This window comes from Shewanella sp. Scap07 (genome assembly GCF_013394145.1).
In the GTDB taxonomy this organism is placed as follows: domain Bacteria; phylum Pseudomonadota; class Gammaproteobacteria; order Enterobacterales; family Shewanellaceae; genus Shewanella; species Shewanella waksmanii.
The window spans coordinates 2,606,437-2,721,779 of the sequence record NZ_CP041329.1 but is presented as its reverse complement, the minus strand read 5'-3'; the positions used below and the strand labels follow the sequence as shown (position 1 = coordinate 2,721,779).

At 44.8% G+C, this 115,343-nt stretch carries 96 protein-coding genes, 10 tRNA genes, 1 pseudogene and 1 riboswitch (2 of these 108 only partly in view); of the genes and pseudogenes, 51 read left to right on the top strand and 56 right to left on the bottom strand.

Annotated elements, in window-relative coordinates:
* The 5 genes from FLM48_RS11960 to rmuC all read right to left on the bottom strand — a co-directional run.
* A protein-coding gene (locus FLM48_RS11960) for a DUF58 domain-containing protein (protein ID WP_179024790.1) crosses the window boundary here: on the bottom strand, window positions 1-366 show its beginning. It extends 627 nt beyond the left edge of the window; the window shows 366 of its 993 coding nt (coding positions 1-366); its start codon is at window positions 364-366; its stop codon lies beyond the left edge, outside the window.
* 8 nt (window positions 367-374) lie between these two features.
* Window positions 375-1,283 carry a MoxR family ATPase gene (locus FLM48_RS11955; RefSeq protein ID WP_028772675.1) on the bottom strand — a complete coding sequence of 303 codons (909 nt, stop codon included), beginning with the start codon at window positions 1,281-1,283 and terminating at the stop codon, window positions 375-377.
* 173 nt (window positions 1,284-1,456) lie between these two features.
* Window positions 1,457-2,212 (bottom strand): EAL domain-containing protein, encoded by a 756-nt coding sequence (locus FLM48_RS11950; RefSeq protein ID WP_179024789.1) that lies wholly within the window; start codon window positions 2,210-2,212, stop codon window positions 1,457-1,459.
* Window positions 2,213-2,369: 157 nt separating this feature from the next.
* Entirely contained in the window at window positions 2,370-4,277 is a 1,908-nt protein-coding gene (locus tag FLM48_RS11945) for a transglycosylase SLT domain-containing protein (protein ID WP_179024788.1), read from the bottom strand.
* Between the two features lie 79 nt (window positions 4,278-4,356).
* Entirely contained in the window at window positions 4,357-5,853 is a 1,497-nt protein-coding gene (gene rmuC, locus FLM48_RS11940) for a DNA recombination protein RmuC (protein ID WP_179024787.1), read from the bottom strand.
* A gap of 173 nt (window positions 5,854-6,026) precedes the next feature.
* Here rmuC and msrP point away from each other — a divergent pair, with 173 nt between their 5' ends.
* A complete protein-coding gene (gene msrP, locus FLM48_RS11935) occupies window positions 6,027-7,061 on the top strand; it encodes a protein-methionine-sulfoxide reductase catalytic subunit MsrP (RefSeq protein ID WP_179024786.1) in 1,035 nt (344 codons plus the stop codon).
* A gap of 13 nt (window positions 7,062-7,074) precedes the next feature.
* Window positions 7,075-7,722, top strand: coding sequence for a protein-methionine-sulfoxide reductase heme-binding subunit MsrQ (gene msrQ, locus FLM48_RS11930; RefSeq protein ID WP_179024785.1), 648 nt, complete (start codon window positions 7,075-7,077; stop codon window positions 7,720-7,722).
* Here msrQ and FLM48_RS11925 read toward each other — a convergent pair.
* Entirely contained in the window at window positions 7,703-9,118 is a 1,416-nt protein-coding gene (locus tag FLM48_RS11925; RefSeq protein ID WP_179024784.1) for a diguanylate cyclase, read from the bottom strand. The genes msrQ and FLM48_RS11925 overlap by 20 nt on opposite strands.
* An 8-nt stretch (window positions 9,119-9,126) precedes the next feature.
* Window positions 9,127-10,119, bottom strand: coding sequence for an ABC transporter substrate-binding protein (locus FLM48_RS11920; protein WP_179024783.1), 993 nt, complete (start codon window positions 10,117-10,119; stop codon window positions 9,127-9,129).
* Window positions 10,120-10,302: 183 nt separating this feature from the next.
* On the opposite strand from FLM48_RS11920, the gene FLM48_RS11915 reads away from it, so the two are divergent.
* Window positions 10,303-11,949: a methyl-accepting chemotaxis protein gene (locus FLM48_RS11915; protein WP_028772681.1), complete on the top strand. Its 1,647-nt coding sequence runs from the start codon at window positions 10,303-10,305 to the stop codon at window positions 11,947-11,949.
* Between the two features lie 26 nt (window positions 11,950-11,975).
* Here FLM48_RS11915 and FLM48_RS11910 read toward each other — a convergent pair whose 3' ends face one another.
* Complete coding sequence (locus FLM48_RS11910; protein WP_179024782.1) at window positions 11,976-12,296, bottom strand: hypothetical protein; 321 nt, start codon at window positions 12,294-12,296, stop codon at window positions 11,976-11,978.
* A 341-nt stretch (window positions 12,297-12,637) separates the two neighbouring features.
* On the opposite strand from FLM48_RS11910, the gene FLM48_RS11905 reads away from it, so the two are divergent.
* A complete protein-coding gene (locus FLM48_RS11905) occupies window positions 12,638-14,464 on the top strand; it encodes an AsmA family protein (RefSeq protein ID WP_179024781.1) in 1,827 nt (608 codons plus the stop codon).
* A gap of 95 nt (window positions 14,465-14,559) precedes the next feature.
* On the opposite strand, the gene FLM48_RS11900 is transcribed toward FLM48_RS11905, so the two are convergent.
* Together FLM48_RS11900 and gloB are read right to left on the bottom strand one after the other, a co-directional pair.
* Complete coding sequence (locus tag FLM48_RS11900) at window positions 14,560-16,098, bottom strand: LysM peptidoglycan-binding domain-containing protein (RefSeq protein WP_179024780.1); 1,539 nt, start codon at window positions 16,096-16,098, stop codon at window positions 14,560-14,562.
* Between the two features lie 86 nt (window positions 16,099-16,184).
* On the bottom strand, window positions 16,185-16,961 hold the full coding sequence (gloB, locus tag FLM48_RS11895) for a hydroxyacylglutathione hydrolase (protein ID WP_179024779.1): 777 nt from the start codon (window positions 16,959-16,961) through the stop codon (window positions 16,185-16,187).
* Between the two features lie 132 nt (window positions 16,962-17,093).
* Here gloB and FLM48_RS11890 point away from each other — a divergent pair, with 132 nt between their 5' ends.
* Together FLM48_RS11890 and FLM48_RS11885 are read left to right on the top strand one after the other, a co-directional pair.
* Entirely contained in the window at window positions 17,094-17,822 is a 729-nt protein-coding gene (locus FLM48_RS11890) for a class I SAM-dependent methyltransferase (RefSeq protein WP_051484507.1), read from the top strand.
* Window positions 17,823-17,830: 8 nt separating this feature from the next.
* Window positions 17,831-18,733: a LysR substrate-binding domain-containing protein gene (locus tag FLM48_RS11885; protein WP_179024778.1), complete on the top strand. Its 903-nt coding sequence runs from the start codon at window positions 17,831-17,833 to the stop codon at window positions 18,731-18,733.
* Here the strand turns inward: FLM48_RS11885 and rnhA are convergent.
* Complete coding sequence (gene rnhA, locus FLM48_RS11880) at window positions 18,726-19,211, bottom strand: ribonuclease HI (protein WP_179024777.1); 486 nt, start codon at window positions 19,209-19,211, stop codon at window positions 18,726-18,728. The genes FLM48_RS11885 and rnhA overlap by 8 nt on opposite strands.
* A gap of 65 nt (window positions 19,212-19,276) precedes the next feature.
* Here rnhA and dnaQ point away from each other — a divergent pair, with 65 nt between their 5' ends.
* The 5 genes from dnaQ to FLM48_RS11855 all read left to right on the top strand — a co-directional run bounded on the left by dnaQ (window position 19,277) and on the right by FLM48_RS11855 (window position 24,125).
* A complete protein-coding gene (gene dnaQ / locus FLM48_RS11875; protein ID WP_179024776.1) occupies window positions 19,277-20,005 on the top strand; it encodes a DNA polymerase III subunit epsilon in 729 nt (242 codons plus the stop codon).
* 10 nt (window positions 20,006-20,015) lie between these two features.
* Entirely contained in the window at window positions 20,016-21,332 is a 1,317-nt protein-coding gene (locus FLM48_RS11870; protein WP_179024775.1) for a TIGR03503 family protein, read from the top strand.
* 99 nt (window positions 21,333-21,431) lie between these two features.
* Window positions 21,432-21,508 (top strand) — tRNA-Asp (locus FLM48_RS11865).
* 57 nt (window positions 21,509-21,565) lie between these two features.
* Window positions 21,566-21,642: transfer RNA gene (locus FLM48_RS11860), tRNA-Asp, on the top strand.
* A gap of 641 nt (window positions 21,643-22,283) precedes the next feature.
* Entirely contained in the window at window positions 22,284-24,125 is a 1,842-nt protein-coding gene (locus FLM48_RS11855; protein ID WP_179024774.1) for a sodium:proton antiporter, read from the top strand.
* A 133-nt stretch (window positions 24,126-24,258) separates the two neighbouring features.
* On the opposite strand, the gene fadE is transcribed toward FLM48_RS11855, so the two are convergent.
* Entirely contained in the window at window positions 24,259-26,706 is a 2,448-nt protein-coding gene (fadE, locus tag FLM48_RS11850) for an acyl-CoA dehydrogenase FadE (protein WP_028772691.1), read from the bottom strand.
* Window positions 26,707-26,953: 247 nt separating this feature from the next.
* On the opposite strand from fadE, the gene FLM48_RS11845 reads away from it, so the two are divergent.
* Window positions 26,954-27,772: a class II glutamine amidotransferase gene (locus FLM48_RS11845; RefSeq protein ID WP_179024773.1), complete on the top strand. Its 819-nt coding sequence runs from the start codon at window positions 26,954-26,956 to the stop codon at window positions 27,770-27,772.
* Here FLM48_RS11845 and FLM48_RS11840 read toward each other — a convergent pair.
* Complete coding sequence (locus FLM48_RS11840; RefSeq protein ID WP_037470750.1) at window positions 27,738-28,634, bottom strand: LysR family transcriptional regulator; 897 nt, start codon at window positions 28,632-28,634, stop codon at window positions 27,738-27,740. The genes FLM48_RS11845 and FLM48_RS11840 overlap by 35 nt on opposite strands.
* 141 nt (window positions 28,635-28,775) lie before the next feature.
* Window positions 28,776-29,675, bottom strand: coding sequence for a LysR family transcriptional regulator (locus FLM48_RS11835; RefSeq protein ID WP_179024772.1), 900 nt, complete (start codon window positions 29,673-29,675; stop codon window positions 28,776-28,778).
* Window positions 29,676-30,021: 346 nt separating this feature from the next.
* Here FLM48_RS11835 and FLM48_RS11830 point away from each other — a divergent pair, with 346 nt between their 5' ends.
* A complete protein-coding gene (locus FLM48_RS11830; protein ID WP_179024771.1) occupies window positions 30,022-31,374 on the top strand; it encodes a serine hydrolase in 1,353 nt (450 codons plus the stop codon).
* 92 nt (window positions 31,375-31,466) lie between these two features.
* Here the strand turns inward: FLM48_RS11830 and FLM48_RS11825 are convergent, their stop codons facing one another.
* Both FLM48_RS11825 and FLM48_RS11820 read right to left on the bottom strand, forming a co-directional pair.
* Entirely contained in the window at window positions 31,467-31,985 is a 519-nt protein-coding gene (locus FLM48_RS11825) for a lactoylglutathione lyase family protein (protein ID WP_179024770.1), read from the bottom strand.
* A 198-nt stretch (window positions 31,986-32,183) separates the two neighbouring features.
* A pseudogene (locus tag FLM48_RS11820) lies at window positions 32,184-32,452 on the bottom strand (ISL3 family transposase); the annotation flags it as partial.
* Window positions 32,453-32,819: 367 nt separating this feature from the next.
* On the opposite strand from FLM48_RS11820, the gene FLM48_RS11815 reads away from it, so the two are divergent.
* The 5 genes from FLM48_RS11815 (at window position 32,820) to FLM48_RS11795 (ending at window position 37,438) form a co-directional block, all read left to right on the top strand.
* On the top strand, window positions 32,820-33,275 hold the full coding sequence (locus FLM48_RS11815) for a hypothetical protein (protein ID WP_179024769.1): 456 nt from the start codon (window positions 32,820-32,822) through the stop codon (window positions 33,273-33,275).
* A 151-nt stretch (window positions 33,276-33,426) separates the two neighbouring features.
* Window positions 33,427-34,947 carry a serine hydrolase gene (locus tag FLM48_RS11810; RefSeq protein ID WP_179024768.1) on the top strand — a complete coding sequence of 507 codons (1,521 nt, stop codon included), beginning with the start codon at window positions 33,427-33,429 and terminating at the stop codon, window positions 34,945-34,947.
* Between the two features lie 137 nt (window positions 34,948-35,084).
* Entirely contained in the window at window positions 35,085-35,441 is a 357-nt protein-coding gene (locus FLM48_RS11805) for a hypothetical protein (protein WP_179024767.1), read from the top strand.
* A gap of 166 nt (window positions 35,442-35,607) precedes the next feature.
* Window positions 35,608-36,717 (top strand): serine hydrolase, encoded by a 1,110-nt coding sequence (locus FLM48_RS11800; protein ID WP_179024766.1) that lies wholly within the window; start codon window positions 35,608-35,610, stop codon window positions 36,715-36,717.
* Between the two features lie 289 nt (window positions 36,718-37,006).
* On the top strand, window positions 37,007-37,438 hold the full coding sequence (locus tag FLM48_RS11795; RefSeq protein ID WP_179024765.1) for a GNAT family N-acetyltransferase: 432 nt from the start codon (window positions 37,007-37,009) through the stop codon (window positions 37,436-37,438).
* 171 nt (window positions 37,439-37,609) lie between these two features.
* Here FLM48_RS11795 and FLM48_RS11790 read toward each other — a convergent pair whose 3' ends face one another.
* The 3 genes from FLM48_RS11790 to FLM48_RS11780 all read right to left on the bottom strand — a co-directional run bounded on the left by FLM48_RS11790 (window position 37,610) and on the right by FLM48_RS11780 (window position 40,778).
* Window positions 37,610-38,458, bottom strand: a complete 849-nt coding sequence (locus FLM48_RS11790) for a DUF3108 domain-containing protein (protein ID WP_179024764.1) — start codon at window positions 38,456-38,458, stop codon at window positions 37,610-37,612.
* A 23-nt stretch (window positions 38,459-38,481) separates the two neighbouring features.
* Window positions 38,482-38,832, bottom strand: a complete 351-nt coding sequence (locus FLM48_RS11785; RefSeq protein ID WP_028772707.1) for an MGMT family protein — start codon at window positions 38,830-38,832, stop codon at window positions 38,482-38,484.
* A gap of 230 nt (window positions 38,833-39,062) precedes the next feature.
* On the bottom strand, window positions 39,063-40,778 hold the full coding sequence (locus FLM48_RS11780) for an MFS transporter (RefSeq protein ID WP_179024763.1): 1,716 nt from the start codon (window positions 40,776-40,778) through the stop codon (window positions 39,063-39,065).
* 150 nt (window positions 40,779-40,928) lie between these two features.
* Between FLM48_RS11780 and def the strand changes: the two genes are divergently transcribed.
* Window positions 40,929-41,420 carry a peptide deformylase gene (gene def, locus FLM48_RS11775; protein WP_179024762.1) on the top strand — a complete coding sequence of 164 codons (492 nt, stop codon included), beginning with the start codon at window positions 40,929-40,931 and terminating at the stop codon, window positions 41,418-41,420.
* On the opposite strand, the gene FLM48_RS11770 is transcribed toward def, so the two are convergent.
* The gene (locus tag FLM48_RS11770; protein WP_179024761.1) at window positions 41,417-42,847 is read right to left on the bottom strand and encodes a cell wall metabolism sensor histidine kinase WalK; all 1,431 of its coding nucleotides are present in this window, start codon (window positions 42,845-42,847) and stop codon (window positions 41,417-41,419) included. The genes def and FLM48_RS11770 overlap by 4 nt on opposite strands.
* A gap of 140 nt (window positions 42,848-42,987) precedes the next feature.
* Between FLM48_RS11770 and imuA the strand changes: the two genes are divergently transcribed.
* From imuA to FLM48_RS11750, 4 genes are read left to right on the top strand one after another with little or no spacing between them, the layout of a single operon-like run.
* On the top strand, window positions 42,988-43,776 hold the full coding sequence (gene imuA / locus FLM48_RS11765; protein WP_179024760.1) for a translesion DNA synthesis-associated protein ImuA: 789 nt from the start codon (window positions 42,988-42,990) through the stop codon (window positions 43,774-43,776).
* Window positions 43,773-45,350: a DNA polymerase Y family protein gene (locus tag FLM48_RS11760; RefSeq protein WP_179024759.1), complete on the top strand. Its 1,578-nt coding sequence runs from the start codon at window positions 43,773-43,775 to the stop codon at window positions 45,348-45,350. Before imuA ends, FLM48_RS11760 begins: the two co-directional genes overlap by 4 nt.
* Window positions 45,351-48,512, top strand: a complete 3,162-nt coding sequence (locus tag FLM48_RS11755; protein WP_179024758.1) for an error-prone DNA polymerase — start codon at window positions 45,351-45,353, stop codon at window positions 48,510-48,512.
* 41 nt (window positions 48,513-48,553) lie between these two features.
* Window positions 48,554-49,060: a tRNA-uridine aminocarboxypropyltransferase gene (locus FLM48_RS11750; protein ID WP_179024757.1), complete on the top strand. Its 507-nt coding sequence runs from the start codon at window positions 48,554-48,556 to the stop codon at window positions 49,058-49,060.
* A gap of 28 nt (window positions 49,061-49,088) precedes the next feature.
* Here the strand turns inward: FLM48_RS11750 and FLM48_RS11745 are convergent, their stop codons facing one another.
* Window positions 49,089-49,766, bottom strand: a complete 678-nt coding sequence (locus tag FLM48_RS11745) for a hemolysin III family protein (RefSeq protein ID WP_179024756.1) — start codon at window positions 49,764-49,766, stop codon at window positions 49,089-49,091.
* A gap of 392 nt (window positions 49,767-50,158) precedes the next feature.
* On the opposite strand from FLM48_RS11745, the gene FLM48_RS11740 reads away from it, so the two are divergent.
* The 9 genes from FLM48_RS11740 (at window position 50,159) to FLM48_RS11700 (ending at window position 59,808) form a co-directional block, all read left to right on the top strand.
* Entirely contained in the window at window positions 50,159-51,265 is a 1,107-nt protein-coding gene (locus FLM48_RS11740) for a hypothetical protein (protein ID WP_179024755.1), read from the top strand.
* 162 nt (window positions 51,266-51,427) lie between these two features.
* Window positions 51,428-51,526: riboswitch (TPP riboswitch) on the top strand.
* A gap of 156 nt (window positions 51,527-51,682) precedes the next feature.
* Window positions 51,683-53,629, top strand: coding sequence for a phosphomethylpyrimidine synthase ThiC (gene thiC, locus FLM48_RS11735; protein ID WP_179024754.1), 1,947 nt, complete (start codon window positions 51,683-51,685; stop codon window positions 53,627-53,629).
* Window position 53,630: 1 nt separating this feature from the next.
* Window positions 53,631-55,229, top strand: coding sequence for a thiamine phosphate synthase (gene thiE, locus FLM48_RS11730; protein ID WP_306294378.1), 1,599 nt, complete (start codon window positions 53,631-53,633; stop codon window positions 55,227-55,229).
* Window positions 55,229-55,993, top strand: coding sequence for a HesA/MoeB/ThiF family protein (locus tag FLM48_RS11725; protein WP_179024753.1), 765 nt, complete (start codon window positions 55,229-55,231; stop codon window positions 55,991-55,993). Before thiE ends, FLM48_RS11725 begins: the two co-directional genes overlap by 1 nt.
* A 2-nt stretch (window positions 55,994-55,995) precedes the next feature.
* Window positions 55,996-56,223, top strand: a complete 228-nt coding sequence (gene thiS, locus FLM48_RS11720; RefSeq protein ID WP_179024752.1) for a sulfur carrier protein ThiS — start codon at window positions 55,996-55,998, stop codon at window positions 56,221-56,223.
* Window positions 56,224-56,226: 3 nt separating this feature from the next.
* Window positions 56,227-57,063, top strand: a complete 837-nt coding sequence (locus FLM48_RS11715) for a thiazole synthase (protein WP_179026355.1) — start codon at window positions 56,227-56,229, stop codon at window positions 57,061-57,063.
* Window positions 57,063-58,175 carry a 2-iminoacetate synthase ThiH gene (thiH, locus tag FLM48_RS11710; RefSeq protein WP_179024751.1) on the top strand — a complete coding sequence of 371 codons (1,113 nt, stop codon included), beginning with the start codon at window positions 57,063-57,065 and terminating at the stop codon, window positions 58,173-58,175. The genes FLM48_RS11715 and thiH overlap by 1 nt, the downstream gene beginning before the upstream one ends.
* 83 nt (window positions 58,176-58,258) lie before the next feature.
* Window positions 58,259-58,525: a hypothetical protein gene (locus FLM48_RS11705; protein WP_028772719.1), complete on the top strand. Its 267-nt coding sequence runs from the start codon at window positions 58,259-58,261 to the stop codon at window positions 58,523-58,525.
* Window positions 58,525-59,808 carry a putative metalloprotease CJM1_0395 family protein gene (locus FLM48_RS11700; protein ID WP_179024750.1) on the top strand — a complete coding sequence of 428 codons (1,284 nt, stop codon included), beginning with the start codon at window positions 58,525-58,527 and terminating at the stop codon, window positions 59,806-59,808. The genes FLM48_RS11705 and FLM48_RS11700 overlap by 1 nt, the downstream gene beginning before the upstream one ends.
* 166 nt (window positions 59,809-59,974) lie before the next feature.
* On the opposite strand, the gene FLM48_RS11695 is transcribed toward FLM48_RS11700, so the two are convergent.
* From FLM48_RS11695 to cmoA, 9 genes are all read right to left on the bottom strand, one after another.
* Window positions 59,975-60,112 (bottom strand): hypothetical protein, encoded by a 138-nt coding sequence (locus FLM48_RS11695; RefSeq protein WP_179024749.1) that lies wholly within the window; start codon window positions 60,110-60,112, stop codon window positions 59,975-59,977.
* A gap of 161 nt (window positions 60,113-60,273) precedes the next feature.
* Window positions 60,274-61,179: a LysR family transcriptional regulator gene (locus tag FLM48_RS11690; protein WP_179024748.1), complete on the bottom strand. Its 906-nt coding sequence runs from the start codon at window positions 61,177-61,179 to the stop codon at window positions 60,274-60,276.
* 48 nt (window positions 61,180-61,227) lie between these two features.
* Entirely contained in the window at window positions 61,228-62,313 is a 1,086-nt protein-coding gene (locus tag FLM48_RS11685) for a DUF3541 domain-containing protein (protein ID WP_028772721.1), read from the bottom strand.
* On the bottom strand, window positions 62,267-63,961 hold the full coding sequence (locus FLM48_RS11680; protein WP_179024747.1) for a M3 family metallopeptidase: 1,695 nt from the start codon (window positions 63,959-63,961) through the stop codon (window positions 62,267-62,269). Before FLM48_RS11680 ends, FLM48_RS11685 begins: the two co-directional genes overlap by 47 nt.
* Entirely contained in the window at window positions 63,924-64,880 is a 957-nt protein-coding gene (locus FLM48_RS11675; protein ID WP_028772723.1) for an alpha-L-glutamate ligase-like protein, read from the bottom strand. The genes FLM48_RS11680 and FLM48_RS11675 overlap by 38 nt, the downstream gene beginning before the upstream one ends.
* 1 nt (window position 64,881) lies before the next feature.
* Entirely contained in the window at window positions 64,882-66,387 is a 1,506-nt protein-coding gene (locus FLM48_RS11670; RefSeq protein ID WP_028772724.1) for a UUP1 family membrane protein, read from the bottom strand.
* A gap of 14 nt (window positions 66,388-66,401) precedes the next feature.
* Window positions 66,402-67,154 (bottom strand): ATP-dependent zinc protease, encoded by a 753-nt coding sequence (locus FLM48_RS11665; protein ID WP_028772725.1) that lies wholly within the window; start codon window positions 67,152-67,154, stop codon window positions 66,402-66,404.
* Window positions 67,155-67,182: 28 nt separating this feature from the next.
* Window positions 67,183-68,175 carry a tRNA 5-methoxyuridine(34)/uridine 5-oxyacetic acid(34) synthase CmoB gene (gene cmoB, locus FLM48_RS11660; RefSeq protein WP_179024746.1) on the bottom strand — a complete coding sequence of 331 codons (993 nt, stop codon included), beginning with the start codon at window positions 68,173-68,175 and terminating at the stop codon, window positions 67,183-67,185.
* Complete coding sequence (gene cmoA / locus FLM48_RS11655) at window positions 68,172-68,903, bottom strand: carboxy-S-adenosyl-L-methionine synthase CmoA (protein ID WP_179024745.1); 732 nt, start codon at window positions 68,901-68,903, stop codon at window positions 68,172-68,174. The genes cmoB and cmoA overlap by 4 nt, the downstream gene beginning before the upstream one ends.
* A 149-nt stretch (window positions 68,904-69,052) precedes the next feature.
* On the opposite strand from cmoA, the gene FLM48_RS11650 reads away from it, so the two are divergent.
* The 6 genes from FLM48_RS11650 (at window position 69,053) to ruvB (ending at window position 76,852) form a co-directional block, all read left to right on the top strand.
* A complete protein-coding gene (locus FLM48_RS11650) occupies window positions 69,053-71,854 on the top strand; it encodes a transporter substrate-binding domain-containing protein (RefSeq protein WP_256870917.1) in 2,802 nt (933 codons plus the stop codon).
* A gap of 192 nt (window positions 71,855-72,046) precedes the next feature.
* Window positions 72,047-73,828 (top strand): aspartate--tRNA ligase, encoded by a 1,782-nt coding sequence (aspS, locus tag FLM48_RS11645; protein WP_028772729.1) that lies wholly within the window; start codon window positions 72,047-72,049, stop codon window positions 73,826-73,828.
* A 64-nt stretch (window positions 73,829-73,892) separates the two neighbouring features.
* Window positions 73,893-74,639, top strand: a complete 747-nt coding sequence (locus FLM48_RS11640) for a YebC/PmpR family DNA-binding transcriptional regulator (protein WP_028772730.1) — start codon at window positions 73,893-73,895, stop codon at window positions 74,637-74,639.
* Window positions 74,640-74,653: 14 nt separating this feature from the next.
* On the top strand, window positions 74,654-75,175 hold the full coding sequence (gene ruvC, locus FLM48_RS11635; protein WP_028772731.1) for a crossover junction endodeoxyribonuclease RuvC: 522 nt from the start codon (window positions 74,654-74,656) through the stop codon (window positions 75,173-75,175).
* A gap of 27 nt (window positions 75,176-75,202) precedes the next feature.
* On the top strand, window positions 75,203-75,820 hold the full coding sequence (gene ruvA, locus FLM48_RS11630) for a Holliday junction branch migration protein RuvA (RefSeq protein WP_028772732.1): 618 nt from the start codon (window positions 75,203-75,205) through the stop codon (window positions 75,818-75,820).
* Between the two features lie 18 nt (window positions 75,821-75,838).
* Window positions 75,839-76,852: a Holliday junction branch migration DNA helicase RuvB gene (ruvB, locus tag FLM48_RS11625; protein WP_179024744.1), complete on the top strand. Its 1,014-nt coding sequence runs from the start codon at window positions 75,839-75,841 to the stop codon at window positions 76,850-76,852.
* 4 nt (window positions 76,853-76,856) lie between these two features.
* Here ruvB and FLM48_RS11620 read toward each other — a convergent pair whose 3' ends face one another.
* On the bottom strand, window positions 76,857-77,348 hold the full coding sequence (locus tag FLM48_RS11620; RefSeq protein ID WP_179024743.1) for a DUF4402 domain-containing protein: 492 nt from the start codon (window positions 77,346-77,348) through the stop codon (window positions 76,857-76,859).
* A 480-nt stretch (window positions 77,349-77,828) separates the two neighbouring features.
* Here FLM48_RS11620 and FLM48_RS11615 point away from each other — a divergent pair, with 480 nt between their 5' ends.
* The 5 genes from FLM48_RS11615 to FLM48_RS11595 all read left to right on the top strand — a co-directional run bounded on the left by FLM48_RS11615 (window position 77,829) and on the right by FLM48_RS11595 (window position 85,974).
* Complete coding sequence (locus FLM48_RS11615; RefSeq protein WP_179024742.1) at window positions 77,829-78,293, top strand: DUF4402 domain-containing protein; 465 nt, start codon at window positions 77,829-77,831, stop codon at window positions 78,291-78,293.
* A gap of 117 nt (window positions 78,294-78,410) precedes the next feature.
* Window positions 78,411-79,190 (top strand): molecular chaperone, encoded by a 780-nt coding sequence (locus FLM48_RS11610; RefSeq protein WP_179024741.1) that lies wholly within the window; start codon window positions 78,411-78,413, stop codon window positions 79,188-79,190.
* Window positions 79,191-79,207: 17 nt separating this feature from the next.
* Window positions 79,208-82,372, top strand: a complete 3,165-nt coding sequence (locus FLM48_RS11605) for a carboxypeptidase regulatory-like domain-containing protein (RefSeq protein WP_179024740.1) — start codon at window positions 79,208-79,210, stop codon at window positions 82,370-82,372.
* Window positions 82,373-82,474: 102 nt separating this feature from the next.
* Window positions 82,475-82,891 carry a DUF4402 domain-containing protein gene (locus tag FLM48_RS11600; protein WP_179024739.1) on the top strand — a complete coding sequence of 139 codons (417 nt, stop codon included), beginning with the start codon at window positions 82,475-82,477 and terminating at the stop codon, window positions 82,889-82,891.
* Window positions 82,892-83,457: 566 nt separating this feature from the next.
* Window positions 83,458-85,974, top strand: coding sequence for a TonB-dependent siderophore receptor (locus tag FLM48_RS11595; RefSeq protein ID WP_179024738.1), 2,517 nt, complete (start codon window positions 83,458-83,460; stop codon window positions 85,972-85,974).
* A gap of 85 nt (window positions 85,975-86,059) precedes the next feature.
* Here FLM48_RS11595 and gloA read toward each other — a convergent pair whose 3' ends face one another.
* The 14 genes from gloA to FLM48_RS11525 all read right to left on the bottom strand — a co-directional run bounded on the left by gloA (window position 86,060) and on the right by FLM48_RS11525 (window position 96,073).
* The gene (gloA, locus tag FLM48_RS11590; protein ID WP_028775087.1) at window positions 86,060-86,470 is read right to left on the bottom strand and encodes a lactoylglutathione lyase; all 411 of its coding nucleotides are present in this window, start codon (window positions 86,468-86,470) and stop codon (window positions 86,060-86,062) included.
* 402 nt (window positions 86,471-86,872) lie between these two features.
* A complete protein-coding gene (gene nth, locus FLM48_RS11585) occupies window positions 86,873-87,514 on the bottom strand; it encodes an endonuclease III (RefSeq protein WP_028775088.1) in 642 nt (213 codons plus the stop codon).
* Window positions 87,515-87,516: 2 nt separating this feature from the next.
* Complete coding sequence (locus FLM48_RS11580; RefSeq protein WP_028775089.1) at window positions 87,517-88,215, bottom strand: electron transport complex subunit E; 699 nt, start codon at window positions 88,213-88,215, stop codon at window positions 87,517-87,519.
* Window positions 88,208-88,834: an electron transport complex subunit RsxG gene (gene rsxG, locus FLM48_RS11575; RefSeq protein WP_179026353.1), complete on the bottom strand. Its 627-nt coding sequence runs from the start codon at window positions 88,832-88,834 to the stop codon at window positions 88,208-88,210. The genes FLM48_RS11580 and rsxG overlap by 8 nt, the downstream gene beginning before the upstream one ends.
* 26 nt (window positions 88,835-88,860) lie before the next feature.
* Window positions 88,861-89,913 (bottom strand): electron transport complex subunit RsxD, encoded by a 1,053-nt coding sequence (gene rsxD / locus FLM48_RS11570; RefSeq protein ID WP_179024737.1) that lies wholly within the window; start codon window positions 89,911-89,913, stop codon window positions 88,861-88,863.
* Between the two features lie 4 nt (window positions 89,914-89,917).
* Window positions 89,918-92,287, bottom strand: a complete 2,370-nt coding sequence (gene rsxC, locus FLM48_RS11565; protein WP_179024736.1) for an electron transport complex subunit RsxC — start codon at window positions 92,285-92,287, stop codon at window positions 89,918-89,920.
* Window positions 92,281-92,850: an electron transport complex subunit RsxB gene (gene rsxB / locus FLM48_RS11560; protein ID WP_028775092.1), complete on the bottom strand. Its 570-nt coding sequence runs from the start codon at window positions 92,848-92,850 to the stop codon at window positions 92,281-92,283. Before rsxB ends, rsxC begins: the two co-directional genes overlap by 7 nt.
* A gap of 2 nt (window positions 92,851-92,852) precedes the next feature.
* Window positions 92,853-93,431: an electron transport complex subunit RsxA gene (gene rsxA, locus FLM48_RS11555; RefSeq protein ID WP_028775093.1), complete on the bottom strand. Its 579-nt coding sequence runs from the start codon at window positions 93,429-93,431 to the stop codon at window positions 92,853-92,855.
* 95 nt (window positions 93,432-93,526) lie between these two features.
* On the bottom strand, window positions 93,527-95,440 hold the full coding sequence (locus FLM48_RS11550) for an EAL domain-containing protein (RefSeq protein ID WP_179024735.1): 1,914 nt from the start codon (window positions 95,438-95,440) through the stop codon (window positions 93,527-93,529).
* 109 nt (window positions 95,441-95,549) lie between these two features.
* A tRNA-Asn gene (locus FLM48_RS11545) sits at window positions 95,550-95,625 on the bottom strand.
* Between the two features lie 34 nt (window positions 95,626-95,659).
* Window positions 95,660-95,735, bottom strand: a tRNA-Asn gene (locus FLM48_RS11540).
* A 32-nt stretch (window positions 95,736-95,767) separates the two neighbouring features.
* A tRNA-Asn gene (locus tag FLM48_RS11535) sits at window positions 95,768-95,843 on the bottom strand.
* Between the two features lie 27 nt (window positions 95,844-95,870).
* Window positions 95,871-95,946: transfer RNA gene (locus tag FLM48_RS11530), tRNA-Asn, on the bottom strand.
* 51 nt (window positions 95,947-95,997) lie between these two features.
* Window positions 95,998-96,073: transfer RNA gene (locus tag FLM48_RS11525), tRNA-Asn, on the bottom strand.
* 772 nt (window positions 96,074-96,845) lie between these two features.
* Here FLM48_RS11525 and uvrB point away from each other — a divergent pair.
* Window positions 96,846-98,867 (top strand): excinuclease ABC subunit UvrB, encoded by a 2,022-nt coding sequence (uvrB, locus tag FLM48_RS11520; protein WP_028775095.1) that lies wholly within the window; start codon window positions 96,846-96,848, stop codon window positions 98,865-98,867.
* An 84-nt stretch (window positions 98,868-98,951) separates the two neighbouring features.
* Here uvrB and rrtA read toward each other — a convergent pair whose 3' ends face one another.
* Both rrtA and queC read right to left on the bottom strand, forming a co-directional pair.
* A complete protein-coding gene (gene rrtA, locus FLM48_RS11515; protein WP_256870916.1) occupies window positions 98,952-99,539 on the bottom strand; it encodes a rhombosortase in 588 nt (195 codons plus the stop codon).
* A gap of 3 nt (window positions 99,540-99,542) precedes the next feature.
* Entirely contained in the window at window positions 99,543-100,226 is a 684-nt protein-coding gene (gene queC, locus FLM48_RS11510; protein WP_179024733.1) for a 7-cyano-7-deazaguanine synthase QueC, read from the bottom strand.
* 167 nt (window positions 100,227-100,393) lie between these two features.
* Between queC and queE the strand changes: the two genes are divergently transcribed.
* Entirely contained in the window at window positions 100,394-101,062 is a 669-nt protein-coding gene (gene queE / locus FLM48_RS11505; RefSeq protein WP_179024732.1) for a 7-carboxy-7-deazaguanine synthase QueE, read from the top strand.
* On the opposite strand, the gene FLM48_RS11500 is transcribed toward queE, so the two are convergent.
* The 4 genes from FLM48_RS11500 to FLM48_RS11485 all read right to left on the bottom strand — a co-directional run bounded on the left by FLM48_RS11500 (window position 101,059) and on the right by FLM48_RS11485 (window position 102,936).
* Complete coding sequence (locus tag FLM48_RS11500; protein ID WP_179024731.1) at window positions 101,059-102,111, bottom strand: PLP-dependent cysteine synthase family protein; 1,053 nt, start codon at window positions 102,109-102,111, stop codon at window positions 101,059-101,061. The genes queE and FLM48_RS11500 overlap by 4 nt on opposite strands.
* 512 nt (window positions 102,112-102,623) lie before the next feature.
* Window positions 102,624-102,708, bottom strand: a tRNA-Tyr gene (locus tag FLM48_RS11495).
* A 29-nt stretch (window positions 102,709-102,737) separates the two neighbouring features.
* Window positions 102,738-102,822: transfer RNA gene (locus FLM48_RS11490), tRNA-Tyr, on the bottom strand.
* A gap of 29 nt (window positions 102,823-102,851) precedes the next feature.
* A tRNA-Tyr gene (locus FLM48_RS11485) sits at window positions 102,852-102,936 on the bottom strand.
* Window positions 102,937-103,061: 125 nt separating this feature from the next.
* On the opposite strand from FLM48_RS11485, the gene FLM48_RS11480 reads away from it, so the two are divergent.
* The 3 genes from FLM48_RS11480 (at window position 103,062) to FLM48_RS11470 (ending at window position 106,242) form a co-directional block, all read left to right on the top strand.
* Complete coding sequence (locus tag FLM48_RS11480; protein ID WP_179024730.1) at window positions 103,062-103,553, top strand: VC2046/SO_2500 family protein; 492 nt, start codon at window positions 103,062-103,064, stop codon at window positions 103,551-103,553.
* 73 nt (window positions 103,554-103,626) lie between these two features.
* Window positions 103,627-103,911 (top strand): DUF406 family protein, encoded by a 285-nt coding sequence (locus FLM48_RS11475; protein ID WP_028775101.1) that lies wholly within the window; start codon window positions 103,627-103,629, stop codon window positions 103,909-103,911.
* A 159-nt stretch (window positions 103,912-104,070) separates the two neighbouring features.
* A complete protein-coding gene (locus FLM48_RS11470) occupies window positions 104,071-106,242 on the top strand; it encodes an EAL domain-containing protein (protein WP_179024729.1) in 2,172 nt (723 codons plus the stop codon).
* A gap of 26 nt (window positions 106,243-106,268) precedes the next feature.
* Here FLM48_RS11470 and FLM48_RS11465 read toward each other — a convergent pair whose 3' ends face one another.
* Window positions 106,269-106,757, bottom strand: coding sequence for a YchJ family protein (locus FLM48_RS11465; RefSeq protein WP_256870915.1), 489 nt, complete (start codon window positions 106,755-106,757; stop codon window positions 106,269-106,271).
* Window positions 106,754-107,329, bottom strand: a complete 576-nt coding sequence (locus FLM48_RS11460) for a nuclear transport factor 2 family protein (RefSeq protein ID WP_028775104.1) — start codon at window positions 107,327-107,329, stop codon at window positions 106,754-106,756. The genes FLM48_RS11465 and FLM48_RS11460 overlap by 4 nt, the downstream gene beginning before the upstream one ends.
* A 169-nt stretch (window positions 107,330-107,498) precedes the next feature.
* Here FLM48_RS11460 and smrA point away from each other — a divergent pair, with 169 nt between their 5' ends.
* Window positions 107,499-108,083: a DNA endonuclease SmrA gene (smrA, locus tag FLM48_RS11455; RefSeq protein ID WP_051484738.1), complete on the top strand. Its 585-nt coding sequence runs from the start codon at window positions 107,499-107,501 to the stop codon at window positions 108,081-108,083.
* Window positions 108,084-108,112: 29 nt separating this feature from the next.
* Here smrA and FLM48_RS11450 read toward each other — a convergent pair whose 3' ends face one another.
* Window positions 108,113-109,966 (bottom strand): M2 family metallopeptidase, encoded by a 1,854-nt coding sequence (locus FLM48_RS11450; RefSeq protein WP_179024728.1) that lies wholly within the window; start codon window positions 109,964-109,966, stop codon window positions 108,113-108,115.
* A gap of 197 nt (window positions 109,967-110,163) precedes the next feature.
* Between FLM48_RS11450 and FLM48_RS11445 the strand changes: the two genes are divergently transcribed.
* Both FLM48_RS11445 and FLM48_RS11440 read left to right on the top strand, forming a co-directional pair.
* On the top strand, window positions 110,164-110,808 hold the full coding sequence (locus FLM48_RS11445) for a TetR/AcrR family transcriptional regulator (RefSeq protein ID WP_028775107.1): 645 nt from the start codon (window positions 110,164-110,166) through the stop codon (window positions 110,806-110,808).
* A 10-nt stretch (window positions 110,809-110,818) separates the two neighbouring features.
* Window positions 110,819-113,095 carry an acyl-CoA dehydrogenase gene (locus tag FLM48_RS11440; RefSeq protein ID WP_179024727.1) on the top strand — a complete coding sequence of 759 codons (2,277 nt, stop codon included), beginning with the start codon at window positions 110,819-110,821 and terminating at the stop codon, window positions 113,093-113,095.
* An 87-nt stretch (window positions 113,096-113,182) separates the two neighbouring features.
* Here FLM48_RS11440 and pyk read toward each other — a convergent pair whose 3' ends face one another.
* Window positions 113,183-114,622 (bottom strand): pyruvate kinase, encoded by a 1,440-nt coding sequence (pyk, locus tag FLM48_RS11435; protein WP_179024726.1) that lies wholly within the window; start codon window positions 114,620-114,622, stop codon window positions 113,183-113,185.
* 183 nt (window positions 114,623-114,805) lie between these two features.
* Window positions 114,806-115,343 carry the 3' portion of a MurR/RpiR family transcriptional regulator gene (locus FLM48_RS11430; protein WP_028775110.1) on the bottom strand. The gene runs 317 nt beyond the window's last position, so only the last 538 of its 855 coding nucleotides appear in the window; its start codon lies beyond the right edge, outside the window — the gene reads right to left on this strand; its stop codon occupies window positions 114,806-114,808.

Below are 115,343 nucleotides of genomic sequence, written 5' to 3'. Positions count from 1 at the left end.
TAAATCAAATTGTGGGTATTTCGCCGAAACCTCTATGGCATAAAGTAGTTTTTCACCCGCATAATTTTGCGGGCTAGGTTTGGCGGTAAAGTGAATGCCAGCGAGATTGCGATAGCTATAAATAATGCAGGTATTAAATACGCTTAGGAGCAAAAAGGCTAAGCCAATAATTAGGTTGTTTTGATAATTAGTACCAAATATAAACAGCAGTACCACTAGCATTAACCAGATGACACCAAAACCCGTGGGTAAAATGAAAATACTCTTATGGGCGAGAGTGATGCTCTTTGATGCAGGTAAACGCCGCGCCAGCCAGTGACGAAACCATTGATTCAACTTAGATTGCTTGTTGGTGGTTATCGCCATCAGCGTCACTACAAAATAGGATTGATACTGTTAAGCAAGGTCATCGACAGGGCCTCGCCTTGTTGTTGACTCGTGTGGCGGATACGATGCTCTGCTACGGCTGAAAAGACCGCCTGGACATCTTCAGGTACCGCGTAGGTACGGCCTTCAATATAGGCCCAAGCTTTCGTGGCCTGCAGCAGTGCTTTACTAGCCCGCGGCGATAACCCATAGCCCTCATCTAAATTTCTTGAGCCTTCAACCAGAGCTAAAACATAGTGCAGTAGTGCATCAGAAACTGATATTTGTTCCACTTGTTGCTGCATCTCGCTTAAGGCCATGGGGGTGATACACTGCGGTAATGGCTTATTAGGCGGGTTGCTTTTACCACGTAACATGGCAAATTCAGCTTCTTTACTGGGGTAACCAATAGATAAGCGCATCATAAATCGGTCGAGCTGAGACTCAGGCAGTGGAAAAGTCCCCGATTGTTCGACCGGATTCTGGGTGGCGATAACAAAGAAAGGTGACGGCAGGTAATGGGTGACGCCATCTACGGTAATTTGTTGCTCAGCCATTGCCTCTAACAGTGCTGATTGGGTTTTGGGGCTAGCGCGATTTATCTCGTCACTTAGGATCATCTGTTTGAAAATAGGACCGGGGTGAAAAACAAATTCGGACTGATTTTTGTCAAAAATCGATACCCCTAAAATATCGGCAGGTAGCATATCACTGGTAAACTGAATTCGTTGATAACTCAGACCTAAGCTTTGCGCTAATCCGTGTGATAGGCTGGTTTTCCCCATTCCCGGTAGATCTTCAATTAGCAAGTGGCCCTTAGCCAAAATGCAGCTCACTGCAAGCTTTATTTGCTGCGGTTTACCGATTAAAACTGTGGTGAGTTGCTCGAATAAAGTTGTTAAAGCAGTATGAGTCATCCATGTTCCTAGCATTGATTACAACAATAAATCTTAGCTGGTTACTCGTGTTCAATGGCGAGTATTTGAGCGTGAATTCATTGTGTAGCTGAATTAATCAGCCTGTTAATTGGCAATGAATTTTAATTACTCATTTTACTATGCGATATAACAATCAAATGATCCACTAATATTCAGCTAACAGAGCACAAGTTTACCGCCTGGGGTACGGCAATATTTTCATTGAGGATTTTTTTTAATGCTAGTCTAGACTGTGGCTGAATAAACCAGGGTTTAAATAGAAAACCTTGTACTAAATCTACCCCTAATTCACAAGCCATTTGCAGTTGTTTGTGGGTTTCGACGCCTTCTAGCACTGTTTGTTTATGACTGGCTTTAGCGTAGTTGAGTAAAGCGATGAACAGTTGTCGCTGTTCTGGTTTATCGAGTAGTTGCAACCAACTGATATCAAATTTAAGGCAATCGACTAGGCTCAGCAGTTGCAGTGATAGCATAGAGTGTGGTGCACCTATGTCATCAAGTGCGACACCTATTTGTTGTTTCTTTAGTTGCGCCACCAGTTTTTCTGAGCGCCGAGCATCACTGATGCAAGTGTTCTCAATAATCTCAACGGTAGTGGCTTCTCTGCTGCTAAGCAATGCAAGCATTGCCGGCGTATTGTCTGTGTCTAACGCATGGGGGTCGATGTTAAGAAATAGCGGCAGTTTGGGTTTGCTCTGCTCGATTTGTAGTAATTTGGCGTGGTACTCCACTTTAGCGAGTTGCTCGTCTTGGCTATGAAGTTGCTCAAAGATTTGATTCGGCGGGGTAGGGACTCCCTGTTGGTCATAAAAACGAGATAGTGCTTCATATCCAGCGATTTGTTGCGTTGCAGTGAAAACCAAAGGCTGGTATTCACATCCCATACTCAGAGAAAGTAAATTAAGCATTGCTTGCCAATATCTAGATGTTATTGAGAATTATTAACATTTATATCAGGTTATCTATTAAGTTAATACTCTTCTTTTAATATCTGATTTAAGTGGCTAAATATTCTACTTATTTAGCCGTTTTTACCATATGATATATCTGCCTTTTGGTAACAAACTAGTACTTTCTGTTCCATTCTTCTTCGCTAAATAGTTGTGGCTGCTTTTGTTGTTTTAATTGGTATATCACTCGATAACTGAGTAAGGCTTGTACATATTCCCGTGTTTCCGTAAATGGGATTGACTCGATAAAAGTCATTACATCTAATTGGCCATCCGATTTTTTAAGCCAAGATTTTACCCGATGCGGCCCGGCATTGTAGGCTGCGGCGGCTAACACACGGTTACCATCAAATTGCTTGAGTAGATGGGCGTAGTAGGCGCTGCCGAGCGGGATATTGATCTGGGCTTGATACAAGCTACGCTGACCTTGGTAATTAAGTTTATAACGTTTGGCGGTATCTTTGGCAGTGCCAGGCATGAGTTGCATTAGCCCTCTGGCGCCTACGCCCGATGTGGCGTAAGGATAATAAGCACTCTCGCGGCGTGCGATAGCGCGTAAATCATCAACGTCTACTTGGCGTTGGTCGGCTGCTTGGGTGAATAGTGGCGATTCAACAAAAGGGAAGCGCATGGTCATATCGTTCCAGGCGCCGGCTTTTATGCTGGCTTGAACAGCAAGATCATGCCATTGGTTGGAGACCGCCAAAGCGCCATATTGTGCTTGAATGCTTTTATCATGGCGGCCTAATAGCATTAACCATTCTGCGCGGGCATCAATGGTTTTGTCGATGGCCATTAGCTCAGTGACTCGGCTCAGTCCTTTATCATTTTTCAATTTCGCTTGAATTTGTGGATCGGATTCCGTTGCTTGATGGCCCATATTGAAGGGCTGCTCAGTTAAGTAAGCGGCAGTAAATCCGTAGAAGTTTCGCTGTGTGCTTAAATTGCTAAGATCCTGAGGTTGCTCAGTAAGTCGGTGTGACCAATACTGCCAGCGTGCTTTATGGCGATTATCATCACTGAGCAAGGCTAAAAACTGCGGCACTTGCTGGAGTTCATTTTGCCGCAGTGCCCAGCGAATCCGTAAAATGACTAAATCATCGGAATCGAGCAGCGGCAACATTTCATCGACAAGGCTTTGCAAGCCCATTTCTTGTTTGATAATGGCACGGCGAATTAAGTGACGCCCAAGCTGGCGTCCTTGGTAGTCGGTAAATCGGTCTGCTTTTTGGTAATCGGCAAATAACGTGACCGCTTTGACCACATCCTTTTTGGCTAAACGTCTAAGGCCAGCATCGACTATGTCGCCATTGATTTTAGCCTGTTTAGTAAACCGGCTCTTATGTCTCAGGCTACGAGGGTCTTTATAGACTGCAAGCAAACGCTTAGCCTGATCTTGATGACGAGTGATCTTGCGGCTTAGATACTTAAGCAGGCTAGTTTGACCGGCATTAAAAGCTAGCAGCATTCTTGACCAAATCAGCTCTTGTGAGCGTAAGCCTGCTTTTTCCCACTGTTTAAATAGCGGGTCACACTCTTTAGGTTGTGAGCGCCCGTGGAGCCACAGTTTTTCCGCGCCAGCATAGGCAATTTGCGGTTCCCTGCTGACCTGAGCACGATAGTAATAACACTGCAGCACCTTATTATTCGGCGCCTGTGGGCTTATCGCTAGGAAGTCTTGCCAGCGCCGCTGGCTACCGGCGCGTTTTAAGTATCGGTAGCGTGCGCTGTTATACAGTGGTGTGTGTCTAAATTGTTCAATGGCCTGGGCGGCTTGTTCGCCGTCCATTTTCAAAATCTTATCGATATCAGCATGAAAGTCTAAATAGGGCACCAAAGGATAATCATTGAGTTGTTTTCGCAATGATTGATAAGTCGTAAGTTGGCGCTTATCTAATGCTTTTCTGGCATCAAGATAGCGCTGTTGTTGCTCTGTTAATGGCTGGGCGACCACTTGATTGCTCATTAGCAGGCAACTGATGATCAACAGTACATTGATGGGGGCAAACAACACCTTGCGCATTACTACCTCTGTTGCTATCAATGGATTTAATGGCCTAAGCTAAAATGTGCATCCTTGCTGACACTTTTGGCTTAGCGGACTATTTGTCATCTAGCGTTTCATCTAATGTTTCATCGAGTGCTGTATCGAGCATGATTGGCTCAATTTGTTTACTGGTGGCGACGCCCAATTGCTGCATTTGGTGTGCTTGCCTGACTAAGTTACCTTTACCGCTAGCGAGCTTCTTCATTGCGTTTTGGTAGCTTTTGTCTGCACTATCTATCGCGCGGCCCACCTTTTCCATATCGTCTATATAGCCGCACAGCTTATCGTATATCTTTGCGGCCTGTTTGGCGATATGTTGTGCGTTCTGATTTTGGTATTCATAACGCCAAATGTTATTGATGGTGCGCAGCGCGACCAGTAAATTAGTTGGGCTAACCAACATAATGTTCTTTTCAAGGGCAAAGTTGATAATGCTGGGGTCGTGTTCAAGGGCGAGTAAAAACGCGGGCTCCAGTGGAATGAACATCAATACATAATCTAGGCTGTTGAGCCCATGTAATTGTTGGTAATCTTTAAGCCCTAAACCTTTAATATGATTACGAATTGATTGGCAGTGCTCGCTTATTGCAGCTGACTTTTCTGCCTCATCATCACTGTTAAAATAGCGTTCATAAGCCAGCAGTGACATTTTTGCATCAATAACCACGTCTTTATTTTCGGGTAAATGTACAATCACATCGGGCTTAAAGCGTTTGCCGTTATCTGATTTTAAGTCGGTTTGAGTTCGGTATTCATGGCCTTCTCGCAGGCCACTTTCTTGTAGCACTCGCTCTAAAATGACTTCGCCCCAGTTTCCTTGCTGCTTGTTGTCACCTTTTAAGGCTTTCGTCAGATTTGTCGCATCTTGGCTCATTTGTAAATTGAGCGCTTTGAGTGACTCTAATTGATGGGTAAAAGCGCTGCGCTGAGATTGCTCTACGGTGTAGGACTCTTGAACTTGTTTTCTAAATCCTTCAATTTGCTGCTTAAATGGTGCCAACACCTTGTCTAATTGTGCTTGGCTCTGCACGCTGAGCTTTTCACTTTTATCATCAAATATACGGTTGGCCAAGTTTTCAAACTGAGTAGTCAATCGTTGCTCAGATTCTTTCAAGTGGGCCACTTTTTCTTCTAAAGCTTGTTGCTCAACATTAAACGTTGCTTGTTGGGTCTGCGCCATCGCGTGAGATTTTGACAGTGCTAGTTGAGTTTCAATCTGTTTGCGCTGGGCATCAGCTAACTGCTGTTCTAATGTTTCAGTGCGATTGGCTTGCTGTTGCGCCATGCCTAATAACGTGAGCTGCTGTTCAAGCTTATCGGATAGCTTTTGCTTGTCGTTGGTGAGAGTGTCAATGTGTGCGTCTTGGGTGTCCATCTGTTGCGCTAATTCTGCCACCGTATCAGAATGGAGTTGCTCAAGTTCGGTGCGCACTTGTTGCCAACGATGGCGGGTGAGTTTTTGGTTCAGTAATGCACCAATTAATAAGCCTAGAAATGCGATTCCCGCGAATGCGGCAATCTGTGGTGCTGTGAATGCGAGGTCAAATGCCATGAAGTCGGACTCTCTAAGAAAAAGTGCAGTAAGATTGGCATGCAACAAGGTGATCTTCAAGTGTTTAATCCCCGTATGAATAACCTTTAAGCATTTGTTTAAAAAACAATGAAATAATTTTGGCTAAAGTCCGATCCTATCAATAAGAATGACAATTTATGAGGGCGGCAGTAATGGCAGCATCAAATTTTAAACGCGGTATTTTACAAAAGCCACGCTGGTCAATCAGAGAAAATCAGGTGACCCCAGAGGCAGTATTTAATGACAGGCGTGCCATCATTAAAGCGTTAGGCCTAGGTGCTGTGGGTGCATCATTACCAGGTCAAGTGCAAGCAGGATTGTTTGATCTTTTTGGTGAATCTAAAGCTCAAGACCCTTTTGTGACCAAAAAGCTTGATTTCAGTAAGAACAGTCGTTTTGAAGTCAATGAACTATTGACCCCTGAGAGCAAGGTTATTAGTCATAATAATTTTTATGAGTTTGGCACCAGTAAAACCGATCCACTCGATAACGCCCAGGGCTTTAACGTTAACCCCTGGCAGCTAAAGATTGATGGCTTAGTGGATAAGCCCATTACGTTAAACTTTGATGATTTAACCGGTATTTTACCATTGGAAGAGCGAATCTACCGCTTACGCTGTGTTGAAGCGTGGTCTATGGTGATCCCTTGGGTCGGATTTAGCTTAGGTTCGTTGCTTAAACTCGCAGGGGTGAAAAGCTCAGCAAGCCATATCGCTTTTGAAACCCTTTATGATCCTGAACAAATGCCCGGCCAGAAAAGCCGCCTTATGGGCGGCGGAATACATTATCCCTATGTTGAGGGGCTAACACTGGCGGAAGCGATGAATGACTTAAGCTTTTTAGCGGTGGGCTTGTATGGCAAAACCTTGCCCGCGCAGAACGGTGCCCCTATTCGTTTGGTTGTGCCGTGGAAATATGGATTCAAGAGTATTAAATCCATTGTGCGAATTCGGGTATTGGATAAGCAGCCGCCCACTAGCTGGAATCAATTGGCGCCTCAAGAGTATGGCTTTTACGCCAATGTTAATCCTGAAGTTGATCATCCACGGTGGTCACAAGCGTCTGAACGCCGCATTGGCGAAGGAGGCTTGTTCTCGGCCAAACGTATTGCAACCTTGCCGTTCAATGGTTACCAAGAGGAAGTGGCATCTTTGTATTCTGGCTTAGATTTACGCCGTAATTATTAATGCGAGGGAGTGGATGTTGAGATTGAGCTCAAAACAGTTATTACTGATGAAGGCGGTGTTTCACCTGCTCGCTATTTTACCGATAGTCTATTTAACCTTGCTAGTTTTGGCAGATAAAGCGGGTGGCGATCCGGCGCAGTATATTATTCATTATACCGGCATGGGGGCGCTCAACAGCTTAGTGGCTGTCATGCTAGTTAGCCCGCTGGCCAAAGCGCTGCGCTTTAGCGCATTGATGCAAACGCGTCGCTTGTTAGGTTTATACGTATTCTTTTACGCTTGCTTACATGTGATGTCATTTTTTGCTTTTGATCTGCTATTTGCTTGGGATCTGCTTATTCAAGAAGTGATTAAGCGTCCTTATATCTTGCTCGGTGCGGTTTGTTTTTTATTGTTAGCTTTGTTAGCAATCACGTCTTTTGCCAAAGTTCGCCGTAAGATGGGTCGTCGTTGGCAACAATTGCACAATAGTATCTATTTATTGGCATTGGCAGTGCCGGTGCATTTTTACTGGTCGGTAAAGTCAGAAATCATTGAGCCGATTGTGTATATCTTAATACTAGCGGGCTTGCTGATCTGGCGTTGGGTTAAGTCGCCTAAAAGACAAAGAAAAAGCGCACACTTTTCTGGGCGGGCAGCGGCTAAGAAGATAGGCGCTTAGGTTTTTTGCTGAGGTGAGTTGTTTGGTCGGCGCTGACTAAGTTTGGACTGCTATCGGCTATATAAAAACTGTTACCTTGCGCCTTTTTGGCGCGATACATTGCGTGGTCTGCCGTTTTAACTAACAGTGGCAAGCTGTCGCCGTTATGGGGAAAACAACTGATGCCGACACTGATCTGCAGTTGATGTTGTTCAACCTTGTCAGGGTTTTGCTCTGCGCTATGCTGGCCGCGAAGCGCGTTTTTATGTTGATTTTGCTGATTATATAAATCAATTTGGCTAAATAGTTTTTCAACAATCACTAATGTTTCATTTGGATCTTTAATCGGCTCGATACAGATAATAAATTCATCACCGCCAAGCCGGCAGCAAATATCAGCCTGTCTTGTCATGGCGGTGATGCTACGAGCAAGAGCTTTTAGCATATCGTCACCAGCGCCGTGGCCATAGACATCATTTATCTGTTTGAATTTATCGATATCAATAAACAGTAGCGCCAACCCTTGATGGTGCCGTCTACATCGGCTCAAAGTCTTGTCGGCGAGGCTTTCAAAGGCTCTTCGGTTTAATAGTCCGGTCAAATCATCATGTTCTGCAAGATGTTGTAACTTGAGGTGCTGCGATTTTAAGGCTTTTGCTTGGGCTTCAACCTCGTTTGCAAGTGCTTCTTTGCGTTGAGTGATAGTCGCCAATGAGCGTTTCATCTGGTTGTAATGTTGCCCTAGGGTTTTAAACTCGTTGTTGTGGCTGATATGAACTTGACTGTCTAAATCGCCCTTAGCCATTTTCTTGAATTCGTCAGTGAATATGCGTTGGCCAGCCCTTAAGCGGCTTAAGGTAAACAAATTAAATGAAATCACCAACAAGGCGATAATCAGCAGCGTTGAGCCAACGATATAGAGTAGTTTATTTTGGGTCGATTGGGCATTGCCAATCACAAGTTGTTGTAACTGAGTCAGCTCTTCTCCCATTGATAGCATGGTGGTATTTAGTCTGGCGGTTAACATACCCGTTGCTGACAAAATGCTGGTGTCATTGTTGGTGGAGGGGGCGGTCTCAGCTAAGCGCAGTAGACTATTTAGCGTGCTATTAAGGCGTTTTATATTGTTTATAAGCATTTGCTCTTGAGGTCTTTCAAGCTTTAAAGCTTGCAGTAATTGTCCGAGTTGATTACGCGCTTCATCTGCCTGAATACGCGCCGCCGTGTCTTGGTATTTCTGCAGTAACCAGAGTTTGCCTTTGAGGTTAGCGATAGATTGCTCGATCTCTAGGACGTTTTGGAGTTTGTCATAGCTATAAGTTTGCACCTCTTTTAAGCCAAACAGGTTAATACTGATCATTACCACTAATAAAATTGCGAGAATAAGTTGCGTTAATATCTGGCTTTTAATATTCATGTTGATAACTAGTGGTCGCGGTTATTTAAAAGAGCTTGAGTTAAATATTTGTCGTCAATTAACAGTCTATAGTCTGGCAATTGTTTGGCATCGACTAAGTTGGCTGCTTTAGCCCACCGCGCTTGGGTTTGCAGGTTAGCAATTAATGAATTATTAAGTGATAGTCTAAAAATATAATCTTCCCAGCCCCAATCAAGCTGTTTTGGTGAGATATTAAGGTAGTCGCTAACCAGCTGTTTAGCTTGTTCTGGAGAGCTAGCGATATATTGGCTAGCTTTTCTTAATGCGGTGAGAATAGACACTAATTGCTCGTCGCTAAGATTATTGTGAGTATTGGCGATGAGATTAAAACTCAGGTTATAACTGCCTTTACTATTAAGGCTGGCAATCTTTTCGCCATAGGCTTTATGCAGGCGATAGCCGTAGGGCTCCCAAATAGATATCGCGTCAACTTCGCCAGCTAATAGTGCTGGGCCTAAATCTTGTGGAGCCATATAAACCGGTTTAATGGATAAATCTGCATGGCCCGTCATAATCAAGTAGGCATACAAAAAAAACTCACTGGCGCTTGATTGCACCATACCAATGCGCTTTCCCCGCAACTGTTGTGGCGTGGATAACTCACTTGTGGTGAGCGATAGCAATTTGATGTCATTGTCGGACTCGACAAAACTGGAAATAATTCGAAAGTCACTGCGACGAAAGCTATTAAACATCACAACTGACTCGGAACTCGTTGCGAGATCAGCATCGCCTTTCATTAAGGCTTCAAAACAGAGGTGGCCGCCGCGAAGTGGTTGCAGCTCTACGTAGATATTCTGCTCAGTAAAATAATCCAGCTCTTGAGCAATAATAATCGGTGCAGACAAGGGCGTGGTCGATATAGCCATACGAATAGTCTGTTGCTCATTGACTTGGGCAGCTTCCTTGGTCGCCATCAGCAGATAACCAACGGCTACGGCAGCCATGATCATTACGCCTTTTACTAAGGTTGAATTCATCCAGTTGAGTTTCTGTTTTACCATTAACCTTATAAATATAGTGGATTAATGCTGAACTGCTTAAGTTTGGTGGAAAAATAACCATAAAGTTGTCGTTTTAATTGCTGATGACTTTGACAAAAACCGCTCCATGAACAAGGTTTATAACATTAACTATAAAAACTCTTTAGAAAGAGGCTAGCCATGGATTCAATTAACAATCTGTTTAGAAAGATTAAAATATCGAGTCGTCTGTTTTTGATGCTGGGCCTGTCTATTCTAGCTACAGCATTAATGTTTATTTTTGCATTGATCTCTATTGAGCAGTTACTGATGGAAGAGAAAGAGGCCAAGTTATCCTCATTGGCTGATGTAGGCGAGAAGGTGATAGCAGGGTTTTATGAGCAATCACAACAAGGACTGCTGAGTGAAGAGCAAGCCAAAGCTGGCGCAATCGCGGCGCTGGATAAACTGCGTTATGCCGGCAAGGAGTATTACTGGACCATTGACCGACAAGGGGTGATGGTCCAGCATGCTTTTGCCAAAAAATTAGTTAATACCAACGTATTAGGGATGAAAGATCCTAATGGTGTAAGGTTATTCCAAGAGATGGTTACCGGTACGGCTAATAGTGAGCGGACTAAAGTTGAATATATGTGGAACCGCCCTGATGCATCTGAGCCAAGTCCAAAGATGAGTGTGGTTAAACGCTTCGAACCATGGGGCTGGATCACGGGTACAGGTATTTATGTTGATGATATTGATGAGCAAAAATATGCTTTTACCTGGCAATACTTACTTATTGGTGCCATTGTCTGGTTGCCTGTTGTGGCGCTGCTATTTTTCATCACCCATAGTATTTCTAGGCCAATGCAGCAGACCATACATGCCTTTGAAAATATCGCTAGGGGTGAGGGCGATCTTACACTTAGGTTAGAAGAAAATGGGGCTGATGAGCTCAAGGAGGTGGCAGAGCGATTCAATGCATTCATTACGAAAATTCAATCGGTTGTTGCATCCGTTGCCGATTCGGTTGGCCACAGCCGAGGTCTTGCTGTTGGCCTTGCAGATATTTCGGCCCAGGCCAACAAAGTGACTGACAATATGCAAACAGAAACCGAGAGTGTTGCCACTGCGATTAACGAAATGTCGATGGCGGCGTCTGAGGTGGCATCAAACGCACAGTTGGCTGCTGATAGTGCGGCCAGCGCAGATACGGAAGCGGACCGGACCACTCAAGTTGTTGATGGTGCCGTATCAAAAATTAATGTGTTATCTGATGAGCTAGAGACAACATCGCAAGTTGCTCAAGAACTGCAAGTTAATTCAGCCAAGATAGGTCAGATCTTGGACGTGATTGTAGGTATTGCTGAGCAAACCAATCTACTAGCTCTAAATGCAGCTATTGAAGCGGCAAGGGCTGGCGAAGCTGGGCGCGGTTTTGCAGTCGTTGCAGACGAGGTGAGAACACTCGCGAGCCGAACCCAAGAGTCTACACAAGAGATTAACGGCATTATTGATGCGATTCGAGATTCTATTGAAAATGTGAATAAATCGGTTGAGAGAGCTAAAGTGCAATCCAGTGAAACGGTCAGTGAAACCTCTGAAGTGGTTGAAGCGTTACATGTAATTAAATCATCGATTAGACAAATATCTGATATGAATATTCAGATCGCAACCGCGACCGAAGAGCAAAGTGCGGTGATAGCTGAGCTAAATATGAATGTAACCCGTATCAATGATATCTCACTAGAGAACCAGCAAAAAAGTGTTCAGATAGGCGATTCAAGCGAGCAGATACAACAAGGTTCATCGCAGCTAGAGCAGTTAGTATCGAGCTTTAAAGTATAGTGTATAAGATAACTCAATCCTGGCGGTTAATTTTGTTGGGATTGGGTTTTCATCACTTGAATAACTTCTTCGTAGCTCATATTAAACTGACGAGACAAATTGATCACTTTAGTCTTATATGTTTGTATGTGCTCCTGCTTAATAATTAACCGTTTTTTATCTTCAACAAGTTCATTAACTGACTCTTGTAAAATAAGCATTTTGCGCAAGCTAAGATCTAACGTTTGTAAATATTTTTCCATCTGCTCCTTGTTTCTAGCATTTTCTAAAGAACCTTCATACTTTTTATATTTACCATAGCTGTCAAGCGCTACTAATGCTTGCTCTACATCATACTGTCTATTCATTATATTTGGGCTCTCTTAATAAAATTCTTAGGAAAGTTAATTAATGTGGCTTGTTTGTATAATTATATATCAGTAAACAATATTGTTTGTAAATAAAAACGGTGTCTATATTAAATTTAGTTTTTTGGCTATCAAGCAGTCACTAATAATGGTGGTAAAATCTACGTTGATACCAAATTAAATAGCTATTTAATCTTGGCAGAACCTAGCAGCTCGTATTCTAGATGGATACGATCACGAGATGGTCATAATTTTTGCCTAGGCAGCACGTGTTTCAACAGCTATGCTTATGTTAAAGTTACGATTATTACACGCTATTTAACTGTTGGATGGATTCGAGTATGAAAGTAGTAAAGTGGATTTTGGTAGCAGTGTTGCTGCTATTTGTGTCGCTAGCGGCCTATCTTACCTTAGTTTTTGACCCCAATGACTTTAAACCGCAGCTTGTGGATGCGGTTAAAGATAAAACGGGTCGGACACTTACAATCAACGATGATTTGGAGTGGACATTTTTCCCCACCGTTGGAATTAAGCTCGGGGGCATTGCGTTGTCAAATCCACAGGGCTTTGATAAAGCAAATATGCTGGCTGTGAACCAAGTGGTAGCCAGTGTGGCGTTAATGCCACTATTGAGTAAGCAAGTAGAAATAGAAGAGATCAGCCTAGACGGATTGACTGTTAATCTTGCGACCTACAAAGATGGCCGCAGCACTTTTGATGGTCTAGCCGATAGCGGCAATGCTCAGGTTGAAACACAACCAACTACACCGGCAGCTGAGTCATCGGGAATCGCTATTTCCTCTATTGATATTGGTGGCATTAATATCACTAACACCCAAGTAGAAACATTTGATCAAGCAACGGGCGTCACCCAGACTTTTGAACTCGCTAGCATCCAATTGAGTCAATTTACTTTAGATGAATTTGCCAAACTGAGTTATCAATTTAAAGGGCAACTGCCGGATATGTTGGTTACCAGCGAAGGTGAGGGGCAAGTTAAAATTTCCAGTGACTTTAGTGAATATGAGCTAACCGAATTAAAGGTGAGTAATAGTGTCACTGGTAAGTCGATCCCACAAGGCAGTATGACGATTAACTTAACCACAGATATGTCAGTTAACGTTGCTCAGAAAATCGCTAAGCTAGAATTGAAATCATTCAGTGCTGCAGATATCAGTGCGAGCGGTAAAGTTGATGTTAACTTCGCAAACAAAGTGCCAAATGTTAACGCTAAGCTGGATGTTGGGCCTGTTGACCTGGACAAATTGTTAGCTAGTACAGACAGTACGTCTGCACAAGGTAAAGAGCCGAGTCAGCCGACCGGTGGCTCGCAAACAGAGCCCGATCTTCGTGGACTTAAACAGGTCAATGGCACGTTTGATTTAACCATAGAATCAGTCAAAGTCAGTAACTTAACCACTGAAAAATGGGTGATGAATACCAATTTGAAAAATGGCGTGTTGAGCGTTGATAAGTTAGCTGCCGAGCTTTATGAAGGTAAATTGCAAGCCTCAGCGAAACTTGATGGTCGCAATGAAGTAGCCAGTTACCAATTCAACAAAAAAATTACCGGTGTACAAATCAGGCCTTTACTGGTTGATGCGGCTGAAATTGATATGTTGGCAGGTGAAACAAACTTTGAGCTATCTGGGAGTGGTAAGAGTTTAATCACTGACAATATTAAACGAAACCTTAACGCCAAAGGCAAGTTTGCAGCGCTAGATGGTGCGCTTTACGGAGTCAATATTCCGCAAATGATCCGTGATGCTCAGGCAAAAATGAGTGGCGACTTTTCGAGTAGTAAAGCCGAAGAGAAGAAAACTGATTTTACCAGTCTAACTGGTAGCTTCTCTATTGCTAAAGGCGTATTTAATAATCAAGACTTAGAGATGGCCTCACCGCTTATCCGTTTGACGGGTAAGGGCAATGCTAATTTACTTAGCGAGACAATTGATTATGCGCTAACGACCTCTGTGGTGGGATCGCTTGAGGGGCAAGGTGGGGGAGAGCGTGATGCACTATACGGTGTTGAGATACCATTTGCTATCAGCGGCAGTTTCACTGAACCTAAGTTTGCTTTAGATACTCAAGCTTTACTCGATTCGAAAATCAAAGAAGAAACAGATAAGTTAAAAGATAGCTTGTTTAAAAAGCTCGGTGGATTCTAAGCGTTATTGAACCATCGTTTAGCTTGTTTTGGAGACAAAAAAGGTTGCCTATTGGCAACCTTTTTTATGGTCGAGGACATCAAGCCAAAACTCGCTTAAACACGATTGCCCGTGACATTTACATAGAGCTTAAGCTTTTGACCTGGTTGCAGATATTTTTGCTTGTCTAAACTATTCCAACGAACCAAATCACCCACGCGCACTTTGAATTTTGAAGCGATACGGGCCAATGAATCGCCTGAACGCACAGTGTAATTTACGGTGCGGGTTACGCCCTGACCATTACCGGAAGTCTGCGTCCAAATTACCATGTTTTGCCCGACTCTGAGTGGATCGCTAGGTGCCATATTATTCCAGCTAGCCAGTTGGCTTACCTTAATCTTATGTTGCTTAGCGATTTTCCAAAGTGAATCACCCGATTTGACTTGATAATCAAGTTTAACACCTTTGCGTTGACGGTTTTGGTGCTGATCTAAGCGTTGTTCTGCGCTGAGGTTATAGTCACTTAAATCCTGCGCCGCGACTGGAATTAACAGGTGGCGACCGGCGATAATTGTATTACCATTAATATCGTTAACCGCTTTCAACGCAGAGGGGGTCGTGTGAAATTTACGTGCGATAACACCTAAGCTATCACCTGATTGAATTTGGTAACGTTGCCATTTAAGGCGAGACTTAGCATCGGTTTTAGCCAACTCAAGCTTAAAGCTTTCTGCCTTATCGATGGGCAAAACCAAATTGTGCGGACCATCAGGCGCAGTCGCCCAGCGGTTGTAGCCCGGGTTAATTTTATGTAGTTCATCTGTGGTCATACCGGCAAACTCAGCGGCTAATGCTAAGTCTATTTGACTACCAATATCGATTACTTCAAGTTGTGGTTCATTGGCGATTGGGGTTAATTCGATACCATATTTGTCTGCATTGGCAACCACATCAGCTAATGCCAGCAGTTGCGGCACATAGCGGCGAGTTTCGGTGGGTAAACGCAAAGACCAAAAATCGTGGGATTTACCATTACGTTTGTTATTACGTACGGCATTGTTAACCCGGCCTTCGCCAGTATTGTATGCCGCGATGGCATATAACCAATTCTCACCGGTGCGGTCATATAAATATTCCATCATATCCATGGCGGCTACTGTAGCGGCGGGTACATCACGGCGACCGTCATACCACCAATTCATCTCTAAGCCGAAGTGCCTTGCCATAGGAGAAGTGAACTGCCAAAGACCAGACGCAGCACCATGTGAGTATGCGAACGGATCAAAGGCACTTTCGACAATCGGCAAAAGTGCCAATTCAATTGGCAGATTGCGTTTCTCTACTTCCTCAACAATCAGATACATGAATGGCGTAGCGCGTTGTGAAACGCGAGCAAGATGCTGTGGGTTCTTGATGTACCAATCGCGGTATTGATTAACTAGCTTTTGATCGGGGACTGGCATGCTCAACCCTAGACGGATGCGTTGCCAAACATCAGTAACCGCAATGGGTTGTTCTATTTCCACCTCTGGAAGCGGTTTAGGTGGGGCAATTGTTACCGGTGCTTGTGGTTCTTGTGGTAAATCGGGTGAAGTTTGACAACCACTTAGCAGCAGGATTCCTCCTGTGATAACCAAGATAGGTAAGCGCATCTAAAAATTTCCTCAATATTGTCCCTCTCTATTCGCTGATAGATAGCGTAGGGGACTTACTTTAGCCGAGCATTGTAAAGCATTTCTTAAGCGCTGTCCTTCCATTGGCGCAATAACGCAAATGCGTGCACAGGATCCGCGATATGAGTTTGAAAATGTGTTGAGAGTGCGGACTGGATCGCCTCTTTGTCTACGCGCAGGAAAGGATTGATGCTTAGCTGAGTCGTAAGTTTAGTGGGCAAAGTTGGCTGATTTTGCTGGCGTTGCAGTTGGCAAGTCTGCAGATAATCACTCAGTGCCACGTTGTTGGGGTCGACTTGAGTCGCAAAGGCTAGGTTACTCAAGGTATATTCGTGAGCGGGATAAAATAGCGTATCATCATCTAACGCTGCTAATTTACTCAGTGAGGCATGCATTTGCTCAGCAGTCCCCTCAAACAAACGTCCGCACCCTGCATTAAATAAGGTATCTCCACAAAATACATGCTGACCAATTTTATAGGCGATGTGGCCTAAGGTGTGTCCTGGCAAGTGAATGATGTCCACGTCAAGATTGTTATCTAAGCTTATCTGCTTATCGGCATTGCTAATGGTATGGGTTAATCCAGCAATATTTTCCATCTTAGGGCCATATACTGGCATCGGTGTTTCGCTCCTGGCTTGTAATGTCTTAATCCCGCCAGTGTGATCCTGATGATGATGCGTGATCAAAATACCCGCTAAGGTTAACTGGTGCTGGTGTAAGTAGTTCGCCACGGTGGAACCGCAGCCAGGGTCAACCACATAATTGCGCCCTGTAGCCGTATGTTGTAACAGCCAAATATAGTTGTCGTTGAAAGCGGGGATTGGAGTGACTTGTAGCATATGGTGCCTTTATTTTAGCCATTAAGCTGATAATGCTCAGTTTACTGAGCAAAGCAGTTGCTTGTATAGGCTTTTAGATATTTAATGATTAAACTGCACGGGCAACGACAATCATAAACATAGGGGGCAGGGTTGACTTCAAGCGATACTCATCCGGCTATCTGTTGGCAAGATTTACCCAATGGTATTGTGATTCAAGAAGCGATTGAAGAGCGCTTAGCACCTTGGTGGCCAAAGGTATTTGGCTATCATATGTTAAGCCTTGGTCCATTAAGTCAGCAGCTTGACAAGCCTCAGCTGCCAATCGGCAAGGAATTTTCATTAGCCCCTAAATCCTTGGTGTCTGTGGTGGGTGATTACCATCACCTGCCGGTACAATCGAGTAGTATTGATGCCATTGTCAGCAGCTTCCTATTAGAGTTTGATAATGATCCTTATCAATTGCTACGGGAATCCGATCGGGTATTAATTGCAGGCGGCTATCTGTTTATTGTCGGTTTTAATCCGCTAAGCCCCGTATTTACTGGCAAGTTACTGCCGTCTTATCAAACTAAAGTACCTTGGTGTGGTCATTTTTTCCGTCCATCTAGGGTGAAAGATTGGCTCGGACTTCTCGGTTACCAAGTGTTAGCCGATGAACGTTTGCTCTATCATCATTTAATGAGCGATATTGTTGTCGACAGCATTTGGCAACATGCTTTACAGGCATGGTTACCCAGTAGTGGCTCGGTCTACATCATTGTTGCCCGCAAGATGGAAAGCCCATTAACCCCCATCCATGAAAAACAGAAAGTACGCCAGCCCAATTGGGCGACAGCGCCAAGTGCTGGCCGAAACAGTCATGCAAAATTAGATAACTGATCGTAACTATGCGTATAACCTTAAAGCAATTAGCTATTTTTGAAGCAATAGCCCGTACTGGGCAAGTGGCAAAAGCCGCTCAGCAGGTGAGCTTATCAGCGCCAGCCACTTCAATGGCATTGGCAGAATTAGAAAAGCAATTGGACGCGCGGTTATTTGAACGCATTGGCAACAAGTTGCGACTGAATGCCCAAGGAAGTTTGTTGTTGCCATTAGCCACCGAAGCTATTCAGAAAGTTGATCAGATTGAGCATCTATTTAGTGCACCCAATCAAAGCTTACATGGCACCTTAAATGTGGCGGCGAGCTCAACGATAGGCAATTTTTTGTTAGCCAAAAGCTCAGTCGCATTTTGTCAGCAACATGTTGGGGTAAAAGTTGATTTAAATATTGATAACACCCAAGCCGTGATTGACTCAGTATTAGAATTTGGCAGTGAAATTGGCTTTATTGAAGGTGATTGCGTCGACAGCCGCTTGAATGTGCACCCTTGGCACCAAGATAATTTACTGGTTTTCTGTCATCCTGCTCACCCTTTGGCTGGTAAAACCGTCGCCCCTGCAGACCTTAACGATCAATATTGGGTGATGCGAGAGTCGGGTTCGGGTACCCGAGAGTATTTTATTCGCAATGCCAATGCCTTAGGCATGCGCTTGCAAGAGCGGTTTAGTTTTTCGACGCCTGAGGCGATTAAACAAGCGGTTAAACAAGGGGCTGGCTTAGCAGTACTCTCAGAGCTTACGGTGCAAAAAGAGATAAGCCGCAAAGAGCTGTCACTCATTGAAGTTGAGGGGTTAGCGCTCAGCCGCCAGTTTTATCAAATCCGCCACAAAAGTCGCCACTGCAGTGCATTGTCTGATGCTTTTGTTGAGTTTTGCCAACGCGCGAACCAGCGTAATGAGGCTAATTAGATTGGATTTGCTGTAAATATCCTTCGTCGGCTGTGTCGGGTTTAGCCTCAGCTGCTTGTCGGGCTAGCGTGTCACAGCGTTCATTTTCTGTATGGCCTGAATGACCCTTAACCCAACGCCAATCAATCGTGTGGCTTTCAATAGCCTTGTCTAGTCGTTTCCATAAATCGACATTTTTTACCGGTTGTTTTGTTGAGGTTATCCAGTTTTTCTTTTTCCAGCCATGGATCCATTGGGTAATACCTTGGCGCATATATTGGCTATCACTGGTGAGGGTGATCTGACAGGGCTCATACAGGGCTTCTAAGGCGATTATCGGCGCCAGTAGCTCCATTCTGTTGTTGGTGGTGAGCGCAAATCCGGCGGCAATTTCCTTGGTGTGCTGCTTGTATTTCATCACCACGCCGTAGCCACCTGGACCGGGGTTGCCAAGGCAGGAGCCATCAGTATAGATAGAGAGTTGTTTCAGTCCGCTCATCAAGTTGTTACCATAGTCAGATACAAGCAATACTGTTTATTCTCACTCAATAGCATAATGAACTCATGAATTTAATCTCAAATGCAAAACGACAGGTTATTTTAGATACAGAAACCACGGGTATGAACCAAGGCGCAGGACCGGTTTTCCTGGGTCACCGAATTATTGAAATTGGTTGTGTTGAGGTGATAAACCGCAAGCTTACGGGCAGGCATTATCATGAATACATTAATCCTCTGCAGTTAATTGACGAAGAAGCGATTGAAGTTCACGGTATCACCAACGAATTTGTCGCTAGCAAGCCAAAGTTTAGTGAAATAGCGCAATCGTTTATTGAGTTCATTGACGGCGCTGAAATTGTGGCACATAACGCATCGTTCGATGTGAGCTTTATGGATCATGAGTTCTCGCTACTTAATCCTCAAGGTCCTAAAACCGATAGTATTTGTCAGATCCTCGATTCGTTAGATATTGCCAAGTTCTTACATCCTGGGCAAAAGAATAACCTTGATGCCTTGTGTAAGCGTTATGGTATTGATAACTCCCGTCGCGACCTTCACGGCGCATTACTCGATGCTGAGATTTTAGCCGACGTTTATCTGGTTATGACCGGGGGACAAACCAAGTTTGACCTTAGCAGTGAAAAGCCTGGGCAAGAGGCTGGCGGCATTCAACGTTTAGATCCAAACCGTAGCGCCCTTAAAGTGATCGCTGCATCTGCCGATGAACTATTAAAGCACGAAGAAAGATTAGATTTAGTTGCTAAATCAGGGCAGTGCATCTGGCGAGGATAAGCATTAATTTATGAAGAGATGGATAACGAGCATTGCATTCATTAGCGCGCTGTTGTGGCAGCCTGTCTTAGCGCAAAATGTGGTGCCGTCGCATCAGGCGAGTGAATTAAAAAACCGTTTTCGTATCGATCATATGGTCGACAGTGTCACGTTATTTATCCAACGCCAATATGGCAGTGCGCCTGTGGTTATCGTGTTGCCTGATGGCAGTAAGTGGTATGCCAACCGCCATCCAGAAGACGTACAGTGGGTAGATGGTATGACAGGTGATATTGTTACTATCAATAACCCCATGCCCGGACCTTGGCAACTGCTTGGTCGTGTTGTCGAAGGCTCTGAGATTCAAAAAGTGTCTGATCTCAGCATCAACGTCGAGGCCATTCCGCAGCCACTGTATCAAGGCGAGCGGGTTAAATTAACTGCGCAGCTAATGGCCGATGAGCAACGTATGCGCATGCCTGGGCTAGACTATTTAGTTGATTGGACAGCAAAATTTGTCAGTCAGCATCTACCTGGTGAAGAGAACTTTGCTGCCGGTACGATTGTGGTTGGCAGTTACAATGACAATGGCGAAAAGCTTGATGAAGCGCCGGATGATGGCATTTTTACCGGTGATATCAATCTCAATCAGCCATGGGGTCATTACACGTTAGAGGTTAAGGCAACTAACAATCTATTTGAAAGGGTAGCCAAACAAGAGTTTGAACTGAAACCCATGCCAATCGAAATTGATGTTATTGAACCTGAAGACCCGCTTACGGGCCGCTGGGCGTTAGCCCTAAAAATTGATGACAGCCAATTACAGTTACAAGATACTTTTTTTGAGTTTGACTTGGTGGGCCCCGCAGGCTTGCAGTTGACACTTGACCATCGAGATATTGAAATCGCTGATAGTCAGTTTTTATTGCCACAGGTATCGGCTTTTGGCAGTTATCGGATTAAGAGCATTGCAGCAAGCACCACCAGCAGTGGGCGTGAGATTTACCTTAAACTCCCCGAACAGTTCTTCAATTTAGTTAGACCGCCCGATCCGCCGCCAACGGAAGAAGAGTTAGCAGCCATTGCCGCGATAAAAGCAGCGGCAGAGGAGAAAAAGGCCAAAGATGACGCGCTATTTTGGATTATCACCATCAATACTCTGTTAGTCATACTGGGTACGATAATCTTGCTAATTTGGCGTAAGCGTCAAAATCTGAAAGAAGCGTTAGCGGTAACCGCTGCGCGGCTTGAGCAAGAGCGAGCCAAAGAGATTGGTCCGGCGCTTGATGAAATTGACCTGACTATGCCAGAAGATTTACCGGAAGAAAGTGGCAAAAAGCCGAGCTAAAGGCGAGATTTGATGATTTTTTAGCTGATTGAACAAAATCATGAAAAAAGTTATTGACGACCACCAGCGGCCTACGTATTATTCACCGCAACTTGATGTGGAGCGGTAGTTCAGTTGGTTAGAATACCGGCCTGTCACGCCGGGGGTCGCGGGTTCGAGTCCCGTCCGCTCCGCCACTCAAGTCAATAAATTTAGTTAGTTGATTAAGACGTTAATCGAGTAACAAAAGTTTAGGAGCGGTAGTTCAGTTGGTTAGAATACCGGCCTGTCACGCCGGGGGTCGCGGGTTCGAGTCCCGTCCGCTCCGCCAAACATTGAAGCCCTAGCATTAATGCTAGGGCTTTTTTGTTGCCGTTATTTCTGTCATGGCTATTTTTCTAAGTATGACTCAGCATAGCGCTAACGCTATGCTTTCATTAGTGATTATTACCTAATTTTTTACCGCCCCCCCCCTTAAGCTGCCCATTGCTGTATTCACTCAGGTAGCTAAGCATTTTTACTTGAATCTCCGTGTTTCATGCTAATCGCGACATCGCCAGTCATTTTTGTCAGCTTTTGTCAAAGCGGCTGTAATGGCTGGTTTGCGTGTTCTGCTGATTAATTGCCGTTATTGCATGCGGGCGAGGGTGGAGTTTGCACGGTGGGAGCACTTGCCAATCTAGTGGCCAATTTTACTTACCCGGTTTGTGATAAATCAGCTAAAGTTTATCTAGCACAAGGTGTTATACCAATCAGTATAAACATTTAGTTACTCGCCATTCTGGCGCGCTTTTGGCTACCTATTTCAGTGCTGAATAGCTTTATAAGGGAACAACCATTATTGCTGCTATTCGCCTTGAACTCGTTTGCCAAAAATCACGCTGAGTAGATAAAACTTTTATATGGATTGGTATTGTTGCACTTTGGGCGTATTTTTTAAAACAGCACAAAGCAATATAGGGATATGAAGCTATGGTCGAACATTTGTCGGCAATGTTGGGTTTGTTGGGGGTGTTATCACTGCTCTGCCAATGGTTAGGGTGGAAGTTACGTTTACCCGCCATTTTGCCGCTACTGTTATGTGGTTTAATCCTAGGGCCGATGTTGGGCTTTCTTAACCCTGATGCCATATTTGGCGATCTGCTGTTTCCTATCATCTCTCTTGGGGTGGCCATTATCCTGTTTGAAGGGGCGTTAACCCTTAACTTTAAAGAGATACAAGAACACGGTCGTATGGTCATTAATTTGGTGACCTTTGGCACATTAATCACCTGGGCGATTATCAGCGCGGCTACCCATTGGATAATTGGCTTTAACTGGGAGCTATCGTTACTGTTTGGCTCCTTGGTGGTAGTAACCGGACCAACCGTTATCGTACCTATGTTACGCAGTATTCGCCCTAATGCGCGTATCGCTAATATTTTGCGCTGGGAAGGCATAGTGATTGACCCTATTGGCGCATTGCTTGCGGTATTAGTGTTTGAGTACATTGCAGTGGCAGCTGATCCTACTCAACATGTGCTACATGCGCTGGGCTATATGCTGGGAGCCGGTTTAGGGTTAGGGGCCTTAGCGGGATATTTAGTTGGGCAAATATTGCGCCGTGAATTATTACCCCACTATTTAAAAAATACCGCTGTTTTGACCATCATGCTGGGTGTTTTTGTTGGCTCAAATATTATTCAAGAAGAGTCGGGTTTGTTAACCGTGACCGTCATGGGAATTTGGCTTGCCAACATGAAAGGCGTGTTTGTTGATGACATTATTGAATTTAAAGAAACGCTTACGGTATTGCTTATCTCTGCATTGTTCATTCTACTGGCGGCAAGGTTAAATTCAGACGCGCTATTTAGCTTAGGTTGGGAAGGGTTGCTGTTATTGGCTGTGGTGATGTTTGTTGCTCGACCTGTAAGCGTTTGGCTATGCAGCCTTGGCAGCAACATTGCCAACCCAGATCGCTGGTTTTTAAGCTGGCTGGCACCGCGAGGTATTGTGGCTGCAGCAGTATCATCACTATTTGCTATTAAGCTTGAGCGGTTAGGTACCCCTAATGCCGAGCTCATTGTGCCGCTAGTGTTTTTAATTATTATCGGCACAGTGGTGAGTCAAAGCCTCACTGCCGGCGCATGGGCGAGGTTTTTGGGCGTCGCTTCAGTTTCACCTCAGGGTTTTTTGATTTTTGGTGGCTCTAAGTTTGCTAGAGAAATCGCTAAGGTACTGATGAAACGTCAAATCAATGTCATTATTTCAGATAATAACTGGGATAATATTCGTCTCGCCAGAATGGATAATATCCCTGTGTATTTTGGTAATCCTACCTCTGAGCATGCGCAAAATCACATGGATATGACGGGGATTGGTCGGTTACTGGTGTTGTCGCCGTATCGACAGTTTAATCCGTTGGTTTCGTATCATTATCAAGACTACTTCGGAAAAAATCGGGTATATGGGCTTAATAACAATGATGTCAGTAGCGCCCGGCACCAGCTATCAGAAGATTACCTGAAACGCTTGTGTTTGTTTGGTGACAATGTCTCTTACGCGCGCTTAGCAACCACTATGGCTAAGGGTGGGGTGATAAAGGTGACCAATATTACCGATAACTTTAGTTTGGCAGATTTGAAGCAGCGCTATGGTGAGGGCGCATTGCCGTTAATGTACCTTCAAGGCAAAAAAGTGCATGTGATAACCGACCAAACCCAAGAGGTGCCTGCTGGTATTGAGCTGATATTCTTACTTACGGCAGAGGCGGTGACAAATGGTCAAGCACCATCAGCAGAAGAATCTGGCGACCAAAGCGTAGCGATAAAATAATTTATCAGGTTAAATTTGGGGTATAAGCGCTTCTGATAAAAGCAATTTGAGCGATTGATAAAATTCAGTAGAGACAAAAAAAGGAGGCTGATGCCTCCTTTTTTATATTAAAGCCAAAGTGGCTGGGTAGATATTATGCTGCTTGATGCTGAGAGTCGCTGCTGGTGACTTCAGGACGAAGGGCTTCAGGTGCAAAGTCGTCAACATTGATAGACTTCATACGACCGATTTCAGCGCGTTTTAGTAGCTCAATTTCTTCTTGGCTGAGTACGCCCAATGCGTCACCTTGTTCGGCAACCTTATCTAACCACATAAAGGGTAGACGTTTGCCGGCGGCTTTACAGACTTTGTCGTGTAATGGTTCACAGGCCAAAATGTCTTTAAAGGTTTCTTCTTGAATCCCCACAGCATTGTTAGCACATGCCGTTAAGAATTGTCCTTTACCTAGGCGGTCACGGCTGGCACAAGGTGTTTGCATGATCTTAGCCACTTTGTGGTCTAGTACATCACTAGGACGCTTGATAGGGCGACCAAATGGGAACATGATCACTCGTAGCACTTTGCCTAGTCCAAGTGGGAAGTTGTTAAGCAGGTCATCAAGAGAGTCTTGTAGTTTGTACAAGGCATCTTCGACTGCCCATTGAACTAAGACTAAGTCTTCAGTTTGACGGCCTTCATCTTGGTAGCGTTTTAGCGTTGCTGAAGCTAAGTACAGTTGGCTAAGCAGATCGCCCAAACGTGCCGAGATACGCTCTTTACGTTTTAGTCCACCCCCTAAGGTTGCCATCGCCAGATCCGATAGTAGCGCCAAGTTAGCACTGAAACGATTCATATGTTGGTAGTAACGCTTAGTTTTATCGTTGTACGGACTATTTGATAGACGCGCAGAGGTTAAACCTAACCAAAAGCTCTTAACCAAGTTGCTGATAGTAAATCCAATATGGCCAAATAACGCCGCATCAAAATCATTGAGCGCTTTGCGCTGATCAGGATCGAATGCCGACTCCATTTCAGCCAGTACGTATGGGTGACAACGAATAGCGCCTTGACCATAAATGATCATTGAACGGGTAAGAATGTTGGCACCTTCAACCGTAATCGCAATCGGGGCGGCTTGATAACCTCGGCCTAAATAGTTGTTTTCGCCCAGACATACGCCTTTACCACCGTGGATATCCATGGCATCGATAACGCATTTTTGCATTCTGTCAGTGAGGTGGTACTTCACAATCGCCGAGATAACCGAAGGCTTTTCACCTAGGTCGATACCTGTGGTGGTTAGGGTGTTAACGGCTTGCATGAGGTAAGCATTACCCCCGATGCGTGCCATTGGCTCTTCAATCCCTTCCAACTTACCAATAGGCAGTTTGAATTGGCGACGGATGCGTGAGTACGCACCTGTTGCTAGTGCTGCGGTTTTAATGCCGCCAGCAGAGTTTGAAGGTAAGGTAATACCGCGGCCTACTGATAGGCACTCCACTAGCATGCGCCAGCCTTGACCAGCCATTTCAGGGCCACCAATAATGAAGCTCAGTGGTACAAATACTTCGTTACCGCGTGTTGGACCATTTTGGAACATGCAGTTAAGCGGGAAGTGACGACGACCAGTTTCAACACCCTCTAAATCGGTTGGGATTAGGGCGCAAGTAATACCTAAATCTTCGGTGTCGCCAAGTAACTTGTCAGGGTCTTGCAGTTTAAAGGCAAGGCCAAGTACGGTTGCGACAGGGGCAAGGGTAATATAACGCTTGTTCCAGGTTAGCTTCATACCAAGGACTTCTTCACCTTGCCACTGACCTTTACACACAACACCAAAATCTGGAATCGCACCGGCATCACTGCCAGCTTCTGGGCTGGTGAGTGCAAAACAAGGAACCTCTAGCCCTTTGGCAAGGCGAGGTAGGTAATGATCTTGCTGGGCTGGGGTACCATAGTGTTGTAATAGTTCGCCTGGGCCTAATGAGTTTGGTACACCAACAGTTGATGCCAACTCACTGCTCAAACCGGCCAATTTTTGTAGCACTTGAGATTGGGCATAGGCCGAAAATTCTAAACCGCCGTATTTCTTTTTGATGATCATGGCAAAGAAACCATGATCTTTTAAATATTGCCAAACTTCTTCGGGTAGATCGGCTAGTTCATGGGAAACCTCGTGTTGGTTAACCATTTTACACACTTCTTCTACTGGGCCGTCGAGAAACGCTTGTTCTTCTGCGCTAAGGCGCGCTTGTGGATAGTTATGTAGCTTTTTCCAGTTTGGATTGCCGGCAAAAAGATCCGCTTCCCACCAAGTGGTACCCGCTTCAATAGCTTCTTTTTCTGTTGAAGACATTTCCGGCATGATGCCTTTGTACATTTTCAACAATGGGCGGGTGATAAAGTTCTTACGAATATTGCTAAGGTTTAACGGGATCGCCAATGCTAAAAATACCAGCCACAATAACGGTGATAAGGTATTGGTAAACGTGCCTGCAGCCAGTACCAAGGCGGTAATGATGCTTGATGTAAGTAAAGATACCCTTAGATAGGCGAGCGCACCTAACGTAAAGATAATGACAAATGTCCAAAGTAGGGTAGTCACGTTAATTCTCCTTTAATTGCAACCTTCACAGTACAAGCCATAAGACGCTTTTTTTGTTGACCCGTATCACGATTATAGTATGTGGTCTGACCTGTGTCGCATAAAATCTAACCCTATGACGGTTTTTATACAAGTCTTTTTTCAAACAAATGTTTAAATAATTTCTGTTGCTGCTTGTTCCACTCCCTAGGTCAACTAGGTAGAATAGCCCTATAAATAAAGGGTTAATTGTGAGGTGTTGTTTTATATGTGTGAACTGCTAGCCATGAGCGCCAATGTGCCAACCGACATCGTGTTTAGTTTTACCGGTTTGGCTGAACGCGGTGGCGTCACCGGTCCCCATGTTGATGGTTGGGGTATTACCTTTTATGAAGGCAAGGGCAGCCGCACCTTTAAAGACGCCCGTCCAAGCAGTGAGTCACATGTTGCCAGCTTAATTAAGTCGTACCCAATAAAGAGTGAAGTCGTGGTTAGCCATATCCGCCAAGCTAATCGTGGTGGCGTTTGTTTGGAAAACACTCACCCGTTTACCCGAGAGTTGTGGGGTAAGTACTGGACCTACGCGCATAATGGTCAGCTGAGTGACTATCAACAAAAATTTCACGTATCACGCTATCAACCCGTTGGCGACACCGACAGTGAATTAGCCTTTTGCTGGATTTTACAAAAGGTCGTTGACCATTTTGGCGATGAAGAGCCTGAAGATTTAACTGTGGTTTATCGCTTTATTGCCACCTTAGCGGATGAAATCCGTGCGCATGGGGTGTTCAATATGATTTTAACCGACGGCGACAACCTCATGAGTTACTGCAGCAACAACTTGTGTTACATCACGCGTCGGGCGCCGTTTGGTAAAGCTAAGCTCATTGATACCGACGTGGTGATCGACTTTGATAAAGAGACCACCCCAAACGATATTGTTACCGTTATTGCAACACGGCCGTTAACCGATAACGAAGACTGGCATATTTTAGCCCCAGGCGACTGGAAGCTGTTTCACAAAGGCGAGCGAGTGATCGACCATTTTGCCACTAACGTTGCGGCTGACACAGCTTCTCAAGAATAAGGCTTTTTATGGTTTCATAGCGTTTCGGTAACTGACGATAGCGCTGTGAAATCAGATATAACGGCTCAGTAACGGCGCGCTTTGTTTGGTGTACGTGTAACTTATCGTTTAACGGAAAATAAGCCACCGCGCTGTAGGGCAACACAGTAAAGCCGATACCGTGGGCAATGGGCAGCAATATTTGGCTTAATTGATTAATGTAACTGGCTGGGCGGATCTGATTAATCTGTATTTGATCCCAACCTGGCTCGTCACATTGGGCAAGATACAAAGACAAGTAGTGCACCGCATCTGGGTGTTTAACCATCCCTAAATCTAATAAGGTCTGGGCATTGATGGTTTGCGACTCGTAAGCCTTAGGTAAAACCAAGCACAAAGGCTCTTCACCAATCACTTGGCTATTAAACAAATGACTATTAGGCAGGTGAGTCACCACGCCTAAGTCGATACGACCTTGTTGTACATCATGCAAAATTCTGTCATTGGGTGACACTTCAATATGAAATGACAGATCTGGGTACTGTTGTTGCAGCTCAATTAGCTTAGGGTAGGCACTCATGGCTAAAGAGCCTGAGCAGCTTAATGAACATAAGCCCGCATAGGCATCATCAAAACCTAAACTTTCTAACAGTTGCTTTTGATTATCTGCCACTTGCTGAGCATATTGGTAAACCAAGCGACCTTGTTCAGTCAGGTGAAACTGCTTATTACTGCGCTTTATTAGATCGTAGCCGGTAGCTTGCTCTAGCTTTTTCACGTGTTGGCTAACACCAGGCTGTGTCATAAACAGCGCTTCAGCTGTTTTAGTGAAATGACCGATGTCGACTAAGGTTTTAAAGGTATGTAACCAGGCAGGATTCATTGGCAGTGGCTGAGTAGTTATCGATTACTGTTGATAATAACGAAAATTTATCTTTATTGGTATTTGTAATAAATTACAAGCAAACATAGGCTTGTTGTCATTGTTGACCCTACTGTGATTGACATTCCATCAAAGCGTTAGCTAAGCAAAGCGGCTGCTAGCAAAAGTGGTGGCTGTTTCTCTGGCAATGGCGATTATTCGACTGCGGGTTTTATCGATTTCTGCATGCAGCGGGTAAAACAAAACCATCTCTTGCCTTAGATTAACTATGGTCTCCTTGATGTGTATTTTTCGCAGTTTTCCGGCCTCGACAAACTCTTGGGCATTCGCCGTGCTTAACAAGGTCCAGCCTTTTTTCTGAATTTTATGTAGCAACATGTCGTTGTTTGAGACCAGATGTTTGCGATTGCTAATATTGGCATAGCGCATTTCATTGAGTACCGAGTTTTCGGTGAGCAAAAAGTCCTCGGTAGTTAGCTCATTAAGATCAATTCCTTGTTGAGAGATCCCTGAGTTTACTGACGTATAGGGCGCATATTGATAGGTGCCTAAGTTGACGATGCCAACTTTTGTGTTGGGGAAGATTTTTCCTATCGTCGGCATGATAGAGAATAACGCATCACCGGATTCGATATCTTTTAAACTGGCTGCGCGGTCTCTTTGTAACCAGTTTATTGAGATGTCAGGAAACTCACGTTCGATCGCATCATCGATATCAGATAATAGGCACAAAGGAATCAGATCATCGTGGTGCAACACGATGGACGTGATGGCAGTGGAGAAAGTGGACAAGGCAACATTATAAAACTCTTTTGACTGGCGAGTTAAATTGTCAGCCCTGGGATAGAGATGTATGCCGCTTTTAGTGGGCAGCACGGCTTTGCCTTGAGTTTCAAATAGCTCAAACCCCAAGGTATCTTCTAGTGCTTTTACTCTTTCACGAACCGTCGCTCTTGTTTTACTAGTTGCTCTAGCAGCTTTACTGTAGCTATTAAGCTCGTAAACCGCTTTAAAACAAGACAGTTGCTCCAAAGTGACCATCGATTACTCTCAATTTTATGTACGTATAATCCATACATTATGTATTCGTGTGTATCTGTTTTCAAATCTATTATGGGGCCAAGTTGATAGCCCGGCCCTGTTTGTCATCAAGCGATTCTAGTCAAGCGACTTTTATGAAGCACCTTGTACATAAGCGCCTTTAATGAACAGGCCTAAGCAGCGACGCAGCAGTGGCTCAGTGTAGATGGCAATTAACCGAGACAATCAACATCAAATGACCAGATTTACGCTTTTATATGGTTTTTACATCAAGGGAAACTCTCACCGTTAGTGGTGGGGTTTAGGTTTTCCTTAAACAGAATGCAAAGTCAGTAAGGATTCAAATATGAAATTAACATCGCTCGCCATTATTATCTCACTATCAACATGCGCAGTACTTTCAGCATCAGCAAATGGCAATGACAATGCGAAAGCCATGTACTCAACCTCAACGGCTGCAAAAGATCAGGTGACACTTTCTAATTGGGCAGATGCAGATTTCAATCATTGGTCATTTCAGAACATGGGGATCCACCCAACATTAATGGTGCCTCGCGATGGTAACGTATCAGTGCTACCTGAAAATCTAGATCCCAAGATTGCTACACTGAACTTTGAATATGCAGGTCAAAGTTTCTCGGTTAAACAAGCCATGATAAATGACCGAACTGATGGTTACGTGATTATTAAAGACGGTCAAATCGTTCACGAAGAGTACTTTGGTACATTTGGGCCTAAAGATCACCACATGTGGGCTTCAAGCACTAAATCACTCGTTGGTCAGGCGGTGGGTTTGCTGGTAGAGCAGGGCAAGATAGACCCCAATAAAACCGTTGAAAGCTATATCGAAGAACTAAAGGGCTCACATTTTGGTCAGCAGACGGTAAGAACCGTGATCAACATGACAAGCGCATTAGACTACAGTGAAGATTACGCCAATATTGAGCCAGGTACGATGCACTTTGAATACTTTCGCCGCTTAGGGTTGGTCCCAGCCTATGATCTAATGAAGCTTGATCCCACTAAGGATGATACTCCAAGAGGCCTATTGGCATTTGCCCCCGAGTTTAAGCAAAACTCAGACCTCGCAGTCAATCACAAATATGTATATCATTCGCCCAATGTAGATGTGGCCGGCTGGTTAGTCGCGCGGGTGTCAGGGCAGCCATTACAACAATTTATTGCCGAAAACATCTGGTACAAACTGGGGGTTGAGCACGATGCCACCTTTATGACAGATATGACATATACACCAGTGGCCACTGGTGGTTTTGCATCTACCTTGAGAGACTTTGCTAGAGTAGGTATCGCGATGGCTAACCACGGCAGCTACAATGGTCAGCAAGTATTTTCAAAAGCTTGGATAGACGACACTTTTAAGCTAACGGAAGAAGAGCGAGCCCATATGCAGCGTAGCATTTACAAGGATAAAGATTCAGGTGTTTATGATGAATGGCTAGAGGGATACAAAAACTATTTGTGGGTGCACGATAGTGACAAAAGAATCGCGACATTCCGCGGTGTGTTTGGCCAACACCTTTATATTAACCAAGAGCAGAATCTGGTTATCGCCACGTTTTCATCTGCAGAATCAGCATCAAATGCCGCACGGACAACCAATAAACCGCGCTTAGCGGCATTTGAGGCAATCGCTAACCATTACGAGCAACAACGCGCTCAAGCTAGCCAAAATAAGTAACAAGCTGCAGCTATTAATAAGTCAGAATTAGTGATAATAACTTGCCTACTTTTACAGTAGGCAAGTTGCTATTAAAGAGAGCAATTTTTTAACTAATAGGCGCCCGCTGCGTAGTGCAGCTCATAACTATGGCTGTAAATTTCTAAAATATTGCCAAAGGGGTCTTCCATGTAAATCATGCGATAGGGCTTTTCACCAGGGTAATAATAACGCGGTTGCTTCATACGTTTTTTACCTCCCGCAGCGACGATTTTTTCCGCTAAACCCTCAACATCTGGGTCTTGCACGCAAAAGTGAAAAATACCTGTTTTCCAATATTCGAAATTGTCTTCAGGGTTTTGCTGATTTTTAAATTCAAATATCTCTACACCAATGCGATCGCCTGTTGATAAGTGGGTGATGCGAAAACGCTCCCAACCCGCGCCAAATACATCAGTGCACATTTCACCAATCGCTGAGTCATCTTCAACGATCTCGGTGGGCTGCATTATCAGGTACCAACCTAACACTTCAGTATAAAACTTTACCGCGGCTTCAAGATTGGGCACTGAAATGCCAATGTGACTAAACGAGCGCGGGTAGGTGTGATTAGTATTGGGAGGGGTGAGCATAGTTAAAACTCCTTGTCATTGCGGAACCCTAGCCTAGAAACCCTAGCCTAGGAACCATTATCGAGAAACCGATAGTTCCTTTTGTAGAATCATTGAGTATAGGTGGGTTTTTACTTGTTGGTGCGGTAGTGCTCATTTGAATCTAGTGCCGCTAAGGAAAGCCAAATGTTCGGTAAGCTTTATGGGGTTCTATGTTGCTAGTGTCTGATAGCCATGCTCTGGGCTGTGAACTCGGGGCACTTTTGAGTGAATTAACGTTTCAAATTGACAAGTATCTAAATGACGCCTAGCTCGAGGGCAGGAATCATAATGACGGCCAGCTTGCTGACCGAACAAACTAGATCACTATTATGAACATAGTCCACAGCAACGGTAATACGTTGAAGCTCTTCGTCAAGTTGAACATTAGAGACTAACCTAGGTGCTTTTAAACCTAGCTCTTTTGGGTATAAAAGAATATCGCTCATGACGGTAGTTAAAGGCGAGATTATATTGAGGAGCTTATCTTAAAAGTTACGTCTTCCACCCCCTCGGCGAAGAGCCGCTTTTATACAGTAGTATCGGTTTTGGTACGGTTAATCGGTTGATTTTGAGTTATGAATTCACGGTTTGCTATTGAGTAGAAAGATAAAGACGTAAATTCAGCTAGATGAAAGTGTGCAATCTTGAATTACTGAGATAATAGGCAAGCAAAGTGTGCATGCGCGTTTTTTCAGATGGTATATTTAACGAAATGCTGATAAGTTCATTGTATACAGATAGTTAACTGTGCGCGTTTCCACTGGTCCAACGAGGTAAACGCGCATGCGCACTAATAAAATGTTAGGAGTTTCTATGGATGGAGTCACAAATCTACAACTGGCGACATTCTCAATTGCTGTATTAGGTGCAGTCTTGGGGATAATAAATACGTGGCATAACCTTGATAAAAAGAGATTGAAAGTTAAGGTTACCCCCCTAAATGTTGTTCCTGTTGGCGGTCTTGATCCACGCTTAAGATTTGGTGTTTCTATTGTCAACTTGAGTGATTTCCCTATCACTGTTTCTGATGCAGGTGTTTTGGTAAAAGAAACCGGTGATCATATGGCCATAGTTAACCCTGTATTTTCTGATGGTGGAAATTGGCCAAGAAGATTGGAGCCCAGATCTTCGGTTACAGCATATAGCCAAGTACCGACACCTCCTCAAGGTAAGAGTATGGGGTTGGCATATGCTCGAACAGAATGTGGTGCCTTATTAAAAGGAAATAGTGCTGCGTTAAAACAAATAGCACGAGAACAAAACTCCTAACAAGCTGTTTAAAGTGGACAAAATTACGTTGGCTTGGTTTCGCTCCGCTTCACATTTTAGCCAACGAAATTTTGCCCATTAACAGGGCGTTAGTTGACTAGCTAGTTTAGTTGCAAGTTTATCAATCAGAATTAATAAAGGGACTTAAAAAATGAGGTTTGGTCTATCTATTATCGCTAGCATTTTATTTGCAGGTACTTCATATGCAAGTAATGACTTTTCAGCGATAGATAAGTACGTTAACTTTGTAAAAAAAGAAGTAGGGTTACCGTCAGGGACTGCTGTTGCAATCGTAAAAGATGGAAAAATAGTTTACGAAGGGTATTTCGGGTACTCTAATTTAAAAGATAATAAAAGGGTAACTGAAAAAACCGCCTTTTATCTTGCATCTGTGACAAAGCCTATGTTTGCTTTATCAGTGCTATTAATGGAGGGAAATGGCGATATTAAAGACAGTACTTCTATGGCTGAGATGTTTCCTACGCTAGAGTTTCCTTATATCGATACAGATAAAATTCAAGTAAAACATCTTGTTTCTCATACCCATGCTCTTGCCAACATACCCTTAGTAGACACGCTAGCATTTACTGGGCAACATAATAAATTACAGCGACAAAAGTTAACCTCTGCATCTAAAAATGATCCTGCTAATCAGTTAGGACACTACCAATATGGGAATGAAGGTTACAATATACTAAGTGTGTGGGCTGAAGACAAATTCAAGCAAGATTGGCAGCAAACGCTTGAGCAATTAGTTTACCAACCTTTATCAATGAATCATACGTCATCGTATGTTAGCGATGCTGAGACCAAAGGCTTTGACATTGCACGGCCTTATCATTTATATGCCGCTACCCCAAAAAAAGTCATGCCCTTTGAAAAGAGTGATTCCACTATGCAAGCTGCCGGCGGCACTTTTTCATCGGCAAGGGATATGGCAAAGTTTTTGATTGCGCAATTGAACGAAGGTCAGGTTAACGGAAAACAAGTATTTCCAGCTAACGTTATTAAAAAGTCTCATCAGAAATTAGCTACTAACGATTTAAAGTATAGAGACTTTATTCGTAAAGGGTATGCTTGGGGCTGGTATATGGGGCCATATAAAGAAGAAAAAACATATCATCATTTTGGTGGGATTGCTGGAACGCATACACATGCTTCTTTTATGTTGGAGCACAATATTGGACTGATAGTACTTAACAATGAAGAAACTGTAGCAGCGTCTATGACACAAGGTATCGCTGATATTGCTTATAGTATTTTATTAGGCAAGGGAGATGTAAATAAAATTACAGAATCTCGAATTGAAGCTATGAAAGATCGCTGGTTAAAAATACAAGCAGATATTAAGGAAACCAATGAAACACATGAAAAAAGAAATGCCGCTAGAAAAATGGTTTTGACTAGAGAAAAATCAGAATACGCTGGGGTATTTCATAATCCGTTGTGGGGGAATCTAGAAGTCGAGTTACTAGAAAATAATGATCTTAAATTTAGTTTAGGTGAATTAAATGCAGTTGCAACGGCAGCAAAGCGAAAAGACGAGTTGAGAATCCAATTTCAAATTGGTAGTGGAAGAATAGCAGCTTATAAAATTGTTGAAGGCAAGGTGGCCGAAATTGATGTTTATGGAATTAATCCATTGGCTGTAGAAACCTTTACACGCTTATAGTGTTGAAAAGAGCCAACTAACAAGGTATTCAATTTGGAAAATTTATTTTTGGCTATTGTTCGTGCATCACATATTTTAGCCAACTATAAATTGCCGATTAATGTGACATTAGCACTACTATTAAATTGTTGCTTTTGATGCTAATTATTTTTATTAATGGTTGTGCAGCAACCAATGAAAACAGTATCGATGAATCAATGATTGAATTAAGGCGAGATGCCCTATCAAAAATCGATGTACTCGCCTGCTTAGACAAAGGCGGTGTAATACAAAGTGTTTGCAAGTTTGGTATGCCATCCTGTGTTGTAAAATATATGGATGCAGGTAAAACGTGTAGCGATAACTCCGAATGCGCAGGAGAGTGCAGAATTGAAGACGAATTCGTTGAAGTAGGCACTAGAACAACAGGCTTTTGCAGCGTTGATAGCGATCCTTGTGGTTGTTTTCAACTGATTACAAATGGCAAAGCAGAACATGCAGTGTGTGCTGACTAGCCCAGCAAGTGCGTTTAAGCGAGGCACTGCTAACAGTTTGCTCGGCTCCAGGCCGATTTACAATATTAGGCGATTTACAATTCTAGCCCATTAACAGAGCGTTATATTTTTATCTTATTTCATCGCTTTACCGCAATGAATCGAATGGACTCAAAAGAGAAAAGCTATGATTAAAGTGTTTGTTACAAGTATTGCGTTAATGCTCATATTCCCACCTTTTGCCTACGGAACAACCGCACCAGTTGGGGATAAGCTAAACCAGCATATTCAGCACTATGTTGAAGATGAAAACTTTCAAGGTGCAGTGCTGCTTGCTCAAAAAGGTAAGGTGCTGTTTAAGCAAGCTTATGGCTATGCAGATATTAAAAATAAAATACTAAATACAACGCAGCATCAGTTCCTTATTGGTTCGATGACTAAATCATTCACCGCAGTTGCTGCAATGCGCTTGGTGGAACAAAACAAACTTGATTTACATGCGCCTATTGCCACTTATATTCCAAAGCTTGATAGTAAACTGGCAAGCGGACTGACTTTACATCTCTTACTCAAGCATCAATCTGGATTAACACGGCATTTAGAGCACCTTACAAGCTTTGAGGAAAAAGATGTCACCTCAAGTGAAATTCTCAGTATTATCAACACATCAGAGCAATCATTTAAGCCAGGAACACAGTACGAATACGGTAACTTAAATTATCATCTTGTTGCACTCATTATTGAAAATGTCACCGGTAAAAGCTACGCAGAGGCAATGCATACATTAGTGTTCGCGCCACTTGAGATGCAGCATTCTGGTGTTGAGCGTATCGCTAACCCTCCCAAGAATCGTGCTAATGGTTATCGAAAAAGTGTGTTTGGCATCAATAGAGATGAAAATATTGTTTCTTATGCGCTCGGCTCAGGCGATATCTACTCGACTGTGGAAGATTTACTCAAGTGGGAGCAAGCTCTCTATACACCTGGCTTCTTGTCGCAACAGAGCATTGACCTGATGTTTAAGGGGGAAAACAAAGCGCTGGGTTATTATGGTTATGGTTTTAGAATCCGAGAATATCAACGTAGTCGTGAGCATAACAATTTAGGGAAATTGACTCGTCACGGCGGTTCAATGGATGGTTTTTCATCAAACTTACATCGTTATACCGACGATCAACTTACAGTGATTATTCTGGCTAACGTACGCAGATTCTCAATACGTACATTAACCTTCGAACTAAAAGAAATCGCGCTTGGTGTTGATAGCATGCAGCGAAGTCGATCGTCGTTTGAATAACACGAACGAATAATCTAAGTAGGTGGAACTTCGCATACTGTTAGCCTAGTTGTTCTTGGCAAGCTTGATGCAATTAAGCAACAGCGTGCTATCTACCTTTTTATCTGTCTTCAGCAGCTAATCATGATGTGTTGTAAACGAATTTAAGCCTATAAGTGGAGCGGGTAACGCTTGGCGGTATTTTTTACGCTCAGTTTAAAAGGGCAAGTGTAGACAGGCCTGAGTTGAAATAGCTAAAATAGCGCCCTCGCGGCTGCACATCAATTCAGTCAAACTCAGAGAGAATACAATGATTGTAGAAAATGTGCTTCCTGAATATTATGCAGAAATGCTGAGTGTTTGGGAAAATTCAGTGCGAGCAACTCATGACTTCATAACAGAAGAAGATATCGCGTTTTTTAAACCAATTATCATTGAGCAGGCTTTCCCTGCTGTCACATTAAGGTGTGTAAAAAATGGCAATGGTTCAATTTTAGGTTTTGTGGGTGTCCACGACTCAAAAATTGAAATGTTGTTCATCTTAAATGAGGCAAGGGGGCAAGGTGTTGGTAAAGTATTGTTGCAATACGCAATAGCACACTTAGGTGCAACCAAGGTTGACGTAAATGAGCAAAACCCACAAGCGGTAGGCTTTTATGAGCATATGGGGTTCAACGTCGTTTCACGCTCGCCACTTGATGATATGGGAAAACCTTTTCCAATTCTTCATATGACAAGATAGTGCTCGGTTTGTCGTAATTCAGTTTGCTAGTAGAAACGCCCAAAGCTATTAACTTTGGGCGTTTCCGTATGTGCTAGAAATAAATTGGCTTAATCGCTTGAGCCGTTAACTGGCTATCACTGCAATGTTGAAGTGCGGTGCGAGCAAGCAGTTGACGTTAGTTATTGGGAGTTAAGGGTTATTTTCCGATAAGCCTTGGGCTAAATCTTTGGTTAAATCCTCTTCAACTTCTTTCATGAGGGACTGTGCGGCTTCGGCATCTGCGGGCTGGGCCGCGCTTTCGGCAATGCCGGCCATTGGTCCCTTATCAAACTTGTAGTTGAGCAGTTTTATGTCCAGCTGCTTGCTGCCGCGCTCGAAGTGAGTGAGTCGCACCGGTAAATAACCCAGTTCGGGTGCCATCCAGAAGAATGTTTGGCGTTTTTTACTGTCGCGCACCACTTCTATTTTTACGGTTTCATAGCTGCCACTTTCAATGTTGAGACGCTCTTTTGAGACAACATTAAAATCGTACTCATCAATTTCACCTTCTTTGACCATTTTAAAGTTAAGGTGCTGCTTACCTTCAGCCATCTCCATTCTAAATTGCAATTGCACCATTAATGGGTCGTACAGTGTTTCGGTATAAGGCAGCTTGGCACGCTCATCTTTGTAGCGACTGTGCACCGCTTGTTGGCCTTTGGCAAAGGCGGCTTGCTCTTGAAAGTCTGAGCCTGTGCCACTGCGACGATGAATGTAACGCAGCGGATGCAGTTGGTTATCTTGCAGCGAAAAGTCACTGGTGACCGTGCGTCTATCAGACAACAGTAATAAGCTTACATCGCTGTCAAAACGGTAATGATAGAGATTGTCTTGTGGGGCGTTGAGAATATAGCGAGCCTTGCCCAATTCAATACTGCCATAGTTAACTTGGTATTCGGCAGTGTGTGGCGTCAATGGGCTGTAAGCAGCGAACGATGCAAAGCTAACCGATAGGGTTAACAAGCTACTTAAGGCGATGAGTTTATTTTTTAACGACAATACTAACTCCTGATCGGATGAAATTAAAAAGCCAGTTGCATGACTAAAGTTGCCATATCTGGCTGCCACATATATTGAGCTTTCGCTACTCGGCCGTTTTTGACATCAATACCTTCTAAACGCAATAACATCATCTGCTCTGCAAAAGCCTCAGTCTCTTTGTTGAAGGCAATTTTACCTTGGCTGTTTAACACGCGGTGCCAAGGTAAGTTTAACTCATCACTGGCGAGTTTGAGCGCGCGTGATACATAGCGAGCTCTGCCTGGTAAACCGGCGAGATCTGCAATAACGCCGTATGAGGAGATTTTTCCGTGGGGTATTAACGCCACCACTTGCCAAATTCGCTCAGCGTTGGAAAGGCTTGGTTTGTCCATTATTTGCCTCAATATATCAATTGTGTTCGATATTACTGATAACTGCAAAGCGATACCAGTGATAACTGTTCTATGTGATGTGGCTGTTTCACTGCTGTGAATTTGTTGTGATGTAAGGGTAAGTGGCGGGGCAGATTTGGCAATAAAAAACAGCAGACCGGAAGATCTGCTGTTGCGGGATGAGTGGATATTGTTGGGTGTCAGTCTAAGTGGACCCAAGCCTAAGGGAACTATGACACGGTTTGGGCGTGACTGTTTTCAGTGATGCTATCCATCACACCGAAACGATGAAACAGGACTAAACCTAATGCGGTTAAGCCGCCAAAGGCGCCAATGATGTACCACATAAGATCAGGTCGCTGCGCTGCCTTAGCGACTTCGCTATATAGATAGCCAGACAGCGGGCCTGCCAACAAAAAGCCAATGGCTGATGAGACAAAGTAGTAGCCCATAAACATGGCTTTTTTATCGCTAGGGGCAAAACTGGCAACGTATTCTTGGCTTTTCGGCGATGCCACCATTTCACCCAAAGAAAACACTAAAATAGAGGTCAGTACCATCGCGCCACCCATGAGCATACCAGTAGCCAGTCCGCCAAGGGCGGTACCCATTGCCAGAATGAGGGTTCCAGCAACCAAAATAGGTAAGGCTTGGTATTTCTCAATAGTGCGGCTGACAAGTATTTGCAGTAACACAATAGACAGGAAGTTGAGACCGATGAGGTACTCTGGGTTAACCTGTCTATATTGCTGTGCCCAATTAGCAGCAACTGATGAGGCGCTGTCGGTGTCAGTCGCTATGGCAGCGAGCGCTTGGGTTATTTCAGCTTGAGGCACCATCACTTTACTGTGTACTAATTCAAAATAGGCTTGTTCGACATTGATGTTAGCTTGGCTGAATTCTGCTGCTAGTCGTACTAATTCGGTTTGCAAGTGCAGTTGATCAACAGGGGCCAAAAAGGTTTGCAAGTCAGGGTAACTGGCTAGGGCAATCACTAAATCTGAGGTATCAACAAAGTCTCTGATAAAAATCGGTAAGGTAATAAAGATTTGCTGATACACCATCCAAAACCCAGATAAGATTAGCAAATAGGTGACAAAGGGTTTATTGCCGACGCGAATTTTTTGGCGATACCAAGCTGCATTGGGTTGTTTGCTAGCACTGATGTTCCATAAATAATGGCCGGCAAACCAAACGATATACAGCATGGCGGTGGTTTGGCCATCGAGCCATTTAGCGCCGTAGGCCATTAGGATGATCAAGCTGCCAAAGAAAATTAGCGCAAAACGGGCATTACCCAGTACTTCTTGAATATCCTGCATAACCTGTTTTAAAGGACGACCTTTTTGCTGCGCTTGATCTGTGGGTTCTTCATAGAGGAACAACGCCGGAATAAAGTTTAGCGCTATCCAGAAAGATGACATGATAAATACCCAGTCCCAGCTAATTGCTCGCACGTAACCGGCAATAAATGGCCCGAGGAAACCGCCGATATTGACCATCATGTAGAAAATACCAAAGCCAAGGCCACGGTTACTACTGTCGGTGGTTCTGGCAATGGTACCTGTAACTACCGGTTTAAAGCAGGCGGCCCCCACAGCGACCCCCATAAAAGCTAAAAAGAAGCCGGAAAAACTGCTGACCTGACCCAGCAAATAGTAACTTGGACACATAATGGCATAGGCGATGATGAACATTTTTCGATAGCCATAACGGTCAGCTAAGGCGCCAGTGAGTACAGGAAAAAGGTAGAGAAAGAATGGAATCATACCTTGCAGTAAGCCACGCTCTTGCTCATTAAAGCCAAGTCCGCCCTGATTTGCGGGTGAGGTCATGTAAAGCGAAGATAAGGTAAAAAAGCCATACCAGGCCAGTCGCTCAAATATCTCCATGGTATTGGCAACATAAAATGTGCGCGGTAAGGGGGTACGTGCAGAAGATGACATAATACAATCCGTATATTTTATACAATCAGTCCATGCTACTGACTATTTCTGATAAATACAAGGCGATGCAGGTATCGGCTTAGCAGGTTAAGCTTGCCTTTAGTGTGACATTCGTCATAATGGCGCAAATTTTTTAAAAGATGATTTACCATGGCCGTACTTGATATTTTGACCATTCCAGATGAACGCCTTAAACGCAAAGCCGTTGCGGTTAGCGATGTTGCTGCGATTGGTGGTTTTATTGATGATTTATTGGAAACCATGTATCACACCGACGATGGTATTGGTCTTGCTGCTACCCAGGTTGGCAGTACCGATGCAGTGTTAGTGATCGACCTGTCCAGTGAGCGCAATCAACCGCTAGTATTGGTTAACCCAGAGTTAGTAGAAGGGCGAGGTGAGTTTGTTGGTGAAGAAGGTTGCTTATCTATTCCGGGTTATCGCGCTAAAGTGTCTCGCTTTGAGTATGTCAAAGTTAAAGGTCTTGATCGTGACGGTCAGCCTATAGAAGTGGAGTCAGATGACTTTCTCGCAATAGTGTTGCAGCACGAGATGGATCATCTGCAGGGCAAAGTGTTTATTGAGCACCTATCTAAGATGAAACAACAAATTGCCCTGAGAAAAGTGAAGAAGTTTGCTTAACTAACCAGCGGCGCACTAAGCTGAGCCGAGGTTTTCTTCGGCTCTTGTTCGGCGTTAGGGTGATTCACCGGTAACGTCAAAGTTAATACCAGCCCCCCCTGCGGGTGGTTACTTGCAACCACCTCGCCAGCTAACAGTTTCATACATTGCTTCACAATGGCCAGTCCTAACCCAAAGCCACCTTGGCTTGAGTGTCTGGCTTCATCTAAGCGGGTAAAAGGATTAAACAGGTTGGTCAGCTCTTCTGCTGGAATGCCTGGGCCATTATCGGCAATGGTTATCTGTAATTGCTGTGTAACTAACTGTGTTTCAATATGAATTTCGCAATGTTCACCCGCATATTTAAGTGCATTACGCACAATGTTTTCAATGGCTCTGCAGAGATACTGGCGGTCGGTAAACAGCGTTAGGGGATCATGGTTATGCCAATGGATCTGTTGCTCTTCTTTGGCTTCAAATTGACAGTCTTGCTGAATCTGCGCTTGCAGGGCGCCCACATCAAATTGGCTGCAGTTTAGTTGAATATAAGCGTTGTTTAAGCGGCTAAAGTCTAGAATGGTATTAATTAAGCTCGACATTTGTGCGCCTTCTGCGCGCAAACGGGCAATGGCGATTTGATGGCGCTCATCTAATTGTCCTTCGAGTAAATGCAGCGCAAGCTCTTGTCTTGCCAGTGGGGTACGTAGCTCATGGGACACATCTCTTAATAGTCGTTTTTGGTTCTGCATGCCTTGTTGCAGTTGTTCAGCCATATGATCAAACTCAGCGGCCAGATGATAAAACTCAGGCTCCTTAGTTGAAAAGTGGTTGGCAATACGGGTGTCGAGCTTACCTTGTGCCAGCGCTTCAGTTCCCCGCTTGAGGTGCTGAAGCGGGGTAATAAGGTAGCGGCTTAGTAGGTAACTAAACAGCAGCAACACGGTAATGCCAACAATAGTGCGAATGGTCCATAGCGCGGTATTGAGTTGTTGGGCTGGGTGCAGGTCGGCATTAAGTTGGACCACTAAACTCAATGGCTGCTGGTCATCTAAGGTGTCAGCGAGAGGTAAAGCAATGAGTGGCTTACGCACTCTGTCGCCCATAGGTTGTTGGATCTGTCTTGAAAACTGCAATTTAAAAACAAAGTGTGGGTGCATTGTGCGCTGGCTAATGGCTTGGTTTTGTGGGTCTAAGGTATAGAGCGTAAAAGCTTGCTCGCTTTCCCATTGGGCTAACCCGGCAATGTCTTTACGCTGAATATATTGGTTAGCTTGTTCAGCCAGCGTATGGAGCTGCTGCTGAGTTGCTGGAGATAGTGTCAGTAAGCGGCTGAGAATTAAACTCTCAATGCCGGTTGCGATTAATAATATTGCCAGTAAAGAGACAGCAAAAAAACTAAATACTCGGATCTGCAAATGTGAAAACAGCTTGTTGAATGACGCTGACATACCCATACCAAATAAAAACGATTCTCATTAATGTTAACTTTTTATACTTAGGATCGCTATGGGATCTTAGCGTTATTGTGGTTGAGATCTGCAAATTTCACACTATACTGTATATATGTACAGTATAGTGTGAGAATGTCATGAAAGCAGAACCGATATCTCAGGTTGATGAGCATCAACAAGCAACTGCGTTGGACAGTTTATTGAGCCGAGAAGATCTTTGGCGTGGTCAACAATGGCAGCAGCAATCTGACTGCTTAAGCAGTGGTTATACAAGCTTAGATGAAGTATTAGCGGGTCAAGGTTGGCCAAGCTCTGGCGTTTGTGAACTCTTGAGCGATCAAGTTGGGATTGGCGAATTGACGTTGTTGCTACCGTTGATTGCACAGCACATTCCTTTAAATGCCACGGCTGACAAGCAGCGTAATGGGGCGGTAGCACTTGTTGCGCCTCCGTTTATTCCCTTTGCCGCAGGCTTGGCTCAGCACAATATTGATGTTGAGCGGATCGTATGGGTGGACTGTATTGATCGCAAAGAACAACTGTGGGCGTTAGAACAAGCATTAGCCAGTGGCGTGTGCCAGTTAGCCTTAATTTGGCTGTCTACACTGTCAGTCACTGAGTCTCGGCGTTTACAGCTAGCATGCGAAAAGGGTCATAGCTTGTGCTTTTGTTATTTGCCTAGCCATTTAGCATCCCAATCGCACCCGGTGCAGTTACGAATTCAATTACACCGTGACTATGACAAAACCGTCGATAATGCCGCTACAGAGCTGACGATTGTGAAGCGCCGCGGTGGTTGGCCAATTGCGGGTTTTGAGCTGTCACTGTTGCCGCGATACTTAGCTTACAGTGATTGGCAAAAATCGCCTTCAAAACCTGGGCATTCAGTGAGTAGCGATATTATTCAGGGGCCTTGGTCATCATGATTTGGCTGGCGATCTATTTTCCTAGCGGTGTATTGCAGTATCAGCGCTTATGTCACGATATTAGTGCGGCGCGGCCTGTGGCTTTTTATGACCCACAGCAATTGACCATTTTGGCGGTTGAGGGAGCAGATAAAGCCGTCACTGTGGGTTTGAGCGTGGCGACAGCTCAAGCCCTATGCGCAGAACTAGTCTTGATTGAGTACCAATCAAATTTAACTGAACAGTACACCGATTGGCTGGCTAAGTGGAGCTATAACTACAGTGCACGAGTGGTTATTCCATCGTGTGAGATACAATCACAATGCCGGGGCGATAGCACCCAAGTGATGGATGTATTACTGCTAGAAGTGGGCTCGATGCAGCAGGTGTTTTCAGGGCTGGACAATTTACTTCATCAGTATGCCACTCAAGCCAGTGGTTATGGTTTTCGCTGGCAGATGGTGTTAGCTGAGCATCCACTTATGGCGCAGTTATTGGCGGTACATCGGCCGCAATTAACCAGTGAGTCAGAGTTAACATCAGCGCAGGGAAGCACAGCCGTGCAGCGCGTCTATGAAACTAAAGCGGCTTTGAGTCAGCTTAAAGCATTAGCAATATCGACGCTGCCGGTAGAGCCAAGTGTTATTCAACGTTGCCAGCAAATGGGTCTTAATACCGTTGCGGCATTAATGGCCTTGCCACGGGCTGAGTTAGGGCGGCGCTTTGGTGAGTCACTACTGAGTTTGCTCACTCAATTGCAGGGGCGTATCGAGGTTCCGCAATGCTTCTATACACCGGCAGAGACTTACCAGCAAAAAATGAGCTTAATGTATGATGTTGAGCATATTGAAGGGGTGTTGTTTCCCTTAAGCCGAATGCTGAGTCAACTCAGTGATTATCTATTGCAGCGGCAGTTAGCCATTTTGCGTTTGCAGCTCACTTTAGCGTATCGCGATAATGAGTTGCCGCCTTTGTCATTGTTAATTCATTACCCGTTTGCGGAGCATCGCTGTGACAGTTTACTGGCATTGTGCCGTCTGCAACTTGAGCGTCAGACCTTATACTCTCCGGTGGTTGCGCTACAACTCGATGTGTCTAGTTTTGTTGAGCAGCACTTAGATGAAGACTGCTGGTGGCAACAGCAAGGAGTAAGTGCTGAGATCCGCCAACTATTTGCAACTTTAGAGGCAAGGTTAGGCGAGCATTGTGTTAAAGGGCTGGCGATGGCCAGTCATCATCTCCCTGAGCAGAGCTGCCAAGTCAAGCCGTTAACACAGTGGGGACAAAGTGGATCTCGTTTAGCCCTTAGTGACTTGAGCCATAAAACCGCAGGAATTGCTTATGACAGACTCGCTGCAGAGCGTACTGCCTCCTATGACACCTTGGGCTTGTTTCGGCCGAGCTTTTTACTCAAGCAGCCACAACCGCTTGCTCTGCACGAGTTTACCCGCTTAAAAGGGCCAGAACGTATTAGTCCACCTTGGTGGCTGACACAACATGACAGAGATTACTACATTGCAGCGCATATTGATGGTGGGCTTTGTTGGGTTTTCTATGACGGACAAGATTGGTTTCTACAGGGCTGGTTTAGTTAAATGTACGCCGAGCTTCATACTTTATCTAATTACAGCTTTTTACGTGGTGCTTCTCACCCTCAGGAGCTGGTGGCACAGGCGGCAGCGCTAGGTTATCAAGCATTGGCATTAACCGATGAGTGTTCATTATCTGGGGTTGTTAAAGCCCATGATGCGGCGAAGCAACACGGCATTAAATTGATTATTGGCGCCGAGTTTCAACTGCCGCAAGGGGTATTTGTGTTACTGGCACCTAATCGCCGTGCATATGGGCAGATAAGCCAGCTGATCACTTTAGCCCGCCGACGTGATGAAAAGGGCAGTTATCAACTGCGTTTTTCAGATATGTTGACCCGCCTTGATGAAACAATATTGCTCTGGCGACCTGCAAGCCCTGAGCAGCTGCAGATGAGCTATCAGGTGGCCAATGATGCCGATGTCTGTGAGCCAAGCAGTAGGGAAAATGTGCAAAGCCAGATTGAACAGCAGGCCCAAGCTTATTATCAGGCACAGTTGCAGCAACTGATGCAGCAGCTAAAGCGAGCTTTTTCCGATAGGTTGTACATACTGATGGAGCGACAGTTACTGGGCTCTGAAGCTTGGCGCATGCAGGTATGGCAAACGTTGGCAGAGCAACAACAGGTTGCGTGCGTTGCCGCAGGTGGTGTGCGTATGCACCATAAACAGCGGCGTATGCTACTTGATGTTCTGACTTGTATTGGTCACGGCACTGAACTTGAAAAAGCAGGCAGTTTGCTTAGTGCCAATGCCGAGAGCAGTTTTAAGTCGCTAGAGGAACTGGCTAGGCGCTATCCACAAGCTTGGCTAGATAACAGCATTAATATTGCCAATGCCTGTGATTTTAGCCTTGATGAGCTTAAGTATGAGTATCCATCTGAGGTGATCCCTACGCAGATGAGTGCCAGTGACTATTTAGAGCAAGAGGTGAAAAAAGGTGCTTTAAAGCGATTTCCTCAAGGAGTGCCTGAGTCAGTTGCAAAGCAATATCACAAAGAGCTGAGCTTAATTAAGCAGATGCAGTATGAATATTTCTTTCTGACCATTTATGACATAGTCCAGTTTGCTAAACAGCAACAAATTTTACACCAAGGACGAGGCTCGGCGGCCAATTCTGTGGTGTGTTATTGCTTAGGAATAACAGAAGTTGATCCCACAAAGATCAACATGCTGTTTGAGCGCTTTATCTCTAAAGAGCGTAATGAACCGCCAGATATTGATGTTGATTTTGAACATGAACGCCGTGAAGAGGTGATTCAGTATATTTACCGCAAATATGGCCGCGATCGCGCCGCGTTGGCGGCAACAATCATTAGCTATCGTTTTAAAAGTGCGATGGCGGATGTGGGCAAAGCACTGGGGCTAGATCATCAAACCGTTGATCGCATGGTTAAACAAGTTGATCGCCGTGATGCGAGTGAGTCTTGGCAGCAGCAATTGCAGCAAAAACAGCAAGTGCCCGCACAGGGACTTGGCCGGTATTTACTGCCGCTGGTGGAAGAGATCCTCGGCTTCCCCCGGCATTTATCGCAACATGTTGGTGGGTTTATCATTTCAGCAGGGCCGTTATCTGAGCTGGTGCCCATTGAAAATGCGGCCATGCAAGACAGAACCGTGATCCAATGGGATAAGGATGATTTAGAGTCGCTAGGCTTGCTGAAAGTGGATGTACTGGCCTTAGGTATGCTAACAGCCATTCGCAAGTGTTTTAGCTTGTTGGGCGATGAGCAGCAGCCATTTACGATGGCGCAGGTGCAATGGGAACAAGCTGAGGTTTATCAAATGCTGCAACGAGGCGACAGTATTGGGGTGTTTCAGGTTGAGTCTCGTGCGCAAACCTCAATGCTACCTAGGCTAAAACCACAGAACTATTATGACCTGGTGGTGCAGATAGCCATAGTGCGTCCAGGGCCAATTCAGGGCGATATGGTTCACCCTTATCTACGTCGGCGAGATGGCATTGAAAGTGTCTCTTACCCGAGTGCGGCAGTTGAGTCGGTATTGTCGCGCACACTGGGAGTGCCTATTTTTCAAGAGCAGGTGATTGAGCTGGCAATGGTGGCCGCGGGCTTTAGTGGTGGCGAAGCCGATCAGCTTAGGCGGGCAATGGCCAGTTGGAAACGTTCTGGTGAGCTGCAACAGTTTGAAAATAAGCTGTTACAGGGGATGGCGGAGCGGGGCTACAGCGCCGATTTTGCCGCGCAGATCTATCGGCAGATTAAAGGATTTGGTGAATATGGCTTTCCTGAATCCCATTCTGCCAGTTTTGCTTTGCTGGCATACGTTTCGGCTTATTTAAAATATCATTATCCTGCGGCATTTTGCTGCTCGTTACTCAATAGCCAACCTATGGGATTTTACAGCCCTTCACAGTTGATCCAAGATGTGAAACGTCATGGTGTTGTGGTATTGCCCATTTGTGCCAATCATAGTTTGTGGCAGCATGAGTTGGTGCAGTGGCAAGGCAAAGCGGCTATTCGTTTGGGATTTCGTTTAATTAAGGGCTGCCAACAACAGTCGATGCAAGCGCTGATTACCGCGCGCCCCGAAGATGGCTTTAGTTGTTTAGATGACTTGTATCAGTTGGGGGTCAATCGCCATGAGCTAGAACTGCTTGCCAGTGCCGATGCGTTTAAACAGCTAAGTGGTCATCGCCACCAAGCCCGTTGGCAGCTTTCTGCCTATCAACCTAGCTTACCGTTATTTGATGATGTCGAGGCAAATGAAAGTGATGTAACACTGGCTGAGCCTTCGGTACTGGAGAGCTTAAAAAGTGATTATCATTATACTGGGGTAACCCTTGGGACTCATCCGATGGCACTATTAAGGCCAAAGCTAGGTCACTGTGTCAGTGCTGTCGATATTGAAACTTGTCGCCATGGTCAAGTGGTGAGTGTTGCGGGATTAGTGGTCGGCCGCCAGCGCCCGGGGACTGCTTCAGGGGTAACCTTTGTGACTCTGGAAGATGAGACCGGTAATATCAATGTGATTGTTTGGAGTGCCACGGCAAAGGCACAACGTCAGGCATATTTGGTGTCAAAAATTTTGAAGGTAACAGGGGTGTTTGAAACACAATCTGGGGTTTGCCATATTATTGCGGGTAGGTTGGAAGATATTTCTGATCAGTTAGGGCCATTAAATTTGAACTCGCGTGATTTTCACTAATTGGTATACTGTGGTGTGAGAATATTAGATAGCAAATTACAATGAGTTTACAAATCATCTTACTTACCCACGAACGTGAAGTGGATAGACCGACGAATACCGGACGATTGGCGTTAGAAATGTACCCAGATACTTGCCGACGTATCGTGTGGTCTCGGGTTGCACCCGACCCTTTGTTGATGGGTATAACAAAGCAGCCTGACACTTGGTTGCTGTTTCCTGCCGATGACACCGTTATGGTTGAGGTGAATAACTCTACCTCTGATTTTTACAGCAATAATCAGTCAATACAGGTGATTATTCTTGATGCAACTTGGCAAGAAGCACGCAAGATGTATCGTCAAAGTCCTTATTTAAATCAAATCAAACGGCTGAATTTTACCTCTGTGGCGAACTCTCAGTATGCACTGAGGCGTAATCAGGTTGCCGGCGGCTTATGTACCGTAGAATGCGTGGCTCAGTTGATGAGCGATGCAGGGCGAACCGCCGATTCTGAGCAACTCACGCAAGCCTTAGCAATGATGCCTACCCAGCGTGCCAAAGCGTGATTTAACTATGGTTGCTAAATGACGGTGGCTAAATCACGGTTAAATAGATACAGAGAAAGTGGCTGATCGCACCCGCGAGTACAAATAGGTGCCAAATAGCGTGATTGAATGGAATGCGTTTAGCCACATAAAATACCACGCCAAGACTATAGAAGATCCCACCTAGCAACAGCAAATTAAATCCAAGGTGAGTCATTGATTGGATGAGCTCTTCCATCACAGTAACACATAGCCAACCCATTAACAGATATAGCGCTAGACTAAGCTTTTTAAAGCGATGAATAAATTGAGTTTTGAAAATAATACCACCCACCGCTAGTGCCCATATCGCAATAAGAATGGTGGTCGCTTGGCTGTCAGCGAGCTCAATCATCATCATTGGTGTATAGGTGCCTGCTATCAACAGGTAGATGGCGCAGTGATCGGCGAGCTTCCAACGCTGGCGCCACTTTGCTGATGTCGCACTATGGTAAAGTGTTGAGCATAAAAACAGCAGAATAAAGCTAAAGCCATATAAGCTTACACCGACCAGTTGGCCGGTTGTTAGATGTGGTAAGCCTTTGCTGAGTAACATCCACAGCCCGACAATACCGAATAACACGCCCAATCCATGACTAATGCTATTGGCCAACTCTTCCTTGGCGCTGTATGGCAAAATAGCTTTAGGTTCACTATTTTGCGGAAGTGTTGTGCTGGACTCGGCCATTAAGTATTTACTCTAAAGTAGGTCTGATTGGCCAGTGTAACAGCAAGTGCGACTGAATACATCAATTAAGTGTACACTTGTACGCTGAAAATCAATTGATGCTTAAAGCAATAAATTGAACTAATTAGCATTAGTAGCTTCTAAACCTGCAATCATTATATGGTTGTTATAGCTTGTACGGTTTAATGAGATAATGGCAAAATTTGACTGTTGAGCGGCGGTTATTTTTAATAACGCTCAAGCATGCTTAGCCCAGCCACTTTTAGCTAAGGAATGATTAACTCGCCATTTTTAGCGCAAGGCTCATCGATAAAACCCATAAGTAACAGTGATAACTAAGGGCACTGAGCGATAGGCACAAGACGAAACACGAATGGAGTTCGTAAGGATAGATGGATAACCACAAGGATAGCAGCTCGCCCGCTTATTTTGGCGGCAGATTCTCCGCTGTAACTGACAATGATGAAATAGCGTCGACAATAGAGTTTAATTCATCAACTCTAGCTGTAGCCGATCTTGCTACAGATCATACTGCGTCAAATATAACATCGATGGGTGATGCCTTGATCGCCAGTCGTGCAGACACCTATGAACATAGCAATCGCATTTTTAGTGATAATGCAATCAAGGCGGTGGTTTTGGTTGTTGCTTGTCATATTGCACTGGTGATGGCGCTGCACTTACTTTGGCATAGTTCTAGTTTGCCATTGACTATCACGCCGCCAGCAGCGCCGAAAATTAATGCTTATACCGTTACCGCAGCACAATTAACGCAGTGGCAATCGACAAGCTTAGCTGAAGAATTGCCAGAAACAGAAACAGAAACAGAAACAGAAACAGAAACAGAAACAGAAACACACTTAAGTCAGCAGCCAGTTGAAGAAGCGCAGCCGTCACCATCTCAATCTGTAGCCACCACAGCCGTAGAGAGAGAAGCTGCAGACCAAGTGCTTATGCAACCAGCAGTAGAGGTGATAGTCGAAGCCCCAAGCTTGCCTGAGGCACTTAACGAGCCACAACCTAGCTGGATGCAAACGGCTGCGCCAGCGAAGAACCAATATCTTTTTGACATTCAGCAAGACAGGGCAGCTACGGTAAGCAATGATATTGTTGAGCATAATGTCAGCAGCTTTACCCAAAGTTATATCACGCAGCAACGCAATCAAGCCCTCGATACACTGGTTGCGACTCAGGCCGACCGGTATACGGCAACTAAGACCATGAGTGCCTTAACCCCAGATATGTTGGTACTTGAGTTACCCAAAATCGATTACTACGACACGGCACTGACACTGGATAATGAGATGGATCCCAATCGTATCGTTAAGATTGGCGATACCTGTTATCGCATCGCTAAAGTCCCGACACCATTAAATCCCCATGCTGAGAATATTGGTTTCCCCTTTAATTGCACTGGCGACAAGATTAAACGCGCTATTCAAGCCGCTATGACGAAAAGGCTGCAAAAAATGCATCATCCGGCAGTAAAAAATCACTAGTATGTAAATGAAGTATTTTCATATTAACTTAATTGTTTTTATTTAATTCCTGACATTAAGCTTCTAATTATTTGTTTTTATAGTATTAGGTGTAATCAAATACTTTCAATTCATAGCTATTATTTTAGCTTGTGAGCGACTGAACTTTAGGTCTATACTGCTGGCATCTTGTCGGAGTGCCATATGGCTGAGACCGTTTATTCGGGATCCGTTGAACCTGATCAGGCTAATCCCTGCGAAGGAAACAAGCATGATAATTGCTGTTATATCGCTGATTTTTGTTACTCAATTTGTGACTGAATTAGCTGCGATTATTGGCAAATCTACTACAGGCTAAATGCGGTTATAGATTTGCAGCTCATCAACTCTCATCTCTCCTGACAAGCAACTTCATTCTAATTTTAAGTGAGATTGCTAATGTCAAATCGTCGTGAAACCCGGGCTCAAGCTCAACAGTTTATTGATAACCTGAAGCCGCTGCAGCACCCTAATTCTGAAAAGGTTTATTTACAGGGCTCTCGCCCAGATCTGCAAGTGGGTATGCGGCAGATATTTCAATCAGATACGCTGGTTGGTGGCACTGAAGATGATCCAGTATTTGAAGCTAACCCGCCACTAAAAGTTTATGACTGCGCTGGCCCATATTCAGATCCACAAGCAAATATCAACGTTAGAGTGGGTTTGCCTAAAATGCGCCAGAACTGGATTGAAGAGCGCGCCGATGTTGAGAAGCTCGCCGGGGCGAGTTCAGGATTTACCCAGCAACGCCTAGCCGATGATGGACTTGACCATCTACGATTTGAAGCGTTAGTGCCGCCGATCCGCGCTAAACAAGGCAAAGTGGTCACGCAGCTGCATTATGCCAGACAGGGCATAGTCACCCCGGAGATGGAATATATCGCCATTCGTGAGAATATGGCGCGTGATCAAATCACCGACGAAGTGCTGACTCAAAAAGATGTGGGTGAAAGCTTTGGCGCGTCTATTTCAACCCCAATCACTGCCGAGTTTGTGCGCCAGGAAGTTGCCCGAGGCCGGGCGATTATCCCGTTAAATATCAACCACCCAGAAGCTGAGCCTATGATTATTGGCCGCAACTTTTTAGTTAAGGTTAATGCCAATATTGGTAATTCGGCGGTGACTTCATCGATTGAGGAAGAAGTTGAAAAGCTTGTATGGTCAACTCGCTGGGGCGCCGATACTGTGATGGATCTGTCTACAGGCCGGTATATCCATGAAACTCGCGAATGGATTATTCGTAACTCACCAGTACCTATTGGTACCGTGCCTATCTACCAAGCATTAGAAAAGGTCAATGGGGTTGCCGAAGACCTGAGTTGGGATGTATTTAGAGACACCTTGATTGAACAAGCCGAGCAAGGGGTGGACTATTTTACCATTCATGCTGGTGTATTGCTGCGCTACGTGCCCATGACGGCGAAAAGGCTCACAGGTATTGTTTCTCGAGGTGGTTCAATCATGGCTAAGTGGTGTTTGTCTCACCATCAAGAGAACTTCCTTTACACCCACTTTGATGAAATCTGTGAAATATGTGCCGCTTACGACGTGTCGTTGTCGCTCGGTGATGGCATGCGTCCAGGTTCCATAGCGGATGCTAATGATGAAGCTCAATTTGCTGAGTTGGAAACCTTAGGTGAGCTGGTTAAAGTGGCCTGGAAGCATGATGTACAAACCATCATTGAAGGGCCTGGTCATATTCCAATGAACTTGATTAAAGATAATATGGACAAGCAGTTAGACCACTGTGATGAAGCGCCTTTTTATACATTAGGCCCGCAAACGACCGACATCGCGCCTGGCTATGATCACTTTACCTCCGGTATTGGCGCGGCCATGATCGCATGGTATGGCTGTGCGATGCTGTGCTATGTGACTCCAAAAGAGCACTTAGGTTTACCCAATAAAGAAGATGTAAAGCAAGGGTTAATTGCTTATAAGATTGCGGCCCATGCCGGTGATGTTGCTAAAGGGCATCCGAGTGCACAAATTCGCGATAACGCCTTATCAAAAGCGCGTTTTGAGTTCCGTTGGGAAGACCAGTACAACTTAGGTTTAGACCCAGATACCGCACGTGCTTATCACGATGAATCTCTGCCGCAGGAGTCTGCCAAAGTTGCCCATTTCTGCTCGATGTGTGGCCCTAAATTCTGTTCAATGAAAATTACCCAAGAAGTGCGTGAGTATGCCGCTGCTCAGCAAGTGAGTGTGCAAACTGACTCACAATACCGAGCAGCTAGCACTGCTGATATCGGCATGGCGCAGATGTCGGCGCAATTTAAGGCCCAAGGTGGTGAGCTATACCACGAAGCCCAAGCTCAACTCGAAGCCACTGAGGAGTCTTAAGGTGGCATTGGCAAGCACACAGCCATCGATGGACCTTGGCTGTGAAAAACCTATTGTATGGACGATAGCGGGCTCCGACAGCGGCGGTGGCGCAGGTATTCAAGCTGACTTGTTGACAATGCATGCGTTAGAAGCCCATGGCTGCAGTGTCATTACCTCTGTTACTGCCCAAAACTCAGTGGCGGTTGATCTCGTTGAGGCGGTGAGCGATGAAATGCTACTTGCCCAACTTGATAGTTTGCTAAGTGATTTGCCGCCTAAAGCGATTAAAATCGGCTTACTGAGCGATCAGCAGCAACTTGAGCGAGTCGCAAATTGGTTAGCGATTGATCTTAATGACTATCAAAAGCGTCATGATGTCACTGTCGCGGTGATTGTGGATCCGGTGATGGTGGCCAGTAGTGGTGATAAGCTAAATCTAGCCAATCGTCTGGATTTTACGCCCTTTAAAGGCCTCATCACACTGATCACACCCAATATGTTTGAGTTGCAAGCGTTGACTCAGCCCATTGATGACCTACAACAAGCGCACCTTGCTGGCCAGCAACTAGCAGCGCTGCTGCAAACCAATGTGCTTGTCAAAGGTGGTGATAATGGTGGGCTTTGGCATCAGCAGTATGCGCAGGATATTTTTGTCTGCAGACAGGCTGAGCGCACTTCACCGCTGCATCAGCAGCGTAGCTTTTTATTAAAAGGGCCCCGCGTTGGGGAGCAACAATACCGCCAACAAGGCTGTCATGGCAGTGGCTGCACTTTATCTTCCGCCATTGCGACTGTGATGGCCCATGGTTTTGTTCTCCATGATGCTGTTGTGGTAGCGAAAGCATTTGTTACTCAAGGGATAGCGTGCGCCATTGCACCGGGTCAAGGCCATGCGCCGGTAGAGAAAACTCGCTGGCCTGATTCATTGGCTTATTTTCCCCATATCGATGTGCTTGATGATGGCCCGTGGATGAGTGCGGCTAACGTTAACTTCCCACGCTGTAATGACCAGCAGGCGTCTTTAGGCGTGTATCCGGTTGTCGATGAGGTGAGTTTAATTGCGACACTACTTGATGCTGGTGCGAAGACGATTCAATTGCGCATTAAGCAAAATGATGATCCGCAGCTATCAGAGAAAATTACCGAGGCGGTGGCATTAGGCAATCGCCATCAGGCTTCGCTGTTTATCAATGACCATTGGCAGTTGGCAATTGCACAGCGCGCATTTGGTATTCACTTGGGACAAGAAGATCTCTACCAAGCAGATTTAGCCGCGATTGCTCAAAGTGGTTGCCGTTTAGGCCTATCTAGCCATGGTTATTTCGAGGCATTAATTGCCCTGCAAGTTAAGCCAAGTTACCTGGCACTTGGGCATATTTTTGCCACCACCACTAAAACCATGCCATCGACACCCCAGGGGCTAGCGCATTTAAGTCGCTACGTGCAGCTGTTTAGCGGCACAGTACCGTTAGTGGCTATTGGCGGGATTGACGCCGATAACCTGAGTCTCGTCAAACAAACTCAGGTTGATGACATAGCCGTTGTGCGCGCGGTAACCCAAGCGGCTTGTCCCGCTAGTGCTTATCAGCAGCTTAGTCACGCATGGCAGGAGGCATAGTGCTCAACGACAGTGATTTTATCCGATATTCTCGTCAGATCATGGTGCCTGAATTTGGTGAAGTGGGTCAGCTTAAGTTGGCCCAAGCCAAAGTGGTGATAATCGGCGTGGGTGGTTTAGGTCATCATCTTGCCCATAGCCTAGCAGCGTCTGGGCTAGGTGAAATGATCTTATATGATGGCGATAAAGTGGACAGTAGCAATCTGCCTCGGCAGTTGTTGTTTAATGATGCAGATATTGGCCAATTCAAAGCAGCCGTAGCAGCCAACAGGTTAGGGCAAAACTATCCGCAAACCAAGATAAGTGCGGTGAATGAATTTGCTAATGACGCGCTCAACCACCGCATCGATAGTGATTGTGATTTGTTGATTGATTGCAGTGATAATTTTGATACGCGTCATTGGGTCAATCGCTTTTGTGTTACCAATGACATTGCGCTGCTGTCTGGTTCGGTGAGCCACTTTGATGGTCAGCTTAGCTTGTACCATCCACAGTTATTAGCAAAAAACGGTTGTTATCATTGCTTATTTCCGCAATCCATGCGGGTAAGCAACAATTGCAGTACCACGGGAGTACTTGGGCCCATGGTGACGATGATGGCAGCGCTACAGTCGCTGGTCGCGATAAAGTACCTCAGTGGTATCGAGCAGCCATTAGGTGTTTTTCATCGCTTAGATGGCACAAACCTGCAATGGCGTCAGTCGCAACGACTAGCCGACCCAGATTGTCCCGTATGTGGCAGCTTACAGCAAAAGGATACTTAACCATGAGCGTTTCAAATGAATCGGCGCTTATCGCGCTACATGTTAATGATAGCCGTCACCAAGTGCCGCAGGGCACGACTTTGAGTGAACTACTGGCAATACTGGCAGTTGATAGTGACTCTGTGGCTTTGGTGTCTAATGGCCAGGTTATTCCAAAGAGTCAGTGGCAAAACATCGCTTGTGAGCCAAATGCACATATTGAACTGTTCGGTGCAGTGGCGGGAGGGTAAATGATGCAAGATAAATTAGTGATAGCTGGCCACAGTTTTGACTCGCGGCTGTTTACCGGTACGGGCAAATTTAACAGCGCTGAGATGATGTTAGATTCAATTAAGGCGTCGGGTTCACAGTTAGTGACAATGGCGGTAAAACGTATCGATCTGCAAACCGGATCAGATGATATTCTGCAGCCTTTGGTCGATGCCAATGTTAAATTATTGCCGAACACTTCCGGTGCCCGTGATGCGAAAGAAGCAGTATTTGTTGCGCAATTAGCCCGTGAAATGATGCAAACCAATTGGGTTAAATTGGAGATCCACCCTGATCCTAAGTATTTAATGCCTGATCCGGTAGAAACCTTATTAGCCGCAAAAATGTTATGTGAGCAGGGATTTGTTGTTTTGCCTTATGTGCATGCCGATCCTGTATTGTGTCGCCGCTTAGAGGAAGTGGGTTGTGCGGCGGTTATGCCGTTAGCGAGCCCCATTGGCTCCAACAGCGGCATTCAAACCACGGCATTTTTAGAGATGATTATTGAGCAAGCCAATGTACCTGTAGTGATTGATGCCGGCATTGGCCGACCATCGCAAGCGGCGCTGGCCATGGAGATGGGCGCAGATGCGGTGCTGGTGAATACTGCAATCGCGAGCAGTGCTTTGCCGGTGGAGATGGCTCGCTGTTTTGCCACTGCCACAGACTTTGGACGGCAAGCCTACTTAGCGGGACTAGGCCAGGTCACTAAGCAGGCTCAGCATACAAGCCCACTAGATATTGGCCTGAGTCAGAGTGTCATCAACCAAGATAGCAGCCTAACCGGCTTTTTGGATGATCCGGCGTTTAGGGGACGATAATGAGTTTTGCTGAGTATTTTAGCGGCTTAGATCGCGATAGCTTATCGATGCAGCTGTACTCGACAACCGCTGCAGACGTTGAAGCCGCGTTAGTACGGCCAAGAGGCGATCTTAAAAGCTTATTAGCACTATTGTCACCGGCGGCTGAAGCCTATTTAGAGCAGATGGCGCAGCGTTCTGTCGCGTTGACTCGGCAACGATTTGGCGCTGCGTTAAACATGTATATTCCATTGTACTTGTCTAACTTATGTGCCAACGAGTGCGACTACTGTGGTTTTACTATGAGCAATAAACTTAAACGTAAAACACTCAATAGTGATGAGATAAGCGCTGAAGCTGACGCGATTAAACGCTTAGGCTACGACTCAATTTTACTGGTCTCTGGTGAGCATGAAACTAAAGTAGGTATTGATTATTTTTTGTCTGCGCTGCCGCTCATTAAACCCAAGTTTAACTATTTAGCGATGGAAGTTCAGCCGTTGGCAACGGATGAGTATCGACAGCTTAAGCAGGCCGGACTTGATGGGGTAATGCTCTATCAAGAGACCTATCAGCCTAATACTTATGCCAAGCATCATACTAGAGGCAAGAAAAGTGACTTCCTAAATCGTTTAGCGGCACCAGAAAGAGTGGCGCAAGCTGGCGTGGATAAAATTGGCTTAGGCGTATTGTTAGGACTTGATGATTGGCGTCTTGATGCGTTGCTAATGGGCCATCATTTAGCTTTTTTAGAGCAGCGCTATTGGCGTAGTCGTTACAGCATCTCGTTGCCGAGGTTACGGCCGTGCACCGGTGGTGTTGAGCCTAAGGTGTTACTGACCGACCGTGGCTTACTGCAGATGATATTTGCTTTTAGACTGTTTAATCAGGAGCTTGAGATTAGCTTGTCAACGCGTGAATCCCCAGCGCTAAGAGATAAATTATTTGCTTTAGGGGTGACACATCTAAGCGCAGGCAGCTCAACTCAACCGGGTGGATATGCAGCGCAACAGACACAACTGGATCAATTTGAGATCAGCGACGATCGCACGCCTGCGCAGATTGCCCAGGTGATTCGATCGCAAGGCTTAACACCGGTATGGAAAGATTGGCAAGGGCAGTGGAGTAATTAGCCTGTATTGACGAGTTTCACTGTACTTTTTAGCTAATGTGGCTAATAATTACACTGTTAATTTAAAGTCAATTGGAGCATTCCATGGAGATCCCATCGAGCTTTGCATCCGGTGTAGCCGGGTTACAAAGTGCACAGTCGGGTCTAACTCAGGCCACCGTTGATGTTGCTAAGCCAACTCAAAAAAACGATCCAGTGGCAGAGACCGATACCGCTAGGCCGGTTGAAGCTACTGATAAAACACAGGCATTGGTGTCTGCCTTAGAATCTGGCCAACAAGCCGAAGCTGCTGTAGAAGTGATTGAAACGTCCAATGAGACAATTGGAACAATCATCGATTTAGAGGTTTAATGATGCAAGGCGTCACTGCTGCGCCGAGTCAGACCGCTTTACCACTGAAAAGTGGTGAAGCGGCTTTTACACGTCAATCCAACCATTCATCGCAGTCAAAATCTAGCACGGCATCGAGCTCAGCGTCAGGCACGGGCGCAGCACCAGACACAGCCTCATCGGCCTCAATAAGTCATGCACACGCCCCCAAGGTCGCTAAACAAACCTTACATCATGGCCAAGCCATTGGTGTTAGCCATGCCGTGGCGCAAACACCGGTGCCGATTAGCGCGCCTGCAGCAGCAAACAGCCAAGCCACTCAAGCCACTCAAGTTAGGCAAGGGCAATTTAGTTTGCAGCAAGGGGCATTATCTGTTGATGCTTTGGTCAATGTTAGCCCAGATAATCGTGCTACTAACAACGGCGATGAAACTACTCAACGAGCAGATAGCAGCAGTGCACCGAGTGTGGCTGCAGGAGAGACTAACCCTGCCAGTGATAACCAAAGCAGTGAACGTGCTGGGGAAGGTGAGCCTACCCAAGCGCCGCCAAGTGTTGAGGATGAATCTCAGCAAGCTGGCGCCGAAGAGGCTAGCACTAATACTGAAGAAGATAAATCAAGTGATGATCAACAAGCGGTAAAAGAGCAACAGGCTCAACAAGAGTTACAAGCGCTTGCTAAACGTGATGCTGAAGTACGCGCCCATGAACAAGCCCACGCTAATGTGGGTGGTCAGTATGCTGGTTCTCCCAGTTACTCTTATGAACAGGGAAGTGACGGCAAACGCTATGCGGTTGATGGTGAAGTGCAGATTGATATAACTCCAATCGCTAATGATCCTCAGGCTACGGTCAATAAAATGCAAAAGGTCTATGCAGCAGCAATGGCACCGGTACAGCCATCAATGGCTGATATTCAAGTGGCTAACGAAGCGATGCGTAACCTAAATAGTGCTAAAGCAGATTTGGCTAGCGAACGTAGTGAGCAATTTGCTGGCGACAACAATGAAACGCCCCCCATATTTAGCGCAGGTAACGGTCAACAAGCGCGGGTTAATCCTTTTGAAAATGAAGGCAGTCGTTTTCAGCCTGAAACAGATGCTGATGGCAATATTAGTTATGTGGCCCGTGACGAGCAAAACAATGCTGTTGCGACAAGTATAGACAGTATCAATACCCAAGTGACGCAGCAAAGCCAGACTCAGCAAGAGCGTGTTGAAATTCAGCAGGTTAATCTAGATGTTCTGCAATCAAAATATAACCCGCAACAGGCGTCGTCATCTAGCATCGATTTTAGGGTATAAGCTAGACGCTAAAAACGCCTATCGATTTTTTATCTTCGCTTAACCAAGATTGAGTCTTTCTACCTTTTACTGATTGCTGTAATTCCTAGCCTGGATATCTCTTTTATTGCTAGCTGATGGCCGTCTAATACCAATCAGTATAAACATTTAGTCACTCAGTGAGAATTTAGCGGTTCTGAGGCAAGGCAACGAGTGAAGAGCATAGTTGTTCTACGGTTAAACTCGTTAACACGGGATCAGAACCGCTAAAACTCACCATTCTGGCGCGTTTTTGGCTGCCTATTTCTGCGTTGAATAACCTCACAAGGGAGCAACCATTGTTTCAGTTATTCGTCTTGAATTAGTTTGCCAAAAGCGCGCTGAGTAGATCAAATTCTTATACTGATTGGTATAATGGGTTTATGCTTGCTTGGCTTGCGTAGCCGGTAGCGAGACAACGACTTAGGAATGTTGATATGATTGGTATTACTTAGGTTCTACTGGTTTGAGATGTTGATTTAAGATCAGTTGCTCGACCAGTTTACTTGCTGGCCCTTGTCTATCACGATTGGGGATCACTAAACTTGTCATCACTCTGCGGCGAGTCCCGCCTTTTAAGGTCAGTTGATAGAGGCTGCCGTTGGCCAAGCTCTGCGCTACCAAATGCTGGGGTATCCAGCAAAACCCGATGGGTTTAGCGAGTATCACTAATGCTTCATGAAAGTTCGAAACCGTCCAGCGCTGCTCAGCTTTGAGCCAGCCAATATCATCGGTGTTCTTTAAACCGGTATCTTTGATGACGATTTGTAAATGTTGAGAAAGCGTATGGTCATCTAACTCCTCATTATGAGAGGCAAGCGGATGTTGTGGGTGGCAAACCAGCGCAAAATCAATCTCACATAAAGGTTCAATCAAGTGGCCAGTCGGGGGCAGGCCGCCGACGATAGCAATATCTACTTGCTCGGCTTCAATTAATTCTTTAGTCCCATTAATCACAGAATCAATAATCGTCACGCGAGTGCCGCGGCTTTGCGGTTCAAATGCACTCAATGCATCGACTAAGTGGTGGGTTGGGTAAACAATTTCACGGGCAATGGTCAGTGTTGGCTCCCAGCCACTGTGCAAATTCCCTGCTAACTGCTCAATTTCATTGATGGCATAGGTTAATCCACGGGAGCGTCGAAGCAGCATTTCGCCAGCATCGGTAAGTTGAGCTTTGCGACCTTTGACGACTAAAAGGGTGACACCTAATTGGTCTTGCAATTTAGCGACAGCGTGATTGAGCGATGACTGACTACGATTTAGCTGCGCAGCAGCTTGAGCGTAGCCGCCGTGGTCAACAACTGCTTGTAAAATTCGCCACTGTTCTAGGGTGGATTTAGCTTTGCTCATAGTGGTTAAAGTCGCCCATTATGACTCATTGCACAATGGGCGAGCTCCTTAAGGTTTTTCGCTTACCTGTTTAGGTAAATACTTTTTGGTTGCCTTTAATTTATGGAAGTAGGGGCCTTTATGCAGTTTTTCTGGCCACTGTAATAGCATCATCGCCAGCACATTTCGATGTTCACCAAGTGCTAAATCTGGATTACCACGTGGTGATTTAATGATATTAGCTTCAACATCATAAGCATTTACGATATGCGCTTGGGTCAGTTTTACCACCCGATGATCGCTCAGGCCAGCTAAGTGAAAGCTGATGCCCACCTCCGCAATGATGTCATCGGTAGCATCTTCTAAAATACGTTCGATATTGGCATCGAAGTAGTCGAGGATCCAAGCAAACTCTTTGACATCAACACGGTGTTGATAATATTCGCTGGCGGCAAAAATAAAATGAGTGAGCCCATAGATTTTGTTGCGGTACTGACGTGTTGATAGCTGCTCATCTTTATCGCTTGGGTAAACTTCATTGAATGCGGCTTTGTATTCGTCAACATAGTCGCCTACGCCTATCTGCTTGGCCCAGTATACATAGTTGATCAGCTGCGCTGCCCAAGCTTCTATCATTGCCTTATCAGTTAAACCTTGGCGTAGGTCGGTTTTTTTCAAAGCGGCGCGTAACTTATCATCACAAGGCCCAACTAAGCCAAATTCATCAATGCGGCTTGAGAAGCGTAACAGTACGTCGGTATAAAACAAAAACTCAGGAAAGGGCTTCAAGGCCTTTTTACGTGCTTTGGCACGAGGACCGTTGCCTAATACCGAAATCGCTCGTTTAGACTCTGACTCAATAAAGCCTGGTTTATCGAGTTGGCACGCATAGAAGGCTTGTGATTCTGTCACGGCATATAAATCGATTAAGGCTGCATTGGCGTACTTTTCATCACCTGTCATGCGGAATTGGCGTATACCATAGTGGCCCTGCACACGCGGTGGTAATTGATACAAGTGATTTTCAAGGTTCATCTTGATGCCTTGGTATACCTGCTGTTCGGTAACCGCCTGCGCTTGTTTTTCAGCATAGGTCAGCGGAGAGACACTAAGAAGCGCAAGTACTAAGGTGCTTGTTTTCAGCAGCTTGTGCATGATTTATCCTTTCTATCAGTTGGGTCGGGGTGAGTGCTTCGCCGAGTAATGTCGTTAAAATAGACGCCAATGGCAAAGCGGGTTCATTAACAAGTAACGTTGTGAACACGTGATGTTGATTCTGACACGGTTTATTAATTCGGTAAATGTATTGGCTTAAGGCACTTTGCCACACATGTTGATAATACAGCGGGCCTTGCTCAGCTATAGCATAAAAATGCAAAGGGTAGCTTGCTTCATTTAACCAAGGTTGGCCAAAGCTGTTAGTGAACTGCTGCGGTAAATCTGTGTAGGGGGCATCAAGCGCATAAAAATTGACAGCGATTTTAGCGCGAAACACTCGCTGTTGGTGACGAAACTCAGCCAAAAGTTTTTCTCGGCTGTTGTCAGCAATGGCAGGCAACAGCTGCGCTTGTAAATATTGGCTCAACCAAAGTTGACCTATTTGTCGACTCACATTGCTAGCGCTGCCGCTATTAAGCAGATAATGCCGCTGAGAATAACTGAGTTGTTCGAACGCCTGCGCTACGGTATTGATCAATTGCTGCTGTTGGCGGTAGTTATTGAGTGTGTCTGGCAACTTTAATTCAATTTGTGCAAATTGATGGCCAAGGACACCATGGCGCCGAGTTAATAATTTGCTGCGATTGCCACTACTGATAATCACATCACCCAGTAAACGATTATCCAACCAGATTCGGTGATAACGCTGATCTATCTGCTCAACACGGACGCCAAACTCTACTAAAACTTGGTAGGCTTGTAATAACATCTCCAGGCCGCTGATGGATGTTGTGTTGGTACTTGTTGCCTGCTTAAGTATTTGGGGAAGATCCCACGGCGACACGGTTGGTTTTGTCTGGCCGTCGAGAAATAGCTTTACTAGCGCCGGTTTTCGCAGCATATCTGTGGTTAATGAATATGCGGTGTAATCAGCAAAACCTTGATTATTTGCTTGTTGCTGTCTTATATCCCAGATTTGCTGCAAGGCTTGTGAGTTACGTTGTGACGCTCTCGCCTGATAGGCTTGCCAAACCTTGCGGCGACAATCTGTATCGGTTTGGCGCATCAAGTAGCCTGCGACTGTTAGATTGATGCTGCGGTTTGAGTTTGCATCGGTACTATTTATCTCACATTGACTCTCACTAAACAGCAAACTGACATCTTCGGGTGCTAAACCTCGCTTAATTGTTGCTTGGGCAGTATGCAGTTTTGCCTTTGGGGTGATGGCTAAAGTTTGTGATTGTAGCTGTGTCAGTTGCTCGCCCAATAGGCTCAGCTGCGGATCGGCAGCTTGAGAGAGCCCGTTGACGATGCTAACCACTTTTGGCTGATGGATAAGCTCTTCGAATAAGTCAGCTAAGTGCAATTGGCATTGTAGTAAGTATTCATTATCTTGAGGTGCCAGCGAATATTGGCGGTAGTAGTGCACACTGTCACGCAAATTAACAATCGATAACAGGTGATATTCAAGTGTGGTGGCTTGCTGGCTTAATTCGATGCTTGTGCTTTGATTGAGATCAGCGAGGTAGGCATCGTTATTAAATTCGATACACTGATTGTGTAAGAGTGAGATGGGAGAGACGGCAGCGTAAGCTGCCGTCAAACAACTAAGGCTGAGCAGTACTGCAAAAATGCTTTTTAGCATATGCAACGCGCTCTTCCACTGACATAGCAGTATTTTTTAGGTTTTCAACATGATGGAGAAACGGCAAAATGCCGCGACCATTGGCGATCTGAATAGCCAGACCCGGACGAGCATTAAGCTCTAGCAGTAATGGTCCCCGTTTTTGGTCTAGCACCATATCTGTCCCTAGATAACCCAGCTCACTCATCTCATAAGCTTTAGAGGCTGTATGTAATAGGGTGTCCCAGTGCGGCACAGCAATATCAATCAACTTCTTGTTGGTATCCGGATGGAAGTCAATTGGCTGGTCAAACTGAACTGCATGCAGTCCTTTACCTGTGCCAATATCAACACCTACGCCAACGGCGCCTTGGTGCAAGTTAGCTTTGCCGTCTGATGCTGCAGTAGATAAGCGCAGCATGCCCATAATTGGAAAGCCTTTGAATACGATAAGGCGAATATCAGGCACGCCTTCATAGGAGTAACCATCAAACACCGGATCGAACTCAATTAGCCCTTCTACAATGGCCACATCAGGGTTACCACCTAAAGAAAACAGTCCGCTCAATACATTTGATACGTGACGGTCTACTTCTGACGGTGTGACTTCATTGCCATTAGGCTTGTAATATCGACCGTTCTCGACTTTAGTGATAACCAAAATCCCCTTACCACCAGAGCCTTGAGAAGGCTTAATCACAAATCCTGTGCGGTTGTTGACCATTTCTGGTATATGGGCGATTTCGTGCTGTTCGCTCACGGTACCAATCAAATCCGGTACCGCAATATCATTGGCGAGCGCCAGCTGCTTAGTCGTGAGCTTATCATCCACGCGCTTGTAATATTTGCGCGGATTATAGCGGCCAATAAAGTCAATATTACGCTTATTCATCCCAAGTACCCCTTGGGATGCGAGCGCGCGAGGGCGAGCAAACATCATATTACTCTCCCGCCAATGGCTTAAAGCGTCTTAGCTCTAGTAGCTTATAACCTGTGTATTGACCCATAAGCAGTACCATAGCCAAAATCACTAGGTGAATACCGAGGAAGTTGAATACCCAGTGCTGAATCCAAGTCGCGCTCATTGCCATATAGGCCAAGGTTGCTACAAATAAACTACCGCCACCTTGGACAAAGACTTCTTTAGCGCCTTCTTCTTCCCAAAGAATCGACATTCTCTCAATGGTCCATGCCAAAATGATCATGGGGAAGAACGTGATGGTTAGGCCTTCACTGAGACCAAACTTATAGGATAACAATGTGAATAGGCCGATGATGCCTATCACCACAATAATCACCGCCGATATTCGTGATATTAATAGCAGGTTTAGCTGCGATAAATATGAGCGGATCATCAAACCGAACGCGACAATCAGTAAGAAACCAACTAGACCGGTTAATAGAGTGGTTTGAATGAAGGCTAGGGCTATCAATACCGGCATGAAAGTCCCTGAGGTTTTAATGCCGATAATGACCCGCAAAAATACCACCATCAATACACCGATAGGGATCAGCAAAATACCTTTAAATAAGCTTTGCTCTTCGAGAGGCAGTTGATAGAGACTAAAATCAAGTGCGTCGCTGTTCTTCATGACATCGATAGAGGTGGCGAGGGCAGAGCGGGTATCTTGCAACATTGAGAAGTTTACTTGTGAGTTAATACCACCAATAACATCTAATGTTGATTTACCTGAGCGATCCCAAATTAGTAGGTTATCAGGGCGACCCTGAGTGCCATCTATTGGGTTGAATAGGTGCCATTGACCATCATGATAAACCTCAACAAAAGTCACCAATTGCTGACGTCTGCGTTGGTCTTCTAAGAACAAACCACTGACGGTTTGAGCCGGTACGCCTTTGCTGTTTAGCATGCGTACAAATAGTCTAGCGGGGCGGTTGCTGCTCAGCAGCAGTTCGATATTTTGGCTACGCTCGGCTGCTGTCAGGGCTTTATTAAGCTGCTGTGCGAACGATAAGTTAGTCGCACTGCGAGACCACACTTCTTCAATGGCTTGTTCTGCAGCGGCTTTTTCTGTAGCTGGCCAATTGTATGGCTCTGGTGTTTGTGGCTCTTCAGATGCCGCTATCTGCTTAACACCCGTTGGGATTAAGGTGACTTTATAGTAGAGATCTTGTTGACCCGCAGCTTCACGAATCGACCACACGGCGCGACGCCCTTCTTCATCGCTAGTGATAGAGAGACCGTATCCTGGAGAGGTCGCATTTTCTACTAACACTTCATAAGCCGGATCTTCTGGTAAAGAAAATGACACTTCAGCAGATTCGCCCGTGGCTTGGAAGCGCACTTTGGCATCAACTGCCCAGCTTTGTACTTGTTTACCAGGTAAGAAGGGCACATTGTGCTCTATACCACGATAGATGCTAGCGGCTAACCCTGAGATAAACAGTAGCGCGACTAACAAATAAAAAGGTTTTCTAGAATGCATTATTAATAATTTCCTTACTTGCTAGTGGCTTGCTTCACAGCAGGCTTACCATGGATATAGGTTTGGCTGACATCGACCACGGCAATGTCTTGCATAAATTTACGTCCAAGTAGCAATGGAAACTCTAAATGGCTGCGGTCAACTAAGTTAAGATCGGTTTCCGCTTTATACTTACCGATTTGTAAGTGAGCGTGGATAACTGGGCGGCGGTCACTGCTTTCATTGGCATCTTGTTTGATACGGACAAAACGCTCGACTTTAGATTCGAAAGTTTGTGCTGGATTATCTTCGCCTAAGGTAAAGACATCAAATCGAACCCATTGCTTACCGTCGCGCTCAAACAAGATGATATTGCGTGCATCCAGTGATGATGATTCAGCGCCGGTATCAATACGTGTTTTGAAGCGGCCTTTAACCTCTTCAATATACACATGTTCAGTCGCACCTAGAATGAACTTGTCACCTATGGGAGAGACGTCACACTCCATTTCTACGGGAATGACTGTGGCTTGCTCTTGTTGTTGCTCAACATTAAGGTTAGCTATTTGCGCTTGCAAAGATTTAATCTCGTCTGATAACGCGGCTACATCTTGCTGCTGTGCTTGTTGATTGGTCTCGATAATCTTAACTAGCTCGGTTTGTTGAGCGCTAAGTTGACTGTCCAATGTCGCTGCATCAACGGGTACTGGCATAGCGTCAGTATTTGATTTAGCGGCACAGCCTGTTAAACCCGCGATAACGGCTAGTGTGATAATCTTTTTCAACATAGTCCTGTATTCCCAATTACTATTTCGTTTAGATTAAGTCTTTATTTGGCTGATTTTTTGTAGCGACAAAGGTAGCACGTTTAGGTGCTGGGTACCCTTCAATTGTCAGGCTAATATCATTAGGATCTAAATAATCGACCAATGATTCGTTTGGCATCCAGTCAGTGCTGCGTTGCTCTGCTAAAGAGGTCACATCAATATCGACGCATTTAACATCGATAAAGTCAGCCTTTTTCAACCATAGCTCTAGCGCTTTAGCTGATGGAATAAACCAAGTGTTATTCATTTTTCCGTAGCGCCCACTAGGGACTAATACGGTATTTTCATCACCGTCGATGACTAATGTTTCTAGCACCAACTCTCCGCCAGTCCGCAATTGATCGCGTAACTGGAATAAATGGTCGATGGGTGAACGGCGATGGTAAAGTACGCCCATAGAAAACACAGTATCAAATGCATCTAGCGGCGGCAGCTCTTCAATGCCTAAAGGCAATAAATGAATTGGCTGCTCTTCACCCGCGAGGCGTTTTACCGCTTCAAATTGGCAGAGGAAAAGCACTGATGGATCAATTCCCACTACATGTTTGGCATCTTCGCCTAGCATACGCCACATATGATAACCACTGCCGCAACCGACATCTAACACTGTGCGATTTTCAAGCGGACTGATGTGAGGTTGAACTCGCTCCCACTTCCAATCTGAGCGCCACTCAGTGTCAATTTCGATGCCGTGCAGTGAAAACGGACCCTTACGCCATGGTTGGAATATCCGTAGCAGGTTTTCCAATTTTTGGCGCTCACCGTCAGTGAGTTGATCGCCAGAACCTATAGTGACAGAGTGCTTTAAATCAATCTGGTCGGGTGCGGGGTAGTGCAATTTATTGAGCACTTTCTCCCACTTGGGCAAACTGCCATGTTTATGGTCACGTTGCCATTGGCCCAGTATTGCCGGCAAAGTTTCAAGCCAATGCTGTAAACTTGAATCTGAAATTTGTTTGTAGAACGAACTAAAACTGATCACTTGATTGCCACCATAGATGCAAAATTAAAACATTGGTACCAAACGCTGGTGTGCTCGAATCCTTGTGCGTTTAGCCGATTAACGTGCTGGGGTAATGAGTCGGGTTTCATCACATGTTCAAGCGAACTGCGCTTTTGACTTATTTCTAGCTCGCTATAGCCATTGGCTCGTTTAAAGTCTAGATGAAGGTCGTCGAGCATGATCTGAATTTTGTCATCTTCAAAATATAACTTTTCCGATAGGACTAAAATGCCACCGGGCTGAAGACCGAGATAGATTTTACGTAGCAAACTATCGCGATCTGCAGGCGCTAAGAACTGCATAGTAAAATTCAATACCACCATAGAGGCGTTTTCTATATGAATATCGCGTATATCGCCACAAATGAGGTCAACCGGAATATCACTGACATAGGCGGCTAAATTATTTTGACACCCTTGTGTCATCGCTTCGCTGTTATCCACCGCAATAATGGTCGCCCCACGACCTTGAATGCTGCGACGAATACTCAATGTTGCCGCTCCCAATGAACAACCAAGATCATAAACCTGGCTACCTGGCGTCACGTATTTATTGGCAAATTCACCTAAGGTATTAATGATTTGCCCATAACCTGGTACTGATCGCCTGATCATGTCTGGAAAAACACCGGCAACTTTATCATCAAATTGGAAGTCGCTAATATGTTCGCAGGCTGTAGCGTAGATAGTGTCTTGAGCTGATTTCATTGGATAGTACTGGTTAATTTCAACAGGTTATTCTAGCGAATGATAACTGTTGTCAGCAAGGCTAGTACTGGAAATTATAGATAAAATTTTGTCTAATAGCCTTATTACAACATTCATGTCACATCGTATTGACGTTCAAGGTCTGCCAGTTGAAAAATATTCTCGTCATTTTTACGTTTTCACTATTCGCCGTATTTGCGTCTTTTAGTTTGTGCGCAGAAACAGAAAAGCCCTTGGTACTCGTCATGGGTGAAGACAGTTACCCTTATCAATTTGTTGATGATAGTGGTCAGCCTCAGGGCGTGTTGGTCGATTTGTGGCAGGAGTGGTCGCGGGTCACCGCGACGCCGGTGGTGTTTGTTGCCCGCCATTGGCAAGACTCATTACAGCAGCTCGCCCGTGGTGATGCTGATATTCATATCGGTATGGCAAAAAATGCGGCTCGTAGTGAGCGCTATGATTTTGCTGATCCGATAGCGGAAATTAGCACTTATCTTTATTTGCGTGCGTCGCTGGCTGGAAAATATGATTTTGCCGACCTGTTACCTTATAAAATTGGTGTGGTTAAAGGCTCTGCCCATGCCAGTACATTAAGGCAAATCGATTCTCGTTTTGCCATCACTGAGTTTGAAAATCGCACTGAGCTGCTAGAAGCGGTACTGCGCCAAGAGTTAGATATATTTGGCAGTATGGAAGGGTACTTACGTGATCAGTCAGTCAATCGCATCATTGTTGAGCAGTTTCCGCTCAACCAGCGCCTTAATATCGACAATATAGATGTGGTTCCCGCGGTGCTCAAAGGCCGAACTGAGCTGATTGCTAAGATTGATCAAGGCTTCGCAGCCATTAACCCAGCAAGAGTTAAGCAGATTAAAAAATTATGGCTCGGTTATAGCAATAGCTCCGATGCGTTAGTGATTTCAACAACCTCAGGTATAGAACCGTTTGTGGACGTGGATAGTGAAGGTCAGCCACACGGAATGTATATCGATTTATGGAAGTTATGGTCCCAGAAAACGGGCATCAACATTAGTTTCCGTGTCGGTAACATGAAGCAGACTTTAGGCGATGTGATGCAGGGGCGCAGTGATATCCATATTGGCTACCCTGAAAGTGAGTCGATGAATACTGGCTTAACCCGTGCTCATAAGATTTATCAGGTCAAAAGCCGGTTGTTTAGTTATCAAACCCCGATCACCGATTTAAAACAACTGCAAGGTAAGCGTATTGGAGCGGTGCCCACAGCACCTTACATCGACAAGCTTAGAGAGGTATTGCCCGATTCGCAGTTAAAGCTTTATCAAGGCGTCGACCAAATGATAGAGGCGGCTAAAAATGGCCATATTCAAGCTTTTGTGGCCTCATCAGCTTGGACACACCATTATTTGATTAGTTTGAAAGTATGGGGTGACTTCCATCAATATATCCCACTTGAATTCACCACAGATATTTTTGCGCTGACCCGTAAGGAAGATAGTGGTTTAACCCAAAGGGTGGCGGCAGGGTTTAATCTGATTTCCCAGCGTGAGTTAATTGATGTCGAGCGTAAGTGGGTGTTAGATCGCAACGATCACACTTTTGCCGCTAAGCGCAGTTTATTGTCCCTCAGTAAACAGCAACAAAGCGTGATTCAACAGGCTCCAACATTAAAGGTTGGCCATTTGAACGATTGGCAACCTATGGAGTTTGTTGATGCTAATGGCGAATATGCCGGCATTAATGGTGAAATTTTTGCCTATTTAGAAAAAGGGCTTGGTTTCAAGTTTGAACCGGTTGCCTTTAAGCGCTGGCAGGATCTGATTGAGGCGTTAAAGCGTGGCGACATTGACATTGCTGGCAGTGTTGCAAAAACACCTGAGCGCGCATCAAGTTTACTATTTACTGAGCCATATTGGCCGTCACCTTGGGCCTTGGTCACTCATTTAGATAAAGTGTCCTTGTTTAGCCTAAAAGAGTTATCAGGGCAACGCCTAGCGGTCGTGGAAGGCTACCATTTAGTCAATCGATTAATGGCTGATGAGCTTGATATTGATTTAGTGCTGGTGCCTGATACGCGGGCAGGTATTGAGGCGGTGTCTGAAGGTAAAGCGGATGCGTTTGTTGAGAAAGTTCTCAATATGGCTTACGAACTCACCGCTAAAGAGCATAACAGTTTAAAAATGTCGGTGTTAGCGGACTTTTCAGAGCAGCAAAGTCATATTGGTGTACACCCACGCCATAAAGCCTTGTTGCCGCTTTTAAATGTCGGTGTGGCCAGTATCACAGCAGAGCAGCGTCAACAGATTTATCAACATTGGGTCAAGCCAACGGAGGTCAATAGTGGCTTTTTCAATGGCCAGTGGTGGTGCGGTTATGTCATCTTGGCCCTAGGCACAATATTGGTTTGTGGTTTGATTTTAGCCCTATTCATCGCTCGCAACCGCAAGCTTGCTGAGGCATTGGGTGAAGAGCAGCATCGCAGAACCCATATTGATGGTTTAACCCAGTTGCCTACGCGATTGATTTTGGACGATCGGCTAGAGCAGGCCATACTCAATCATGCTCGCGAAATGCAGCGCTTTGGGGTGTTATTTGTATCCGTTGATAGCCTTAAGCGGGTCAATCAAAATTTTGGCCACAGTACTGGGGACCGACTCATTACTATGATTGCCAATGATTTAAAGGATCTTCTGCGTAATTCAGATACGTTAGCGCGTTTTAGCCACAATGAATTTGTTATTGTGCTTAATCGCGTACAGGATTTAGATAAAGTTTGCCAGATGGCCGATGGGGTGATTCGTCAGCTAAATAAACCTTACAGTGTGGATGAAAAAACCATTGATGTCTCAGTGAGCATTGGTGTTGCTTGTTACCCTAATGATGGTGACAGTGCCGTAGAACTGCTGCGTAAGGCTGATGGATTGATGTCTAGAGCAAGAGAGTGCGGTGGCAATTGCTATCGTACAGCGTAATCCTTGGCTTTTAGTGGTCAAATGTTGGGCTTGGCCATCATTTTGCTGGATTAATGCACAAACCCATCGTAACTCACGTGCTTTAATCATGAAGTTGTTTTGAAACTGGCATTAATTCACTATAATGCCGCTTTTATCATGTTATTGAATATTTCCCAGATTAGTCATCTGTGGGCGTTAAGGAAAAGAAAGATGCGCAGTCATTATTGTGGAGACGTCAACCGGTCTCATGTTGGAGAAGAAGTTACCTTAGTAGGTTGGGTCAACCGTAGCCGTGATTTAGGTGGCGTTGTGTTTCTTGATCTGCGTGATCGTGAAGGTGTTATTCAGGTCGTATATGACCCAGATTTACCTGAAGTCTTTGAAGTGGCGAGCACTTTACGTGGTGAATTCTGTGTTCAGGTTAAGGGTTTAGTGAGAGCGCGCCCAGATAGCCAGATTAACAGTGACATGCGTACCGGTGAAATCGAAGTGCTGGGTAAAGGGCTTACTATCCTTAATGCCGCTGCGCCATTGCCAATCAACATGGATAAAAACCAACATAATACTGAAGAGCAACGATTAAAGTATCGTTACTTAGATTTACGTCGCCCAGAAATGGCTGAGCGTATTATCTTCCGCTCAAAAGTGACCAGTGCGGTTAGACGTTTCCTTGATACCAATGGCTTTTTGGACATTGAAACTCCTATCCTGACTAAAGCGACCCCAGAAGGTGCGCGTGATTACTTAGTACCAAGCCGTACTTACAAAGGTCAGTTTTTTGCGCTGCCACAATCACCACAACTGTTCAAACAGTTATTAATGATGTCTGGGTTTGATCGTTACTATCAAATTGTGAAGTGTTTCCGTGATGAAGACCTTCGTGCTGACCGTCAGCCAGAGTTTACTCAAATAGATATTGAAACCTCGTTCATGACCTCTGAGCAGGTGATGGCGAAAACCGAAGAGATGACGCGCTCATTATTCCAAGAGCTGTTGAATGTCGATTTGGGCGAATTTCCACGCATGACTTTTGCTGAAGCCATGCAGCGATATGGTTCAGATAAGCCAGATCTTCGTAACCCATTAGAGTTAATCGACGCGGCGGATATTTTAAGCGAAGTTGAATTTAAAGTATTCCAAGGCCCAGCGACAGATCCAGAAGGCCGAGTAGCACTACTATGTGTACCTGGTGGCGCTAAGCTATCTCGTAAACAGTTGGATGAATATGCTAAGTACGTTGGTATCTATGGTGCCAAGGGATTAGCATGGATGAAGGTGAATGATTTAGCTGCAGGTATGGAAGGTGTGCAGTCACCTGTACTTAAGTTCTTAAATGAGACAGTGGTCAAAGCATTGCTAGCGCGCACCAATGCTAAAGACGGCGATCTAATCCTGTTTGGTGCTGACAAAGCCAATATCGTGGCAGAGGCCATGGGGGCGTTACGTCTGAAAGTCGGTGAAGATTTTGATTTAGTTTCCGATGAATGGAAGCCGCTTTGGGTCGTTGATTTCCCAATGTTCGAGCGTACTTCTGACGGCGGTTTACATGCCATGCACCATCCATTTACTGCGCCAACCGGTATAACTCCTGAAGAGTTGGAAGCGAATCCAACTGCAGCAATTTCAGACGCTTACGATATGGTGCTTAATGGCTGTGAGCTAGGTGGCGGTTCAGTCCGTATCCATGACAGCAAAATGCAGTCAGCGGTATTTAGAATTTTGGGTATTAATGACGAAGAAGCGAATGAGAAGTTCGGTTTCTTGCTAGAAGCGCTACGTTATGGCACTCCGCCACACGCTGGTTTAGCGTTCGGTTTAGACCGTATCATCATGTTAATGACAGGTGCGAGCTCAATTCGTGATGTGATGGCATTCCCTAAAACCACGACTGCGGCTTGTCCATTAACTAATGCACCGGGCTTTGCTAATCCAGCTCAATTAGAAGAGCTTGGTGTAAGCGTCATTGCCGCTGAAGAAAACAAAGAGCAGTAATGGCGATGCTGCGTTAAGCTCAGTCTTAGCGCAGCAAGCTGTATTGGCACGATAAGGAGAACACATGGCTGGACACAGTAAATGGGCGAACATTAAGCACCGCAAAGCCGCTCAAGATGCCAAGCGAGGCAAACTATTTACCAAGTTTATCCGTGAGTTAACTGTTGCCGCCAGAGAAGGCGGCTCAGATCCTGATTCTAACCCTAGATTACGTGCAGCGATAGATAAATCCCTTTCCAACAACATGACACGCGACACCGTTGAGCGCGCGATTAAACGCGGCGCTGGCGAGCTTGATGGCCAAGTACTTGAAACCATCATGTATGAAGGCTACGGCCCTGGCGGCACTGCTGTGATGGTGGAAACCATGACAGACAATAAAAACCGTACCGTTTCCGGTGTGCGTAATGCATTTAGCAAATCTGGCGGTAATTTAGGGACAGATGGTTCCGTTGCTTATCTGTTTAGTAAACGTGGCGTGATCTCATACGCTGAAGGCACTGATGAGGATGTAGTGATGGATGCGGCATTAGAAGCGGGCGCTGATGATGTCGTTACCCATGATGATAGTTCAATTGATGTGTTCACCACCCCAGAAGACTTTGGTGCTGTTAAAGACGCGCTTGATGGTGCAGGTTTACAAGCTATTAACGCAGAAGTGACCATGATTCCATCGACCAAAGCTGAGCTGGACGCTGCGACTGCGCCGAAATTCTTACGTCTCATTGATAATCTTGAAGACCACGATGATGTGCAAGAGGTTTATCACAATGGCGACATAGCTGACGACATTTTGCAAGATTTAGAATAGGCCACTATTAACTTATGCCAATCATATTAGGCATCGATCCAGGTTCGAGAATTTGTGGTTACGGCGTTATTCAGTGTCAGGGACGGCAGCAAATTTATTTAGGCAGCGGCTGCATACGTACCCAGTCTGGAGACTTACCCAGTCGGCTCAAAATTATTTTTGATGGCGTGTCTGAAATCATCAAGCAATATCAACCCGATGAATTTGCCATTGAAAATGTGTTTATGGCTAAAAATGCTGATTCAGCCCTTAAATTGGGGCAGGCAAGAGGCGCAGCGATTGTTGCAGCCACCCACGCCGAACTGCCCGTAGCTGAATATACCGCGACACAGATCAAAAGTGCCGTTGTAGGTACAGGTAGAGCACAAAAAAGCCAAGTACAACATATGGTACAACAGATATTTAAGCTTAGTGCTGCGCCACAAGCTGACGCGGCGGATGCGCTAGCGGTAGCCCTTTGCCACTTTCATACTTATCAGGGGCTTATTGCAATGGGTGGCAAAGCTAAGTCACGCAGTTATGGTCGTTACAAATAACCTAAAAACAATTATAAGGATTGTCCAATGCTGGGTAGACTCCGAGGTATTTTAGTAGAGAAGCAGGCACCCGAAGTGTTAATTGATGTATCGGGCGTTGGTTATGAAGTACAGATGCCACTCACCAGTTTTTATGAGCTTCCCGAACTGAATAAAGAAGCTGTGATTTATACGCATTTTGTGGTTCGCGAAGATGCACAGTTGTTATATGGCTTTATTACTAAGCAAGAAAGAGCGTTATTTCGCCTGTTGATTAAAGCCAATGGCGTGGGTCCTAAGCTTGGACTGACAATTTTATCTGGCATGACAGCTGCCGAGTTCGTTAAATGTGTCGAACATGACGATATTGCTACCTTAGTTAAGTTGCCAGGGGTAGGAAAGAAAACTGCTGAACGCTTGCTAGTGGAAATGCGCGATAAATTGAAAACGCTGATGGAAGCATCCGTCGGCTCTGAGCGAGAGTTTGTACTACAGACCAACTATACACCTGCGGAAGTTGTGAATACTGCAGAGGAAGATGCCATTGCCGCCTTATTGAGTTTAGGTTATAAGCCTGCACAAGCGAGTAAAGCTGTGTCGGCTGCTTTTAAAGAAGGCATGGACTCAGAAACCCTCATTAAGGCATCATTGAAGTCAATGTTATAACTAAGGCGCTAAGCAATAATGATAGAAGCAGATCGGTTGGTTCACGCTCAGGTACAAGGTATCGAAGAGCAAGACGAACATATTGATAGGGCGATGCGGCCTAAGTTATTGGACGAGTATACTGGCCAGGACGATACTCGTGCACAGCTAAAAGTGTTTATTGAGGCGGCTAAAAAGCGCCAAGAAGCCTTAGACCATATGCTCATTTATGGCCCACCTGGTCTAGGTAAAACCACATTGGCGATGATTGTTGCTAATGAAATGGGTGTCAACATTAAATCAACTTCGGGCCCGGTATTAGAAAAGGCTGGGGATTTGGCGGCTTTGCTGACTAACTTGGAAGCGGGCGATGTATTATTTATCGATGAGATCCACCGTTTAAGTCCTGTGGTTGAAGAGATTCTATATCCAGCCATGGAAGATTATCAGTTAGATATCATGATAGGCGAGGGGCCTGCAGCTAGATCGATTAAGCTCGATTTACCACCGTTTACTTTGATAGGCGCGACCACCCGCGCCGGCGCATTAACTTCACCTCTAAGAGCACGCTTTGGCATTCCACTTAGGCTTGAGTTTTATAATGTGGTGGACTTAAGCAGTATTGTGACGCGCTCAGCCAAAGTCATGACCTTGCCTATTGATGATCAAGGGGCGGTAGAGGTTGCCAGACGTTCTCGAGGCACGCCACGTATCGCTAACCGATTGCTGCGCCGAGTCAGAGATTATGCAGAAGTGAAGCATGATGGCCATGTGACTAAAGCAGTTGCTGAAGATGCGCTAAATATGTTGGATGTGGATGCCGAAGGCTTTGACTATATGGACCGCAAGTTGTTGCTGGCCATTATCGATAAATTTATGGGCGGCCCTGTAGGCTTAGATAACCTAGCCGCTGCCATTGGCGAAGAGCGGGAAACGATAGAAGATGTGTTAGAGCCGTTCTTGATCCAGCAAGGATTTATTCAACGCACCCCGCGTGGACGTATCGCTACCGCAAGAGCCTATAGCCACTTTGACCTTATAAAGCCTGAATAAAGCGTTATTGCTCAGTCACTTCAAGTACATATTGCGGGTATTTTATACCCGCTTCTGCTTTCTTGGTCGCCACCACTTTGGCGCCAATTTCAAGATACTCTCCATCTGTGCCGGGGTTAGGTAAATCTACCGCAGGAAAGGTTTTTAGGGTAGTTCCTTGGTATCTAACTCTGAGTGTTTTGAGGTTAACTTTATATTCGTTAGCCAATTGGTAAAAGTTAATGGTGATAGGTTGGTCGGTATCTGAGGTAATAAAATACTGGCCATTATGAAAATCGTTATCAAGTAAGGTCACATTGGTTGACGCGCCAAGATTGCCTTTCCAATTGACCACAACAATCGAACTCGTTGTGCTATTACGAATGACGCTAGGATACTTTAACGGTTGTATTTCAGTGATTGTGATCTGTGCATGGGCGTTGATACTCGCAAACAGGGCAATCAGTAGCATTAATCCCTGAAAGGTAGCCAAAAAGGCTTTGTGTGTGGTTAACATGCAATACCTTCTAGATTGCAAATTCTGCGTAGAAATTTTATCGCTAGGCATATTATATTTTTCTAGTCTGTTACCTGCTATTAAGTTGCCATAAACTACTTAATGGTTACAAGTCATTAGTATAAAACCACTTTTTTATTTGAGGTAATAACTTATTCCATTTTTAAATAACGATGGTCTCAGTGATTGATATTCAAGCTTTACTGCTAAAAACCTGATTTTGAAAGCGGTTTCACTGGAGTTTTATGCTGTTTTTGAGCTTGATTATAAGTTTTTATGTTACCTGCTTTTGTTAAATGTGATCTAAATGTAAATAAAGTGTTGCTAATTGTGTCATCTTTGGTAGTTTACTTCTCAAGGCACAGCTAAAGTGCCTTTTAAACATCGACTTATACGTGATCAAGGAAGAGCGGAGTTAGCTAGGGAAAGGCTAGGTGTGAGTGATAATAATAAGACGTACTACTTATGGAACTCAAAATAATGAAAAAAAGACTTCTTGCTACCGCTGCTGCTTCAATGATGTTTTTTGCTGGTCAAAGTGCTGCTGAACAGGCCACTGGTACCGCACAATTTAAACTTGTCCAACCTATCATCATAACAGAAACAACGGTCATGGAATTCGGTAATATCGATATTTCTGCCGATGGCAACTGTACGCTTGATTATGCCAATACGGTCACTGGTGCAGCGTGTCTTGCTGGCGGTAATACTTCTGAATCTGGTGTATTCACAATTACTGCCAATGATGGTGATGTAAATGTGACCTTGTCAGGTGCTGATACCAGCGTTGCGGGCGTGACTTTCACACCGTCTATTGCTTCAAGCACTGTGACTGTTGCTTCAAACACGGCCACACTCGTAGTGGGCGGTTCAATTGATATTGTTGCTGCTAGTGCATCATCTGGCGACCAAACTATCAGCTACACCGTAGATGTGATCTACTAAAATCTAACGCTTTAGATGTTTGCCCTGCTAACAGCAGGGCACCTTTATATTCTGCTCGAAGTAAGCTAACCAACAATATTATTGAGCTTGTCTCATATAAACTAGCTGGGCGATAACATGAAAAGAATCTTACTAGGCTGTCTGAGCCTGTTTATGCTGGCTACACACTCGCAAGCAAGTCTATTAGTGACACCAACCCGTGCTGAGCTTGATAGCAGCCGCCAAAAAAGTGCCATTTTTTCTCTTGTTAATAAGGGTAATGTCACATCTCGTTTTAACATCTACTTTCAAGATAAACAGCAGCTGCCCAGTGGCGACTATGTTTCCCTTGAAGGCAAAGGCAAACTAAGTCAGTTTGTGCGTTATTCACCGCGTCGAATTACTCTTGAGCCTGAAGAAGGGACGAGAGTGCGCCTCGCATTACGCTTACCTAGAGGGACTGCGCAAGGTGAATATCGGAGTTATCTGGTATTTAGTCAAATTCCGCTCACTGAAGCGCTAGATAGTGCTGCTACAGAAAACGCTAAAGATCTATCTTTAAGTATTTCGGCTATGTTACGTATCTCTGTACCCGTAGTACTGAGAGTCGGTGAGCTTGATAGCGAAGTGTTTATTGAGAAAGGTGACTTAACCCAAGGTAATGGCAATGTAGCAGTGACGCTTAAGCGGACAGGCGATCGCAGCAGTTATGGCGATATTGAAGTGCTGCGAGAGAGCAATGGTGAAAAACAAACCGTTGGCAGTTTTAAGAATGCGGCCCTTTACACAGAAATTGAGCAACGCACTTTTAATGTCAGCTTAGACCAAATGATCGAACCTAGCGACCGCCTTTGGGTGCGCTACTCTGAAAATGAACACTTACCAAACCCTAAGGTGGTTGAGTACGCGCTTAGATAGCACATATTAACGACAACATGAATAAGGCTCCCGAGCAACAGTTGGGCTTGGTTAAGCACTGGGTGTTCTACCTGGTGCTTTTGCCGTTGTCAGGATTAGCAATATTGCTCTATATCTGGCTTAGCACTGCAACAGATAGTACTGCAACAGATAGTACCGCAACAGATAGTAGCGTAGTGGCTCTTGGTGGTCGCGCCTTGCCAACTCCAAATCCAAATGATCAGAAATTAGACAGCACGCCCTATCATTCGAATAATTCTAATCAGGCAGATAGATTAGCCTCCAATCAAGTTTCATCGTCACAGGTAGCGAATAACTACATAGGTGATCAGCAAGCTATTCGCGCTCATCTATCTGAATCAAATTCACTAGCAGTCACTGTTAACAATAATCGCGGACGGAGCGAACAGTCGCCGCGAAGCCTAGTTGATTATAACAGTGCCGCCAATGTTGATTTACAGAATAAGCAAAATCCACCGTCGGTATCGAAAATAGCAAAAAAAACTAAACCTAACAGTCATCGTTTCATTCAAGGTGAAATGATTGAAGAAAGTGCCGACTCATCGGGCTATGGGACCAGAAAGGCTAGCCAAGTGACCCGCGCCCACATTCAACCGGCACATCACCAAGGCAAATCGGAGCAAAGCAGTAACAATAACGTCCGCAGTATTGGCGCTGCTATGGAACATAATCCTCGGCGTTGTAATCGAATTATTAATCGCCACTATCAAACTCAGCCAACAGCCGATGAGCAATTTTTGATCAGTCAATTACGCTACGGCTCAGACGTGTTAAGTGAAGAGCTATTTGCCTATCAGCATGGATCTGCGGTCTACCTTCCTTTGCAACTACTTGCTGAGTTGTTGATGTTACCAATAGCAGTGGATATGGATGGGCTCTCAGTTAATGGTTGGTTTAAAGACGAGCAAGCAGTCATTGATATCAGTAATGGCTTAATGCGTTATCAAAATCATTCGACTTTATGTGAAAGCGCCGATACCACGCTGTTTTATGATGATTGGGATGTTTACCTACCTTTGGATGTGGTGCAGCAGATGTTTGGCTTAAAGATAGACTTTCAAGCTAATAGGCAGCGCTTTGTGATTGAACATTCTGATGCTGTGCCACTAAGTCAATTACGAGAACGGCAAAAGCGATATCAACTTTTTAACGCTCAGAAGAGTGCAGCAAGTCATCAGCAAGTTGTCGAAATACCTAAACAGAATGCGATTTTGGGTGATCTAGCCGTTAATATGGATGTGGGCATTAATGCTAATAACCAAGGGGGCGAAACACAGCTAGGCCAAGAGGTTTCATTACAAGCAAAAAGCGAGTTGTTACACCATCAAGCTTACGTGAGTTACTCCCATTCTGATTCCGGTGATAATGTCACTGCGTTCATTGAAAAGCGTAGCCCAGATGACTGGGTAAAGCACTATCGCCTCGGTACGGTAAATTCCCAAAGCCTACCTTTGTTGTCCGATGGCGACCAAGGGCTGGGAGTAACCTTAAGTGCAGGCGACGGCATCACCCAAGATTTACGCTACATTACCGTGGAGGGTGAGTGGTTAAGTGATTGGGACGTAGAACTCTATCGCAATAACGCGCTAGTCAATGTACAACGCATCGCCCAAGACGGCTTATACCGTTTTGAGCAGGTGCCTTATTTTATAGGCTTAAACCAGTATCAACTGCGTTTCTTTGGGCCAAACGGTGAAACCAAAGTAGAGAATTTCTCTAAATTACTAGATGACTCGGTGTTGGAGCAGGGCGATAGTGGCGTCCAAGTAGGCGCTCTTGCTAGAGAGCAGGATGATTTACAGCAGTACTATATAAGTGGCCAATACGCTTTGACTGACAGTTTTACTGCTGGCCTTGCGATTGTTAGGCAACAACTAGATGATGATCAATGGCTTACCATACCTAAACTGAGCATGAACCTGCTTGGCGAAAATAATTTACTGCAGATCAATTATGCCAACAGTGGCGAGGGGCATGCTATCGGCGCAACGCTGCAAGGGAGTATAGAGAGTGTAGATTGGATTGCTGACTGGTCGCATTTTGATGATTTTGAGTCATGGGATAATCCACAAATGCGTTTAAACCAGCAAGCAAACCTATCGTTAAATGGTAGCTTTGCTAACACCGCTATGAGCTGGTCGCTTGGTGGAGATTGGCGAGACTATTTACTAAGCAGTGATAGTTTACAAGCCAATGCCAGGTTATCGAGCCAGTTGGGCAGGTTATCAATGTCAGGCGAATTACGCTGGCTGCAATCAGGTGGCATTGATGAGTATATTTCTCGGTTAGCCATTTCAGGCAAGCTTGGACAGTGGTACTTGCGTAGCTATCTAGATATCGGCCTAGGTGAAGGCACGGAAGTTGATATCTGGGTGGCTAACGCAAACCGAACGATAGGTGAGCGCCTTAATTATCAGGTAGAGATGCGCTACCACCCGCAAACCAGCGCGCAATACAGTATTCGTAATGCGTTATCCTACCTGTTTGATTATGGCACATTAAGGTTTATGGTTGACGCAGACGATGAAGGTGATTGGTTTGGCCAACTTAAATGGAATAGCTCGGCGTTGTGGTACGCCGATGACAATTTGCTGTTGATTGACAGTCAAAACTATCTTAATACCGGTGCGGTTAAGTTAGTTGTGTTCCAAGATGATAACGGTAATAACCACTTAGATGAGTCTGAACACCCTATAGAAGGTGTGCGCTTTTCGGGTCATAGTCAGGCAGAACTGGCAACCAATGCAGAGGGCGAGTTGTTGATCAATCAACTCCGAGTCGGCCAGCCCCATAAACTGATGTTAAATGAAGGTAGTTTACCTGACCCATTTTTGGTGGCTAGAACACCAATTTTTAGCGTTAATGCGCAACCTGGGCATGTTCAACAGATAATGTACCCCGTGGTAAACACCGCTGAAATAGAAGGCATAGTGATTGTGTCTGGTAACTCGCCGCTACCCGCTAAAGGCAAACTGGTGGAGCTCGTTGCGCTGCAAACCAATGACTACTACAAAACACGGGTGGAATTTGATGGCGTTTTTCTATTTGATGCGATTGTCCCTGGTCGCTACGAGCTCAGAGTCGCTTCTGAGGACGCAATTATCGTTGATATTCAACCAGGTGAATTTTTACAGCTTGCACCGATAAAACTCTCTCACTAATGTCGTCAAAATCATAAACTGTGACCTGGGTATAGTTTTGTACGATGCAGTTATTGAGCTAGCTACTATAATTGCTTTATCCCCATCAAATCTGGTTTCTATTTGCTCAACATATTGCTTACCGCTGCCATCGGTCAGGCGGGTTTTAATTTAGTCTACCCGGTTGATATTGCCGAGCACACCACCTTACAACTAGGCGATGTGCTCAACACGGCTGATTCAGTGTGCCAAATCAGTAGTGCAGGGCGTACAGGTTCGGGTTGCCTGACTTCTGATGCTAATGTCGCGCAATTTAATATCTCAGCCGTGGGGCAGTCCCACATCAATGTGGTAGTGCATAATGTCGTTACTGATCATTTTACGTTTGAACCGAATCTGCAAGATGGTGCTCAACAACAGCTTTTTGATATCCAATCAGGCCAACTCACGTTAATAGTAGGTGGTAAATTAACTGTTATAAAACCAGCTGAAAATGGTAGCTACACAGTTAATTACACAGTGGAAATTAATTACGAATAATTAATTATCTCACTCGCCAAGTCCATCGCTTAAATATATATATCACCTACTTTATTGCAACCAGAAATAAACCATTAAACCATCTTAAATTACACTTGTCGCAATTTGTATCAGGGTCGTGATAGTGTAACATTCTGTTATCAAGGTTAACTGAATCCTGTACCTAAGCTTTATGGGCTTATTTTAGCCAGAATAAATATTTGACCTGGCTCACTAGTTAGTCACTTTTTCGATCTCGAGAGCCTGCTAAATGCGAAAAACTGTGACCTAAGTCACAAAAGTGGTACTTGGCGAAGTTAAATAACTGTTGCTGTATCGCTGTCTGCAAATCCGGCTTTAAGTATTCATATCTAGGGTTTTATTCTTTTTAAATCAATTTTAGCGATATTTTGTAAAATGGCGTTTGTGTTTAAAACTTTATTAGTACGTTATTTTAACACTTTATTATCTTAGGTTAATTTAAATCGTGATTGACTGTAGTTACGTGAAACTACAGTATCGATTCCAACGCCGACTAATTAATTTCTGGCGCTAATAAAAATAATTAATTTAGGGAGTGAATCGTAATGATCAGAACATCAAAATTGGCCTCAGCAATTAAGTACAGCTTAATTGCATCAGTAGCAAGTGGTGCTGCGTTAACCAGTGCAACTGCAGCGGCTGAAGAAGAGTCAGCGAATGTAGAACGTATTGCGGTGACTGGCTCTCGTATTCAACGTCAAGACATGGAAACAGCATCTCCAGTTACCGTTATCGATGCAGCTGCTATCCGTGCAGAAGGCTTCACCACTGTAGATGAGCTTCTACAAGCCCAAACCTCAATGGCTGGTGCGGCAGTGGGTTCTAGTACTAACAATGGTTCAGACGGTGTGGCTCAAGTAGACCTGCGTGGTATGGGCTCTCAACGTACATTGGTTCTACTTAATGGTCGTCGCATGGTTAACTCTGGCTCAGGTGCAGACAGCGCAGTTGACCTTAATGCTATTCCTGTTGCGATGATTTCACGTGTAGAAATCTTAAAAGATGGTGCTTCTGCTGTTTACGGTTCAGACGCAATTGCGGGTGTGGTTAACATCATCACCAAAAAAGACTTTGAAGGTTTCCAAATTGACGTACTTGGCGGTATGACCGACAAGAGCGATGGTGAACACGGTGAGATAAGTGCACTTTATGGCTTCAACACTGATACTGGTAACTATACTTTCGGTGCCGCTTATTCTGAACGTCGTGGCGTAATTCAGTCTGACCGTGACTGGACTGATCCAGGTGATAGCTCATTTATCCCTAATGGTTCATTAGACGGTATGGTGAAGGACGAGAATGGTAATTGGGTACAACGTGATGAAGGCTATGACTTCACTCAAGACAGTTTCTACCAAACACCAAGCAAGCGCTACAGCCTATTTGCTAACATGACACAAGAGCTAGGTAACGATGTAGTATTAACTGGTGACGTGCTTTATACCAAGCGTAAATCTAACCAGCAACTAGCACCACAACCTGCTAATATTATGTTAGATGTTTGTCAGCCAGGTGATGATCCTGCTAAGTGTTTTGAGCTTGATCAAGACATGATTGATGCGGGTATTGGTCCAGATGACAACGGTCAAGTTAACTACCGTAAACGTATGAACGATGTAGGTCCACGTATCTATAGTCAAGACACAGATACTTGGCGTGTTTCTGCAGGCCTTGAAGGTTCAATCGATGTCAATACTGGCCTGATTTGGGATGTGTCTTATACCTATGGTAATAACAAGGCTAAAACTCAAGTAGAAAACTCAATCAACGCAAACTTAATGGCAGACGCAATTTATGCTGATCAAGATGCTTGGTTAACTGGTCAACCTATGACCGACCAAGAGTTGCTAAATAGCGTTGCTTACACAGAAAAAGCAGATGGTGGTAACGAGCAGCATGCAATTTCTGCCGGTATTAACGGTGAGTTGTTTGATTTGGATGCAGGTGCAGTTGCATTTGCTATCGGTGCTGAATATCGCTACGAAAGCGGTTATTACAATCCAGACCCAATCATTGTTGCAGGTGAGGGTACTGCTGCACAGCAAGATCCAACTGATGGTAGCTACAACGTAATCTCGGTATTCCAAGAAGTGAGTGTACCGTTCACAGATAAATTGACCGGTGAATTTGCACTACGCTTTGATGACTACTCTACCTTTGGTAATGCTTCAACGTGGAAAATTGGTTTAACCTATGAAGCGACTGATGACTTGATGCTACGTACTGTTGCTGCAACAGGTTTCCGTGCACCAAGCGTTAGCGAGCTATATGGCGGTAACTCAGGTTCATACGACTACCTAACTGATCCTTGGGGCAACGAGCAAGATCCACAGATCTTAGTTAACTATACCTCTGATGAAGATCTAAAACCTGAAGAGTCTGAGTCTTATACTGCTGGTTTAGTTTACTCACCAAGTTATGTTGATGGTCTGTCTCTAACAGTTGATTACTGGCGCTTTAAAGTGAAAAACGCAATTACGCGTTTAGATACTCAAGCGGGACTTGATGCTTGTTTTGGTGGCGATACTTCAGCGTGTGAAACGTTCAACATTGGACCAAATGGTGATCTTTCTAACTTGACAAACTCATTGACCAACGTGGGTTACCAAGACACCAGTGGTATCGATTTCAACCTAGCTTATAACTTTGAAGCGTTAAGCTTAGATTGGGTTATCAGCAATGACACCACTTACTTGTTGAACTTTGAGCAAGACGGTATCGATTACACCAACAAGATCGATGGTAACTTCGGTGCATATGCTCAGTATCGTAACAACTTCAGCATCAAAGCGGGTCAAGGCGATTGGAGCGTAATGTACTTCAACCGTTATATCGGTGAAATGGATGATTTGGCAACAGGTGAGAAAGTTGATTCTGTGCTATATCACAATGTTTCAGCGTCATACTACATCAACGATACTTGGATGATCAGCGGTGGTGTTAAAAACATTACTGATGTAGAGCCTTCAAACGTATCTAACGGTAGCGACGGCGGTACAGTACCTGAAGTTTATGACACTATTGGTCGTAGCTTCTATGCCGGTGTAACAGTTAAGTTCTAAAACTTGATTGAATACTAATAAAAAGCGCCCAACAGGGCGCTTTTTTTATTGCCTATGTTTAAGCTTGGCAATGATTGATGGAGATTTAACCTAATCCCTTGGTGGCACTTTTCATTTGAATTAGTTCAATTTTATAGCCGTCAGGATCTTCTACAAAAGCGATTTCAGTACTACCGCCAGCAACAGGGCCAGGCTCACGAGTTACTTTACCTCCTGCCGCAGCTATCGCTTCACAGCGCTGATAAATATCTTGCTCACCGATTGCTAGGTGACCGAATGCATCGCCAAGGTCGTACTTGTCAGTATCCCAGTTGTGGGTCAGTTCAACCACGGCAGCGCCGGAAGACTCTTCAGCATACCCCACAAATGCTAAGGTGTAGCGATATTGCTCATTTTCAGACTTTCTCAATAACTTCATGCCTAAAACTTGGGTATAAAACTCTATACTTCGTTCAAGGTCGGTAACGCGTAACATGGTGTGCAGCAGTTGCGACATGGTATTTTCACTCTTGTGGTGGAAAGTGACGCTAGTTTACTGCGGTAAGTTTCTGTTTGTCCACGTTGTTTTTATCAATACAAACCTTGTAAATCATTTAAACTAACGCTAAGAAGGACATTTTAAAATGTACAATAGCTTACACTTTTAGCAATAAGTGTTCATTGCTGATCTAGCTCACACATTAGCGGCTAAAATTGGTGTAGTAGGCAAAGGCTTGTGATAATGAGCCATACAAACAACAGGAGTACCTTATGTCTTCAGAATTAAAAATGGCCCTAGGCCTGAGTGTCATTATTGCGGCATTTTTGAGTATGTTTTTCGTATTCATGTTCTAAATGATAAAACTGATACTAAAAAAGCCGCATTAAGCGGCTTTTTTGTTGTTTAAAGCTAATAGGCTTATTCGTCCGGATAAGCTTTATCTTTAAACTCGCAAAGGTGTTCTATCAAACAACTACCACATCTTGGTTTGCGGGCGATACAGGTATAGCGGCCATGAAGAATAAACCAATGATGAACGTCCACCTTAAACTCTTTGGGTACAACTTTAAGCATTTTGGCTTCAACTAAATCTACGTTCTTTCCCATCGCAAACTTAGTGCGATTCGCCACCCGAAAGATATGGGTATCAATGGCAATAGTTGGCCAACCAAATGCGGTATTTAGTACCACATTAGCGGTTTTACGTCCTACACCGGGCAGGGCTTCTAAGGCTTCGCGATTTTCAGGCACCTCACCTTGATGTTCATCGATGAGGATCTTGCAGGCTTTAATAACGTTAATAGCTTTATTGTTATATAAACCAATGGTTTTGATGTATTGCTTAAGCCCATCTACACCTAAATCGTAAATAGCCTGTGCAGTATTGGCTACCGGAAATAGCTTATCGGTGGCTTTATTGACGCTGACATCGGTAGCCTGTGCTGAAAGTGTTACCGCCACCAATAGCTCGAAGGGGCTGGAGAAATTGAGTTCGGTTTCTGGATGCGGGTTATTGTCCCTAAATATTTCTAAAATTTGACGACGCTTCTCGGTATTCATAGTTAATTAACTTTTGTTATTCTGGCTCGAGTAATCGTGGTTTCTACTTCGGTTTTTGGCTGACGGCGTTCTATAACATGGTCGATATAGTTTTTCGCAGCGATTAAGAAGCCCATCGCGATAAATGCTCCTGGTGGCAGCATAGCAAGTAAAAATTGCGTATCCATGTGCCACACTTGTATGGTTAAGCTCTTAGCCCAATCGCCAAGCAGCAGATCAGCACCATCAAAAAGTGTGCCTTGGCCTAACAGCTCTCGGCTTGCACCTAGGGCAACTAAGACTAGCGTAAAGCCGACGCCCATCATTAATCCATCAAAGGCTGAACTGGCGAGATTATTACGCGAAGCGAAGGCTTCTGCGCGGCCAATGATGACGCAGTTAGTTACGATCAGCGGTAGGAATATCCCTAATGACAAATACAAACCATAAGCGTATGCGTTGATCAGTAATTGTACGGTTGTGACGAGTGCTGCAATGATCATGACAAAGACCGGAATGCGGATCTCTTTAGGGACATAATTTTTAACCAGCGACACTAAGATATTTGAGCCAACTAACACGATAAGCGTCGCAAGACCTAAACCCAAAGCGTTAGTGACAGTTGCGGTAACGGCAAGTAGCGGACATAAGCCTAGTAATTGCACTAATCCAGGGTTATTTTTCCATAGCCCTTGCCAAGCAATTTCACGGTAGTTAGTCATAATCCACCTCACAGTTTGCTGGGCGACTTAACAAGTTTTGCTGCTCAGCCTTAAAAAAAGATATCGCTTTATGTACCGCATTGACATAGGCCCTCGGGGTAATGGTTGCACCAGTAAACTGGTCAAAATCGCCGCCATCTTTCTTTACTGCCCAGGGTTTGCCATTGTCTGCTTGCAGCGATAAGCCATTAAAGCTTGTTACCCAATCAGATTTTCTTAACTCTATTTTATCACCAAGGCCGGGTGTTTCATTGTGACTGAGTGTTCTAACCCCGAGTACTTGGTTTTCGGTATCTATTGCAATAATAATTTTTATATCACCGTTATAGCCATCAGGGGCAACGGTTTCTAAAGCGATAGCTACGGGAGTTCCAGCCATTGAAGCGATATAAGCAGGTAAGGGCTCGTCGGTGCCTAAAGCCTCTTGATTATGGATTAGAATACAGTGTTCAATCAGGTTGTTGTCGTGAATATTATCCGGCACAATTTGATGCAGCACCCGCAGTAATTCCTGTGCCTCTTGCTGTTTGATTTTATCGTAGGTGAATTGATTGACCCCCGCCACCAACGCGGTACACAGCATGGCGAACAATGCGAGTAACAACCCATTTTTTAGCATAGATTTTTTAAGCATGCTTGCGTTCCTTAACGGCTCGTTCTGTGGCCATAGGTGCGTGGCTTGACGTAGTGATCGATAAAAGGTGCACAAAGATTGCCAAGCAAAACTGCAAATGCAAATGCATCTGGGTAACCACCATAGGTACGAATCACGTAGACCAGTACACCAATCAAAGCACCAAAAATCAGCCTGCCTTGATTGCTGGTTGCGGCACTAACAGGATCGGTAGCGATAAAAAATGCGGCTAACATAGTTGCACCTGAAAATAGGTGTAATAGTGGACCTAAATGGGTATCGGGGCTCAATAGATATCCGATACTGGCACAGACAAACAATGAACCAATGATGGCGCCGCTAATATGCCAGCGTATTAGCTTGAGCTTTATCATGACTAGGCCGCCTAGCAGATAGGCACAGTTGATCCATAGCCAGCCAATACCGAAGCCGTCGCTGAAACTGTTTGCCAGCAGTGCTTCGTTTATCGTTAATCCTGTTGAAAAAGCGGTTTTAACACTATCTAGTGGGGTCGCCATGGCGATTCCGTCGGCGCCCATTTGATACAGACTAATATCGGCAGCGGTACTGCCAAAGAAGATAATCCGTGCGGTTTCTAGCAAACCAAATGCATGGTGCTCAAAACCAACTGGTGCGCTCCAGGTTGTCATTTGTAGAGGGAAGGCAATTAACAACATGACATAAGCTGCCATTGCGGGGTTAAATATATTGTTGCCTAAGCCACCATACAGTTGCTTAACCACAATGATGGCAAAAGCGACACCTAACAGCGTTATCCACCAAGGCGCAAAAGCTGGCACCGCAAGCCCAAGTAAAAAGCCAGTTAATAGCGCACTATTGTCTTGTAAAGTGGCTTTTATCGGACGTTGACGCATAGCTAAAATAGCGGTTTCACATAGCGCTGCGGTAGCCATGGCAAATAACACTTGCACTAACGTACCCCAGCCAAAGAAGTAGCTTTGGACTAAAAGACCGGGAAGGGCGCATAGCATAACCCGCTGCATTAAGCTGCTGGTCTGCAATTTGTCGCGTAAATAAGGGGACGACGCCATTTTAAATGCCACTGTATTATTCCTCTTTCGTTGACACTTGTTGTGCTAATGCCTTTTTCGCTTTGGCTTTAGCAACGGCAGCGGCAATTCGCGCTTTTTTGATATCAGCAGCACTATCAGTATCACTGATAACAGGCTGGCTACTGTTAGTTGAGCTGTCACTATCCTCTAAACTGTGTGTTTGAGAGGAGGCTGTATCATCTGATTGCTCGCTCATAGCCTCTGATGGCACCTGTTGAGCTGCGCGGTCTATCTCTGGTGTGGCTTGTTCAGCACTAGCGGCTTTTCTGGCTTTAGCCTTGGCGACTGCAGCGGCAATTTTGGCTTTTTTATCATCAGTGCCAGGCTCAGCGATTGTATCGCTTGTTGTTTCAGCCACTTGAGCTGATTTCTTGGCTTTAGCCTTGGCGACTGCTGCAGCAATTTTGGCTTTTTTATCATCAGTGCCAGACTCAGCAGTTTCATCGCTTGGTGTTTCAGATGCCTGAGCTGATTTCTTGGCTTTAGCCTTGGCGACTGCTGCACCGATCTTTGCCTGCTTATTATCAGCTTCAGTGTCTAGTGTTTGCTCACTGCTTAGCGATGTGGTTTGTTGTGCAGCCTTTTTCGCTTTAGCTCTAGCAATGGCAGCCGCTACTTGGGCTTTTTTATCTTCAGCGGGTGTTACCTCAGACGGTGCGGCTTCAGCTGCGGCTGCTTTTTTTGCCTTGGCTCGTGCGACGGCGGCAGCAACCTGGCTGGCTTTATCATCTTGAGACCCTTGGGCTGCTTTTTTCGCTTTGGCCCGTGCTATTGCCGCAGATACATCAGCTTTTTTATCATTGTCTGGTGCGCTTGATTGAGCTTTTTTAGCCTTTATCCGCGCCATGGCTTCAGCTACAGCGTCTTTATCGCCACTACTCATGTTGGCTTTACGGCGCTCTGCTGCTTGTTTCGCCTTGGCTTCACGGGCGGCTTTTTCTTCCTCAAGACGTAAAGTACGAGAGTCGAAACGTTGTTTGGCCAATTCAGCCTGTTTCTTCTCTTCAACTTCGGTGCGAATGGCCGACTTGGCGACACGATAATATTCAACTAAGGGAATATCGCTGGGGCAGACATAACTACAACAACCGCACTCGATACAATCTTGCAGGTTATAACTCGCCGCTTTGTCATATTCTTTGGCTTTTGAATGCCAGAATAATTGTTGTGGCAAAAGCTGTGCTGGACACGCTTGGGCACATTCACCGCAGCGCACACAAGGCATTTCTGGGCGCGGCGTACCAAGCTCTTGAAGTTCGGGTACCAATACGCAGTTGCTACCCTTTAAGATGGGCGCATCGGCATTGGGGAGGGTATAGCCCATCATTGGACCACCAATAATCACCTGCTCAACTTTGTCGGCGTCGAAATCACAAGATTTTAGAATATGCTTGATTGGGGTGCCTATCGGCACCCAATAATTGCCGGGCTGGTAAACCCCTTTTCCCGTAACCGTGACCACGCGTTCGATTAAAGGTTGGTGATCGTACACGGCTTGTTTTATTGCGAAGGCAGTCGCCACGTTTTGCACGACGATACCAAGCTGCGCTGGAATAGCTCCTGAAGGGACTTCCTGACCTGTTAGAATTTGGATTAGTTGTTTTTCACCGCCCGATGGGTACAGGGTTGGTACTACAGTGATGCGGATTTTATCACTGCTGATTGCGCTGCGATTTAGCGCATGTTCCATCGCTTCAATGGCTTCAGGCTTGTTATCTTCTATGGCAATAATGACCCGTTTAGGCGCCACCAATTTATTGATAAGCTCTATCCCTAGCAAAATATCGTCGCTAAATTCCCGCATTAGGCGGTCATCGGCGGTGATATAAGGCTCACACTCAATCCCATTGATGATCAGCAATTCTATTTCTGATACTGGATTGAGCTTAATATGGGTAGGAAAAGCAGCGCCACCGAGGCCGGCGATACCCGCTTGCTCTATCAGTTGCAACAGCTCTGTATTGTTTAAACCAATCGCGGCACTATGGTCGCGAGCCTTTGGTGTTTCAATAGCATTGTCCCGGCCATCAGGCTGTAAAATGGCACTCAGAACGGGTAAACCAGAGGCGTGATTACTCACGCGCTTTTCAATGGCGGTGATATGTCCAGAGGTGGGAGCGTGTACCGGTAAATAGCCAAAGCCTGCAGATACGGTGAGCGTCTGCCCCTTTTTAACATACTCGCCCTGTGCGATACCTAGTTTAGCATTGTCACCTACTTGCGCTAATGGCAACACGTATTCTTGTGCGCTAGCGAGCTTGCTAATGCATCCACCATTACTGAGTGATTTATTTTCTGGTGGGTGTATTCCGCCTATGGCGCGCCACAGTGTCCCTTTATCAATCTGCTCTAATAAGGTTAACACTTCATATCCTCTTGTAGCACAGTGACAGGAATCGCATTGAGTTTCCAATCCCAATTCTTAGTGGTCTGTTTAACAGGCAACATATCAATGCAATCTACAGGGCAAGGTTCGACACAAAGATCGCAGCCAGTGCAATAATCAGTAATAACGGTATGCATCTGTTTACCCGTACCTAGAATGGCATCGACAGGGCAAGCTTGGATACATTTGGTGCAGCCAATACACTCATCTTCACGAATGTAAGCTACTTTTTTCTCTTGGACTTCTTCGCTAACTGTTAACGGCTCGGGATCTTGGCCAGTGAGTTCAGCGAGTTTTTCCATGGTTGCCGTGCCGCCAGGGGGGCACTTGTTGATTTTTTCGCCGTTAGCGATAGCTTCCGCATAAGGGCGACAACCCGGGTAACCACATTGGCCACATTGAGTTTGCGGTAGAAGGGCTTCAGCTTGGTCGGCGAGCGGGTCACCTTCGACTTTAAATTTCTCTGCTGCTAGGCCCAATAGGGCACCGAAAACAAGCGCTAAAAGGGTTAACAGGATGATTGCAATAACAAATTCTAACATGTTTATTTTACCAGCCCTGTGAAACCCATAAAGGCTAATGACATTAAACCTGCGGTGATCATCGCAATGGCACCGCCCTTAAAAGGTAATGGCACATCAGCAGCTGCTAGCCGCTCACGCATCGCCGAAAACAAGATAAGTACCAAAGAGAAACCTGCAGCAGCGCCAAATCCGTAGAACGCGGACTCAATAAAATTATGATCTTCGTTAATGTTTAACAAAGCGACACCTAAGACCGCGCAGTTGGTGGTAATCAACGGCAGGTATATGCCCAGTGCCCGATGGAGCGATGCACTGGTTTTCTGTACGACCATTTCGGTAAATTGCACTACTACAGCGATAACCAAAATGAAGGCCATGGTACGCAGGTAGCCCATATCAAAGGGCAGTAGCAAGTATTGGTTGACGAGGTAACTAATAATAGATGCAAGCGTTAACACAAAAGTCGTCGCCATTGACATGCCAATGGCGGATTCGAGCTTGCTGGAAACGCCCATAAAAGGGCACAATCCAAGAAATTTAACTAATACGAAATTGTTGACTAGCACAGTGCTAACCAGCAATAGGAGATATTCACTCATCTCTACTAATTATCTTATTTAATTTATGCGCATATTATCGACTTTTCTAAGCGTATAAACAACACATAGAATGCAGGGATTAACCAATAAGCGCGCTAATTGGACGCGGTTTCGCCACCTTTGTTTCTAAATGCCTGCGGCTGAGCAATATAGTAGCCTTGCAGGCCATCGACGAGTAATCGCTCCAGTGCCAGTTTTTCTTCTTGTCTTTCAACGCCACAAGCAATAACTCGAATAGCCAAGCGTCTGGCGATATCAATCATCATTTTGACGAAAAATCGATTGTTAGTGTCTACATCAATCGACTCTGCGTAGCTGCGATCGAGCTTAACGAAGTCAGGGCGTACTTGTTTGAAAAACTTAAATGAAGTCAGTCCCATACCAAAGTGTTCGACACTGACTCTTGACCCTACACTGTGGATCTCATGGACTAGCGAATGTGCTGCTTTAAAATTAGTTTGTAATCCTGCTTCATTAACTTCAAAGACTAATCGCGCTGCGATGTGGCGTTGACGGCCCAATACATCTTTTAACCACGCGACGAAAGAGGGCTGCATGGCCGATGCGCTGCTAATGTTAATGCCAAAAGCACCTTCAATACTCGGGTCTTCTAGCAACATTCTAATGGTGCTGAGAATAATGAGCTTATCGAGCTCAACACTTTTACCGTGTCGTTCTGCCATAGCGATAACGGTGGCAGTGGGTAAAAATTTCCCTTCGCTGTTATAAAAGCGCGCTAATAATTCTTTGTACACCTGCACTTCGCTGCGACAAGGCGAGATAGGTTGCACGTAAAACTTAAGTGCACGGCGTTGTATTAAATCTTCTATGGCTTCTTGCCAGCGTGTATCGCCGTATAGCTCATCTCCATTAAGTTTTTCTTGAACATGAAAGCTGTTTGGGCCAAGGGTTTGAGCGATACTGACAGCGGCATCAGCCAAGGTTAGTAATGGCACGGCTTCAGTGCCTTGTTGATAGGGAACTAAGCCCGTATGGCCAATGGAGTCAGCGTTAATGGTTTGTTGGTACTCATTAAAATGGGTTTTAATCGCTGCCAAAAACTGTTGACTATCTTTGATGGTAATATCGGAGATAATCACCGCAAAATCGCCAGTTGAGATCCGATAACACTGGGCATGTTCATATTTTACCGCACAGTTTGAAATGATTTCTGCGATTTTAGCCAAGTAGCTATCACCGGCTGAGCGGCCTTGAGATTGATTAATACTGCCAAGCTCAGTGGCTTTTACTAAGGCCAAAATTCCGATCCGGCTGTTTTTACCATTAGTAATGGTGTCTAAATGCTCGGTAAATTTTTGCCGAGTACCTAGGCCTGTGATCGGATCCTGGTAGGCTTCTTTATTGAGAGCAACGAGTTCTTTCTCGTAATTCGCTGTCGTTTGCGCCAATTGTGCTCGGCTATTGTCGAGCGCTTGGGCGAGTGGTTTAAACTGGCCGCTCAGTTTTGATTGCTCAAGTGCGGCGAATTTATGTTCACTGAGATTTTGAATGTAGCTGGCGGCATAACCAATACTGACCGCTTGCTTGCGCATCATTAAGCTAAAAATGATGGCTAATATTACGTACGCAGCGATTAAGGCCAGTAACCATGAAGTAAAGTCATTTAGTGCGGCATCGATAAGTTGACTGGTATCTAAACGCACTTGCAAACGTCCGCCAGGGTAGGTACGGGTATCGTCTAAATCAATATTCAGCCAAGATGTAATGGCATTATCTTGTTTATCTAAACTGCCATGGGTGTAACTTAACTCGTTATCGTCTGTGTGGATGTATTGAAAAAATTGCAGGTCATACTTTGCTGCCAGTTGGCGATAAAATGCCTTACCGTTGGCTGCATCCATGGTTTTTAATTGACTGGATTGTTGATACTGCGCGAGCTGTTGCTCACCAAATTGGTGTAACTGTTTTTTCTCGACAAAAAGTCCCGCGATTGCGATTAGCGCAAACACAGTAAGTAAAACTAGATGAAAAGATTTTGAGACGCTCATAAAGAATCCGTTCCACTAACTTGATATGAGTAATAAAGAATATCGAATAAGTGTAACTGATTAATGCTTAAAGCGAAATTGATAAAGGGAATTTTGTAGGAGGGTGTAGTGGCTCCCCAGACTGGACTCGAACCAGTGACATACGGATTAACAGTCCGCCGTTCTACCAACTGAACTACAGGGGAAGCGTAATACTACAACTTGTACTTGTTATCGAAGTGGCTCCCCAGACTGGACTCGAACCAGTGACATACGGATTAACAGTCCGCCGTTCTACCAACTGAACTACAGGGGAATCGCATAACTTCAATAGCATTATTAAGTAAGTGGCTCCCCAGACTGGACTCGAACCAGTGACATACGGATTAACAGTCCGCCGTTCTACCAACTGAACTACAGGGGAAACGCTATACTTAAATTTTATTAAACTTGGCTCCCCAGACTGGACTCGAACCAGTGACATACGGATTAACAGTCCGCCGTTCTACCAACTGAACTACAGGGGAATCGTGTTTAATCAGGTAAATACCTGTTTGTCTTCAATTTAATAATTGCTTTGGCTCCCCAGACTGGACTCGAACCAGTGACATACGGATTAACAGTCCGCCGTTCTACCAACTGAACTACAGGGGAATCGTTAAAGCAACTCGTCGTTGAAGACGGAGCGCATATTAAAGCGCTCTTGAATTCGAGTCAACTCAGCAGCCAAAAAAAAGTGTAATTATGCTGTTAAGTGCTCATCTAATGCGCATCCTGACGTCTTAACAGGCAATTTGGTCATCAAGTATACTTTTCTTTAGTGGTTAGAGATAGATAGTTTGATTCATTTGTATGGATCAACTTCAGTAGCGTGTGGTTGTTTTAGTCAGCTTTAATCGCGCAGGCACTCAACTAGGAAAGCGCTTTCACTGTAAGCAAAGTTTCAAATGTAATTAAATTACACCATAGCAATAACCAAGTTCAATAAACGCTAATGGTCGTTAAAGTCCCGTGATAACTGGCCTTGTGGCACTTATCCACTAAATCTGTGGATAAACCTGTGAGTTATGTTTAAAAATGTGTTTCAAACCCTAGTAACAAGGGCATTGGACTTAAATTGCACACTTTTACTGGTTATTTTTTAATCCTTTTAAAAACAGGCGATTAGAAAAATCAATAACAATTTAATTTCCCGCTGTAAGCTGTTGCCAATATGTAACAGTTTCACGGTCAACTTCTGTGTATTAATTCGCTTGTTTTATTGGGTTTGTGGCTGTTTTTTGAGCTTTTGAGTGCTAATTTCGTGTTGTGTAAAACTTTCATTTTTCTATCATCAAAATGTCATCTCTCAAGGGTAGTAAAGGTTTGGCTTTCGTCGATGGTGTCGATTAAACTAATGCACTTGATTTTAAAGGAGTGGTGGTACGTGAGCGATTCTCAGTTTCAGTTAGCATCTCATTATACGCCTGCTGGCGATCAACCAACGGCGATTAAAAAATTAGTCGAAGGGTTGGAAGATGGCATTGCGCGGCAAACGCTGCTCGGGGTAACAGGCTCAGGCAAAACTTTCACTATTGCCAATGTGATCCAGCAGATGGCTCGGCCCACTATTATTATGGCGCCTAACAAAACGCTGGCTGCGCAGCTGTATGGGGAGATGAAAGAGTTTTTCCCAAATAACGCGGTAGAGTATTTTGTTTCTTACTATGATTATTACCAGCCTGAAGCCTACGTGCCTTCTACTAATACCTTTATTGAAAAAGATGCATCGGTAAATGCCCACATTGAACAAATGCGCCTATCTGCGACTAAGGCACTATTAGAAAGAAAAGATGTTGTGTTAATCGCTTCGGTGTCGGCAATTTACGGTTTGGGCGATCCTGATTCCTATATGAAGATGCTGCTGCATCTACGTCAGGGCGATTACATGGGACAGCGAGATATCTTAACTCGCTTGAGTGAGCTGCAGTACACCCGCAATGATATCGAACTGCAACGTGGTACGTTTAGGGTACGTGGTGAAGTGATTGATATTTTTCCAGCTGAATCGGACCGCGATGCGATTAGAGTCGAGTTGTTTGATGATGAAATTGAACGCTTAAGTTTATTTGACCCGTTAACAGGTCATATCAACCAACGCATTGCGCGAACGACTGTGTATCCTAAGAGCCATTATGTTACGCCGCGTGAAAAAGTGCTGGCCGCCACCGAAGAGATAAAAGAGGAGTTGCGGTTACGTCGCCAGGAGCTACTTGACAACAATAAGCTTATCGAAGCGCAGCGAGTCTCTGAACGGGTGCAATACGATATAGAGATGATGACCGAGTTAGGCTATTGCAGCGGCATTGAGAACTACTCTCGCTATCTCTCTGGCCGTCGGCCGGGGGAAGGTCCACCGACCTTGCTTGATTATCTCCCAGCGGACGGGTTACTGATCATTGATGAAAGTCATGTTACCGTGCCGCAGATCGGTGCCATGTATAAAGGTGACCGCTCTCGAAAAACCAACTTAGTCGAGTATGGGTTCCGCTTGCCGTCTGCATTAGATAATAGACCGCTTAAATTTGAAGAGTTCGAAACCTTAATGCCGCAAACCATTTTTGTTTCGGCCACACCCAGTGCTTATGAAATTGATAAGAGTGAAGGTGAAATTGCTGAGCAAGTGGTGCGCCCGACCGGATTGTTAGATCCGGAAATAGAAGTTAGGCCAGTTGCGATACAGGTTGATGACTTGCTTAGCGAAGTTGCCAAGCGGGTGGCGGTTAATGAGCGCGTATTAGTGACCACGTTAACTAAACGCATGTCAGAAGATCTCACCGAATATCTTGATGAACATGGCGTTAAAGTGCGCTATTTGCATTCCGATATTGATACGGTAGAACGGGTAGAAATTATTCGTGATCTACGTCTGGGTAAATTCGATGTACTCGTCGGGATTAACTTGCTACGTGAAGGCTTAGATATGCCAGAAGTATCGCTTGTGTGTATTTTAGATGCCGATAAAGAAGGCTTCTTGCGCTCAGAGCGTTCACTAATTCAGACGATTGGCCGCGCGGCACGTAATGTAAACGGTAAAGTGATTCTGTATGCTGATCGCATTACCGATTCGATGAAAAAAGCGATGGGAGAAACAGAGCGGCGCCGTATTAAGCAGCATCAACACAATCTTGATAACGGCATAACTCCAAAGGGCGTGGTCAAGAAAATTACTGACGTCATGGATGTGGGGGATAGTGGTGAGCAGCAAGATGCAACCGCTCGCACCCAGGCATCTAAAGTCGCTAGCCCGCAAGGCCACTATCAAGTGGATGATGCCGCTTCACTCAGTCATCGTATTGATGCGCTGGAGAAGCAAATGCATGAACATGCTAAGAACCTTGAATTTGAACAAGCAGCGGCGCTCAGGGATCAAGTCAAACAACTGCGTGAAGCACTTATTAGTGCATAAACAAGCTTGAGCACGGCTATCAACAGTCGTGCTCAAAGTTTTCTTGTTTGGAGTAAGCGAGCTTTCTAGGAACGCCTTTAAAAGCTAGCTTTTAGCGGTGGGGTTAGGCCAGCGTGTTATGGCCAGGTAACCGATGAAAACTAACACGCCTGCTAGCACACCAATGAGATGGGACTCGGTTGCAACTCTTGCGTTGATTAAATTTGATACCTGCTCGGTGGCACCATTGACATGCTCATAGGAGACTTTTGCAATCACTCCTAGTAACAGTAGGTAGCCAGCTTTCATTTTGTGTTGAATTTCTTTCAAGGCACCAAACGTAAAGTAGCCATGTAAAATGCCGCTTAAGCCCACGTAGCCAATTAGACTTGGGTAAAACAGGTACAAGCCTAAGCCTTCTAACAGTGATAGTGAGGCGAATAGAATAAGTAGCCCTTTGCCATTATAAAAATGATAGTGCAGGGCGGTAATCACCCACATACCAGCTAAGTTCATTATTAGATGCCAATGGTTGGTGTGCAGATAGTTACCACTAATCAGGCGCCACCATTGGCCGCTATCGATTTGTACTCGCTGGTAATTAAGCAAGTCACTTACCGGCATAAAATACATCAATACACTGAACAACGTAATAATGACAACGCTAAGCACACTGGCTGGTATCGATTTCAACTGTTAGCCTTTTTGCTCAAGCTGTTGCATGACTTGCGCTTGATTATTGAGGTAATCATCTAAGCCTTTTTGGCGTAACAAACAAGCTGGGCAGGTACCACAACCACTGCCAATAATCCCGTTGTAACAGGTGAGGGTTTGATCTCGAACTAATGGCAGTTGTTGATATTTGTCAGCTAATGCCCAAGTTTCAGCTTTATTTAACCACATTAACGGAGTGACGAGTGCCAGCTTTCGGTCCATGCCTTGTTCTAGTGCTGACTGCATGGCTTTAATAAATGAGTCACGGCAATCGGGGTAACCAGAAAAGTCAGTTTCACACACACCGGTGATCACAGCTTGCGCGCCAATTTGATAGGCATATATGCCCGCTAGGGTAAGAAACAGGATATTACGGCCAGGAACGAAGGTATTTGGTAAGCCATTATCCATCAACTCATTGGATACTGGGATATCATCTCGGGTCAGTGCTGAAATCGCCAATTCGTTGAGCATGGTAACATCAAGCACTTTATGGCTTTTTAATCCCAACTGTTGGCCGAGTGTTTTGGCAACTTCAATTTCTTGACGATGGCGTTGACCATAATCAAAGGTAATAGCGTGTACTTCATCATATTGGGTTAATGCTTGTACTAGACAGGTTGTGGAGTCTTGACCTCCACTAAATACCACGACAACTTTCGACATACAGACTCACGGGTAGAAATTTTGCCTATAGTGTAACTGACCGCTATGGCCTTGTAACTATCCTTGTTTGCTTAGCGCGGGTACTAAATAGCCGAGTGATCTAGGCTAAAGACTTGCTTGTTGCCTTAAAATCTTCTATAAAAGCCGCCCCAGTGTTTGAGGTAACTATGAATTATCCTGTTAACGAAGTATTTGAAACCATTCAGGGCGAAGGTATGTTTACCGGCGTCCCCGCCATTTTTGTTCGCTTGCAGGGTTGCCCTGTAGGTTGCGCTTGGTGCGATACGCAGCATACCTGGGAAAAGCTTGCCCAAAACCAAGTGTCGCCTGAGCAGGTAATTCAGGTTGATGGCAGCATAGGTCGTTGGTCAGAAATGACAGCGAAGGAGCTCATCGGCCATTTCACTAGAATGGGATTTAGCGCCAGACATGTAGTGATCACCGGTGGTGAGCCTTGTATGTATGATTTGCAAGATTTAACTACAGCGCTCGAGCAGGCAGGTTACCGCTGCCAGATTGAAACCAGTGGGACTTTTGAGGTTAACTGTAGCGTAGATACTTGGGTGACAGTATCGCCTAAGATCAATATGAAAGCGGGTATGATTGTGCGCCAAGATGCGTTGCAGCGTGCCAACGAGATTAAACACCCTGTAGGGTTGATGCGTCATGTTGAAGAGTTGGATGCTTTAGTAGCAGACATTGATACCACCGATAAGGTCATGTGCTTGCAGCCTATTAGCCAGAAGGCAAGAGCCACTGAGCTGGCTATGCAGGTCTGTATTGATCGCAATTGGCGTTTATCAATTCAGACCCACAAATACCTTAATATTGATTAGTCGTCGTTAAAAAATGGGCTAAGCAGCGCTTCATATTCACTAGTATCACCAATATTGTTAGCTACCCATTCGTCGTTATAGTAGGTATCGAGATAACGCTCTCCGGCATCGCAGAGCAAGGTTACAATGGAACCCTGTTGTTGATTTTGCTGCATCTGTTTCGCCAACATTAATACGCCGTATAAATTGGTACCTGTTGAAGGGCCGGTTTTGCGGCCAATGGATTTTTCCAACAATCTTATACAGGCGATAGAAGCGGCATCGTCAACTTTGATCATATGATCGACCACCCCAGGAATAAAAGACGGCTCAGCTCTTGGGCGGCCGATGCCTTCTATTCTACTACCATTATCACACGTCAGTGTGGTATCCCCAGTTTTAAAGTAATCAAAAAAGACCGAGTTTTCGGGGTCGACTACACATAGCTGAGTGGTCTCTTGCTGGTAGCGAATATAGCGACCAATGGTCGCCGAAGTGCCGCCAGTACCGGGACTCATGACAATCCACGTTGGCGTTGGGTGGGGTTCTTTTTGCATTTGATCAAAGATGGCGTTGGCAATGTTATTGTTACCACGCCAATCGGTTGCGCGTTCAGCATAGGTAAACTGGTCCATATAGTGACCGTTGAGTTCCTTGGCTAGCCGTTGTGATTCAGCATAGATTTCGCTTGAATGGTCAACAAAGTGGCATTGGCCGCCATAGAACTCTATCTGTTGTACCTTCTTTTTGGCTGTGCTTTTTGGCATAACGGCAATGAAAGGTAGGCCTAGCAATCTTGCAAAGTAGGCTTCTGAGACTGCCGTACTACCTGAGGATGATTCTATGATGGTGGTTTGCTCTTGGATCCAACCATTACACAGTCCATAAAGGAAGAGTGAGCGGGCAAGGCGGTGTTTCAAACTGCCTGTTGGGTGGGTACTTTCATCTTTTAGATAAATATCGATGCCAGAAAGTGCAGGTAGAGTTAGCTTAATTAAATGTGTATCAGCACTACGTTGAAAGTCCGCTTCTATTTTTCCTATCGCTTGATTGACCCACTGATTTGCCATCGACTACCTCTTATTCAAAAATTGACACTTAAATATAGCTCTAAGTTATATGTAATAACCTATGGGAATGAGTATAAGCACTCCATAGTCTAATTACGACCTAAGAAAGGTAGAAAAGTTTGCTTTTTTGTTGGCGGATAGAGATTAAGGCGCAGAGGCTAATGCAACGCACCAGGAAGCGATTAATGTGAAAGGGGTGGCAATAGCGATATCTCGAGCGTGAACTTCTATTAACTGCTAAAGGCTTTTTACTGGGCTGATGGCTTTTTACAGCGCTAATGGCTTTATACAGGACTAATGGCTTTTATACGCAGCGAATGGTTTATAGCGGGCTAATGGCTTATATAAGTGGCTAAGGGCTTTTATAGACGTTAGTTACCTAGATAAGTTTACACTGCGATAATTAACAGCGAGCAATGGCGTGTTTTGCAATGTAGCGAGCGTGGAAAATGAAGCGAAAAATTGTTGCTAAGAGATTTACTTAAAGGTTAGAGAGTCAAGCAAGAGAAAAATGGTGGAGGGAGAAGGATTCGAACCTTCGAAGGCTGAGCCGTCAGATTTACAGTCTGATCCCTTTGGCCACTCGGGAACCCCTCCACAGATTTTCTATTCAATTGTAGCAAAGATGGTGGAGGGAGAAGGATTCGAACCTTCGAAGGCTGAGCCGTCAGATTTACAGTCTGATCCCTTTGGCCACTCGGGAACCCCTCCACGAATATCTTTAATTCAATTGTCGCAAATGGTGGAGGGAGAAGGATTCGAACCTTCGAAGGCTGAGCCGTCAGATTTACAGTCTGATCCCTTTGGCCACTCGGGAACCCCTCCTCAATTGCGGCGGCAATAGTAGTCAGAAACGTCGCTGCTGTAAAGACCCAATTTAAACTTTTTACTAAAGTTCGCTATCAAGTGGTCGATAAAATACCAAAGAGTTGTTTTGTTGATGTTTTTTTATGCGAACTAATGAGTTATTAATCAATGAGTCACATTTAGGTACGCGCTTAAATGGGGCGGTATCCGGTGCTCGTCGCGGTGAATTTGCGCTGCTGCTGGCTTTAATGTCGAGTGATGCGCGCGATATGGCGCAATTTTTGGCCCGGAGCAATGACGACGCCGATACCAACAAGCTAAGGGCACAGTTTGAATTGGGGCCAGAGCAACCAATAGTGGCTCATTTTGAGCAAGCGCAAGTGATAGATAATAGCGACGAGTATCAACGGGCTGGTTTAACGGCCTTTCGTTTAAAGCAAGGCCTGCGACCAGAAGCTTTGGTTAACCGTGGTGAGGTAGAATCTGCAATGGTAGAAGTGTTGGCTAATACCGACCCAAGTGCGCGAATGGGTTATCTCAACCCCAATCAAGCTAAAAGTGAAATATATTCTCAAGTCCCCTATTTTTCAGAACAACTAATTGCTCAACGTCAGTTTGCAGAATTAATAGTGTGATTTCGTGAGCTTGAATTAGATAGAGTGGCAAATAGTCGATATACTTGGTCAGGTCAATATCTCGGAGAGTACGATGAAAAATATTCAGCAACGCCAATCTGACTTAGTTAATGATACTTGCAATGACTGTGGTAGTTATGCCGATATTGGTGCAGTAATAGACGAACATGATACGGTGTTAATATTACAGTACAGCCTTGAACAGCAGCAAACTGTTGATGAATTAGTCACTAAGGCTCAGTCTCGTTTTGACGACGTCAGGGCAGATATCACCCAAGATGACGCTATGTTGACATTAAAGTTACAATTTCAATTTAGTGCCGAAAAAATGATTTTTCAGTTAGAAAATCATATTTAGTGCATATTGATACCGCCTAGAGTTGCCATTATGTAAATAAATCGTGTAGGCTGGTTCACTTATCAATAAATAATATAATTATTAAACACTTTACCGTCATTGAATAAGGATAAAGTGACTGACGAGCGTATTTTGACTTGTCATTTTTTAGGGATACATGTGAAGACGCGAGATTATCAACACTTGTTGGAGTTGATCGTTAACTCCACTGCGAAGCAAGAAGGTGATTTTACCCGAACGGCCGAATTAGCGACGGAGTTGTTGTGTCAGCAACTCGCCGTTAAGCATGTCGGCGTGTCAGCAATCTGCAGTGATACCGATGCAACCACAGAAATTGCGACATACGGACCACAGTTTAAACACCAAGTGGTTCGCCCTCAGCCAAGCTTATGTGCAAACTATCTGCTCGAGTTAAAATCTAAGCGCCATATTGCCTCCGATGATACCAAGTCAGATCCACGACTGAGTGAATTTGCCGAAGCCTATTTTAAGCCTCGTGGTATCAATGCTAGCCTTGAAGTCGCTATTCGCATTAATGGCCGTTTAGAGGGCGTCTTGTATCTTGAGCGCAAGGATTTCTTAGCTTGGACTGAAAGCGAAATACACATCGCGTCACAAGTGGCGGACCAATTAGCGCTGACATTAGCCACCCATAATGCTTATGAGAAAGATGAGCGACTCACTTTACTTTCAAGCGCCATGGAACAATCAGAGCAAATTAGCATGCTAGTTAATTTGCGCACCGATATTATCGAGTATGTCAATCAAGCTCATGAAGTGATATCCGGCACGCCGCTGAGTAAAGTCAAAGGCAAATCGGTTTTACGCTTAGACTTTTTTAGGCAACACCCTGAAATGGCTAATGCTGCACTGAGCCGAGTAAAAGAGGGCATAGTTGCCAAAGGGGAGACGGAGATCACCCGCTCTAATGGCGAGCGCTATTGGCTAAGGTTTAGTGCAAAACAGTTTATTACTCAACGCGGTAATCATTATGCATTGATCTGCGCTGAAGATTGTTCTGAGGAGATGAGTTATAAAACGGATTTGGAGCGTTTAGCCTGGCGCTGCTCGCTAACCGGCTTGTACAATCGCTCATTTTTTAATAAAGAACTGGATAAATGCACCGAAGGACATCTATTTCTTGTCGATCTACGTGGTTTTAAGCGATTTAACGATACTTATGGCCATGAAAAGGGTGACGAGTTACTCATTGAAATAGCTCGGCGCTTGCGCCATTTTGCTCGGGTAAATAAAACCGAGCTGCTTGCCCGTGTAGGAAGTGACGAATTTGCACTTATCGTCAAATCGCCAGCTCAAGCTGGTGACTTAGACTACTTATTAAAACGCCTCTACCACCAGCTATCGCAGTCGGTGCTAATTGGTCGAGATAATGTCGATCCTAAACCTGCCATCGCGATAGTGGATATTGCATCAGTTGAGCAACTGTTTGCACCGTTGACCTGCGCTGATATCGCGCTGCAGTATGCTAAAAAGAAGCAGTCAGATGCGATTCAAGTGTTTAACAATGCGTTACTCAATGCCTTTAAAGAAGATGCGCAGATAGAGCGCGACTTACAAACCGCACTGCGCAGTCGAGAATTTGAACTCTATTATCAACCGTTAAAAGATTTACGTAGTCAGAGCTACATTGGTGCTGAGGCGCTGATTCGTTGGCATCACCCCAAAAAAGGCGTGTTGTATCCAGGTGCATTTATCGATATTGCTGAGCAAACAGGCATGATCACCGCCATTGGGGAATGGGTGCTAGAAGCCGCTTGTCGCCAGCTTAATTTGTGGCAACATCATGATGTCACCATTTCTATGCATGTGAATGTGTCTGCGAGGCAGTTCTTTAGCGGCAATTTGTATGATCAAGTGTGGGAAATGCTAACGCGTTATCGTATTAAGCCTGGCACCTTAATACTGGAGATCACTGAAACTGAGTTAATGGAAGATATCGTCTACGCAACTAATTTGTGTAAGGAGCTCTCGGATCTAGGAGTAGGGCTCGCCATTGATGATTTTGGTACCGGTTACAGTTCGATGCGCTACCTAAAGCAGTTCCCCATTAGCAAACTTAAGATTGATCGCTCTTTTATTTCGGATTTAAGCGTCAGCCATGAAAGCCGTGAAATTGTCAGTGCTATTATCGCAATGGCATCTGCGTTGAATATTTCCTTAACGGCCGAAGGGGTGGAAACCCAAGAGCAAGAAGCCTTCTTGGCCGATCACCTTTGTCATCAGGCTCAAGGGTTTTTGTATAGCCCAGCGTTAAGAGAAGCTGATTTTAGTGCCTTTCTTAACCAGGAGCAGGGGATGTTAGTTCATTAACACCTAGGCAGTGAACGGCCGGCTTATTAGCCTTTATTCATACAGCATTGTTTAAACTTTTTGCCGCTGTGACAGACACAAGCCATATTGCGTTTTGGCGGCACCGCCTTGAACTGTTTACCACTTGTATACCACCAGCGCTGCTGCTCAAATACAAAATCTGATTGCTCATGAATGGCATCCAATCCATGTTCTGCAAGGTACCAAGCCTGAAAAGTCACACTGCCTTTTGTCTGCTGGTTAGCAGAGCTTATCACCTGTAAACCAATCCATTGAGTTGGTTCTTGCCCATCTAATACCTGCTTGGTTAACCCACCTAAATAGTCTCCATGGTGAGTATCGATTAGATACTGATGTTGCTGCAACACAAAAGCACTATAGCGGCTGCGCATTAACGTTTCTGGGTTGTTGGCTAATGAATGACCTAAATGGTAGGGCTCACAACAGTGGGTGTAGGGTGTTCGTTGCCCTTGTTGCTGTTGACCGCAAGGGCATAAAAGAGGCTTTTGATTCACTTTGATTGGGCACTTTCCAAAGAGGGTAACGCACTGAATTGGCGACCGTAATAAAGGTTAGGTGTTGGCTTTGCATTGAAATAAAACGACGGATCAGAGCGGTTACTTGTATCAACGGTGAGGACCCATTGACCATTTTGTTTTTTCTTCGATACGTTGACAAATTTACCAGAGAACTCGCTTACTGGCTCACCCGCATCGACTGGCGGATGGAAGCGAATAAGGTAGTAGCCAATATCGGTGGCATTTTTCGATTCCATTTGTCGTTCAATGACTCTGAAATCCACTTCAATTCGCGCATTTTTGTGTTTAATCTTACCGAAGAACTTATTGTACAGGTCGAGAATGTTCTCTTTCCCCATGGTAATTTCTTTGCCTTGGCTTTCTGGTATATAGCAGGCATTGTCATCGTAAACACTGGCTAGCTTATCAGTATCTAAGTGCTCAAATGCCTCGGTAAACTGCACATAAAAATGATTAAGCGCTTTATGCTCATCATTGCCAGCTTGTAGAGCAGAGCTGAATAGTGTTGCGAGGACAAATAGGCTTAACAAGGGTTTAAAAGCGGTCATTAAGTTTTCAAAGTTGCCAATACTATTGATACTATAATGGATGGTGCAATTGATCTAAAGTTATAGATCTTAACAAAGTGTGTATTTAAGGCAGTTAACCTTGCATTGATGCCCTTGCTGATTAATTTAGCGTATATTGTCCTAGCTCCGTTGTATTAAGAGGCCGATTATGAAAGATGATGCTGCGCTATTTCTAGCTGAAATGGCTGATGTAAAGCCATTAACACAAGATGGCTCTGTCTTGCCACAGACTAAGGTCGATAACAGCGCTCAACAATTAAAATTACAGCGTTCACGGCTGGCGTTGCAGTTACAAAAGCTAACCATAGAACCTGGTTCGATCGCCCCAACCAAGCCCGATGACATTTTGAGTTTTAAAAACCAAGGTGTGCAAAAAGCAGTATTTAAACAGTTCAGGTTAGGACACTACCCGGTTCAGGCGAGTATCGATATTCATCAATTCAGCGTTATTAAGGCCCGCAGTGAGTTGCTAGAATTTTTAACCCATGCAAAGCAGATGGAATGGCGCAATGTGCTGGTGATTCACGGTAAAGGTGAAAAAAGTCGACCTTTTCCAGGTTTGATGAAATCTTTTGTCAATGACTGGCTGATGAATATCGAGGGAGTCATGGCGTTTCACAGTGCCCCACAACTGATGGGGGCAACGGGTGCGTTATTAGTGATGTTGGAAAAATCAGCGAATCAAAAAATGATCGCCCGTGAGACTAATTACAAAGGTGCTGGAGTAAGATAGCCTGCTAATCATCAGGCTATCGTTTTAAACTACCATCCACATTGGCGGTTTGCGTTTTGGTTTTGTTCATCTAACCAAGTTTGTAGAGGCGCAAAGTAATCTAGTACAGCCGACGCATCCATTTGCTCTTTACCGGTGACGACGGCTAGCGCTTGAGGCCAAGGCTGGCTTTGTCCCATTTCTAACATGGTATTAAGCTTCGCGCCTGCCTGCTCATTGCCGTAGATACTGCAGCGGTGCACAGGACCTTCATTGCCGGCAATATCACATAGCGCTTTGTGAAACTGGAACTGCAAAATATGGGCTAGGAAGTAACGAGTGTAGGGCACATTACCCGGTACATGATATTTAGCGCCAGGATCAAAGTCAGTTTCATTACGCTCAGTCGGCGCCATCACGCCTTGATATTTTTGTCGTAATTCCCACCAAGCCTTGTTGTAGTCTTGGGGCTGGATTTCACCACTGAAGACTTTCCAGCGCCATTGATCAATCATCAAACCAAATGGCATAAATGCGACTTTATCGAGTGCTTGTTTTAATAGTAAGCCAATATCTTTTGAGGCGTCAGGCACCTCATCAAGCAGGCCAATTTGTTTTAAATAACTAGGGGTAATACTTAGGGCAATCGTGTCGCCTATCGCTTCGTGGAAACCATCATTAGCGCTGTTTTTGAAAATAAAGGGTTGAGATTTGTAGGCGCGTTGATAGTAATTATGACCCAGTTCGTGGTGTATCACGGTAAAGTCTTCAGCTGTTTTTTGAATGCACATTTTAATGCGGATATCGTCTAGATTATCCAGGTCCCAAGCTGACGCGTGACAGACGACATCTCTGTCTTGAGGTTGCACAAACAGCGAACGTTGCCAGAAAGTTTCAGGTAATGGCTCAAAACCAAGCGATGAGAAAAACTGTTCGGCTTGTTGTACCATTTTAATTTCATCATAGCCATGTTGAGCTAATAGCTCAGTGACATCATACCCGGGATCGGCATTATCTGGCGCGACAGTATTATAAACATTGCCCCATTGCTGGGCCCACATATTACCTAACAGGTGAGCAGGAATCGGGCCTTGCTCAGCCACAACGTTATCACCATATTTTTGGTTTAACTCTCCGCGAACATAACAGTGTAAAGATTCATACAAAGGCTGCACTTGGCCCCAAAGACGATCAAGCTCGGCGGAGAATTCATCGGGTTGCATGTCGTATTGACTACGCCAAAGTTCTGAGAGGGTAGCGTAACCGAGATCTTTTGCCCCTTCATTGGCGAGCTCGACTTCGCGTTCAAACAAAGGTCGCATCGGTTTGGCGATTTCACGCCAACCTTGCCACACCTCTAACAAAAGTGCCGGATCGGCGGATTCACCCATAATGGCAGAAAGCTCGGGCTGGGTTAAACAACGACCATCCTCAAAGCAATATTTACCTTTGCCGTATAAGCCATTCAGCTCTGAACTGATCTTTGCCAGCTCTGCATTCTTGGCAGGATCTAATGGAGCGGGCAGCACTAAAGAACTACGTAAAATATTGAGTTTACGTTTATTAACCTCATCTAGAGGCAGTTCGGCATATTGTGCAGCTTGGGTAGCAAACTGAACGGAGGTGGCAATCTGCTTCTCAGCGACTTTAGCTGACAACGCTGCGGTATCATCGGTTATGAAATTGCTGTATATCCATTCGGCGCGGTTTTGTTCAATAGAGATTGCGGCAAGTTCCGCCTCAGCGCTGTTAATAAAGGCTTTAGCCTCGGCTATTGTCGGTTTTTCACTATGGTTTTCAATTTGGCCTTGATCGCTATTTTCTTTATTGTTTGAGCAAGCTGTTGAGACTAAGCTAAGCGCAATTGCAGCGCTGACTAAGGTCAGTTTTGATGGGAGCATCATGTTTATTTCATCCTTGTTATTCTTTTCACAAATAGTTTACCTATTTTTAGACTGGATAATAGCTTTTGCCGAGTCAGTACAACAAAAAACGTATTTACCTAGCTAAAGCACCCGCTAAGCAGCAATTAAGTTTGACAATAAGTGAACTAGTGTTTAATTTAAACGCACGTTTTAAATAACATCTACAAGGTCACGGAATGGCTAATCGATCCGACACAAAAACAAGAATATTGGATGCTGCTGAAAAGCTATTTGCTGAGCGTGGTTTTTCTGAAACATCTTTACGATTAATCACCAGTAAAGCGGAAGTTAACTTAGCGTCTGTCAATTATCATTTTGGTTCTAAAAAAGAGCTTATTCGCGCTGTGCTTGCTCGCTATTTAGATAGGTTTATGCCCGCGGCTGCGGCAGAAATTATCAAGTTGCAACAGGACAACACCGCCAGCTTGGACGATATATTCTCCTGCTTGGTGCAGCCATTGTTAGATCTTAATGATTTTAAAACAGAAGGGACTCGTACCTTCTTACAACTGCTAGGCCGTGGCTATATTGAAAGCCAAGGTCACTTACGTTGGTTCATTACCACCCACTATGGTGAGTACTTATCAGAGTTTGTTAAAGCCGTCGCGGATAGTGCACCACATATTCCCCCAGCAGAGATGTTTTGGCGACTACACTTTACCTTAGGTACTGTTGTATTCACTATGGCATCGGCTGATGCGTTAACAGAGATCGCTGAAGCTGATTTTGGTGAACATAATGATATCGAAGATGTGATCCGCAAGGTTATTCCCTATCTATCTGCGGGTGTTGCTGTGCCTATAGCAACAAAAACGGCTTAGGAGTGCTTGTATGACCCTGTTTATTTTAGTGCTATTGATTATTATTGTGCTGTTTACGGTAAAGAATATCCGTATGCAGTTCATCACGCGTCCGGTGTTTAGTTTTTTTAAGAAAGTGCTACCACCGTTATCGGCTACTGAGAAAGAGGCGATGGAAGCGGGTGATGTATGGTGGGAAGGTGAGCTGTTTAGAGGTAAGCCTAACTGGGATACATTACATAGTTATGGTAAGCCTCAACTGAGTGCTGAGGAAAAAGCGTTCATCGACAATCAAGTCATGACCGCCCTGACGATGATCGATGATTTTGATATTGTTCAAAATCGTAAAGATTTACCACCGGAACTTTGGGAATATTTTAAGAAAGAGGGCTTTTTTGCGCTGATTATTCCTAAGCAGTATGGCGGACGCGCATTTTCAGCTTATGCTAATTCTACGATTGTCAGTAAGCTGGCAAGCCGCAGTGTCAGTGCGGCTGTATCTGTTATGGTACCCAACTCACTGGGCCCTGGAGAACTACTGACTCATTATGGCACCCAAGAGCAACGCGATCATTGGTTGCCATTATTAGCAACGGGTGAAGCCGTTCCTTGTTTCGCGTTAACTGGTCCTGAAGCGGGAAGCGACGCCGGTGCCATTCCCGATGAAGGGATTGTTTGTCGCAAAGAGGTAAATGGTGAGTCGGTATTAGGCTTGTCACTGACTTGGGATAAACGTTATATCACGCTAGCGCCAGTGGCGACCGTATTAGGGTTAGCGTTTCAAATGCGCGACCCTGAAGGCTTACTGGGTGGCGATGAAGATTTAGGCATTACTTGCGCTTTAATTCCTACCGATCATGACGGCGTTGAAATTGGCCGTCGCCATAACCCGCTAAATATGGGCTTTATGAACGGCACAACAAAGGGTGAAGATGTCTTTATTCCATTGGATTGGATTATTGGTGGCCCACAATATGCCGGACGTGGTTGGCGCATGCTGGTTGAATGTTTGTCAGCGGGACGGGGGATCTCTTTACCTGCATTAGCCACAGCATCGGGTCATACGGCGACTAAAACAACGACTGCTTATAGTTATGTTCGGCACCAGTTTGGCCTTGCAATTGGTCAGTTTGAAGGCGTACAAGAAGCGCTTGCTCGTATCATTGCTAATACCTACCAGCTTGAGGCTGCTCGACGCTTGACCACTACAGGTATTGACTTGAAGGTTAAACCATCAGTTGTGACTGCGATAGCCAAATATCATATGACAGAGTTAGGCCGTGATGTGATTAATGACGCGATGGATATTCAGTCAGGTAAGGGCATTCAGTTAGGTCCAAAAAATTATCTTGGTCACGGACATATGGCTACGCCGATTTCAATTACCGTTGAAGGCGCCAATATTCTTACCCGCAGCTTGATGATTTTTGGCCAAGGTGCGACACGTTGTCATCCTTATGTACTTGCAGAAATGGAAACCGCTGCGATGGAAAATGAGGCCGATGCGTTAGAGCGTTTTGACTCGTTGCTGTTAGGTCATATGGGTTATGCGTCACGTAATGGCGTGCGTGCCTTTATCAGTGCATTAACTGGTAGCCGCTTTAATACTGCACCAGTCTCTGGTGTGACTAAACAGTATTATAAAGATATGACTCGGGTTTCATCAGCGCTAGCGCTAATGACCGATCTATCAATGTTAATGTTGGGTGGAGATTTAAAACGCAAAGAGATGCTATCTGCAAGAATGGGCGATGTACTCAGTGAACTCTACTTAGCCTCAGCAACGTTAAAGCTGTTTGAAGATAACGGCCGTCAGCATGACGATTTACCGGCAGTACATTATGTGATGCAACTGCGTCTAAAGAATGCGGCAAGTGCACTGCAAGGGGCGATACGTAATTTCCCTAACCCAGTTGTTGCTTGGGTAATGCGGATTGTTATGTTCCCACTTGGTAATCATTTTAATGGTCCAAGCGATGCATTAGCGACTGAGCTTTGCCAGTCTATGTTGCAACCTGGTCCTGCGCGTGATCGGCTTACCTTTCTTTGTCCCGACTTCGAAGGTGATAAGGGCGGAATTGCAGAAGTTGAAGCGGCATTTATCGCACAGCATCAATGTAAGAGCATTTATGCCAAATTGAAGCAAGGCCAAAAAGCAGGTTCGCTGCCTAGAAAGCTCACTAACTTAGCGCTATTTGAAGCCGCAAAAGCGCAAAATATCATTAGTGAGGATGAGCACAAGCAATTGCTAATCGCTAACGAGTTACGTCTCGATGCTATTCATGTTGATGACTTTGAATCACTTTAAGTAAAACAATAATAAAAAAGGAACGCCAAGGCGTTCCTTTTTTTATGGCTTAATGCCAGTCAAACTTCAATCAAAGCGCTAGCTTGATTATGCGACGATAAGCACCTTACAGGTATTGGTGCCGCCAATGGTTTCCATTGCATCACCTTTGGTCATCAATACCATATCGCCACTTTGCAGATCACCGCTAGAGGCTAGGGCATCAAGCGCTTTTTGCGCTAGTTCATCAGCCCCATATTGGGTTGAATCAAAATGCACTGGCTTAACACCGCGATAAAGTGCCATTTTAGCCAAGGTAACGTCATGACGCGATAAGGCATAAATAGGCAACGCTGAGCTAATACGGGACATGAGTTGTGGCGTTGCGCCAGATTCAGTTAGCGCAACAATCGCTTTGACACCTTCTAAATGGTTAGCTGCATACATAGTCGATAACGCAATGGTTTCTTCAACCGAACTGAATTTCTCATCCAGTCTGTGTTTCGACACTTGTACACTTGGGTGCGCTTCAGCACCAAGACAAACATTTGCCATCGCTTGAACGGTTTCTTCTGGGAAGTCACCTGCTGCTGTTTCTGCGCTGAGCATGACGGCATCTGTGCCATCAAGTACCGCGTTAGCCACATCCATGACTTCTGCACGGGTTGGCATCGGGCTGGTGATCATTGACTCCATCATTTGAGTGGCAGTAATGACGCTTTTATTCAGTTGGCGAGAGCGGCTGATCAGTTTTTTCTGCACAGCAACAAGTGCAGGATCTCCAATTTCAACACCAAGGTCACCACGAGCAACCATTACCGCGTCAGATGCTAGAATGACATCATCCATCGCTTCGTCGCTGACAACGGCTTCTGCACGTTCAACTTTAGAGACGATAAGTGCTTGGCTGCCGGCTTGTTGTGCCAGCTCACGAGCATAATTAAGATCGGCACCACTACGTGGGAATGATACTGCTAGATAATCTACCTTAATTTGCGCCGCAGTCACGATGTCACGTTTGTCTTTTTCAGTCAGTGCAGCAGCTGAAAGTCCGCCGCCTTTCTTATTAATGCCCTTATTGTTAGATAGGGGACCGGCAACGGTAACTGAGGTATGGACCTTTTTACCTTCGACGCGTTCAACTTTAAGTTGTACACGGCCGTCATCTAACATTAGGATATCGCCAATGGCTACATCATCAGGTAGTGCTTTGTAGTCGATACCAACTTGGTTTTCATCACCTAAGCCTTTATCTAGCTCTGCATCTAAGACAAAAGCTTGGCCTAATTCAAGTTGAACTTTCTTGTTATCTTTAAAGGTAGATACGCGGATCTTTGGACCTTGTAGATCGCCAAGAATAGCAACATGAACACCGAGCTCTTTGGCGATGTTGCGAACATCTGTCGCGCGTTTTAAATGATCTTCTGGTGAGCCGTGAGAGAAGTTTAAGCGAACAACATTGGCGCCGGCTTTGATGATACGTCTAAGGTTATCATCTCTGTCGGTTGCGGGACCCAAAGTCGTAACAATTTTGGTTCTGCGGAACATGACATACTCCGTTAAGTTTTAATTAATCTAACCCTATCTTAACAGACAATATTAAGTTTTGTAGGAAAATTACGAACAAATTGATCTATTTCAATATTATAGTTTTGTGACGTGATTCATTCATTTGGGTAAAAAAAAGCGCAAGAGAAGCCCCTTGCGCCTTATTTTTGTTACTAAACTGACTTAAATTATCGGATCTTTATCGATACGAGATTCTTTTAGCACCTCTTTAACGCGCTTGAGACTCTCTCTAAAGCGAGGTCCACGTCTTAGGGTGAAACCGGTCGCGAGTACATCAATAATCACTAATTGAGCTAATCTAGACGCCATAGGCAGGTACATGTCGGTATCTTCTGGTACTTCCATGGTCACTGGCAGTGTACATTCGGTTGAGAGCGGAGAGTTACGTGCAGTAATTGCAATGACCGCAGCGCCGTTCTCACGTGCTAACCTTGCTATGTCTATCAATGACTTAGTTCTACCTGTGTGAGAAATCAACACCACAACATCACCTTCTGCACTGTTAATACAGCTCATACGTTGCATCAATACGTCATCAAAACAGATCACAGGTACGTTAAAGCGGAAGAACTTATTCTGTGCATCATGGGCGACAGAAGCAGACGCGCCCAAGCCAAAGAATGAGATTTTCTTAGCCTGAGTAAGAATATCAACCGCTTTATTTATGGCGGCGGTATCCATGCTTTGGCGGGCTGTATCT

Coding starts and splice junctions, on each gene's coding strand:
- FLM48_RS11955 (WP_028772675.1), bottom strand. CDS start 1,283: ATGACTCATACTGCTTTAACAACTTTATTCGAGCAACTCACCACAGTT.
- FLM48_RS11950 (WP_179024789.1), bottom strand. CDS start 2,212: ATGCTTAATTTACTTTCTCTGAGTATGGGATGTGAATACCAGCCTTTG.
- FLM48_RS11945 (WP_179024788.1), bottom strand. CDS start 4,277: ATGCGCAAGGTGTTGTTTGCCCCCATCAATGTACTGTTGATCATCAGT.
- rmuC (WP_179024787.1), bottom strand. CDS start 5,853: ATGGCATTTGACCTCGCATTCACAGCACCACAGATTGCCGCATTCGCG.
- msrP (WP_179024786.1), top strand. CDS start 6,027: ATGGCAGCATCAAATTTTAAACGCGGTATTTTACAAAAGCCACGCTGG.
- msrQ (WP_179024785.1), top strand. CDS start 7,075: ATGTTGAGATTGAGCTCAAAACAGTTATTACTGATGAAGGCGGTGTTT.
- FLM48_RS11925 (WP_179024784.1), bottom strand. CDS start 9,118: ATGAATATTAAAAGCCAGATATTAACGCAACTTATTCTCGCAATTTTA.
- FLM48_RS11920 (WP_179024783.1), bottom strand. CDS start 10,119: ATGAATTCAACCTTAGTAAAAGGCGTAATGATCATGGCTGCCGTAGCC.
- FLM48_RS11915 (WP_028772681.1), top strand. CDS start 10,303: ATGGATTCAATTAACAATCTGTTTAGAAAGATTAAAATATCGAGTCGT.
- FLM48_RS11910 (WP_179024782.1), bottom strand. CDS start 12,296: ATGAATAGACAGTATGATGTAGAGCAAGCATTAGTAGCGCTTGACAGC.
- FLM48_RS11905 (WP_179024781.1), top strand. CDS start 12,638: ATGAAAGTAGTAAAGTGGATTTTGGTAGCAGTGTTGCTGCTATTTGTG.
- FLM48_RS11900 (WP_179024780.1), bottom strand. CDS start 16,098: ATGCGCTTACCTATCTTGGTTATCACAGGAGGAATCCTGCTGCTAAGT.
- gloB (WP_179024779.1), bottom strand. CDS start 16,961: ATGCTACAAGTCACTCCAATCCCCGCTTTCAACGACAACTATATTTGG.
- FLM48_RS11885 (WP_179024778.1), top strand. CDS start 17,831: ATGCGTATAACCTTAAAGCAATTAGCTATTTTTGAAGCAATAGCCCGT.
- rnhA (WP_179024777.1), bottom strand. CDS start 19,211: ATGAGCGGACTGAAACAACTCTCTATCTATACTGATGGCTCCTGCCTT.
- dnaQ (WP_179024776.1), top strand. CDS start 19,277: ATGAATTTAATCTCAAATGCAAAACGACAGGTTATTTTAGATACAGAA.
- FLM48_RS11870 (WP_179024775.1), top strand. CDS start 20,016: ATGAAGAGATGGATAACGAGCATTGCATTCATTAGCGCGCTGTTGTGG.
- FLM48_RS11855 (WP_179024774.1), top strand. CDS start 22,284: ATGGTCGAACATTTGTCGGCAATGTTGGGTTTGTTGGGGGTGTTATCA.
- FLM48_RS11845 (WP_179024773.1), top strand. CDS start 26,954: ATGTGTGAACTGCTAGCCATGAGCGCCAATGTGCCAACCGACATCGTG.
- FLM48_RS11840 (WP_037470750.1), bottom strand. CDS start 28,634: ATGAATCCTGCCTGGTTACATACCTTTAAAACCTTAGTCGACATCGGT.
- FLM48_RS11835 (WP_179024772.1), bottom strand. CDS start 29,675: ATGGTCACTTTGGAGCAACTGTCTTGTTTTAAAGCGGTTTACGAGCTT.
- FLM48_RS11830 (WP_179024771.1), top strand. CDS start 30,022: ATGAAATTAACATCGCTCGCCATTATTATCTCACTATCAACATGCGCA.
- FLM48_RS11825 (WP_179024770.1), bottom strand. CDS start 31,985: ATGCTCACCCCTCCCAATACTAATCACACCTACCCGCGCTCGTTTAGT.
- FLM48_RS11815 (WP_179024769.1), top strand. CDS start 32,820: ATGGATGGAGTCACAAATCTACAACTGGCGACATTCTCAATTGCTGTA.
- FLM48_RS11810 (WP_179024768.1), top strand. CDS start 33,427: ATGAGGTTTGGTCTATCTATTATCGCTAGCATTTTATTTGCAGGTACT.
- FLM48_RS11805 (WP_179024767.1), top strand. CDS start 35,085: ATGCTAATTATTTTTATTAATGGTTGTGCAGCAACCAATGAAAACAGT.
- FLM48_RS11800 (WP_179024766.1), top strand. CDS start 35,608: ATGATTAAAGTGTTTGTTACAAGTATTGCGTTAATGCTCATATTCCCA.
- FLM48_RS11795 (WP_179024765.1), top strand. CDS start 37,007: ATGATTGTAGAAAATGTGCTTCCTGAATATTATGCAGAAATGCTGAGT.
- FLM48_RS11785 (WP_028772707.1), bottom strand. CDS start 38,832: ATGGACAAACCAAGCCTTTCCAACGCTGAGCGAATTTGGCAAGTGGTG.
- FLM48_RS11780 (WP_179024763.1), bottom strand. CDS start 40,778: ATGTCATCTTCTGCACGTACCCCCTTACCGCGCACATTTTATGTTGCC.
- def (WP_179024762.1), top strand. CDS start 40,929: ATGGCCGTACTTGATATTTTGACCATTCCAGATGAACGCCTTAAACGC.
- FLM48_RS11770 (WP_179024761.1), bottom strand. CDS start 42,847: ATGTCAGCGTCATTCAACAAGCTGTTTTCACATTTGCAGATCCGAGTA.
- imuA (WP_179024760.1), top strand. CDS start 42,988: ATGAAAGCAGAACCGATATCTCAGGTTGATGAGCATCAACAAGCAACT.
- FLM48_RS11760 (WP_179024759.1), top strand. CDS start 43,773: ATGATTTGGCTGGCGATCTATTTTCCTAGCGGTGTATTGCAGTATCAG.
- FLM48_RS11755 (WP_179024758.1), top strand. CDS start 45,351: ATGTACGCCGAGCTTCATACTTTATCTAATTACAGCTTTTTACGTGGT.
- FLM48_RS11750 (WP_179024757.1), top strand. CDS start 48,554: ATGAGTTTACAAATCATCTTACTTACCCACGAACGTGAAGTGGATAGA.
- FLM48_RS11745 (WP_179024756.1), bottom strand. CDS start 49,766: ATGGCCGAGTCCAGCACAACACTTCCGCAAAATAGTGAACCTAAAGCT.
- FLM48_RS11740 (WP_179024755.1), top strand. CDS start 50,159: ATGGATAACCACAAGGATAGCAGCTCGCCCGCTTATTTTGGCGGCAGA.
- thiC (WP_179024754.1), top strand. CDS start 51,683: ATGTCAAATCGTCGTGAAACCCGGGCTCAAGCTCAACAGTTTATTGAT.
- thiS (WP_179024752.1), top strand. CDS start 55,996: ATGAGCGTTTCAAATGAATCGGCGCTTATCGCGCTACATGTTAATGAT.
- FLM48_RS11715 (WP_179026355.1), top strand. CDS start 56,227: ATGCAAGATAAATTAGTGATAGCTGGCCACAGTTTTGACTCGCGGCTG.
- thiH (WP_179024751.1), top strand. CDS start 57,063: ATGAGTTTTGCTGAGTATTTTAGCGGCTTAGATCGCGATAGCTTATCG.
- FLM48_RS11705 (WP_028772719.1), top strand. CDS start 58,259: ATGGAGATCCCATCGAGCTTTGCATCCGGTGTAGCCGGGTTACAAAGT.
- FLM48_RS11700 (WP_179024750.1), top strand. CDS start 58,525: ATGATGCAAGGCGTCACTGCTGCGCCGAGTCAGACCGCTTTACCACTG.
- FLM48_RS11690 (WP_179024748.1), bottom strand. CDS start 61,179: ATGAGCAAAGCTAAATCCACCCTAGAACAGTGGCGAATTTTACAAGCA.
- FLM48_RS11685 (WP_028772721.1), bottom strand. CDS start 62,313: ATGCACAAGCTGCTGAAAACAAGCACCTTAGTACTTGCGCTTCTTAGT.
- FLM48_RS11680 (WP_179024747.1), bottom strand. CDS start 63,961: ATGCTAAAAAGCATTTTTGCAGTACTGCTCAGCCTTAGTTGTTTGACG.
- FLM48_RS11675 (WP_028772723.1), bottom strand. CDS start 64,880: ATGATGTTTGCTCGCCCTCGCGCGCTCGCATCCCAAGGGGTACTTGGG.
- FLM48_RS11670 (WP_028772724.1), bottom strand. CDS start 66,387: ATGCATTCTAGAAAACCTTTTTATTTGTTAGTCGCGCTACTGTTTATC.
- FLM48_RS11665 (WP_028772725.1), bottom strand. CDS start 67,154: ATGTTGAAAAAGATTATCACACTAGCCGTTATCGCGGGTTTAACAGGC.
- cmoA (WP_179024745.1), bottom strand. CDS start 68,903: ATGAAATCAGCTCAAGACACTATCTACGCTACAGCCTGCGAACATATT.
- aspS (WP_028772729.1), top strand. CDS start 72,047: ATGCGCAGTCATTATTGTGGAGACGTCAACCGGTCTCATGTTGGAGAA.
- FLM48_RS11640 (WP_028772730.1), top strand. CDS start 73,893: ATGGCTGGACACAGTAAATGGGCGAACATTAAGCACCGCAAAGCCGCT.
- ruvC (WP_028772731.1), top strand. CDS start 74,654: ATGCCAATCATATTAGGCATCGATCCAGGTTCGAGAATTTGTGGTTAC.
- ruvA (WP_028772732.1), top strand. CDS start 75,203: ATGCTGGGTAGACTCCGAGGTATTTTAGTAGAGAAGCAGGCACCCGAA.
- ruvB (WP_179024744.1), top strand. CDS start 75,839: ATGATAGAAGCAGATCGGTTGGTTCACGCTCAGGTACAAGGTATCGAA.
- FLM48_RS11620 (WP_179024743.1), bottom strand. CDS start 77,348: ATGTTAACCACACACAAAGCCTTTTTGGCTACCTTTCAGGGATTAATG.
- FLM48_RS11615 (WP_179024742.1), top strand. CDS start 77,829: ATGAAAAAAAGACTTCTTGCTACCGCTGCTGCTTCAATGATGTTTTTT.
- FLM48_RS11610 (WP_179024741.1), top strand. CDS start 78,411: ATGAAAAGAATCTTACTAGGCTGTCTGAGCCTGTTTATGCTGGCTACA.
- FLM48_RS11605 (WP_179024740.1), top strand. CDS start 79,208: ATGAATAAGGCTCCCGAGCAACAGTTGGGCTTGGTTAAGCACTGGGTG.
- FLM48_RS11595 (WP_179024738.1), top strand. CDS start 83,458: ATGATCAGAACATCAAAATTGGCCTCAGCAATTAAGTACAGCTTAATT.
- gloA (WP_028775087.1), bottom strand. CDS start 86,470: ATGTCGCAACTGCTGCACACCATGTTACGCGTTACCGACCTTGAACGA.
- nth (WP_028775088.1), bottom strand. CDS start 87,514: ATGAATACCGAGAAGCGTCGTCAAATTTTAGAAATATTTAGGGACAAT.
- FLM48_RS11580 (WP_028775089.1), bottom strand. CDS start 88,215: ATGACTAACTACCGTGAAATTGCTTGGCAAGGGCTATGGAAAAATAAC.
- rsxG (WP_179026353.1), bottom strand. CDS start 88,834: ATGCTAAAAAATGGGTTGTTACTCGCATTGTTCGCCATGCTGTGTACC.
- rsxB (WP_028775092.1), bottom strand. CDS start 92,850: ATGTTAGAATTTGTTATTGCAATCATCCTGTTAACCCTTTTAGCGCTT.
- rsxA (WP_028775093.1), bottom strand. CDS start 93,431: ATGAGTGAATATCTCCTATTGCTGGTTAGCACTGTGCTAGTCAACAAT.
- FLM48_RS11550 (WP_179024735.1), bottom strand. CDS start 95,440: ATGAGCGTCTCAAAATCTTTTCATCTAGTTTTACTTACTGTGTTTGCG.
- queC (WP_179024733.1), bottom strand. CDS start 100,226: ATGTCGAAAGTTGTCGTGGTATTTAGTGGAGGTCAAGACTCCACAACC.
- queE (WP_179024732.1), top strand. CDS start 100,394: ATGAATTATCCTGTTAACGAAGTATTTGAAACCATTCAGGGCGAAGGT.
- FLM48_RS11500 (WP_179024731.1), bottom strand. CDS start 102,111: ATGGCAAATCAGTGGGTCAATCAAGCGATAGGAAAAATAGAAGCGGAC.
- FLM48_RS11480 (WP_179024730.1), top strand. CDS start 103,062: ATGCGAACTAATGAGTTATTAATCAATGAGTCACATTTAGGTACGCGC.
- FLM48_RS11475 (WP_028775101.1), top strand. CDS start 103,627: ATGAAAAATATTCAGCAACGCCAATCTGACTTAGTTAATGATACTTGC.
- FLM48_RS11460 (WP_028775104.1), bottom strand. CDS start 107,329: ATGACCGCTTTTAAACCCTTGTTAAGCCTATTTGTCCTCGCAACACTA.
- smrA (WP_051484738.1), top strand. CDS start 107,499: ATGAAAGATGATGCTGCGCTATTTCTAGCTGAAATGGCTGATGTAAAG.
- FLM48_RS11450 (WP_179024728.1), bottom strand. CDS start 109,966: ATGATGCTCCCATCAAAACTGACCTTAGTCAGCGCTGCAATTGCGCTT.
- FLM48_RS11445 (WP_028775107.1), top strand. CDS start 110,164: ATGGCTAATCGATCCGACACAAAAACAAGAATATTGGATGCTGCTGAA.
- FLM48_RS11440 (WP_179024727.1), top strand. CDS start 110,819: ATGACCCTGTTTATTTTAGTGCTATTGATTATTATTGTGCTGTTTACG.
- pyk (WP_179024726.1), bottom strand. CDS start 114,622: ATGTTCCGCAGAACCAAAATTGTTACGACTTTGGGTCCCGCAACCGAC.